At 59.5% G+C, this 114,133-nt stretch carries 98 protein-coding genes, 3 tRNA genes, 2 pseudogenes and 2 riboswitches (1 of these 105 running past the window's edge); of the genes and pseudogenes, 46 read left to right on the forward strand and 57 right to left on the reverse strand.

The genetic code is table 11. From position 1 onward, the window contains the following. Positions 1 to 118: 118 nt before the first annotated feature. The 5 genes from ABVN21_RS07205 to ABVN21_RS07225 all read left to right on the forward strand — a co-directional run bounded on the left by ABVN21_RS07205 (position 119) and on the right by ABVN21_RS07225 (position 4,507). The gene (locus ABVN21_RS07205; RefSeq protein WP_339556141.1) at positions 119 to 1,525 is read left to right on the forward strand and encodes an ABC transporter substrate-binding protein; all 1,407 of its coding nucleotides are present in this window, start codon (positions 119 to 121) and stop codon (positions 1,523 to 1,525) included. A gap of 117 nt (positions 1,526 to 1,642) precedes the next feature. Then, positions 1,643 to 2,425, forward strand: a complete 783-nt coding sequence (locus ABVN21_RS07210) for an ABC transporter permease (protein ID WP_339556142.1) — start codon at positions 1,643 to 1,645, stop codon at positions 2,423 to 2,425. Then, on the forward strand, positions 2,425 to 3,273 hold the full coding sequence (locus tag ABVN21_RS07215; RefSeq protein ID WP_339556143.1) for an ABC transporter ATP-binding protein: 849 nt from the start codon (positions 2,425 to 2,427) through the stop codon (positions 3,271 to 3,273). Before ABVN21_RS07210 ends, ABVN21_RS07215 begins: the two co-directional genes overlap by 1 nt. Continuing rightward, the gene (locus ABVN21_RS07220) at positions 3,270 to 4,232 is read left to right on the forward strand and encodes a HEAT repeat domain-containing protein (protein WP_339556144.1); all 963 of its coding nucleotides are present in this window, start codon (positions 3,270 to 3,272) and stop codon (positions 4,230 to 4,232) included. The genes ABVN21_RS07215 and ABVN21_RS07220 overlap by 4 nt, the downstream gene beginning before the upstream one ends. Next, positions 4,229 to 4,507, forward strand: a complete 279-nt coding sequence (locus ABVN21_RS07225) for a DUF971 domain-containing protein (protein WP_339556145.1) — start codon at positions 4,229 to 4,231, stop codon at positions 4,505 to 4,507. Before ABVN21_RS07220 ends, ABVN21_RS07225 begins: the two co-directional genes overlap by 4 nt. A 173-nt stretch (positions 4,508 to 4,680) precedes the next feature. On the opposite strand, the gene ABVN21_RS07230 is transcribed toward ABVN21_RS07225, so the two are convergent. After that, on the reverse strand, positions 4,681 to 5,418 hold the full coding sequence (locus ABVN21_RS07230; protein ID WP_339556146.1) for a TorF family putative porin: 738 nt from the start codon (positions 5,416 to 5,418) through the stop codon (positions 4,681 to 4,683). Between the two features lie 100 nt (positions 5,419 to 5,518). Then, the gene (locus ABVN21_RS07235) at positions 5,519 to 7,261 is read right to left on the reverse strand and encodes an amidohydrolase (RefSeq protein WP_339556147.1); all 1,743 of its coding nucleotides are present in this window, start codon (positions 7,259 to 7,261) and stop codon (positions 5,519 to 5,521) included. A gap of 103 nt (positions 7,262 to 7,364) precedes the next feature. Between ABVN21_RS07235 and ABVN21_RS07240 the strand changes: the two genes are divergently transcribed. From ABVN21_RS07240 to uvrA, 7 genes are all read left to right on the forward strand, one after another. Further along, complete coding sequence (locus tag ABVN21_RS07240) at positions 7,365 to 8,282, forward strand: LysR substrate-binding domain-containing protein (protein WP_339556148.1); 918 nt, start codon at positions 7,365 to 7,367, stop codon at positions 8,280 to 8,282. Positions 8,283 to 8,320: 38 nt separating this feature from the next. Beyond that, a complete protein-coding gene (gene lexA, locus ABVN21_RS07245) occupies positions 8,321 to 8,938 on the forward strand; it encodes a transcriptional repressor LexA (protein ID WP_339556149.1) in 618 nt (205 codons plus the stop codon). Beyond that, positions 8,938 to 9,567, forward strand: coding sequence for a translesion DNA synthesis-associated protein ImuA (imuA, locus tag ABVN21_RS07250; protein ID WP_339556150.1), 630 nt, complete (start codon positions 8,938 to 8,940; stop codon positions 9,565 to 9,567). The genes lexA and imuA overlap by 1 nt, the downstream gene beginning before the upstream one ends. Positions 9,568 to 9,574: 7 nt before the next feature. Then, positions 9,575 to 10,990, forward strand: a complete 1,416-nt coding sequence (locus ABVN21_RS07255) for a DNA polymerase Y family protein (RefSeq protein WP_339556151.1) — start codon at positions 9,575 to 9,577, stop codon at positions 10,988 to 10,990. Continuing rightward, on the forward strand, positions 10,966 to 14,064 hold the full coding sequence (locus ABVN21_RS07260) for an error-prone DNA polymerase (RefSeq protein WP_339556152.1): 3,099 nt from the start codon (positions 10,966 to 10,968) through the stop codon (positions 14,062 to 14,064). Before ABVN21_RS07255 ends, ABVN21_RS07260 begins: the two co-directional genes overlap by 25 nt. A gap of 128 nt (positions 14,065 to 14,192) precedes the next feature. After that, positions 14,193 to 16,304 carry an ATP-binding protein gene (locus tag ABVN21_RS07265; protein WP_339556153.1) on the forward strand — a complete coding sequence of 704 codons (2,112 nt, stop codon included), beginning with the start codon at positions 14,193 to 14,195 and terminating at the stop codon, positions 16,302 to 16,304. A 135-nt stretch (positions 16,305 to 16,439) separates the two neighbouring features. Next, positions 16,440 to 19,073 carry an excinuclease ABC subunit UvrA gene (uvrA, locus tag ABVN21_RS07270; protein WP_339556154.1) on the forward strand — a complete coding sequence of 878 codons (2,634 nt, stop codon included), beginning with the start codon at positions 16,440 to 16,442 and terminating at the stop codon, positions 19,071 to 19,073. Between the two features lie 119 nt (positions 19,074 to 19,192). Here uvrA and ABVN21_RS07275 read toward each other — a convergent pair whose 3' ends face one another. The 6 genes from ABVN21_RS07275 to ABVN21_RS07300 are packed head-to-tail and all read right to left on the reverse strand — an operon-like array spanning position 19,193 to position 24,620. Then, entirely contained in the window at positions 19,193 to 21,136 is a 1,944-nt protein-coding gene (locus tag ABVN21_RS07275) for a response regulator (protein ID WP_339556155.1), read from the reverse strand. Beyond that, positions 21,126 to 22,001 carry an ATP-binding protein gene (locus ABVN21_RS07280; RefSeq protein WP_339556156.1) on the reverse strand — a complete coding sequence of 292 codons (876 nt, stop codon included), beginning with the start codon at positions 21,999 to 22,001 and terminating at the stop codon, positions 21,126 to 21,128. Before ABVN21_RS07280 ends, ABVN21_RS07275 begins: the two co-directional genes overlap by 11 nt. Continuing rightward, positions 21,994 to 23,004 (reverse strand): ATP-binding protein, encoded by a 1,011-nt coding sequence (locus ABVN21_RS07285; RefSeq protein WP_339556178.1) that lies wholly within the window; start codon positions 23,002 to 23,004, stop codon positions 21,994 to 21,996. Before ABVN21_RS07285 ends, ABVN21_RS07280 begins: the two co-directional genes overlap by 8 nt. Next, a complete protein-coding gene (locus tag ABVN21_RS07290; RefSeq protein WP_339556157.1) occupies positions 23,001 to 23,405 on the reverse strand; it encodes an anti-sigma regulatory factor in 405 nt (134 codons plus the stop codon). The genes ABVN21_RS07285 and ABVN21_RS07290 overlap by 4 nt, the downstream gene beginning before the upstream one ends. Then, positions 23,402 to 23,764 carry an STAS domain-containing protein gene (locus tag ABVN21_RS07295; protein WP_339556158.1) on the reverse strand — a complete coding sequence of 121 codons (363 nt, stop codon included), beginning with the start codon at positions 23,762 to 23,764 and terminating at the stop codon, positions 23,402 to 23,404. Before ABVN21_RS07295 ends, ABVN21_RS07290 begins: the two co-directional genes overlap by 4 nt. 4 nt (positions 23,765 to 23,768) lie before the next feature. Beyond that, positions 23,769 to 24,620 (reverse strand): STAS domain-containing protein, encoded by an 852-nt coding sequence (locus ABVN21_RS07300; RefSeq protein ID WP_339556159.1) that lies wholly within the window; start codon positions 24,618 to 24,620, stop codon positions 23,769 to 23,771. Between the two features lie 220 nt (positions 24,621 to 24,840). Here ABVN21_RS07300 and ABVN21_RS07305 point away from each other — a divergent pair, with 220 nt between their 5' ends. Further along, positions 24,841 to 25,029, forward strand: coding sequence for a hypothetical protein (locus ABVN21_RS07305; protein WP_339556181.1), 189 nt, complete (start codon positions 24,841 to 24,843; stop codon positions 25,027 to 25,029). 55 nt (positions 25,030 to 25,084) lie between these two features. Here ABVN21_RS07305 and ABVN21_RS07310 read toward each other — a convergent pair whose 3' ends face one another. Continuing rightward, a complete protein-coding gene (locus ABVN21_RS07310; RefSeq protein ID WP_339556160.1) occupies positions 25,085 to 25,606 on the reverse strand; it encodes a DUF4142 domain-containing protein in 522 nt (173 codons plus the stop codon). Positions 25,607 to 25,823: 217 nt separating this feature from the next. On the opposite strand from ABVN21_RS07310, the gene ABVN21_RS07315 reads away from it, so the two are divergent. Both ABVN21_RS07315 and ABVN21_RS07320 read left to right on the forward strand, forming a co-directional pair. Then, complete coding sequence (locus ABVN21_RS07315; protein ID WP_339556161.1) at positions 25,824 to 26,060, forward strand: DUF465 domain-containing protein; 237 nt, start codon at positions 25,824 to 25,826, stop codon at positions 26,058 to 26,060. A 110-nt stretch (positions 26,061 to 26,170) separates the two neighbouring features. Next, positions 26,171 to 26,413, forward strand: a complete 243-nt coding sequence (locus ABVN21_RS07320; protein WP_339556162.1) for a hypothetical protein — start codon at positions 26,171 to 26,173, stop codon at positions 26,411 to 26,413. A gap of 117 nt (positions 26,414 to 26,530) precedes the next feature. Here the strand turns inward: ABVN21_RS07320 and ABVN21_RS07325 are convergent, their stop codons facing one another. The 6 genes from ABVN21_RS07325 to ABVN21_RS07350 form a co-directional block, all read right to left on the reverse strand. Continuing rightward, positions 26,531 to 27,619, reverse strand: coding sequence for an SMP-30/gluconolactonase/LRE family protein (locus ABVN21_RS07325; protein WP_339556163.1), 1,089 nt, complete (start codon positions 27,617 to 27,619; stop codon positions 26,531 to 26,533). Next, on the reverse strand, positions 27,616 to 28,761 hold the full coding sequence (locus tag ABVN21_RS07330; protein WP_339556164.1) for an SRPBCC family protein: 1,146 nt from the start codon (positions 28,759 to 28,761) through the stop codon (positions 27,616 to 27,618). Before ABVN21_RS07330 ends, ABVN21_RS07325 begins: the two co-directional genes overlap by 4 nt. A gap of 105 nt (positions 28,762 to 28,866) precedes the next feature. Further along, the gene (locus tag ABVN21_RS07335) at positions 28,867 to 29,730 is read right to left on the reverse strand and encodes a LysR family transcriptional regulator (RefSeq protein ID WP_339556165.1); all 864 of its coding nucleotides are present in this window, start codon (positions 29,728 to 29,730) and stop codon (positions 28,867 to 28,869) included. Positions 29,731 to 29,901: 171 nt separating this feature from the next. Further along, positions 29,902 to 31,749: an amidohydrolase gene (locus ABVN21_RS07340; protein ID WP_339556179.1), complete on the reverse strand. Its 1,848-nt coding sequence runs from the start codon at positions 31,747 to 31,749 to the stop codon at positions 29,902 to 29,904. Positions 31,750 to 32,060: 311 nt separating this feature from the next. Further along, positions 32,061 to 32,375: an SCP2 sterol-binding domain-containing protein gene (locus ABVN21_RS07345; protein WP_339556166.1), complete on the reverse strand. Its 315-nt coding sequence runs from the start codon at positions 32,373 to 32,375 to the stop codon at positions 32,061 to 32,063. Positions 32,376 to 32,440: 65 nt separating this feature from the next. After that, entirely contained in the window at positions 32,441 to 33,151 is a 711-nt protein-coding gene (locus ABVN21_RS07350; RefSeq protein ID WP_339556167.1) for a histidine phosphatase family protein, read from the reverse strand. 201 nt (positions 33,152 to 33,352) lie between these two features. Between ABVN21_RS07350 and sohB the strand changes: the two genes are divergently transcribed. Both sohB and ABVN21_RS07360 read left to right on the forward strand, forming a co-directional pair. After that, entirely contained in the window at positions 33,353 to 34,375 is a 1,023-nt protein-coding gene (sohB, locus tag ABVN21_RS07355; protein ID WP_339556168.1) for a protease SohB, read from the forward strand. A 189-nt stretch (positions 34,376 to 34,564) separates the two neighbouring features. Beyond that, positions 34,565 to 38,441 (forward strand): annotated as a pseudogene (locus ABVN21_RS07360) (DUF6543 domain-containing protein). A 57-nt stretch (positions 38,442 to 38,498) separates the two neighbouring features. Here the strand turns inward: ABVN21_RS07360 and ABVN21_RS07365 are convergent. Next, a complete protein-coding gene (locus ABVN21_RS07365; RefSeq protein ID WP_339556169.1) occupies positions 38,499 to 38,993 on the reverse strand; it encodes a DUF934 domain-containing protein in 495 nt (164 codons plus the stop codon). After that, positions 38,977 to 40,635: a nitrite/sulfite reductase gene (locus ABVN21_RS07370; RefSeq protein ID WP_339556170.1), complete on the reverse strand. Its 1,659-nt coding sequence runs from the start codon at positions 40,633 to 40,635 to the stop codon at positions 38,977 to 38,979. The genes ABVN21_RS07365 and ABVN21_RS07370 overlap by 17 nt, the downstream gene beginning before the upstream one ends. A 522-nt stretch (positions 40,636 to 41,157) precedes the next feature. On the opposite strand from ABVN21_RS07370, the gene ABVN21_RS07375 reads away from it, so the two are divergent. Beyond that, positions 41,158 to 42,243 (forward strand): ABC transporter substrate-binding protein, encoded by a 1,086-nt coding sequence (locus ABVN21_RS07375; RefSeq protein WP_339556171.1) that lies wholly within the window; start codon positions 41,158 to 41,160, stop codon positions 42,241 to 42,243. 6 nt (positions 42,244 to 42,249) lie between these two features. Here ABVN21_RS07375 and ABVN21_RS07380 read toward each other — a convergent pair whose 3' ends face one another. Both ABVN21_RS07380 and metH read right to left on the reverse strand, forming a co-directional pair. Continuing rightward, positions 42,250 to 42,468, reverse strand: coding sequence for a DUF2970 domain-containing protein (locus tag ABVN21_RS07380; RefSeq protein WP_339556172.1), 219 nt, complete (start codon positions 42,466 to 42,468; stop codon positions 42,250 to 42,252). A gap of 129 nt (positions 42,469 to 42,597) precedes the next feature. Continuing rightward, a complete protein-coding gene (metH, locus tag ABVN21_RS07385; protein ID WP_339556173.1) occupies positions 42,598 to 46,308 on the reverse strand; it encodes a methionine synthase in 3,711 nt (1,236 codons plus the stop codon). Positions 46,309 to 46,463: 155 nt separating this feature from the next. On the opposite strand from metH, the gene ABVN21_RS07390 reads away from it, so the two are divergent. The 3 genes from ABVN21_RS07390 to nfuA all read left to right on the forward strand — a co-directional run bounded on the left by ABVN21_RS07390 (position 46,464) and on the right by nfuA (position 50,612). Next, on the forward strand, positions 46,464 to 48,773 hold the full coding sequence (locus tag ABVN21_RS07390; RefSeq protein ID WP_339556174.1) for a fatty acid cis/trans isomerase: 2,310 nt from the start codon (positions 46,464 to 46,466) through the stop codon (positions 48,771 to 48,773). A gap of 162 nt (positions 48,774 to 48,935) precedes the next feature. Then, positions 48,936 to 49,970, forward strand: coding sequence for an acyltransferase (locus ABVN21_RS07395; RefSeq protein ID WP_339556175.1), 1,035 nt, complete (start codon positions 48,936 to 48,938; stop codon positions 49,968 to 49,970). A gap of 57 nt (positions 49,971 to 50,027) precedes the next feature. Beyond that, positions 50,028 to 50,612 (forward strand): Fe-S biogenesis protein NfuA, encoded by a 585-nt coding sequence (nfuA, locus tag ABVN21_RS07400; RefSeq protein ID WP_007912592.1) that lies wholly within the window; start codon positions 50,028 to 50,030, stop codon positions 50,610 to 50,612. Positions 50,613 to 50,753: 141 nt separating this feature from the next. Here nfuA and cobM read toward each other — a convergent pair whose 3' ends face one another. The 4 genes from cobM to ABVN21_RS07420 form a co-directional block, all read right to left on the reverse strand. After that, entirely contained in the window at positions 50,754 to 51,500 is a 747-nt protein-coding gene (cobM, locus tag ABVN21_RS07405; RefSeq protein ID WP_339556804.1) for a precorrin-4 C(11)-methyltransferase, read from the reverse strand. 84 nt (positions 51,501 to 51,584) lie between these two features. After that, positions 51,585 to 51,998 carry a cobalamin biosynthesis protein gene (locus ABVN21_RS07410; protein WP_339556803.1) on the reverse strand — a complete coding sequence of 138 codons (414 nt, stop codon included), beginning with the start codon at positions 51,996 to 51,998 and terminating at the stop codon, positions 51,585 to 51,587. Next, complete coding sequence (locus ABVN21_RS07415) at positions 51,995 to 52,699, reverse strand: CbtA family protein (RefSeq protein WP_339556802.1); 705 nt, start codon at positions 52,697 to 52,699, stop codon at positions 51,995 to 51,997. The genes ABVN21_RS07410 and ABVN21_RS07415 overlap by 4 nt, the downstream gene beginning before the upstream one ends. Positions 52,700 to 52,710: 11 nt before the next feature. Beyond that, a complete protein-coding gene (locus ABVN21_RS07420; RefSeq protein WP_339556801.1) occupies positions 52,711 to 52,905 on the reverse strand; it encodes a CbtB-domain containing protein in 195 nt (64 codons plus the stop codon). A 121-nt stretch (positions 52,906 to 53,026) separates the two neighbouring features. After that, positions 53,027 to 53,252, reverse strand: a riboswitch (cobalamin riboswitch). A gap of 101 nt (positions 53,253 to 53,353) precedes the next feature. Next, positions 53,354 to 53,566: riboswitch (cobalamin riboswitch) on the forward strand. Between the two features lie 98 nt (positions 53,567 to 53,664). On the opposite strand from ABVN21_RS07420, the gene cobW reads away from it, so the two are divergent. From cobW to ABVN21_RS07440, 4 genes are all read left to right on the forward strand, one after another. Then, positions 53,665 to 54,732, forward strand: a complete 1,068-nt coding sequence (gene cobW, locus ABVN21_RS07425) for a cobalamin biosynthesis protein CobW (protein WP_339556800.1) — start codon at positions 53,665 to 53,667, stop codon at positions 54,730 to 54,732. A 3-nt stretch (positions 54,733 to 54,735) separates the two neighbouring features. Then, entirely contained in the window at positions 54,736 to 58,563 is a 3,828-nt protein-coding gene (gene cobN / locus ABVN21_RS07430) for a cobaltochelatase subunit CobN (RefSeq protein WP_339556799.1), read from the forward strand. Positions 58,564 to 58,643: 80 nt separating this feature from the next. Next, positions 58,644 to 59,642 carry an ATP-binding protein gene (locus ABVN21_RS07435; RefSeq protein WP_339556798.1) on the forward strand — a complete coding sequence of 333 codons (999 nt, stop codon included), beginning with the start codon at positions 58,644 to 58,646 and terminating at the stop codon, positions 59,640 to 59,642. Between the two features lie 101 nt (positions 59,643 to 59,743). Next, positions 59,744 to 60,307, forward strand: coding sequence for a VWA domain-containing protein (locus tag ABVN21_RS07440; RefSeq protein ID WP_339556797.1), 564 nt, complete (start codon positions 59,744 to 59,746; stop codon positions 60,305 to 60,307). Positions 60,308 to 60,454: 147 nt separating this feature from the next. Here the strand turns inward: ABVN21_RS07440 and ABVN21_RS07445 are convergent, their stop codons facing one another. Continuing rightward, positions 60,455 to 61,678, reverse strand: coding sequence for an NADH:flavin oxidoreductase/NADH oxidase family protein (locus tag ABVN21_RS07445; RefSeq protein WP_339556796.1), 1,224 nt, complete (start codon positions 61,676 to 61,678; stop codon positions 60,455 to 60,457). Positions 61,679 to 61,755: 77 nt separating this feature from the next. Here ABVN21_RS07445 and ABVN21_RS07450 point away from each other — a divergent pair, with 77 nt between their 5' ends. Next, the gene (locus tag ABVN21_RS07450) at positions 61,756 to 62,160 is read left to right on the forward strand and encodes a MerR family transcriptional regulator (RefSeq protein WP_339556795.1); all 405 of its coding nucleotides are present in this window, start codon (positions 61,756 to 61,758) and stop codon (positions 62,158 to 62,160) included. On the opposite strand, the gene ABVN21_RS07455 is transcribed toward ABVN21_RS07450, so the two are convergent. After that, positions 62,146 to 63,690 carry an MFS transporter gene (locus ABVN21_RS07455; protein ID WP_339556794.1) on the reverse strand — a complete coding sequence of 515 codons (1,545 nt, stop codon included), beginning with the start codon at positions 63,688 to 63,690 and terminating at the stop codon, positions 62,146 to 62,148. The two genes, ABVN21_RS07450 and ABVN21_RS07455, sit on opposite strands and share 15 nt — an antisense overlap. A gap of 103 nt (positions 63,691 to 63,793) precedes the next feature. Between ABVN21_RS07455 and ABVN21_RS07460 the strand changes: the two genes are divergently transcribed. The 6 genes from ABVN21_RS07460 to ABVN21_RS07485 all read left to right on the forward strand — a co-directional run bounded on the left by ABVN21_RS07460 (position 63,794) and on the right by ABVN21_RS07485 (position 70,513). Continuing rightward, positions 63,794 to 64,660 carry a LysR substrate-binding domain-containing protein gene (locus tag ABVN21_RS07460; protein WP_339556793.1) on the forward strand — a complete coding sequence of 289 codons (867 nt, stop codon included), beginning with the start codon at positions 63,794 to 63,796 and terminating at the stop codon, positions 64,658 to 64,660. A 378-nt stretch (positions 64,661 to 65,038) separates the two neighbouring features. Then, entirely contained in the window at positions 65,039 to 66,598 is a 1,560-nt protein-coding gene (locus ABVN21_RS07465; protein ID WP_339556792.1) for a TerC family protein, read from the forward strand. Positions 66,599 to 66,894: 296 nt separating this feature from the next. After that, entirely contained in the window at positions 66,895 to 67,284 is a 390-nt protein-coding gene (locus ABVN21_RS07470) for a RidA family protein (protein WP_339556791.1), read from the forward strand. A 144-nt stretch (positions 67,285 to 67,428) separates the two neighbouring features. Further along, positions 67,429 to 68,193 carry an IclR family transcriptional regulator gene (locus ABVN21_RS07475; protein ID WP_339556805.1) on the forward strand — a complete coding sequence of 255 codons (765 nt, stop codon included), beginning with the start codon at positions 67,429 to 67,431 and terminating at the stop codon, positions 68,191 to 68,193. Between the two features lie 39 nt (positions 68,194 to 68,232). Next, positions 68,233 to 69,450, forward strand: coding sequence for an amino acid deaminase (locus ABVN21_RS07480; protein WP_339556790.1), 1,218 nt, complete (start codon positions 68,233 to 68,235; stop codon positions 69,448 to 69,450). A gap of 130 nt (positions 69,451 to 69,580) precedes the next feature. Further along, entirely contained in the window at positions 69,581 to 70,513 is a 933-nt protein-coding gene (locus ABVN21_RS07485) for a sugar kinase (RefSeq protein WP_339556652.1), read from the forward strand. A 114-nt stretch (positions 70,514 to 70,627) separates the two neighbouring features. Here the strand turns inward: ABVN21_RS07485 and ABVN21_RS07490 are convergent, their stop codons facing one another. Together ABVN21_RS07490 and ABVN21_RS07495 are read right to left on the reverse strand one after the other, a co-directional pair. Next, positions 70,628 to 70,903, reverse strand: coding sequence for a peptidylprolyl isomerase (locus ABVN21_RS07490; protein WP_007933743.1), 276 nt, complete (start codon positions 70,901 to 70,903; stop codon positions 70,628 to 70,630). A 54-nt stretch (positions 70,904 to 70,957) separates the two neighbouring features. After that, the gene (locus ABVN21_RS07495; protein WP_339556653.1) at positions 70,958 to 73,495 is read right to left on the reverse strand and encodes a PAS domain S-box protein; all 2,538 of its coding nucleotides are present in this window, start codon (positions 73,493 to 73,495) and stop codon (positions 70,958 to 70,960) included. 117 nt (positions 73,496 to 73,612) lie between these two features. Between ABVN21_RS07495 and ABVN21_RS07500 the strand changes: the two genes are divergently transcribed. Continuing rightward, positions 73,613 to 74,722 carry a PilT/PilU family type 4a pilus ATPase gene (locus tag ABVN21_RS07500; RefSeq protein WP_339556654.1) on the forward strand — a complete coding sequence of 370 codons (1,110 nt, stop codon included), beginning with the start codon at positions 73,613 to 73,615 and terminating at the stop codon, positions 74,720 to 74,722. A gap of 97 nt (positions 74,723 to 74,819) precedes the next feature. On the opposite strand, the gene ABVN21_RS07505 is transcribed toward ABVN21_RS07500, so the two are convergent. The 10 genes from ABVN21_RS07505 to ABVN21_RS07550 all read right to left on the reverse strand — a co-directional run bounded on the left by ABVN21_RS07505 (position 74,820) and on the right by ABVN21_RS07550 (position 87,901). Next, positions 74,820 to 76,775, reverse strand: coding sequence for an acetoacetate--CoA ligase (locus ABVN21_RS07505; protein ID WP_339556655.1), 1,956 nt, complete (start codon positions 76,773 to 76,775; stop codon positions 74,820 to 74,822). Between the two features lie 153 nt (positions 76,776 to 76,928). Continuing rightward, the gene (gene hbdH, locus ABVN21_RS07510; RefSeq protein ID WP_034147156.1) at positions 76,929 to 77,702 is read right to left on the reverse strand and encodes a 3-hydroxybutyrate dehydrogenase; all 774 of its coding nucleotides are present in this window, start codon (positions 77,700 to 77,702) and stop codon (positions 76,929 to 76,931) included. Between the two features lie 7 nt (positions 77,703 to 77,709). Then, on the reverse strand, positions 77,710 to 79,101 hold the full coding sequence (locus tag ABVN21_RS07515) for a GntP family permease (RefSeq protein WP_339556656.1): 1,392 nt from the start codon (positions 79,099 to 79,101) through the stop codon (positions 77,710 to 77,712). A 309-nt stretch (positions 79,102 to 79,410) separates the two neighbouring features. After that, positions 79,411 to 80,826, reverse strand: coding sequence for a sigma 54-interacting transcriptional regulator (locus ABVN21_RS07520; protein ID WP_339556657.1), 1,416 nt, complete (start codon positions 80,824 to 80,826; stop codon positions 79,411 to 79,413). Between the two features lie 125 nt (positions 80,827 to 80,951). Further along, positions 80,952 to 82,529 carry an ABC transporter ATP-binding protein gene (locus ABVN21_RS07525; RefSeq protein WP_339556658.1) on the reverse strand — a complete coding sequence of 526 codons (1,578 nt, stop codon included), beginning with the start codon at positions 82,527 to 82,529 and terminating at the stop codon, positions 80,952 to 80,954. Between the two features lie 14 nt (positions 82,530 to 82,543). Continuing rightward, positions 82,544 to 83,566 (reverse strand): ABC transporter permease, encoded by a 1,023-nt coding sequence (locus ABVN21_RS07530; protein ID WP_339556659.1) that lies wholly within the window; start codon positions 83,564 to 83,566, stop codon positions 82,544 to 82,546. Next, positions 83,566 to 84,627 (reverse strand): microcin C ABC transporter permease YejB, encoded by a 1,062-nt coding sequence (locus tag ABVN21_RS07535; RefSeq protein WP_339556660.1) that lies wholly within the window; start codon positions 84,625 to 84,627, stop codon positions 83,566 to 83,568. Before ABVN21_RS07535 ends, ABVN21_RS07530 begins: the two co-directional genes overlap by 1 nt. Continuing rightward, positions 84,627 to 86,495 carry an extracellular solute-binding protein gene (locus tag ABVN21_RS07540; RefSeq protein WP_339556661.1) on the reverse strand — a complete coding sequence of 623 codons (1,869 nt, stop codon included), beginning with the start codon at positions 86,493 to 86,495 and terminating at the stop codon, positions 84,627 to 84,629. The genes ABVN21_RS07535 and ABVN21_RS07540 overlap by 1 nt, the downstream gene beginning before the upstream one ends. Before the next feature lie 135 nt (positions 86,496 to 86,630). Further along, complete coding sequence (locus ABVN21_RS07545) at positions 86,631 to 86,912, reverse strand: peptidylprolyl isomerase (RefSeq protein WP_339556662.1); 282 nt, start codon at positions 86,910 to 86,912, stop codon at positions 86,631 to 86,633. A 107-nt stretch (positions 86,913 to 87,019) separates the two neighbouring features. Beyond that, positions 87,020 to 87,901: a triacylglycerol lipase gene (locus ABVN21_RS07550; protein ID WP_339556663.1), complete on the reverse strand. Its 882-nt coding sequence runs from the start codon at positions 87,899 to 87,901 to the stop codon at positions 87,020 to 87,022. Positions 87,902 to 88,237: 336 nt separating this feature from the next. On the opposite strand from ABVN21_RS07550, the gene ABVN21_RS07555 reads away from it, so the two are divergent. Then, entirely contained in the window at positions 88,238 to 89,272 is a 1,035-nt protein-coding gene (locus ABVN21_RS07555) for a hypothetical protein (protein ID WP_339556664.1), read from the forward strand. 62 nt (positions 89,273 to 89,334) lie between these two features. Here ABVN21_RS07555 and ABVN21_RS07560 read toward each other — a convergent pair whose 3' ends face one another. Both ABVN21_RS07560 and ABVN21_RS07565 read right to left on the reverse strand, forming a co-directional pair. Further along, positions 89,335 to 90,411, reverse strand: coding sequence for a 3-deoxy-7-phosphoheptulonate synthase (locus ABVN21_RS07560; RefSeq protein ID WP_339556665.1), 1,077 nt, complete (start codon positions 90,409 to 90,411; stop codon positions 89,335 to 89,337). 335 nt (positions 90,412 to 90,746) lie between these two features. Next, positions 90,747 to 90,875 (reverse strand): hypothetical protein, encoded by a 129-nt coding sequence (locus tag ABVN21_RS07565; RefSeq protein ID WP_339556666.1) that lies wholly within the window; start codon positions 90,873 to 90,875, stop codon positions 90,747 to 90,749. A gap of 176 nt (positions 90,876 to 91,051) precedes the next feature. On the opposite strand from ABVN21_RS07565, the gene ABVN21_RS07570 reads away from it, so the two are divergent. From ABVN21_RS07570 to ABVN21_RS07605, 8 genes are all read left to right on the forward strand, one after another. Continuing rightward, the gene (locus ABVN21_RS07570; protein ID WP_339556667.1) at positions 91,052 to 91,483 is read left to right on the forward strand and encodes a GNAT family N-acetyltransferase; all 432 of its coding nucleotides are present in this window, start codon (positions 91,052 to 91,054) and stop codon (positions 91,481 to 91,483) included. Between the two features lie 135 nt (positions 91,484 to 91,618). Then, positions 91,619 to 92,260, forward strand: coding sequence for a UvrY/SirA/GacA family response regulator transcription factor (gene uvrY, locus ABVN21_RS07575; RefSeq protein WP_008015884.1), 642 nt, complete (start codon positions 91,619 to 91,621; stop codon positions 92,258 to 92,260). 2 nt (positions 92,261 to 92,262) lie between these two features. Continuing rightward, the gene (uvrC, locus tag ABVN21_RS07580) at positions 92,263 to 94,086 is read left to right on the forward strand and encodes an excinuclease ABC subunit UvrC (RefSeq protein ID WP_339556668.1); all 1,824 of its coding nucleotides are present in this window, start codon (positions 92,263 to 92,265) and stop codon (positions 94,084 to 94,086) included. Between the two features lie 32 nt (positions 94,087 to 94,118). Beyond that, entirely contained in the window at positions 94,119 to 94,679 is a 561-nt protein-coding gene (gene pgsA, locus ABVN21_RS07585; RefSeq protein ID WP_339556669.1) for a CDP-diacylglycerol--glycerol-3-phosphate 3-phosphatidyltransferase, read from the forward strand. A 63-nt stretch (positions 94,680 to 94,742) separates the two neighbouring features. Next, a tRNA-Gly gene (locus ABVN21_RS07590) sits at positions 94,743 to 94,818 on the forward strand. A 46-nt stretch (positions 94,819 to 94,864) separates the two neighbouring features. Beyond that, positions 94,865 to 94,938: transfer RNA gene (locus ABVN21_RS07595), tRNA-Cys, on the forward strand. A gap of 195 nt (positions 94,939 to 95,133) precedes the next feature. Continuing rightward, positions 95,134 to 95,220: transfer RNA gene (locus ABVN21_RS07600), tRNA-Leu, on the forward strand. 164 nt (positions 95,221 to 95,384) lie between these two features. After that, positions 95,385 to 96,614 carry an integrase arm-type DNA-binding domain-containing protein gene (locus tag ABVN21_RS07605; RefSeq protein WP_339556670.1) on the forward strand — a complete coding sequence of 410 codons (1,230 nt, stop codon included), beginning with the start codon at positions 95,385 to 95,387 and terminating at the stop codon, positions 96,612 to 96,614. Here the strand turns inward: ABVN21_RS07605 and ABVN21_RS07610 are convergent. From ABVN21_RS07610 to ABVN21_RS07620, 3 genes are all read right to left on the reverse strand, one after another. Beyond that, positions 96,584 to 96,730, reverse strand: a complete 147-nt coding sequence (locus ABVN21_RS07610) for an AlpA family phage regulatory protein (RefSeq protein WP_353637231.1) — start codon at positions 96,728 to 96,730, stop codon at positions 96,584 to 96,586. The two genes, ABVN21_RS07605 and ABVN21_RS07610, sit on opposite strands and share 31 nt — an antisense overlap. Positions 96,731 to 96,832: 102 nt before the next feature. Next, complete coding sequence (locus ABVN21_RS07615) at positions 96,833 to 98,209, reverse strand: IS30 family transposase (protein WP_353637232.1); 1,377 nt, start codon at positions 98,207 to 98,209, stop codon at positions 96,833 to 96,835. A 183-nt stretch (positions 98,210 to 98,392) separates the two neighbouring features. After that, on the reverse strand, positions 98,393 to 98,572 hold the full coding sequence (locus ABVN21_RS07620) for a hypothetical protein (RefSeq protein ID WP_339555893.1): 180 nt from the start codon (positions 98,570 to 98,572) through the stop codon (positions 98,393 to 98,395). 52 nt (positions 98,573 to 98,624) lie between these two features. On the opposite strand from ABVN21_RS07620, the gene ABVN21_RS07625 reads away from it, so the two are divergent. From ABVN21_RS07625 to ABVN21_RS07635, 3 genes are read left to right on the forward strand one after another with little or no spacing between them, the layout of a single operon-like run. Further along, positions 98,625 to 99,194 (forward strand): hypothetical protein, encoded by a 570-nt coding sequence (locus tag ABVN21_RS07625; protein ID WP_339555892.1) that lies wholly within the window; start codon positions 98,625 to 98,627, stop codon positions 99,192 to 99,194. Next, positions 99,191 to 99,961 (forward strand): hypothetical protein, encoded by a 771-nt coding sequence (locus ABVN21_RS07630; RefSeq protein WP_339555891.1) that lies wholly within the window; start codon positions 99,191 to 99,193, stop codon positions 99,959 to 99,961. Before ABVN21_RS07625 ends, ABVN21_RS07630 begins: the two co-directional genes overlap by 4 nt. Continuing rightward, positions 99,961 to 101,415, forward strand: coding sequence for a glycosyl hydrolase family 28-related protein (locus tag ABVN21_RS07635; RefSeq protein ID WP_339555890.1), 1,455 nt, complete (start codon positions 99,961 to 99,963; stop codon positions 101,413 to 101,415). The genes ABVN21_RS07630 and ABVN21_RS07635 overlap by 1 nt, the downstream gene beginning before the upstream one ends. 1 nt (position 101,416) lies before the next feature. On the opposite strand, the gene ABVN21_RS07640 is transcribed toward ABVN21_RS07635, so the two are convergent. The 12 genes and pseudogenes from ABVN21_RS07640 to ABVN21_RS07695 form a co-directional block, all read right to left on the reverse strand. Beyond that, positions 101,417 to 102,598, reverse strand: coding sequence for an acyltransferase (locus ABVN21_RS07640; protein WP_339555889.1), 1,182 nt, complete (start codon positions 102,596 to 102,598; stop codon positions 101,417 to 101,419). A 795-nt stretch (positions 102,599 to 103,393) separates the two neighbouring features. Next, a complete protein-coding gene (locus tag ABVN21_RS07645) occupies positions 103,394 to 103,663 on the reverse strand; it encodes a hypothetical protein (RefSeq protein ID WP_339555888.1) in 270 nt (89 codons plus the stop codon). A gap of 309 nt (positions 103,664 to 103,972) precedes the next feature. After that, complete coding sequence (locus ABVN21_RS07650; RefSeq protein ID WP_339555887.1) at positions 103,973 to 104,182, reverse strand: hypothetical protein; 210 nt, start codon at positions 104,180 to 104,182, stop codon at positions 103,973 to 103,975. 103 nt (positions 104,183 to 104,285) lie between these two features. Then, positions 104,286 to 104,482 (reverse strand): annotated as a pseudogene (locus tag ABVN21_RS07655) (NmrA family transcriptional regulator); the annotation flags it as partial. Positions 104,483 to 104,644: 162 nt separating this feature from the next. Beyond that, positions 104,645 to 104,929, reverse strand: coding sequence for a hypothetical protein (locus tag ABVN21_RS07660; protein WP_339555886.1), 285 nt, complete (start codon positions 104,927 to 104,929; stop codon positions 104,645 to 104,647). 197 nt (positions 104,930 to 105,126) lie between these two features. After that, on the reverse strand, positions 105,127 to 105,357 hold the full coding sequence (locus tag ABVN21_RS07665; protein WP_034147138.1) for a hypothetical protein: 231 nt from the start codon (positions 105,355 to 105,357) through the stop codon (positions 105,127 to 105,129). A 126-nt stretch (positions 105,358 to 105,483) separates the two neighbouring features. Further along, positions 105,484 to 105,705 (reverse strand): hypothetical protein, encoded by a 222-nt coding sequence (locus ABVN21_RS07670; protein ID WP_339555885.1) that lies wholly within the window; start codon positions 105,703 to 105,705, stop codon positions 105,484 to 105,486. Between the two features lie 72 nt (positions 105,706 to 105,777). Beyond that, positions 105,778 to 106,797: a DNA topoisomerase IB gene (locus ABVN21_RS07675; RefSeq protein WP_339555884.1), complete on the reverse strand. Its 1,020-nt coding sequence runs from the start codon at positions 106,795 to 106,797 to the stop codon at positions 105,778 to 105,780. A gap of 74 nt (positions 106,798 to 106,871) precedes the next feature. Beyond that, positions 106,872 to 107,951 carry a molybdenum ABC transporter ATP-binding protein gene (modC, locus tag ABVN21_RS07680; RefSeq protein ID WP_339555883.1) on the reverse strand — a complete coding sequence of 360 codons (1,080 nt, stop codon included), beginning with the start codon at positions 107,949 to 107,951 and terminating at the stop codon, positions 106,872 to 106,874. A 3-nt stretch (positions 107,952 to 107,954) separates the two neighbouring features. After that, on the reverse strand, positions 107,955 to 108,635 hold the full coding sequence (modB, locus tag ABVN21_RS07685) for a molybdate ABC transporter permease subunit (RefSeq protein WP_339555882.1): 681 nt from the start codon (positions 108,633 to 108,635) through the stop codon (positions 107,955 to 107,957). Continuing rightward, positions 108,636 to 109,403 (reverse strand): molybdate ABC transporter substrate-binding protein, encoded by a 768-nt coding sequence (gene modA / locus ABVN21_RS07690; protein WP_339555881.1) that lies wholly within the window; start codon positions 109,401 to 109,403, stop codon positions 108,636 to 108,638. It abuts the gene before it with no gap. A 129-nt stretch (positions 109,404 to 109,532) separates the two neighbouring features. Beyond that, positions 109,533 to 110,597: a nitronate monooxygenase family protein gene (locus tag ABVN21_RS07695; RefSeq protein ID WP_339555880.1), complete on the reverse strand. Its 1,065-nt coding sequence runs from the start codon at positions 110,595 to 110,597 to the stop codon at positions 109,533 to 109,535. Between the two features lie 231 nt (positions 110,598 to 110,828). On the opposite strand from ABVN21_RS07695, the gene ABVN21_RS07700 reads away from it, so the two are divergent. Continuing rightward, positions 110,829 to 111,812: an MDR family oxidoreductase gene (locus ABVN21_RS07700; RefSeq protein WP_339555879.1), complete on the forward strand. Its 984-nt coding sequence runs from the start codon at positions 110,829 to 110,831 to the stop codon at positions 111,810 to 111,812. An 86-nt stretch (positions 111,813 to 111,898) separates the two neighbouring features. Here the strand turns inward: ABVN21_RS07700 and ada are convergent, their stop codons facing one another. The 3 genes from ada to ABVN21_RS07715 all read right to left on the reverse strand — a co-directional run. Beyond that, positions 111,899 to 112,963 carry a bifunctional DNA-binding transcriptional regulator/O6-methylguanine-DNA methyltransferase Ada gene (gene ada / locus ABVN21_RS07705; protein WP_339555878.1) on the reverse strand — a complete coding sequence of 355 codons (1,065 nt, stop codon included), beginning with the start codon at positions 112,961 to 112,963 and terminating at the stop codon, positions 111,899 to 111,901. 87 nt (positions 112,964 to 113,050) lie between these two features. Continuing rightward, positions 113,051 to 113,716 carry a DNA oxidative demethylase AlkB gene (gene alkB, locus ABVN21_RS07710; protein ID WP_339555896.1) on the reverse strand — a complete coding sequence of 222 codons (666 nt, stop codon included), beginning with the start codon at positions 113,714 to 113,716 and terminating at the stop codon, positions 113,051 to 113,053. A gap of 5 nt (positions 113,717 to 113,721) precedes the next feature. After that, a protein-coding gene (locus ABVN21_RS07715) for a 2OG-Fe(II) oxygenase (protein ID WP_339555877.1) crosses the window boundary here: on the reverse strand, positions 113,722 to 114,133 show its 3' portion. It continues 275 nt past the right edge of the window; the window shows 412 of its 687 coding nt (coding positions 276-687); the start codon falls outside the window, past its right edge; it ends in the stop codon at positions 113,722 to 113,724.

Raw genomic sequence — 114,133 nt, forward strand, 5'->3', positions numbered from 1 at the left:
CAACCCAAAAAGCTACCCGATAACCCCGGACGCTTGCTTCAAGACACCCCTCGTTTCCCACCACGCCCTGATCGTGGCGGAGACGAACATCCTATAAATGATTCGAGGGGATATACCCATGCTCTTGCGTGCAGCGTTTGCCGGTCTGGTACTGGCCTCATTCACTTTGTCGGCTTCGGCCGAAACCATTCGCATCGCCATCGGCACCCAGGACACCACGATCAACTGCGCCGCCGGCGGTTTGTTGATTCGCGAACTGGGCCTGCTGGACAAATACCTGCCCCACGACGGTCAGTACAAAGACGCCAAATACGATATCGAGTGGAAAAACTTCACCAGTGGCGCGCCGCTGACTAACGAAATGGTCGCCGGCAAACTCGACTTCGGCGCCATGGCCGATTTCCCCGGTTCGTTCAACGGCGTGGCGTTTGAAACGGCGGGTAAGCACAGCCTGTTTATCAGCGTGCTGTCCGGCAGCACCAAGGGCAGCGGCAACGGCATTGTGGTGCCGAGTGCCTCGGGCGTGCAGTCGTTGGCGGAGCTGAAAGGCAAGACCATTTCCGTGCCGTTCGCCTCGACCGCCCATGGCATGTTGTTGCGTGCGGTGGCGGCGCAGGGTTGGGATCCGTTGAAGGACGTGAACATCATCGCCCAGCCACCGGAAGTCGCCGGTTCCGCATTGCAGGCCGGCAAGATCGACGCCCACGCTGATTTCGTACCGTTCGCCGAGTTGTTCCCGAGCCGCGGATTCGCGCGCAAGATTTATGACGGATCCCAAGCGGGCGCGCCGACGTTCCATGGCGCGTTGGTGGATCAGAGCTACGCGAAAAAATACCCGGAAATTGTCGTCGCCTATCTGCGCGCCAGCATCGAAGCCAACCAGTTGCTCGCCGCTGAACCGGAGAAATACAGCGAGTTGATCGCCAAAGTCACCGGCGTCGATGCCGAGGTCAATTACCTGTTCCACGGGCCGCTCGGCGTACAGACCCGCGACCTGAGCTGGAAACCGGAATACCGTCAGGCCGTCGGCACCGCTATCGACACCCTCAAGCTATTGAAGAAGGCTGATCGCGGTCTCGACCTGAATACCTTCATCGACGACCAGTACATCCGCGCCGCCTTCAAAGCCTCGAACCTCGACTACAGCGCACAACTGGCCAACTACGCGCAGACGCCGTTAAACGCCGTCGATGCCGCCAGTGGCAAAGCCATCACCGACTTCGGTCATGTGGCCGAGATCTGGGTGCGCGGCGAGCCGAAAGTCCGCCAGTACGCCTCGGCGGAAACCGCGTTCACCGCATTGGCTGCGCTGAAGCAGGAAGGCAAAAACATCCGTGCGGTGTATGCGCAGGCGAGCGATAGCGGCATCAAGTTGCTGGCGGATCAGGCGTGGTTTGCCAGTGATGCGAAAGGGCGGCTCAGCGCATTCCTGCTCAAAGGCCAGGCCCAGCAATTCGCCTCGGCCCAGGGCGGTAAGGTGTTTGACTTTACCGATGCCACCACACAGGCCGTGGCCGTGCGCTAACCCTGTAGGAGTCGGCTTGCTGGCGATTGCGATATGACATTCAACATCGATGCCGGCTGTCCAATCGTCAGTCGCCAGCATGCCGGCTCCTACAGGTTTGAGTTGAGAGGAAGAATTGTGTACGGATCATTTTTTCGCTGGATACCCAGAGCGGCTTCACTGGTTTTCTGCCTGTTGTTCTGGCAACTCGCCGCCAGCCACCACTGGAACCTCGGCCTGGTGACCTTCGCCAACGTCCCGACACCACTGGCCGTGATCGAAGCCGCGCTCGGCCTTGGCGACTCCGGCAAGCTCGGCCAACACCTGAGCAGCAGCCTCAGCCGGGTCTTCGCTGGCTACCTCGCGGCGTTGATTATCGGCGTTGCTCTGGGACTGGCCATCGGCCGTTCGAAATGGGCCGAAGATTTACTGCTGCCACCGCTGGAAGTGCTGCGCCCGATTCCGGCCGTGGCCTGGATCCCTCTGGCAATCCTGATGTTCCCGTCTTCAGAGTTGTCGATGGTTTTCATCACGTTTACCGGTGCGCTGTTCCCGATCCTGCTCAACACCGTGCACGGCGTAGAAGGCGTCGACCCACGGCTGATCGCTTCGGCGAAAAGCCTCGGGGCAGGGCGCCGGGCGATTCTGCTGGAAGTGATTCTGCCGGGTGCCGCGCCGAGCATCATCACCGGCCTGGCGATCGGCATGGGCACCTCGTGGTTCTGCCTGGTGACCGCCGAGATGATCTCCGGCCAGTACGGCATCGGCTATTACACCTGGGAGTCCTACACCATTCAGAACTATGCCGACATCGTCGTCGGCATGTTGCTGATCGGTGTCCTCGGGATGGGCAGCAGCTTGCTGATCAAACGCCTGGGCGGTTTGTTCACGCCTTGGCATCGACCACGAGGAAAAGCCTGATGAGCGTTTTTCAACACCCGGAAGGGCGCATCGATATTCGCGGTTTGTCGATCAGCCTGGGCGAGGGCAGTGCCGCGTTCGAAGCTGTGCAAGGCCTCGATTGCCAGATCGAACCGGGACAGTTCGTGTGCATTCTCGGGCCGTCCGGTTGCGGCAAATCCACCTTGCTCGGCGCCTTGGCCGGGCATCTGACAACGTTCACCGGAACCCTTAATGTAGACGGTGCACACGTCTCGGGACCTTCGCCACAGCGCGGCATGGTGTTCCAGCATCACACGCTGTTCCCTTGGCGAACCGTGCGCGACAACGTTGCCTTCGGCCTGAAAATGCGTGGCATCGGCAAAGGCGAACGGCACAAAGCCGCCGATGAAATTCTCGCCCTGGTCGGCCTCGAAGGCTTTGCCGAGCGCTGGCCTGATCAGTTGTCCGGTGGCATGCAGCAGCGTGTGGAAATCGCCCGGGTGCTGGTCAACCGTCCACGGCTGTTGTTGATGGATGAGCCGTTCGGCGCGCTCGACGCGTTGACGCGTTTGAACATGCAGGAACTGTTGCTGGACATCTGGACGCGAATTCGCACCACCGTGGTGTTCGTCACCCACGACATCGACGAAGCGCTGTTCCTCGCCGATCGCTTGCTGGTGATGAGCTCGCGTCCCGGGCGGATCATCGAAGACCTGCGTCTCGACTTCCCCCGGCCACGCACCACTGAACTGGTGACCAGCCACGAATTCTCCCGCTTGAAGCGTCACTGCCTCGAATTACTGCGTCACGAAGACGGTCGGCAATTACCGCGCCTGAACCCTCTCGGACTTCCTCCTGAAAACAAACTGCCGCGATTTGCCCTATGACCTCTCTATTCGATGTAACCGATAACGACGACATTCTTGCCCTGCAATCGCGCCTCACCGATGAGGATGCCGGCGTGCGCCGCATCGCCCTGATCGACCTGGCCGATCTGGAAGAACCGGATGGCCTGCTGTGGCTGGTCAATCGACTGGGCGAAGACCCGGCCGAAGAAGTCCGCGCCGAAGCCGCACGGTTGCTGGAAGCCTGGGAAGATGAGCCAGTGGTCGAAGCACTGTGCCAGGCGCTGACCGATCCGTCCGCAGCGGTGCAAGCCGCCGCCGCGCAAAGCCTCAGCCTGCTCAAGAGCGAAGCGGCGGGCCGGGTGATTCTGCCGTGGACGGCGCATGCCGAGATCGGTGTGCGCATCGCGGCGTTCAGGGCCTTGCGCGAGTTGCGCTATCCGGACGCGGCTTCGGCGGCGCTGTTGGCGTTGGGTGATCAGGACGCCAGTGTCCGCCGTGAAGCGGTTGGCGTGCTGGGCTGGCTCAAACAACTGGATGCCTTGCCGGCCCTGGCGCGATTGGCCAGCGCTGACCCGGACACCGAGGTGCGACGCGCGGCCACCGGCGCGCTCGGTCTGGCGTCTGACGGTCACGTTTTGCCGGCCCTGCGACAAGCGTTACAGGATCAGGCCTGGCAAGTGCGTGAGGAGGCTGCCACCACACTGGGAAAAGTCGGACACATCGACGCCGGCCCGGCCCTGGTAGAAGCCTTGAGCGACGATTACTGGCAAGTCCGACTGCGTGCCACCCGCAGCCTCGGTCGCTTGCGCTTCGTTCCAGCCCTCGACGCGCTGATCGAAACCCTCGGCCACCGCATCAGCAACCTGCGCAAGGAAGCCGCCCTGGCCCTCGGCGAATTGAATGAAAAAGGCGCCATCGCGCCGCTACTCGCCGCGCAAGACGACGGCGACCCGGAAGTGCGCAAAGCCGTGCGCATTGCCCTGAGCCAGCTGCAATGAACCCGCTGGCGGTGGGAAATTCCCGGAGTAAACAGCAGCTTCGCTTGAACTGGCCGGATGGTCGCGAGCAGCGGCTGGATCATGCCGAGTTGCGCCGGCAGTGTCCGTGTTCGCAATGCCGGGCGTTTCGGTTGCGAGGGACGCCGCCGCTGGTGGATTCAAGGGTTCAGGTGATCGAAGTGAATTCGCAGGGTTATGGGTTGCAACTGGTGTTCAGTGACGGCCACGAACGCGGGATTTATCCGTGGGCGTATCTGGCCGGGCTTACTCGGTGAATCGAATACCGTTATCGCTGGCAAGCCAGCTCCTACAGTTGATCGGTGCAGCCACAAATCATAGGGTCGCCTGGGCCCCTGTAGGAGCTGGCAAGCCAGCGATGGCAATCTAAAACTCAGCGCAAAATCCAAAGACCAAATCGCCCGCAAGCCGGCTCCTACAGAGCGGGTAGTCAGAAGGATTTGCTGACGCTCGCTACCACCGTCGCGCTGCACACATCGTCGAACCCCCAGTTGCTCGCGCATTGGCTCTTCGACAAATCGGTGTCGATGTAGCTCAGGCCCAGCATCACACCCGCCAGTTCATGGGTCAGCTTGACCTCCCATTCGCGGTACGAATCCTCGGCCTCACCCGAGCTCGAATACAGATGCGGGTCCTTGAAGTCCATCAAGCCGTAACGCAGTTTCAGGCCCACGTCGTAGGGCAGTTCAGTCTCGTAGCCGACGTAGCTGTAGAGCGAGTTCTGCTCGCTGTCGATGCCCGGCGCATCGTCGGAGTAATAGGTGCCGAGTTTCACCCCATAAACGCTGAGAATCCCGTAGACCTCGCTCTGATTGAACTGGCTCTCTTTCGGGTATGAATACTTGAGATAGCCGAGGTCAAGGCTCACATCGTCCGTGGGCTGCCAGAACCAACCGGCGTAGTAATCAACTTCCTGACGGGTCTTCAGTCCGCCACCAAAATCGACGTTGGAAGTCCACGCGCCCAAGTACAGGCCGCTGCTGTGCTGCAGGGTTGCACCGGCCTGCAATGCGGGGTCGTTCTGGGTTTGCGAGATGCCTCGGGTGCGGTAGTCGCTGGCCAGAGTCACATCCATCAGCAACGAAAAATCGTCGTTCAGGACAATGGCCTGGCTGATCAAGGGCAGCATACTCAAGGAACCGAGGGCGATCAGGGTGAAAGCTTTCATGGGGGATCCCGCTATTGTGATTGTTATGGGCAGATTTGAGGCAAGGCTGCACCGGGCCCCGAGTTGAGCAACACGGAGTCGGGCAGCGAAGTGGTTTTTATTAGAGGGTTGGCGCGTAGACCTGACGGCCGGCGAACCAGGTTTGCAGCACTTGGGTGTCGTGCAGGGCTTTCTCATCGACGCTGAACACGTCGCGGTCGACCACGATGAAGTCGGCCTGTTTGCCAGCGCTCAGCGAACCGATCTGTTTGTCCAGGCCTATGGTGCGGGCGGCGTTGAGGGTGTAGGCGTAGAACATGGTTTCGCGGTCGATGCGCTCTTTCGCGTTGAGCACACCCAGCGGGCCGACCCGCGTCATGGCCTGGGCCATGGCGTTGAACGGGTTCGGCGTGGATACCGGCCAGTCGCTGGCTCCGGAGATGGTCGCGCCCTGTTTAAGCAGCGAGTGAGCCGGGTACTGGTAACGGAACGCCAGGGCGCTGACGTAAGGTTTGATCATGTCCGTGGTGTAGTCATCTGCGCTGGCCCACAGCAGTTGCATCGAGGCAATGACATCAAGGGGTTTGAAACGCGCGAACTCTTTCGGATTGACGATCTGCAAGTGCGTGATGGAGTGGGTCACGCCGCTCTGCCGATCCTTGCGCGCCTGGGCGATGCCGTTCAGCGATTCGCGCACCGCACGGTCACCGATGGCGTGGATGTGCACCAGCCAGCCGCGCTGATCGATGGCGCTGACCAGTTCACCGAAATGCTTCGGATCGATCAACAGCTCACCCGGTTTATGCGAGTTGGTGTAGGGGTCGATCATCGCCGCGCTCTGCGCCGGGTATTCGATCACGCCGTCGGCGAAGATCTTGATGCCGGGCAATGTCAGGTTGGGAATGCCCTGGAACTGCTGGCGAACCTTGTCCAGGGTGTCGAGATCGCCGGGAACGCTTTTGCCGTTGGCCACCAGCAACGCGGCGACGTGGGCAGTCATGCCGCCGCTTTCCGACAGCGCCTTGTACACCGGCAGCACGCCGACGGTTTTCTCCGTAGGCTTGAGGGCGAAAATCGGTTCGCCGGGCGCGGCGTTGGCGGCGGGGTCCATCCATGCGGTGATGCCGAGGCTGTTGTTGTAGCTCACGGCGGTTTGCGCCGCTTTCAACATGTCGGCGGCACTTGGCGATGGCATTTTCGAGGCGACGCGGTCCCAACCGGCATCCACAAGAAAGCCGTTGGGGCTGCCATCGGCCAGTTTGCCAATGGTGTCTTTCTCAGCGTCTGGCAGGGTTTTCAGCAGCGCCGCGTCGATGCCGGAGCGCTTGAGCATCACGTTATTGGCCCACGCCGTGTGGTGGTCGCTGCCGGTGAACACCACAGCGATGTCGGCCCATTCGCCGCTGTTGAATGTCTTGCCCAAGGCTTCGGCCTGCGCCCAGTAAGCCGAGCTCATGCCGGCCACACTCAGGACATCGCCATGCTTCGCCTTGCCGTCTTCACGCCAGGCACGCAGGCGTTTTTCCAGTTCATCGAGCTCGACCACCTCGTCTTCCATGTTGGCCGAGACCATCTCCAAACCGCCGAAAATCGCATGGGAATGGCTGTCGATCAGGCCGGGCATCAGGGTTTTGCCGGCCAGGTCGATGACTTTCGTTCCTGAGTCGATCAGGGCCTTGATTTGCGCATCGCTGCCCACTTGCAACACTTTGCCGTCCTGCACCGCCAAGGCCTGGACCTTGGGCTGGCTCCTGTCGGCGGTGAAGATCTTGCCGTTGAACAGCACCAGATCAGTCGCCGCCATGGCTTCCAACGAGGCAAAACTCACTGCCACCATCAACAGATTCGGGATGAATCTTTTCATTGAATGTTTCCTTGTTATTGCGTCTGATGGCCAGATTAGTGGCTTGCCGCGCTTGGCAGAACGCCTCGCTCACGAAAAACGTTTTTGCCTGAATGGAAAAAGTATGGACAAGTTGGGTGCACTGAAGATGTTCGTGGTCACGGCGCAACTGGGCAGTTTCAGTCGCGCCGCCGAGCAACTGGGCAAGACCCCGTCGGCCCTGACCAAAGCGGTCAATCACCTGGAAGCGGAACTCGGCGCGCGTTTGTTCGAGCGCAGCACCCGGCGGATTTTGCTCACCGAATCCGGGCGGCTCTACCTGGAAACCGCACGTCAGGTGTTGCAGCGGCTGGACGAGGCCGGCGAGGAAATCGAGCAGTTGCAGCATGGTCTGCGCGGCAGCCTGAAAATCACTGCGCCGCTGGCTTATGGGCAGGCTTTTCTCGATCAGGTGTGTGGCGGTTTTCTGGAACAGTACCCGCAGATCAACTTGCAGGTGGACCTGTGCGACGAGTTCGTCAATCTGCTCGAAAGCGGCTATGACCTGGCCTTGCGCGAAGGCCATGACGACTTGCCGGGGCTGATCGCCCGGGTGGTTGGCAGCAATCGCCTGGCGCTGTGTGGCAGCCCGCAATACCTGGCGCGCAAAGGGCTGCCGGTCACCCCGCAAACCCTCGATGACCACGAATGGCTGCTGTATCGCCATCCGTTGCTCAGCCGTGAATTCTGGTGGGCGGAGCGCGACGGCCAGCGTCTGAGCCTGCCGCAACCGCAGTCGCCACGGTTGCGCAGCGACAATTACGACCTGCTGCTGGCCAATGCCCTGGCCGGGCGCGGTTTGTTGCACACGCCGTTGTGGAGTGCCGCGCCGTATCTGGCTGACGGGCGACTGGTGCGGCTGATGGCCGACTATGACATCGACCCGGACAGCTTCGGTCCGCACATTCTGGCGGTGTACCCCAGCCATCGGCGGGCCACGGCCAAAGTGCTGGCATTCATCGATTACATCGCAGGGTTTCTGGAGTTCCGTGGCTTGAGCTGACTGGCGGTCCTTGCCAGGAAAATGCCAAAAGAGTACAAATGTACTCCATGACGACATTAACTCCCCGCCGTACCGCCATCCTGACCTTTATCCGCGAACGCATTGCCGAACACGGTCAATCCCCGAGCCTCGCTGAAATCAGCGAGGCGTTCGGTTTCGCCTCCCGCAGCGTGGCGCGCAAGCACGTGCTGGCGCTGACCGAAGCCGGGTTTATCGAGGTCAACCCGAATCAGGCCCGGGGCATTCGCCTGCTCGGGCAACCGCCGCGCCCCGAACTGCTGGACATCCCTGTACTGGGCCGGGTCGCGGCCGGTGCGCCGATCGGCGCCGATGCGGAAATCCATAGCCGTTTGCTGCTCGATCCGTCGATCTTCTCCCGGGTGCCGGACTACATGCTGCGGGTTCGCGGTGACTCGATGATCGAGGACGGCATCCTCGACGGCGATCTGGTGGGCGTGCATCGCAGCCCCGAGGCCGTCAACGGCCAGATTGTCGTGGCACGCCTCGACGGCGAGGTCACTATCAAACGCTTCGAACGGATCGGCGACACGGTGCGCCTGTTGCCGCGCAACCCGGCCTACCAGCCGATCGTCGTTGAAGGCGACCGGGACCTGGCCATCGAAGGGGTGTTCTGCGGCCTGGTGAGGCAAGGCTGATGGGGGCCGTCGTTGCGCTGGATACGCTGTTCAATGGCGGCCAGGTCTGGAAGGGCCGGCCTGCGCCGCCGGCCGCCAGCCCACAACCCACCGGGCATGCCGCTCTGGATGCGGCGCTGCCCACGGGCGGCTGGCCGGAAGCGGCACTGACGGAAATCCTCCTGGCCGGGCAGGGCGTCGGCGAGTTGCAACTGGTGTGGCCGGCGCTGGCGCGGTTGTCGGCGGCCGGCGAGCGCATCGTGCTGGTGGCGCCGCCGTATGTGCCGTATCCCCAGGCCTGGCAGAACGCCGGGGTCGATCTGCGCCAGTTGTCGATCATCCAGGCCAGCGAGCGCGATGCGTTGTGGGCGGCGGAACAATGCCTGCGTTCGGGCAGTTGCGGCGCGGTGCTGTGCTGGCCGCATAAGGCCGACGACCGTGCGCTGCGCCGCTTGCAGGTGGCGGCGGAAACCGGTTCGACCCTGGCGTTCGCCTATCGCTCGCTCAGTGAAGCGATCAACCCGTCACCGGCAGCCCTGCGCATCGCCATCGATGCCGCCATCAATGCCAGGCCTGCGCAATTGCGGGTGCTCAAGTGCCGGGGCGGGCTGGTCCGTTCGGCGCCGATTGCCTTCGCCGTGGGGCATTGAGGTTGCCATGCGCTGGGTCTGTATTCTTTTCCCGCAATTGGCGCTGGACGCGGTACTGCGCCAACGCGCCGACCCCGAAGAGCCGCTCGCACTGCTGACCGGCCCGGCCCAGCGTCGGGTGTTGCAGGCGGTCAACGGCCCGGCGCGGGCACTGGGCTTGCGTCCCGGGCAGTCGATGAGCGCCGCGCAAGCCTTGAGCAAGGGCTTTGCCACGGCCGAGTACGACGTCGCTGACATCGAACACTGGCAGCAATTTCTCGCCGCCTGGGCCTATCGCTTCAGCTCCCAGGTCAGCGTCCATTATCCACGGGCGCTGGTGTTTGAAATCGAGTCCAGCCTGGGACTGTTTGGCGCCTGGCCGCAATTCGAGGCGCGTTTGCGCAACGAACTCGGCGAACTGGGGTTTCGTCACCGCATTGTCGCCGCCCCCAACCCGGTGGCGGCGCGGGTGCTGGCCAACGCCTATGACGGCCTGGTGGTGCCCGACGATCTAGCCTTGCAGCATTACCTCGGGCAATTGCCCGTCGACCGGATTGGTCTGGAGGCCAGCGTCGCCACGGCGTTGTCGCGCATGGGGCTGCGCACCTTGAGCCAGGTGCAGGCGTTGCCCCGGCACAGCCTGGCCCGGCGGTTTGAGGCTCAGGTGCTTAAACACCTGGATGCGTTGCAGGGCACACGGCGGTTGGCGCTGGCGTTCTACCTGCCGCCGGACCGCTTCGATGTGCGCATTGAGCTCAATTTCGATGTGCAATCCCATCAGGCCTTGTTGTTTCCGCTGCGTCGATTGACCGGCGACCTGTCGGCGTTCCTCTGCGGTCGCGACAGCGGCGTGCAGCGTTTCGATCTGCACTTGGAACACGCCGGATTGCCGGATACCGTCATCAAGGTCGGCCTGCTCAGCGCCGAGCGCGATCCGGGGATGCTTTTCGAACTGGCCCGGGGGCGGCTGGAGCAGGTCCAGGTTGAAGCCCCGGTGCGCGGTTTTCGTCTGCGCGCCGAAGACTTGCCCAGCTTCGTCCCGCAGTTTCAGGAACTGTTCGATGATCGCCCGCAGCAGACCCTGCCCTGGGAGCAACTGCGCGAACGCTTGCGGGCTCGGCTGGGGGATGACGCGGTGCACGGCTTGCGCTTTCAGGCCGATCACCGACCCGAGTGCACGTGGCAGGCCAGGGCCGACAGCCAGCCTCGCGCGGGATTTCCGACCGTGCAGCGACCGGGCTGGCTGCTGACTGAGCCATTGGCGGTGCACGAAGGCTCGACGCGTATTCTCATGGGGCCGGAGCGCATTGAGTCCGGCTGGTGGGACGGCGCTGACGTGCGCCGCGACTACTACCTGATCGAAACCCGTACCGGCCAACAGGGCTGGGCCTATCGCGCGGTGGGCGAGGATGGTCCGTTGTGGCTGCAAGGCTGGTTCGCATGAACGCCGGATATGCCGAACTGCACTGCTTGTCGAACTTCAGTTTCCAGCGCGGTGCCTCCAGTGCCCTCGAGCTGTTTCAGCGGGCGAAAAAGCAGGGCTATCAAGCCCTGGCAATCACCGACGAATGCACCCTGTCCGGCATCGTCCGCGCCTGGCAAGCGGCGAAGTCCGTGGAGTTGCCGCTGATCATCGGCAGCGAAATCCGCATCGAAAATGGCCCGAAACTGGTGTTGCTGGTGGAGAACCTTGAGGGTTACCAGACCCTGTGCCGTCTGATCACCCGTGCCCGACGCCGTACGCAGAAAGGCCAGTATCAAGTGCTGCGGGAAGACTTCAATGAACCGTTGCCAGGGCTGTTGGCACTGTGGGTGCCGGACGCGGTCAATGATTTTGCACAAGGTCACTGGCTCAAGCAGGCCTTCGATGAACGCCTGTGGCTGGCGGTGCAGTTGCATCGTGGTCAGGACGATACTCGGCGCCTCAACGATCTGCTGATCTTGTCCAGGGAGCTGCGGATTCCTGCGGTGGCCAGCGGTGATGTGCACATGCACGCGCGCGGGCGGCGCGCCCTGCAGGACACCATGACCGCGATCCGCCATCACTTGCCGGTGGCCGATGCCGGGTTGCGCCTGCACCCCAACGGCGAACGGCATTTGCGCAGCCTCGACGTGCTGCGAGAGCTCTATCCGCCAGCCTTGCTCGATGAAACGTTGAACATTATCGGGCGCTGCACCTTTGATCTTGGCCAGTTGCGGTATCAGTATCCACGGGAACTGGTGCCGGACGGACACAGCGCAGCGTCGTGGCTGAGGGAATTGACCGAGCGCGGCATGTGCGAGCGCTGGCCTCATGGGGCGAGCGAGAAAGTGCGCGGCTTGATCGACAAGGAACTGGGGCTGATCGCCGAGTTGGGCTATGAGAGTTATTTCCTCACCGTTCAGGACATCGTCGCCTTCGCCCGGCGCGAAAAAATTCTCTGTCAGGGCCGGGGTTCGGCGGCTAACTCGGCGGTGTGCTTTGCCTTGGGCATCACCGAGATCGACCCCGACCGGATGGACATGCTGTTCGAGCGTTTTCTTTCCAAGGAACGCGACGAACCGCCTGATATCGATGTGGACTTCGAGCACGAACGTCGCGAAGAGGTCTTGCAGTACGTGTTCCAGCGCTATGGCCGGACTCGAGCGGCATTGACCGCCGTGGTCAGCACTTACCACGCGGCCGGTGCCGTGCGCGATGTGGCCAAGGCATTGGGCCTGCCGCCGGATCAGATCAACGCCCTGGCTGATTGCTGCGGTCACTGGAGTGATGAAACTCCGCCCGTGGAGCGCCTGCGTGAAGGCGGGTTCGATCCCGAGAGCCCGGTGCTGCGCCGGGTGTTGAGTTTGACCCAACAACTGATCGGTTTCCCCCGGCACCTGTCCCAGCATCCCGGTGGCTTCGTGATTTCCGAGCAGCCGCTGGACCACCTCGTGCCAGTGGAAAACGCCGCCATGGCCGAGCGCACCATCATCCAGTGGGACAAGGACGATCTCGATGCGGTCGGCCTGCTCAAGGTGGATATCCTCGCGCTGGGGATGCTCAGCGCGATTCGTCGTTGTCTCGATTTGCTGCGTCGTCATCGCAACCTGGACTTGAGCCTGGCGTCGATCCCCTCCGAAGACGCGTTGACCTACGACATGATTGGCCGCGCCGACACCGTCGGTGTATTCCAGATCGAGTCCCGGGCACAGATGTCGATGCTACCCAGGCTCAAGCCGCGCAAGTTCTATGACCTGGTGATCGAGGTGGCCATCGTTCGCCCCGGGCCGATTCAGGGCGGCATGGTGCACCCGTATTTGCGCCGACGAAACAAGGAAGAACTCGAAAGCTATCCCTCCGAAGAGTTGCGCGAGGTGTTGAAACGCACCCTCGGTGTCCCGCTGTTCCAGGAACAAGTGATGCAGATCGCCATCGTCGCCGCCGACTACAGCCCCGGCGAGGCCGATCAGTTGCGCCGATCCATGGCGGCATGGAAACGCCATGGCGGACTGGAGCCGCACAAGGATCGCCTGGCCGCCGGAATGAAGAAAAAAGGCTACACCGCTGACTTCGCTGCGCAGATCTTCGAACAGATCAAAGGCTTTGGCAGCTATGGTTTCCCCGAGTCCCACGCCGCCAGTTTTGCCTTGCTGACCTACGCCAGTTGCTGGTTGAAATGCCATGAACCAGCGGCTTTCGCCTGTGCGTTGATCAACAGTTGGCCGATGGGCTTCTACAGTCCGGATCAGATTCTGCAGGACGCTCGGCGCCACCATTTGCAGATTCGTCCGGTGGACGTGCGGGCCAGCGATTGGGATTGCAGCCTCGAACCGATTGCCGGTGCGCAACCGGCGATTCGCATGGGCATGCGGATGATCAAGGGTTTTCGCGAGGACGATGCCCGGCGCATCGAAGTGGCGCGGGCGAGTGGCGCGTTTGCCGACATCGCCGACCTTGGCGAACGGGCGCGACTCGATGCCCGCGCCCAGGAACAACTGGCCGATGCCGGTGCATTGCGGGGGCTGGCCGGTGACCGCCATCGGGCGCGCTGGGAAGTCGCGGGGGTGCAGAAACAGCTTGGGCTGTTTGCCGGCCTGCCCAGTCAAGAGGAGGGCGCGGTGATGCTGCCAAAACCTACGGTCGGCGAGGATTTGTTGGCCGATTACAACAGCCTCGGCACCACCCTCGGGCCGCATCCGCTGGCCTTGTTGCGCAGTGAGTTGAAAGCCCTGCGCTGCCGCAGTTCGAAGGAGTTGCTGGAGGTGGAACATGGGCGGCCGGTCAGCGTCGCCGGGCTGGTGACCGGACGACAGCGGCCAAGCACCGCCAGCGGCGTAACCTTCGTCACCCTGGAAGACGAGTTCGGCAACGTCAACGTGGTGGTCTGGCGCGACCTGGCAGAGCGCCAGCGCCAGGTGCTGGTGGGCTCGCAGTTGCTCAAGGTCGATGGGCGCTGGGAAAAGGAAGGCGAAGTACGACACCTGATTGCCGGACGCTTGAGCGACCTGACTCCACTGCTGGACGGCATCAGCGTTCGCAGCCGGGATTTCCGCTAACCTACGCGGGGAGCAAGCTCCCTCGCCACAGAAGCGTTGACGATGCGAATCAGCTAACCTCCATGAAACCAATGCCATCCGCAATGCTCGAAACAAACGGGTGTGGATTACCGGGACAGAGCCAACCGATGCAGTTTCTAGAAAATAGCCACGGGTGTGCCGGCTGGGGCGGCGAAATGGCCGGGCGCATTCGTGCGTTCGACTGGAGCCGGACCGAGCTGGGGGCTCTCGATACCTGGTCGAAAAGCCTGAGCAGTACGGTGCAGTTGATGCTCGCTTCACCATTGCCGATGGTGATGCTCTGGGGCCGCTCCGGCTTCATGATCTATAACGACGCTTATTCAGAATTTGCCGGCGGGCGCCATCCTTACCTGTTGGGTTCTCCGGTAGAACTGGGCTGGCCGGAAGTCGCCGAGTTCAATCGGCATGTCGTCGACACCTGCCTGTCCGGTGGCACCTTGTCCTACCGCAATAAGGAGTTGGTGCTGCTGCGCGACGGGATTCCCGAAGACGTCTGGCTCGACCTCTATTACAGCCCGGTATCCGATGATGACGGACGCCCGGCCGGGGTCATGGCGATGGTGGTCGAGACCACGGAATTCGTGATGTCCGAACGCCTGCGTCAGGCTGCCGAAAACGCCTATCGCGCCGACAACGAACGGGTTCGCCTGGCACTGAATGCCGGGGCTTTGCTTGGCTCGTTCGTCTGGGACGTCAAAGGCAATGTGCTGAGCGGTGATGAGCGTTTCGCCCGGACCTTTTCTTATCCCGCCGACGTGCCACTGGACAACCTGCCACAGGACATCGCTGAAGCACGTATCCACCCCGATGATCTCAGTTGGGTGCAGGAACAGGTCCAGCAATCCGTCGAAACCGGCGAGTCCTTCAACGCTGAATATCGGGTCATTCGCCCCGATGGCACTTACCTGTGGGTACTGGCCAGCGGTTGTTGCGAGTTCGACGAACAGCGCGAGCCGTTTCGTTTCCCCGGGGTGTTGATCGACATCCATGAACGCAAAATCGCCGAAGAATCCCTGCTCAGGTTCACCCGCAACCTTGAGCAACGGGTGGCTGACGAAGTCGAAGCGCGGATGGCGGCGGAGGAGCAACTGCGCCAGTCGCAGAAACTCGAGGCCATTGGTGGCCTCACCGGTGGCGTGGCTCACGACTTCAACAACCTGCTGCAAGTGATCGCCGGCAACCTTCACTTGCTGGCCCGGCATGAGCCGGACAACGCCAACGTCCAGCGCCGGGTCGCGGCGTCGATTGCCGCCGTTGAGCGCGGTGCAAAACTGTCCTCGCAACTGCTCGCGTTTGCCCGTCGTCAACCGTTGTCCCCGGCGATTTGCACGCCTCAGCAGATCTTCGACGACTTGGGTGAATTGTTGCAGCGTGCGCTAGGGGAAATTATCCAGATCCATTTGTCGGCGCCCGTAGACCCTTGGCAGGTTTTCGTCGATCGCAACCAATTGGAAAATGCCATCCTCAACCTGGCGATCAATGCCCGGGACGCCATGAAGGGCGAGGGGACCATCGACCTCAGTGCCGACAACATCTTCCTTGATCGCGCGTTTTGCGCGGGCAAGGGCATCCCGTCTGGTGACTATGTGCGTGTATCGGTGGCCGATGCGGGCGTCGGCATGGCGCCGCCGGTGCTCGCGCAGGCGTTTGAACCGTTTTTCACCACTAAACCCGATGGCCAGGGCACAGGGCTGGGCTTGAGTATGGTATTCGGCTTCGTCAAACAGAGCGGCGGGCATATCGAGATGTCCAGCGTCGTTGACCAAGGCACTCGGGTGCAGATGTATTTCCCGCGCAGCCTGCGCTTGGCGGGCAGTGAAACGACCATCCCGGACGTGCAGCAACGGGGCGGCCATGAGCGGGTACTGGTGGTCGAGGACAATGAAGCGGTGCGAGTTTCGACCGTGGAGTTGCTGCGCGAAGAGGGTTATCAGGTGCTGACAGCCGCCAATGCCGACGCCGCGATGCAGATGTTGCTGGAAGGTGTGACGGTGGACCTGATTTTCACCGACGTGGTCATGCCTGGCCTGATCAAGAGTTCCGACCTTGCGGCGTGGGCGAAAGTGCAAAACCCGCCGGTGACGGTGCTGTTCACCTCGGGGCACACCCGTGACATTATTTCGCGCAACCACCAGCTCGGCCCGGATACCCATTTGCTGAGCAAACCCTACAGCCCCGACGCGCTGACCCGAATGATTCGCAGCGTCCTCTACGGTTAACCAAAAACCTGTAGGGGCGGGCTTGCCAGCGATGGCGGCTTCGTAGTCAACACAGAAGCAATTGACACGACGCGATCGCTGGCAAGCCAGCTCCTACGGTCAGTTGTTTTCCGGGAAATTAAACAAGGCGACCTGATGACTTCCACGCGCACCACCAACCCAACCTCCGGCATGGTCAAGGTGCGCGGGGCCCGGGAGCACAACCTCAAGAACATCGATGTCGATATTCCCCGCGACGCACTGGTGGTCTTCACCGGTGTGTCCGGTTCGGGGAAGTCGTCCCTGGCGTTTTCCACCCTCTACGCTGAGGCTCAACGGCGCTACTTCGAATCCGTGGCGCCGTACGCGCGGCGGCTGATCGATCAGGTCGGCGTGCCGGACGTCGATTCCATCGAAGGCCTGCCGCCGGCGGTGGCCTTGCAGCAACAGCGAGGTACGCCGAGCACGCGTTCTTCAGTGGGTAGCGTGACCACGTTGTCGAGCCTGATCCGCATGCTGTACTCCCGCGCCGGCAGTTATCCGCCGGGACAACCGATGCTGTACGCCGAGGATTTTTCCCCCAATACACCTCAAGGTGCATGCCCCGAATGCCACGGTTTGGGCCGGGTGTATGAAGTCACCGAAGCGTTGATGGTGCCGGAGCCGAACCTGACCATCCGCCAGCGCGCCGTTGCTTCCTGGCCCCTGGCCTGGCAGGGCCAGAACCTGCGCGACATCCTGGTGACCATGGGCATCGACGTCGACATCCCTTGGCGCAAACTGCCAAAAAAACAGCGCGACTGGATTCTCTTCACCGAAGAAACCCCGACGGTGCCGGTGTATGCCGGGCTCACGCCAGAGGAAACCCGAGTCGCGCTCAAGCGCAAAATGGAGCCCAGTTACCAGGGCACATTCACCGGCGCGCGGCGCTACATCCTGCACACCTTCACCCACTCGCAAAGCGCGTTGATGAAGAAGCGTGTCTCGCAATTCATGCTCGGCAGCCCGTGCCCGTTGTGCGACGGCAAGCGCCTCAAGCGCGAGGCGTTGTCGGTGACGTTCGCCGGCTATGACATCGGCGAGTTGTCGCAGATGCCGCTGCTGCAAGTGGCCGAAGTACTGAAGCCGGTGGCGGCCCAGCATTATCTTGAAGAGGGCGAAGAGGCCGGTGAGGTGTTGACTCACACCCAGACCCGCGAAGCCCGCGAACAACGAGTGGCCCACGGCGCCAGCGGCCACGCCAACGCTCCGGACGTGCGGCACACGCCGAACCTGTCGGTGGAAAAGCGTCTGGCCGCGCAACGAATCGCTCAGGACTTGCTGGAACGGGTCAGCACCCTGACCGATCTTGGCCTCGGTTATCTGGCACTGGAACGCAGCACGCCAACGCTGTCGTCCGGCGAGTTGCAGCGCTTGCGTCTGGCGACGCAGTTGGGTTCACAGTTGTTCGGCGTGATCTACGTGCTGGACGAACCCTCGGCCGGCCTGCATCCGGCGGATGGCGAGGCGCTGTTCGAAGCCCTGCAACGCCTGAAAGCGGCGGGCAATACCTTATTCGTCGTCGAGCACGACCTGGAAACCATGCGCCGTGCCGACTGGTTGATCGACGTCGGCCCGGCGGCGGGCGAGCATGGCGGGCGAGTGCTGTACAGCGGCGCGCCGGCGGGTCTGGCCGATGTGAAGGACTCGCAAACCCGCGCCTATCTGTTCGCCGAGCAGGTCACTCAACCCCGCGCCGCCCGCCAGGCCACTGATTGGCTGCGCTTGGAGGGCATCACCCGCAACAACCTGAACGACCTCAGTGTCGAGTTTCCGCTGGGTTGTTTTACCTCCGTCACCGGTGTCTCGGGTTCGGGCAAATCGAGTCTGGTCAGCCAGGCGTTGCTGGAGTTGGTCGGCGCGCACCTTGGGCGTCCGGTGACCGAGAGTGAGCCGGAAGAACTGAACCTGGAAGACGACACGCCACAAACCAGCGGAGGACAGGTCACGGCGGGCCTGGCATCGATCAAGCGTCTGGTGCAGGTCGACCAGAAACCCATCGGCCGCACCCCGCGCTCCAACCTCGCGACCTACACCGGCCTGTTCGACAACGTTCGCAAGCTCTATGCCGCCACGCCTGACGCTCAAACGGCGGGTTATGACGCCGGGCAGTTTTCTTTCAACGTCGCCAAGGGGCGCTGCCCGACGTGCGAAGGCGAAGGATTTGTCAGTGTCGAATTGTTGTTCATGCCCAGCGTCTATGCGCCTTGCCCGACCTGCCACGGCGCCCGCTATAACCCCGAGACGCTGGCGATCACCTGGCAGGACCGTAACATCGCCCAGGTGCTGCAATTGACCGTCGACGAAGCGGTTGAGGTGTTCACCGAGCAAGCGGCTATCCGCCGCTCGTTGGAGGTGTTGCGCGATATTGGCCTGGGTTATTTGCGTCTCGGCCAACCGGCGACGGAGCTTTCGGGCGGCGAGGCGCAACGGATCAAACTGGCCACCGAACTGCAACGCAACCAGCGCGGGGCGACGCTTTATGTGCTCGACGAACCGACGACCGGGTTGCACCCGCGAGACGTCGATCGCTTGCTCGAACAGTTGAACAACCTCGTGACGGCGGGGCACACGGTGATCGTTGTCGAACACGAAATGCGCGTGGTGGCACAGAGTGACTGGGTGATCGATATCGGGCCGGGGGCGGGGGATCAGGGCGGCAAGATTGTCGTGGCGGGGACGCCGCAGAAAGTCGCGAAAAGCAAGAAGAGCCGGACGGCGCCGTTCCTTGCCAGAGCCCTCAATCTCTAGGCGCCGGCTTGCTGGCGATGGTGTTTTTAGAATTGCTATCGCTGGCAAGCCAGCTCCTACAGGGATAGTTGGCGTTCACATAATCTTGTAGGAGCCGGCTTGCCGGCGATGACGGTGCATCAGGCACCGTCTATCGTGCGCCGTACCTTATCCAGCAGTTCCTTGATCTGGAACGGCTTGATCAGCATTTCCATGCCATCGCCGAGGAACACCTGACGGTTGAGCGCGGTTTCGGCGTAGCCGGTCATGAACAGGATTGGCAGCTTCTCTCGCCAGCCGCGCGCGACATCGGCCAGTTCCCGACCGCTCATGCGCGGCAGGCCGACGTCGGTCAGCAGCAGGTCGATGGACTCGTCTTTCTGCAAGCGTTCGAGGGCACCTTCGATGTCGGCGACTTGCGTGCAGCGGTAGCCAGCGTCCACCAGCACTTCAGCCACGAACATCCGCACCGACGGCGTATCCTCGACAATCAAGACATGCTCGCCGGCCCCTTGCGGATCGACGGTAACCGGCGCCGCTTCGGTCACCGTGGGATCAGAGCTGGCGGGCAGCATGATGGTCACTTCGGTGCCGCGTCGCGCCACACTGCGGATATGCGCATCGCCCCCGGATTGCCGGGCGAAACCGTAGATGGTCGACAAGCCCAATCCGGTGCCCTGGCCCAACGGTTTGGTGGTGAAAAACGGATCAAACACCTTGTCGATCACGTGGTGCTCGATACCCGTGCCGTCATCGCGCACCGACAACGCGACGTACGCGCCATCGGCCAGATTCGGGTCGCCATGGGAGTAAGCGGCATAGGTGTTGACCCAGATATTGCCGCCCTGGGGCATGGCGTCACGCGCGTTGATCACCAGGTTGAGCACGGCGCTTTCCAGCTGGATCGGGTCGACCAGCGCAATCGCCGCTTTCGAGGTCAGTTCCAGTTTCAGCGATATGCGTTCGCCGATGGTGCGTCCCAATAGTTCTTCGAGTGAGCGGATGTGCTCGTTGATGTCCACGGGCCGGGTGTCGAGTGGCTGTTGTCGGGCGAAAGCCAGCAGTCGATGGGTCAGGCCAGCTGCGCTCATGGCTGAACTCAAGGCCGCTTCGGTATAGAACTGAACCTTGTCGGTGCGAGACTCGGCGACTCGTTTCTGGATCAGTTCCAGGCTGGTGATGATGCCGGTGAGCAGGTTGTTGAAATCGTGGGCGATGCCGCCGGTCAACTTGCCCAGCGCATCCATTTTCTGCACCTGCAACAGCTGCGCCTCAGTGCGCGCGCGTTCGGCGACCTCCTTGGCCAGTTGTTCCGTGGCATCGTCAAGGCGTGCCAGGTGCGAGCGTTCACGGTGCCGGTGTTCGGTGACATCTTCGACAAACACCAGGCTCAACTCCGGCGTTCGGTAAGGCGAAATCTGCCACTCGGTTTCGCGAATTTCGCCGCCGACTCGCATGCTCAACGTGCCTTTCCAGCGCTCACCATAAGCCAGCCGCAGGCGCAGTTCTTCGATGACGGCTTTTTGGTCCTCGGCGAAACATTCAAGCAGGGTGTCCGGGTTGCGATTGTCCTGAATCAGTTGCGCGAATGCATGGTTGCATTCATGCACTTTCATCTCGGCATCCAGCACCGCAATGGGTGCGGAAACATTGACAAAAATCTCGCGAAAGCGCGCCTCGCTGGCACGCAGGGCATTTTCGGTTTCGCGCACCCGCAGCAAGGTGCGCAGGGTCGCCAGCAGCACATCCGGGTCGACCGGGTGAATCAGATAAGCATCGGCCCCGGCGTCCAGACCGGTGATGATGTCGCCGGTCTGGATCGACGCCGCCGACACGTGGATCACCGGCAGCAGGGCTGTCGCGGGATCGGAGCGCAGTTTGCGGACGATGTCGAAACCGCTCATGTCTGGCAGGTTGACGTCGAGAATCAGCGCATCGAGGGTGACGCTGTCGATCAGCTCCAGGCCTTCGCTGCCGGTGCCCGCTTCCAGTACTTCATATCCGTGGCTCTCCAGGCGTCGACGCAGCGCGTAGCGCGTGGCGATGTTGTCGTCGACAATGAGTAATCGGATGTCACGCTTCATCGGCAGGCTCCATGGCGATGGCCAGCGGGATGATCACGAAAAAGGTCGAGCCTGCGCCTGGCTGACTCTGCATCCCGACTTCGCCATTCAGCAAACCGGCGAAGCGTTTGCACAGGGACAGTCCGAGTCCGGTGCCGCGCAGGCGTTTTTGCAACGGTGAATCGACCTGGGAGAAGTCCTCAAACAATGCGCCATGTAGCTCTGGAGCGATACCTATTCCGGTATCGCTGACGGCAAAACGAACGTGGGAGCTGTTTTCCATCCGGGCCGAAACCCGGACTTCCCCGCGGGTGGTGAACTTCAGCGAGTTGGCGATGAAATTGCGCAGGATTTGCGCGAGTTTCTTGTCGTCGGTGTACAGCTGCGGCAGGCCCACCGGCTCTTCGAATATGAGGTCGACCGCACTGGCATCGACAATCGGGCGAAACATCCCGCGCAGCGCGGCAAACAGGTCGAACATGTCGAACCAGGCCGGTGAAATGCTGATGCGCCCGGCCTCGATCTTCGCCAGATCCAGCAAGTCGTCGACCATGTCGCTCAGTTCGCGGGCGGAATTGCTGACAAAGGCGACCTGCTTGTGTTGCTCGGGACTCAAGGGTCCATCGAGCTCATCGGTCAGCAGGCTGGCGATGCTCAGGATCGAGCCCAGGGGCGTGCGGAACTCATGGCTCATGTACGACAGGAAACGACTTTTCAGGTCCGAGGCCTGGCGCAGTTGTTCAGCCTGGGCATCGAGTTCAGCGTACAGCGCCAGAACGCCCTGGTTGGTTTCATCCAATTCTTCACGCAAGGCATTGGCTTCGCCTTGCAGTCGGGCGATCAGTGCGGCTTGTTCGTCAATCTGACTCATGGGTAATTCAGCCATGGTCTGCCTCCAGAGCAATGACCAGCACTGAGACATCGTCCCGTCCTCGGCAGAAATCCCGGTGCAGAATCGCAGCGATGACGGCGGGATGGCGGTGTACCAGGCCCGGGTAATCCTGCAGGTTCCAACGCGATTGCAGGCCGTCGCTGTACATGATCAATAGCTGTCCGTTCACCTGAGCATAGTCAAAGGGTTGCGCCTTTCGATATTGGCCGCCGACGATGCCGGGATGGGAGGCCAGGCCGCGGGACTTGTCCGGCGCGATCAGGCAGGCGCCGATGTTGCCGATGCCGACGAATTTCAACGTGTCGCCGGCAGCGTCGAACTGGGCAATGGCCAGCGCACCGCCACGGGTACCGATCATGGCTTGATGAACGTCTTCCAGCACCAGCAGCGGTGAGGCGAACGGCATCAGCGCGAAGGCTTTCTCGCCGGCGCGGGCGGCATGTTCCGCCTCTTCGCCATGGCCCAGGCCATCGATCACCAGAGCGCTGATGTGTGCCCCGTCAAACGCCAGGTGCCAGACATCGCCGCAAGCCGGATCGTGGTGCAAGGAATGCTGGCTGACGCCGATGCGTCGATCCGCCGCTTTGTCCGCCTTCGGGTACAACCGCGTGAGCAGCACGGCGCCCCGTGAATCGGCATACACATCGAACACCTCGGTCTGGCGAGACACGGCGCCAAGTCCGATGCCTTGGGTGCCGCCGGTGGAAAAACCATCGGCCAGGCACGCCTGCAGGTCGAAGCCATTGGCGCGGTCGATGGCGAGCATCTCGATGCCGTAGCCACTGGCGCGGGGCAAGACCCTCAGGTGCAATTCGCCACGGGAGGCATGCTTGAGAATGTTGCTGGCAAGCTCGGTGGCGACCAGCGCCACACGCCCCGAATCTGTGGTGTCGAAGCCGTGTTGTTCCGCGAGTCTTTGCGCGGTGCGTCGGGCGTGACCGACTTGGCTACTGTCCTCGATGACCAGCACTTGTGTCATCGAACCGCTGATATTCATGTCCATCGGGTAATCGTTATGCGAGTGCCCTTGCCTGGCGCGGTGTCGAGTTCGAACTCATTCACCAGGCGCTTGGCACCGGTCAGTCCCAGCCCGAGGCCGGAGCCGGAGGTCCAGCCGTCGGTCATGGCTAGTTTGATATCGGGGATACCCGGCCCTTCGTCACGGAAGACCAGGCGCAGGCCGGTGCGTGAATTTTCGTCGAGGATTTCCCAGTCCATGTCGCCGCCACCGCCGTACACCATGGTGTTGCGCGCCAACTCGCTGACCGCGGTCACCAGCTTGGTCAGGTCGATCAGGCGCATGCCGCATTCCTGGGCGAGTTTGCGCGTCAGTTGGCGGGCCAGGACGACGTCCTGCTCGATGTTGATCGGATGAGTGCCGCTGCTGCGCACAGTCATTGGTCGCGTACTCGTTCATGAAGCAGTTTCATCCCGCGTTCGACATTCAGCGCGGTACTCACGCCGGGCAGGGTCATGCCAAGTTCCACCAGGGTAATCGCCACCGCTGGCTGCATGCCCACCAGTACGGTCTGGGCATCCATGATTCTCGACAGCCCGGAAATGGTCCCGATCATCCGGCCAATGAATGAGTCCACCATGTCGAGGGCGGAAATATCGATCAACACGCCGCGAGCGGACGTCCGGCTGATGCGCTCGGACAGGTCGTCTTGAAGGGTCAGGGCCAACTGGTCATGCATGTCGACCTGAATGGTCACCAGCAGGAAGTCGCCCATTTGCAAAATCGGAATGCGTTCCATCGGCTTAATTCGCCTTGTGGATGGTCAGTCCCAACCGGGTAAGGGCCAGTTTGAGGGCATCGGCCAAATTGGCCTTGGTCACCACGCCTTGCAGGTCCAGCCCCAGGTGCACGATGGTCTGGGCGATTTGCGGGCGCACACCGCTGATGATGCAATCGGCACCCATCAGGCGAATAGCGGTCACGGTCTTGAGCAAGTGCTGGGCCACCAGGGTGTCGACGGTCGGCACGCCGGTAATGTCGATAATGGCGATCTCGGAACCGGTGTCGACGATCCGCTGCAGCAGCGATTCCATCACCACCTGGGTGCGCTGCGAGTCGAGGGTGCCGATCATCGGCAACGCCAATACACCGTCCCAGAGCTTGACCACCGGGGTCGACAGTTCCAGCAACTCTTCTTGCTGGCGCTTGATCACCGCTTCACGGGATTTTTGAAAAGTGCGGATGGTGTGCATGCCCAGGGCATCGAGCAGTTCGGAGACTTCCCAAAGTTGTTCGGCCAGCAGCGCCGGGCTGTCCTGGTAATGATTCTGCAACAGTGTGAACAGCGGGCCTTTCAACGAGAAGATGAAACTGGCGGTCTGGTGCGAATCCTGGCCGAGCAGGGCGCGGCTATGGGAGAGCTTGTCGAGAAACTGGCGAATTTCATCCCAGCCGGACGCAGCAACGTTTTGGCCGTTGCCATTTTGCAGACCCGAGATGACCAGTTGGAGGAATTCCGAGGTCTGCTGTTGCAGATCCTGCTCCTTGAGATTGCGCGTAGCGCCACTGGTCTCCAGGCCGCTTTTCCATTCGGCAAGCAGTTGTGCCTGGTTGTGTTTCATCGCATCGAGAGTGCTGGATTGCAGTGCCGCCATGAGACTTGACTCCTTGAGTGAATTCGGCCGATTCCCTGAAAAACGATCGGCGCAAAAACAGTGACATTTGGCGGATGAAATAGTTGTTCGCTTTTAAAAGGAATTTTTCATCCGATACACAAGGACTGTAGGTCAAAGGCGAAGGGAACGTTGCCCGCTTGGTGGCTTCGAATTGATAAGGCCCGACTGTTTCGGCCGCACAGTGACAAACGAGGTCCCTATGAAAGAAAAAAATGAACGAGACCAAAACGCCAGGACGCCCGCGCCGGAAAGTGCTGACAAAGCGGTCGACCAGAAAAATGTTCACAGTGACAACGACAACGAGTTCAGTCCAGGCTTCAAACCCAATCCCGACCGACCCGCGCCTGGCGACGACACGGATGCCGATATCGATACCGATGGCGGCTAGAAGGATCCAAACAAAAAGACCGCATCGTTCATGCGGTCTTTTTGTTTGACGAGGATTATTTGTCCGGATGGGCAGCCTGGAGTTTTTTCGCCATCTCCAGGTGTTTTTCCAGCCCCGGCAGCATTTTTTGCGCGAAGCCTTTGAGCTCGGTTGCGCCTTTGGTTTTGTCGTCGGTCACGGTGTTGGCTTCTTTCTTGAACAGCTCAATGGTGTCTTCGTGAGCCTTGACCTGGTTGTTGGCGTAGGCCGAATCGAAGGACTCGTCACGCATGTCGAGGATCTTTTCCTTGGCCTGTTTTACCAGCGTTGTGGTGTCCGGCACTTCGATGTCGTTCTTTTTCGCAATGGCTGCCAGTTCATCGTTGGCCTTGGAATGGTCGGTGATCATCATGTTGGCGAATGCCTTGACGTCTGCCGATTGGCTTTTTTCCAGCGCCAGTCGGCTGGTTTCGATCTCGGCAATGCCGCCAGCGGCTGCCTTGTCGACAAAATCATTGGAGGTCGCCGCGAATGCCGCGCTCATGCTGGTACTCAGGGCGATGGCCAGCGTGAGGTGGCGCAGGTTAAATCCGTCCATTGGTTCTTCTCCACACAGTTTTTATTGGCGATCTGGTTGATCGTTAATCTGTGGAGGCTGCGGCCTGGATAAAGGTTTTATCGCATTTGCGACAGGGCGACGAACGGACACCGCTGGTCTGACAGATGGTCGACAGAACCGGCAAACCAAGGCCATTCTGATAGTTGGCGAACGCAATCAGTCGCGTTTGCTACCGATTAACGAACGGAGGTGTTCCATGCCGGTGCCACATGACCTTTACAAGGATTTGAATTTCACAACAAAGGAAGAAATCCAGCACAAACGCACCAAGGATCCATTACTGGATTCGTTGATCAATAAATACTCGCAGGCGGATGCTGAGGTGGTGAAGGCAGAGGAAGCCAAATCCAGCGATGACGCGGTGACCAGGCTCAAGGCCAAGCGTCTGGAGGTCAAGGACAGGATCGTCAAACAACTCCAATCGCCGTCCTGACGCACCGTCATGAGCCATCGACCATCGGTGGCCGAATAATTGGAACGGCGAGATTAACCGGCACCTCGAATGTTCAGAGCCCGACTTGACGGCTCGACGCGAGGTGCCACATGACAGATCCAAAATTTCCCAGTGAAGAGCAGGGCGGCTACGACCCCATTCCAACTCATCCCGAACCTTTGAGTCCCGGCCGTACGGCCGTCAATCCGGAAGACGAGCCGGGCATTGATGAACTGCCGAACAACGAAGGCGCCATCCCCATGGAACAGGACGACGGCACGGATATCGACCGGGATCGCATGCGCGAAGAAACCGATAATGCGGAACGCGATGGCGAGTGTGATCCGCGGTAGATCAATTCACAACAAGCCCTGTGGGAGCGGGATTGCCCGCGATGAGGTCAGCCCCGTTCAACATTGATGTCGCCTGACAGTACGCCATCGCGGGCAAGCCACGCTCCCACAAGTTATTTATTGCAACGCCGTACTCAGCGGCAATCGCGCCATGTTTTTCGCTTTCAACGAGCCGAAATACAACCATTGGCCATACTCGCGCACCGTAGTGATCGGCGAGTAATTGTCGCTGCCGCCATCCTGCAGATTGGCGATGATGTTGCCCTCAAGATCCAGTCCCAGCGCAAAGGCACGTTTTTCCACCGGTTTGGGCAGGACGGTCATGGCCCGCACGATCATCTTGCGCACGAACGGATGTTCCGCCGTGGCGTCGAGCAGAGCATTACGCGGTGCATACAACGCCACCCAGAAGCGGTCGTGACCATTGAAGGCGAGGTTGTCCGGCAAGCCCGGCAGGTTGTCGATGAACAGATCGTGGGTGCCGGCTTTAGGGCCGCTCAACCAGTAACGGCTGATGCGATACGCGCCGGTTTCGTTCACCAGCACAAAGGCGTCGTCCGGGCCCAGGGTCACGCCATTGGCGAACTCCAGCTTATCCAGCAGGACCGAGGTTTTACCGGTCTGGAAGTCATAGCGCAGCAAACGACCGTCACCGCCATGTTCGATGATCGCTTCGCTGTCCTTGCCGTAGCCGAAGCGGCTAGAGGCGTCGCTGAAATAGGCGTAGTGCCCGGACTTGTCGATGGCCACGTCATCGGTGAAACCGAACGGCACGCCGTTGGCCGTGGTGCTCATTGCCACCAGTCGGCCCTGGGCGTCCAGCGACAGCAAGCCCTTGACCGCGTCGGCGATCACCAGCAAACCATTGGGATGACGGGCCAGCCCCAATGGCCGCCCCCCGGTGTCGGCCAGGACTTTGGTGTCGTTGCCGTCAAGGCTGGTGCGGATCACCCGGCCGTCATGCAGACCGGTGATCAGCGTTTCGCCTTCCAGCAACAGCGCCTCGGGGCCGTCGATATCTGCCGCGCCGATGCGTTCCAAGCCTTTTAGGCGCTGGTTATCAGCGTACGGGCCACTGGAAAGGGACGGCGCAGGTGCGGGCGTCCAGGCCACCGGTTTCACTTTGGTCGGCATCAGCAGCAGGAATGCAGCAATGATCACGATCACCAGCAACAACCCATGGCGAAACCTGATCGATCGCCTCACACGCGCACTCCTGAAAGCGCCAGGTGTTTTTCTGCCTTATCGCGCAGGGCTTGCATCGATGCCGCCGATTCGTGATCGATGCGTCGCTTGAGCAGCAGCTTGTTGGCAATACGCATGATGAATCCACTGAACTCATACTCCAGCGTGCGGACAAACCGCGTGCCGTCGCCCTCGGACTCGCATTCATAAGTCAGCAGCAACGACAGGCCGTTATCGCCGTAAGCGCGGGCAATCCAGCGTCGTCCAGGCAAATATTCATCGACCACCCAACTCAAATGGCCCTCGCGCCCGCCAGCCCGGATGTCTTCCTCGAACCGCGCACCGGCATGCAGAGGGCCGCGCTGTGCGTTGATCTTGAGCGACGATGGGTGCCACTCCGGCCAACGGGTCACCGTGCTGGCGTAGGCAAGTACGGCAACGGGATTTCCGGCAATGTCGATCTGATGCTGCATGCGGGTCATGGTCGTTCTCGTCAGGTATGGGGTGGCGTCTTCCGGTTCCCAGTAGAGGGTGCCGAACAGGTAGTCCATCAACGGAAAAACGATGTTGAAATTACGCTCCTGCATCATCTCGCGACGGTGATGCAACTCGTGCAAACGGCGCATCTGGCGAATCCATGGCAGCCGCGTCAACGGATTGTGCGGCGGTAGATGTTCACAGGCGTGGAACACTTCATACGTCAGGTAACCAAGCACCAGACAACCGCCGACCAGTCCCGCGACGTTGGCATCGAACTGCGTAAGCAACCACCAGACGGGCAGGGTAATGACCAGTGTGTGCATGACGATCAGCCAGGCTGGAAACAGAATCACCCGCCAATCCCGGGCAGTCTCGTACGTCATGTGGCCGGGGGCGAAGAAGCTGTGATGGTCACCGGCATGGCGAGCATAAAACAGGCGCGCGAAGTTCTTTTTCTGATGACCCAGGTGCCGATGTACCAGGTACACGGCAAAGTTGTAAAACAACAGGGTCAGCGGCACCGCCAGCCATTCCTGCAGCAGCACGTCGTGTACGGTTCTCCAGAATACGGTGATGGTCATCAAGCCGAACAGCAGCACGAAGGTGCCGTGCAGCCATGGGTTATAGAGCGGATGAATGTTGGCGCGGTAGCGGCTGCGGAATGCTTCGGTGGTCTGCCTCACTGCAATCACCTGTCGTTATAGTTATCTCCAGCAGAGTAGTCGATTCCGGTGTTTTGGATGGCCGAACCTGATGACACAAATGCCATGATCCGGTGCAAAACGGCTTCAGGTCAGCGGGTTCCAGCGTTGTGACCAATCGTCGTCGGACTGGATGACCTCGCGCAGCAGGTCGAAGGCCCGTTGCAGGGTTTGCGAATCGCGGTCGCGGGAATAAACCAGGTAGGTCGGATAGCTGAACTCCGGCGCCTTGGGCACTTGCTCCAGCGCGCCGCTTTCCAGGTAACGCTGCACCACGCGGGTACGGAAGTAGCCACTGCCGCCGTGTTCCAGAATGTATTGCAAGCCTAGCGGGCCGAGGTTGAAGCTCAAGGGCGCCCTGGCTTTTTCCGGCAGGGCAGCATCGTGCTGGCGACGAAAATCCTCGCCCCAGTCGATGTAAACGTAAGGATCGGGGCGTCCCGGTTGACGGACGAGGATGAGTTTTTCTTCGAGGATCTGCTCGACTTGCAGGCGCGGCCCGTATTCCGGTTGATAGACCAGCGCAGCGTCCAGAATGCCCAGTTCAAGTTGGCGCAGCAGGTTCTCGCCGTCGCGGATTTCCATGCGCAGGGCATGGCTGGGAATTTTTTCGCGCAGTTCGCCGGCCCAACTGAGCATCAGCGGATTACACAGACTGACTTCGCCACCGATGTGCAGCACGTCGTGATAACCCTCGGGCAACGGCAAGTCCCGCCGCGCCGCTTCCCAGGTTTCTACCAATTGATTGGCGTACACCACGAAGGCTTCGCCATTGGGCGTCAGGCGGGCACCGGCGCGGTTGCGCACGAACAGCGTACTGCCGAGGTGGCTTTCTAGTTTCTGCACCCGCGCGGTGATCGCGGTCTGGGTGACGTGGAGTCTTTCGGCGGCAGCGGCAAGGCTGCCGTGACGGACGATTTCCAGAAAGGTGCGGGCGAGATCGATGTCCATGGGCTGGCCGGTGCGGGAGGTGTTCGCATTGTAAGAGCACCGCTCACCTGTGGCGAGGGAGCTTGCTCCCGCTGGGCGGTGGCCCCAAAAAATCGGCAGCCACAAATTTAATGCGAACGCTACGCGCTCGAGCGCGAGCAAGCTCCCTCGCCACAGTGGCGTGGTCTCACTTCAAAACGCGAAGCAGGAACAGCCAAACGCACCCCAGAAGCCCTGGAAGTCACTCACCGGCGCATTTGACAACCGCGCCCGCTCATGACTGTGCGCATGCACCGCACACGCCCCGACACATTGATGAACCTGCGCCGTCAGCGGCGCCAATGGTTTCCAGTGACCCGGGACGTTCACAACCGGCGACCACTCCGGCACCACCGGAATCGGCGGCGGACCGAGTTTTTCGAATTCGGCGCTACCGTAGACGACTTTGCCATCGACAATAGTCAGCACCGATTCAATACTTTTGATGCCTTCGTCCTCGATGTGGAAATAGTCCGCCGACAGCGCAATCAGATCCGCCAGTTGCCCGACCTTGATCTGGCCTTTCTTGCCTTGCTCGGAGGAGAACCAGGCGCTGCCGTGGGTAAACAGCTCCAGCGCGGTGTCGCGGCTCAGACCTTGCGGATACAGCTCCAGCCCGCCGACGGTGCGACCACTGACCAGCCAATACAGCGAAGTCCATGGGTTGTAACTCGACACCCGCGTGGCATCGGTGCCGGCGCCCACCGGCACGCCTTCGGCCAGCATGCGCGCAATCGGCGGAGTGGTTTCGGCAGCCTTGGCGCCGTAGCGATCGACAAAATACTCGCCTTGGAACGCCATGCGGTCCTGAATCGCAATGCCGCCGCCAAGGGCTTTGACGCGCTCGATGTTCTGCGGGGTGATGGTTTCGGCGTGGTCGAAAAACCACGGCAAGCCATCAAACGGAATGTCGCGATTGACCTTCTCGAACACGTCGAGCATGCGGCTGATGGATTCGTTGTAGGTGGCGTGCAAACGGAATGGCCAACGCTGTTCCACCAAATGGCGAACCACCGGTTCCAGGTCCTGCTCCATGCTGGCTGGCAGGTCCGGGCGTGGTTCGAGGAAATCCTCGAAATCAGCTGCGGAGAACACCAGCATTTCGCCGGCACCGTTGTGCCGCAGGAAGTCATCGCCCTGGCCGTAGTGCGACGTACTGGTCCAGTTCTTGAAATCGCTCAGCTCTTCCTTGGGTTTCTGCGTAAACAGGTTGTAGGCAATGCGCACCGTGAGCTGTTGGTCTTTGGCCAGTTGCTGGATGACCTGATAGTCGTCCGGGTAGTTCTGATAACCGCCGCCGGCATCGATAGCGCTGGTTAGGCCCAGGCGATTGAGTTCGCGCATGAACTGTCGTGTCGAGTTGACCTGATATTCCAGCGGCAGCTTCGGTCCCTTGGCCAGGGTCGAATACAGAATCATCGCGTTGGGTCGGGCGATCAGCATGCCGGTCGGATCGCCATTGGTGTCGCGCTGGATTTCCCCGCCCGGCGGGTTCGGCGTGTCGCGGGTATAACCCACCACTTTCAGTGCCGCTCGGTTGAGCAGGGCGCGGTCATAGAGATGCAGGACAAACACGGGCGTGTCCGGCGCGGCCTTGTTCAGTTCGTCGAGGGTCGGCAGGCGTTTTTCGGCGAACTGGAACTCGTTCCAGCCACCAACAACCCGCACCCATTGCGGCGTGGGCGTGCGGTCGGCCTGCTCCTTGAGCATGCGCAAGGCGTCGACCAGCGACGGCACGCCTTCCCAGCGCAGTTCGAGGTTGTAGTTGAGACCGCCACGGATCAGGTGCAAGTGTGAGTCGTTGAGGCCGGGGATTACGGTGCGTCCGTGCAGGTCAACGATTTTTGTGGCTGGACCTTGCAGGGCCATGGCCTGGGCATCACTGCCGACCACCACGAAGTGTCCGTCCTTGATCGCCACGGCACTGGCCTGGGGCTTTTTGCGGTCAACGGTGTGCAGGCGTCCGTTGTACAGAATGAGGTCGGCGGGGGTGTCGGGCATGGTTTTACTCCCTGCGAACAGCGGGCTGATCCAGGCGCCAACGGCACCTGCCGAAAGGCCTTGAAGTACACGTCGGCGATTGAATCCGTCGTGGTCGTCAGGTGGGCTCATGGCAGTGCTCCGCGCAAAAGGATCGAGGGGCAAGCGGTCGATGTCTGACGCATGCGGCCAGAAGGAATATAGACGGCAAATCCATGACCAGCCGTTTTTCCTGATACTGACACCTCCTACAGGGGTAAAACGACGAATCCCGCCACTAGGGCGGGATTCGTTTGCAGGCAAGTGTGCTCCCGTAGTCGGGAGCGACGCACTTAGCTCGGGAACAGCTCGGACAGTTTCATCGCCAGCATCATGTCGCCTTCAGCGCGCAGTTTGCCGCCCATGAACGCTTGCATGCCGTCGGTCGAACCGTCAACGATGCCTTCCAGGGTTTCGCCGTCCATCACCAGAGTCACCTGGGCGTCCGGGTTTTCGCCTTCCAGCAACTCGCAGGTGCTGTCCTTGACGACCAGCGAGAAGTTCTTGGTGTCGTCGATGCGGAAACCGAAGACCAGGTCCAGACCGGCAGCAGCGGCTGGGTTGAACTTGGCTTTCATTGCTTGTACGGCATCAGCTACGGAGGTCATGATTCGATCCTTTCTTGGGTAATTAGAGCTGGGTGGTTACAGCCAAGGGTCACAATAGTCCGGACTCAGCGAAATGTGATGAGTTCCGGGGCCTTCAGCAGTTGCAGGTGCGCATGATTGTTGAAGGAAGCCAGGGCCACCTCGCGTCCACGAAACTTCAGGTGGTTGAGCGAGGTGTTGACGATTTGCCAGTTCAATTCAAAAGCCTGTTTGGCAGGCATTTGCGTAATCAGGTGGAGCAGGGCAGTGATGGTGCCGCCAGAGGTGAACACGGCAATTTTCTGGGTGTTGTCGGCTTGTTCGAGGATCCTCTGCAAACCGGCCTGAACCCGCTCGACGAAGCCCAGCCAGCTTTCCAGGCCCGGCGTGTCGTAGGTGCCGGCGAGCCAGCGTTCGATGATCAGGGCGAAAATGCGCTGGAATTCGCTGCGGTTTTGCGCGGCGTGGCGCAGAGTGTTCAGCGCTTCAGGCTCGTCCGGCAACATGGCCGGGAGCAGGGCGCGGATCACCGCGTCAGCATCGAATTCATTGAAGGCGGAATCGGTTTCCAGGATCGGTACCGGCAGACCCACCGCAGCGAACTGTTCCAGCGCGCTGTTGGCGGTGTGTTGCTGGCGGCGTAAATCGCCGGCAAGGCAGCGGTCGAAGCTGATGCCGAGCTCGGCCAGGTGTTGGCCGAGGATTTCTGCCTGGCGAATACCGGTGGGCGACAGGACGTCATAGTCGTCTGCACCAAAGGAGGCCTGGCCATGTCGAATCAAATAGATGCTGCCCACGTCCGCGTCATCCCGGTACGTTGAAGGTTTGGCGAGGTTATGAGGATGGCGGTGAGCTGTCAATGAAAAAACATACGCTTGTTTGAAATGCTCGTTCCAGGCCTGTTGCCAGAGGTTTCGCGGCTGGTCGCAAGGCCGGCGCATGGGTATGCTGGAGATATCCCGCGCGCGTTCGAGCCGCGCATCGTTTAAGGAGTCCCTGTGGAGTTTCTCACCGAGTACGCCAGTTTTCTGGCCAAAACCGTGACCCTGGTGATCGCCATTCTGGTGGTCCTGGCCAGTTTTGCGGCATTGCGCAGCAAAGGTCGACGCAAGGCCGCCGGCCAGTTGCAGGTCAGCAAGCTGAATGATTTCTACAAAGGGCTGCGTGAACGCCTGGAGCAAACCCTGCTCGACAAGGAACAGCTCAAGGCCCTGCGCAAGTCCCAGGCTAAAACCGAGAAAAAACAGAAGAAACAAACCGAGGTCAAACCCCGGGTGTTCGTGCTGGATTTCGACGGCGACATCAAGGCTTCGGCCACTGAAAGCCTGCGCCACGAAATCACCGCGCTGCTGACCCTCGCCACGCCGAAGGACGAAGTGGTGCTGCGCCTGGAGAGCGGCGGTGGCATGGTGCACAGCTACGGCCTGGCGTCATCGCAATTGGCGCGTATCCGTGAGGCGGGTGTGCCGCTGACCGTATGCATCGACAAGGTCGCGGCCAGCGGCGGCTACATGATGGCGTGCATCGGCGAGAAGATCATCAGCGCACCGTTTGCGATTCTCGGCTCCATTGGCGTCGTGGCGCAGTTGCCTAACGTCAATCGCTTGCTGAAAAAACACGACATCGACTTCGAAGTCCTCACCGCCGGTGAATACAAACGCACCCTGACAGTGTTCGGCGAAAACACCGAGAAGGGCCGGGAGAAGTTCCAGGAGGACCTGGACATCACCCATCAGCTGTTCAAGAACTTTGTCGCGCGCTACCGGCCGCAACTGGCCATCGACGACGTGGCCACCGGTGAAATCTGGCTGGGTGTTGCAGCACTGGACAAGCAACTGGTGGACGAGCTCAAGACCAGTGACGAGTACCTCGCTGAACGCGCCAAGCAGTCTGAGCTGTATCACCTGCACTACGCCGAGCGTAAAAGCCTGCAAGAACGCATCGGCATGGCCGCCAGCGGTTCGGTCGATCGCCTGTTGCTGAGCTGGTGGAGTCGACTGACTCAGCAGCGATTCTGGTAACGTGCAAAGCTGCATCGAAAACATCAAACTGGGGCGTCTGCCCCGGTTTTTTTTCGCCCACGAACTCTCGCTACTTCAAGGTCCTCCAGATCACGGCGAATTTTCCTAAAGAGGCCGTCGAGCATTCCTGCTTCTGGCACCGTAGCGGCTGGTTATGTTGGCTTTCCTCAACTTTGCAAAGGAATGCCCATGAGTAACCCTCCGCCCGATGCACCCTTAAGCCCGGCACCAAATGCGCGAATGCCGATAGAGCTGCAATCCGCCGTGGCTGATGCCCTGCCACAAACCCCCGAGCAGTTTGGTGAGCAACTGATCAAGAAAAAGTGGGGGCAGGACATCGATCCGCAGAAAGCCCAACTGGTAACGCTGGATTACAACTACCGCGGTCACCCGCCCCAGGACGGCATCCAGCAGGGCCGGATCGCCAGTTCGCAGACGTTGCTCCAGGCACTGCTATCCAATACGCAAACCGTCGGAGACGGTCGTTTTGGCGAAAACGCGTTCGGTTTGTACACGCCCCCCGATGTTGGCCCTTCCGTGCGCATCGTGGACAACGTCGATGAGTTCGCCGACCAGGGTAACGGCAACCATGACACCTATGAAGGCATCTACCGCCGCACGCAGCCACAGGCTTACGGCCCTTCGACGCAAATCGCCCTGCGGCCCGCGGACTTCAAGAAATGGGTCTGGGAGCTGGAGCTCAAAAGGCACTTCCAGGATTACCTCGACCGTACTTGGCCATCGGATAAGCGCATCCTGGCTGGCGATCCTTACCCGCTGCGAACCTCGGTGAAGTCGGCGTTTATCATGGCTGCCTGCCTGCAACGTCGGGAAAACAGTTTGAGCGAGGCAGGCCTGGCGCTGGCAATGCAGGCGGCTGGACTGCCTGCAGATCAAGCCTGGGACACGCTGAACTTGCCGCAACTGCAAGCGCCGACTCACGTCGTGCCGACGGTTGAAGTCAGTCGACTGAAACTTTATCGCTACACCTCCACAGACATCTGGTGTTTTCACGATCGCTCCAGCGGCGGGCATTTACTGTACATCCCCGGAAATTCTTCACCCCTGCATCAGTTCGCCGACATCCGGCAGTTACGCAAATGGGTTGTGCAACAAGCTTCGGCTTCGGGCACCAAACAGGCACTGGCCGCGCACTTCGCCGAAGACGATCGCAACGACGGCACCTTTCACGCCGGCGTTGTAACCGCGCTGGATGGCATGGCGGTTTACCCCAGGCAGCACCACTTGGGGAATAGTGCCGGGTTGTTCAACGACGATGGTTTTTGGGACCCGCGGCAATACATTGGCTTTGAGGCGTCGCCTTCAACCACCGACCCCTTCGCGCGGCTGGTGCTGAGCATGAAGCAGACCGCCATGGCGAGCGTCGAAACCATTCGCGACGATGCGCAGGTCAATCGTGACAATCTGAGCGCGGTCGTCGAGCCGCTGGTCAAGTGGATCAACCAGTTTGGCCCATTGGCGTTGTTTGTACCGGGCGGTGAAGGGTTGTTGGTATTGGCCGGCATCATCGACGCCGGCTATGGCGTGGCTGAAGCGGTGAACGGCAACAACCCACAAGAGCGCGCGGAAGGTGTGTCACGCACGGTGTTCGGTTTGTTCAATGCGCTGCCACTGGCTAAAGCGGTGGCCGATCTGAAAGTGGCCGGGTCCAGTGCCGAGTTGACGCACGAAGCCTCTTCGGTCGACAAGTTGCCAGAGAGCCCCAAGCCGAGGCTACCGCCGACATCGCTGCCCCAGACACCCTTGACCCGTATGGAATTGCTGCGCGGTAGCCCCCGAGGCCACCTTCAGCGATGAGGTGCTGGCCCACATAGGCCGGGTGACAACCGTCGATGACGACCTGTTGCGTCTGATGCACGAGGGGCGTCCGCCGACGCCGCTACTGGCCGACAGCATCAGCCGTTTCAAGCTCGATCAGGAACTGGAAAGTGTCGTCGATCCGCACATCAGGGCCGAACTGTTCAACCAGCGTTATCAGGCGCTCCAGCATTCGGAACATGAGTGGGTAAACGTATTCAAACGCGAATACCCCGGCCTGCCAAAAAATGTCGTGGAGCAGATACTCGACCGTTCGGGTATCGATATCGACCGGTCACCCAAGGCTGACGAGGTGTTACAGGTGTTCAAACGCCTGGACAGCAAGGTGCGCCAATACCAACAGCATTTGCGCCTCAATCGGGCGTATGAAGGCCTGTACTTGCGATCCATCGCTCTTTCCGATGCCGACGTGCTGGCATTGCATTCGCTCGAGCGCCTGCCCGGATGGCCGAAAGGTGTGCGAATCGAAGTGCTGGACGGCTCGATCAGTGCGCGAGTACTGGACCGTTGCGGTCCGTTTGATGCACCGGATTGTCGTCGCTTGATCAAGGTGGGTGATCGCTATGCGGGGGCGGGTGTGGCAGACCCTGTCACCGAGGGAACGGATCTGTTGGCGGCTATCTTGAGTGTCTTGTCCGCTGAAGAGCGTTCAGCGCTGGCCTTGCACTCGCTCGATCAGGTCAGTGAGCTGCGCCGGTTTCTTGGTGAAGTGGCGCTACCACGTTCCGATTTTTTGCCGGGACTGGGCAGGATGGATTCCGGATTGCCTTTCGACGCCCAGGGACTGCGAGGTGGTGGCTACCCGACAACGCCACAAGCCAGCGCCCTGACACAGCAAATGATGCGACTGCAGGTGAAGCACCTTTATCCCGAGCTATCGGACAGCGAGGCCGATGCACTGCTGCTGGCGGCGGGCGAGGACCCTCAGGTTCATCTGGACCGGCTGATGCAGCAGTTCCAGCAGCTTCACCTCGACTTGATCACCTGGATCGACCGAACGGCGCTGGACATCGATGCCATGGATGTCGACTTCCTGGCCGTGGGCGATGAAGAGGCGGCCGGGATGAACGCTGCGCAAGTGGCCGCGCACAACATCGGGTTGGCGCAGCATGTGATGGAGTATGAGCGAGAGACCCGCACTGAATTGGCTGACGAGTTGATTGCTATCTGGCAGAAGCGCGCGCCAAGGGCCAACAACCTCTATTCGGACGAAGTGTTTGCCGGATACAAACTGGATCTGGCGTTTGAGGAGTACCACCGATTGCCCGACATGAGCGTTCGGTTCAACGAGGTGATTGACCTGTCGATGCGGAGCCTGTCCCTGGGCGCGCGCGCGAGCCTGGATGCGTTTCTGGAGAGTTTTCCCAACCTCAGGACCCTGAGTCTGGAAAGTCTCGACCTGGGCGTAGCCAACCCCGACGGCCGCCTGACAGGGGGAGTACCCCCCGTTATCCCGCAGATGAAACAGCTCACGGCACTTAACCTCAGGGCAACCTCCCTCGAATTTCAGGAAAACAGCGCATCGATGCTCAGTGAATTGGTCAATCTGCAAACCCTGAATCTGAGTGACAACCCGCTGAACGTGGCGCCGGTGCTGCTGGGGATGAAAAAGCTGCGAGAAGTAAACCTGCGAAACACTCGAATTACCACATGCCCAATTGGCATCATGGATGAGCCATACCTGACGTCGCTGGACCTGCGCGATAACCGAATCAGCCGCGTCCCGCAAGCCGTGTTGAATCAAGCCATCGCCCGCGGAAGGGTCAAGTTGTGGGGCAATCCACTGACGGATGAAGACACCTTGTTGCGCATTGTCAGGCATCGAGAACAGACCGGGATCAATCTGTGGCTGGCCGAGCCGGGAGCCAGTTATGGCGGCGCTACCGATTGGTTGCGTGAAGGCGATGAGGGTTTGCGACAGGCCAGGGCACTGCTCTGGCAGCGGTTGGAGGCCAAACCGTCGGGAGCGGGGTTCATGCGGGCCATGGATGGGCTAAGCCTGACTGCAGATTTTCGGGTCGACTACCTGAATTTGCAGGCTCGGGTATGGCGACTGTTGCAGGAGGCGGACGCTTCAGACGAGTTGTGGGGCTGGTTGAGAAAAACGTTGGAAACCACTACCGCGGATGCCGAAAACCCGTTCGGGATGTTTTCCGCGTTGGAAGATCGGGCACGGCTCTACAGAGACTGGGTGGCGCTGGGTCGGGGTGTTCCAATAGGGAAGTAATGGATATTTTGGAAGTGGATGGCCTTGAACCCCACGAAGGGGTTCAAGGCAACACGATCAACGGCGACGGAACAGCGGCAGCGGTTCGTCAGTGGCGGCCTGATAGGTCACGGAGAAATCCTTGAGACCTTCCAGGGCTTCGTACGGGTCTTTGTCGGGACGCACGGCAAAGGCGTCGAAACCGCAGCGATGCATGTAGAACAGCTGGTCGCGCAGCACATCGCCAATCGCCCGCAGTTCGCCTTTGAAACCATAACGGTCACGCAGCAAACGCGCGTTTGAGTAGTTACGGCCGTCGGTGAAGGCAGGGAAGTTCAAGGCGATGACCTTGAAGTTCTCCACGTCTTCGCCAATTTCTTCGGCTTCTTCATCGGCATCCAGCCAGATGCCCAGGCCGCCATCGCGAGCCAGGAGCATGCGGCTGTGTTCGCGCCACAGTTGCAACGGAACGATGTAGTCATCGCAATTGCTGATCTCGTCGATGCTGAAGTCCTTGGGCAGCAGGTGCCAGGTTTCGTCGACGACTTCGTTGTTCTTAATGATTCGCTGCATAGACGCGTTCCTTGAAGAGGTCGATGCCAATACGCTGATAGGTGTCGATGAAACGCTCGTCTTCGGTACGTTGTTCGATGTACACGTCGATCAGCTTTTCGATCACGTCAGGCATGGCTTCCTGGGCGAAGGACGGGCCGAGGATCTTGCCCAGGCTGGCGTCGCGGCTGGCGCTGCCGCCGAGGGAAACCTGGTAGAACTCTTCACCTTTCTTGTCCACCCCGAGAATGCCGATGTGGCCGACGTGGTGGTGACCACAGGCGTTCATGCAACCGGAAATGTTCAGGTCCAGTTCGCCGATGTCGAACAGGTAGTCCAGGTCGTCGAAACGACGCTGGATTGATTCGGCGATCGGGATCGACTTGGCGTTGGCCAGGGAGCAGAAATCACCGCCAGGGCAGCAGATGATGTCAGTCAGCAAGCCGATGTTCGGGGTGGCGAAACCTTGCTCGCGCAACTCGCCCCACAGGGTGAACAGCTTGTCCTGCTCAACGTCGGCCAGGATGATGTTCTGCTCGTGGGAAGTGCGCAGCTGACCGTAGCTGTAACGCTCGGCCAGGTCGGCAACGGCGTCGAGCTGCTTGTCGGTGATGTCGCCCGGCGCAACGCCGGTCGGCTTCAGGGACAGGGTGACCGCGACATAACCCGGCTTCTTGTGGGCCAGTGTGTTGCGCACGCGCCAGCGGGCGAAGCCCGGATGTTGCTGGTCGAGTTCGGCCAGTGCAGCACTCTGGTCGTCCAGGGCCTTGTAGTCCGGATCGACGAAATGTTTGGCGACACGATGCACTTCGGCTTCGGTCAATGTGGTCTGGCCACCGCGCAGGTGTTCCATTTCTGCATCGACTTTCTGGGCGAAGACTTCAGGCGTCAGCGCTTTCACCAGAATCTTGATCCGCGCCTTGTATTTGTTGTCGCGACGGCCATAGCGGTTGTAGACACGCAGGATGGCGTCGAGGTAACTCAACAGGTCTTGCCATGGCAGGAATTCATTGATGAACGCACCCACCACCGGCGTACGGCCGAGGCCACCACCGACCAGCACCCGGAAACCCAGTTCGCCAGCGGCGTTATGCACCGGCTCCAGGCCAATGTCGTGGACTTCGATGGCGGCGCGGTCGGAGGTCGAACCGTTGACCGCGATCTTGAATTTACGCGGCAGGTAGGCGAATTCCGGGTGGAAAGTCGTCCATTGACGCACGATCTCGCACCACGGGCGCGGATCGATCAGTTCGTCGGCGGCGACACCAGCGAACTGGTCGGTGGTGACGTTGCGCAGGCAGTTGCCGCTGGTCTGAATCGCGTGCATCTGCACGGTGGCCAGTTCAGCCAGGATGTCCGGGATGTCTTCCACGGCCGGCCAGTTGAACTGGACGTTTTGCCGGGTGCTGATGTGCGCATAACCCTTGTCGTAGTCACGGGCAATCTTGGCCATCATTCGCATCTGGCGCGAAGTCAGTTGGCCGTACGGCACCGCCACACGCAACATTGGCGCGAATCGCTGGATGTAAAGCCCGTTTTGCAGGCGCAGGGGGCGGAACTCTTCTTCGCTCAGCTCACCTGCCAGATAGCGTCGGGTCTGATCACGGAACTGCTTGACGCGGTCCTCGATGATCCGCTGATCGTATTCGTCGTATACGTACATATAAGTCCTGTTCTCAGGCTTGGGTCGCTCGGATACAGCTGCGTTTTTGTGCTTGCTTGAGTCCGATGAACCTCTGCAATTCTGCGCGCACGGCCGCGCACTCCCTACGGAGCCGGGGCACGATACCAGTTTGCGGTTATGCGCAAAAGTGATGTTTGAGTATATGTAAAGAACCAAAACGACTAATGAGAATTGTTGTTGCAATGCCCCTATTTGTGGTGCGGGCAATCGTCGTCTTTACTGTGGTCGAGTCTTTATGCAATCACCGATAAAACCGACAAGAGGCGATGCAATGAGCAACCCAACCAAAGCAAGGAAAGGCGATAGCACAGTCGATGCCTGGGCGATTCTGTTCCTGATTATTCTGGTCGTCGGCACAGCAGTATTTTGGGTGAGTCACCAATAACCGACCCCGTCCGGGCCTTGTTCCGACGATTGTCGGACAAAAACCGGAATAAACCCCGTTTTGCGGACGTTCGCTGGCTATAATGCGCGGCGTATTTCCGGGGGCTCGGGCGACAAATGTTGAAGTTTCTGTGTGGTGCATTACTGGCGCTGGGCTCGGTCGTGGGGCCTTGTGCCCAGGCGGAGTCAGTGCTGTTCCTGAATCCGGGAACCCCCAGGGAAGCTTTTTGGGTCAGTTATTCGCAGTTCATGCAGGCCGCTGCCAAGGACCTGGACGTCGACCTGCGCATTCAGTATTCCGACCGCACCTCCGATATCACCATCCGGCAGGCACGCGAAGCGCTGTTGGGGTCAAACCGCCCCGACTATCTGGTGTTCGTCAACGAGCAATCCATCGCCCCGGAAATCCTGCGTCTGGCGAAGGGCAGCGGCGTGAAGCTGTTTCTGGTCAACAACGCCTTGACGGTGGACCAGATGCACCTGCTCGGCGCGCGTCCGGACAAGTACCCCGATTGGGTGGGCAGCCTGGTGCCCAACGATGAGGAGGGCGGATACCTGATGCTCAAGGAGCTGATTCGGCTCCATCCCCCGGTTGCCCCCGGACAAATGATTGACCTCTTGGCCTTCTCGGGACTGAAAGTCACCCCGTCCGCACAGTTGCGAGAGAAAGGCATGCGTCGCGCGTTGGCCGAACACCCCGAAGTGCGTTTGCGCCAATTGGTGTACGGCGGCTGGACCCGGGAGCGCGCCTATGAACAGGCCAAGCTGCTGTTCAAACGCTACCCGCAGACATCACTGGTCTGGTCGGCCAATGACGAAATGAGCTTTGGCGTTATGCAGGCCTACGAAGAAACCGGAGGCAAACCCGGCAAGGACGCGCTGTTCGGCACCATCAACAATTCACCCGCTGCTTTGCACGCATTGCTGGAAAACCGCCTGAGCGTTCTGCTGGGCGGGCATTTCAGTCTGGGCGGCTGGGCGTTGGTGCAGTTGCATGACTACGATCAGGGTGTCGATGTCAGCCAGTACGGGGGTCGTGACCGGCAGATACCGTTGCTGCAAGTGGTTGATCGGCGGCAGGCCAAGCGCTTGCTGGCGATGGGGGCGGCGCAGGACTTCGGCGTGGACTTCCACAAACTCTCCGCCAAGGGCCGGCCGGTGTCGTATCGTTACCCGTTCAGCCTGCAAACCTTGATGCATTGACCCGTTTCAGAGTCCGGCCAGCATCAACACCAGTTTGACGATGCCGAACAGCGTCAGCGCGAACACCGCTGTGAACAGAATCCCCAGAATCACGAAATGGCTGGGCTTGCCATGGGTGAAATCCCGCGCCCGGTTTTTTCCGCTCTGCACCCCGAACGCTGCCGCCATGACGCTGTGCAACATCTGCCAGAAGGTCGGCGGCTTGTTGTCGACTGGATCGTCCATAAATCGCCCGTCACGTATGTGTGAGTGGTAAGCATAGACAATCCAGACAAAAAGATCGCAGCCTGCGGCAGCTCCTCCAGGGTTATATGTCCGCCTGTAGGAGCTGCCGAAGACTGCGATCTTTTGTTTTTACTCGTCGTAACCGAGGTTAGGCGCCAACCAGCGTTCGGTCACGCTCAACTCCTGACCTTTACGCGAGGTGTAGCTCTGCACCTGATCCTTGTCGATCTTGCCGACGGCGAAGTATTGCGCCTGCGGGTGCGCGAAGTACCAGCCGCTGACTGCTGCCGCCGGGAACATCGCGTAGTGCTCGGTGAGGAACACGCCGCTGCGGCCAGCCTGCATTTCACGGGCTTGCGGGTCGAGCAGGGCGAACAGCGTGGCTTTCTCGGTGTGATCCGGGCACGCCGGGTAGCCCGGAGCAGGGCGGATGCCAGAGTATTGCTCTTTGATCAGCGCATCATTGTCGAGGGTTTCTTCCTTGGCATAGCCCCAATGCTCTTTACGCACCTGCTGGTGCAGCCACTCGGCGCAGGCCTCGGCCAAACGGTCGGCCAGAGCCTTGACCATGATCGAGTTGTAGTCGTCGCCAGCGTCCTGATAGGCCTTGGCCACTTCTTCTGCGCCGATGCCGGCGGTGGTGATGAAACCACCCACGTAGTCGGTGAGTTCGCTGTCCTTCGGCGCGACGAAGTCGGCGAGGGAGAAGTTCGGCTTGCCGTCGGTCTTGATGATCTGCTGACGCAGGTGATGCAGTTTGGCCAATGGCTTGCCGTCGTCGCCGTAGAGCTCGATGTCATCGTCACGCACCTGGTTGGCCGGCCAGAAGCCGAACACCGCACGGGCGCTGATCAGCTTCTCGTCGATCAGTTTGGCGAGCATTTCCTGTGCGTCGGCGTACAGCGCGGTGGCGGCTTCACCGACCACTTCATCTTCAAGGATGCGCGGGAATTTCCCGGCCAGGTCCCAGGAAATAAAGAACGGCGTCCAGTCGATATATTCGGCCAGCACCTTCAGGTCGATGTTATCCAGCACTTTGCTGCCGGTGAACGTTGGTTTGACCGGTTCGTAGGTGCTCCAGTCGAACTGCGGTTTTTTCGCAATCGACGCGGCGTAGCTCAGGCGTTCGGTACGGGCGCTGCGGTTGGCGGTGCGCTCGCGGACTTCGATGTATTCCTCGCGGGTTCTCTCGACGAAACCGGCCTTCAGTTCCTTGGACAGCAACTGGGTCGCCACGCCGACAGCACGGGAAGCGTCGGTGACATACACCACCGCATCGTTGCTGTACTTCGGTTCGATCTTCACTGCCGTGTGCGCTTTGGAGGTGGTCGCGCCACCGATCATCAACGGCAGGTGGAAATCCTGGCGCTGCATTTCGCGGGCAACGTGGACCATTTCATCCAGCGACGGGGTGATCAGGCCGGACAGGCCGATGATGTCGCACTTTTCGTCCTTGGCGACCTGGAGGATTTTCTCCGCCGGCACCATCACGCCGAGGTCGACGATGTCGTAGCCGTTACAGCCCAGCACCACGCCCACGATGTTTTTGCCGATGTCGTGCACGTCGCCTTTTACCGTGGCCATCAGGATCTTGCCCTTGGCTTCCGGTTTGTCACCTTTTTCCAGCTCGATGAACGGGATCAAGTGGGCCACGGCCTGCTTCATCACACGGGCTGATTTCACCACCTGCGGCAGGAACATTTTGCCGGCGCCGAACAGGTCGCCAACGATGTTCATGCCGGACATCAGCGGGCCTTCGATCACTTCGATCGGGCGGGCGAAGGACTGACGGGACTCTTCGGTGTCTTCGACGATGTGGGTGGTAATGCCCTTGACCAGCGCATGCTCCAGACGCTTGTTGACGTCCCAGCTACGCCATTCTTCGGTCTCGGCTTCCTTGACGCTGCCGTCGCCCTTGTACTTGTCGGCGATGGCGAGGAGGGCGTCGGTGCCTTCCGGAGTGCGGTTGAGGATCACGTCTTCCACGGCGTCGCGCAGTTCGACCGGGATCTGGTCGTAGATCTCCAGTTGCCCGGCGTTGACGATGCCCATGGTCAGGCCGGCGCGGATCGCATACAGCAGGAACACCGAGTGGATCGCTTCACGCACCGGGTTGTTGCCGCGGAACGAGAACGACACGTTGGACACGCCGCCCGACGTCAGGGCGTACGGCAGTTCGTCGCGGATGTAGGCGCAGGCGTTGATGAAGTCCACAGCGTAGTTGTTGTGTTCTTCGATACCGGTGGCTACGGCGAAGATGTTCGGGTCGAAAATGATGTCTTCCGGCGGGAAGCCGACTTCGTTGACCAGGATGTCGTAGGAGCGTTTGCAGATTTCTTTCTTGCGCGCTTCGGTGTCGGCCTGACCGGCTTCGTCGAACGCCATTACCACAACGGCGGCGCCGTAGCGCTTGCACAGTTTGGCGTGATGAATGAACTGCTCGACGCCTTCCTTCATGCTGATCGAGTTGACGATGCCCTTGCCCTGGATGCACTTGAGGCCGGCTTCGATCACCTCCCACTTGGAGGAGTCGATCATGATCGGTACGCGGGAGATGTCCGGTTCACCGGCAATCAGATTGAGGAAGGTCACCATGGCCTTCTTCGAATCGAGCATCCCTTCGTCCATGTTGATGTCGATCACCTGGGCGCCGGCTTCGACCTGCTGCAGGGCGACTTCCAGGGCTTCGGTGTAATTGTCTTCACGGATCAGGCGGGCGAATTTGGCGGAACCGGTGATGTTGGTGCGCTCGCCGACGTTAACGAACAGCGAGTTGCGATCGATGGTGAACGGCTCCAGACCCGACAAGCGGCAGGCTTTCGGGATCTCCGGAATTTCGCGCGGCGCGTAACCGGCCACGGCTTTGGCGATGGCTTCGATGTGGCCCGGCGTGGTGCCGCAGCAACCGCCGACGATGTTGAGGAAGCCGCTTTGGGCAAATTCTTCGATGACCTTGGCGGTTTGCGACGGCAGTTCGTCGTACTCGCCGAATTCGTTCGGCAGGCCGGCGTTCGGGTGAGCCGATACGTGGGTGCTGGCCTTGTTCGACAGCTCTTCCAGGTACGGGCGCAACTCGCTGGCGCCGAGGGCGCAGTTCAAGCCGACCGAGATTGGCTTGGCGTGGGCCACGGAGTTCCAGAACGCTTCTGTGGTCTGGCCGGACAGGGTGCGGCCGGAGGCGTCGGTGATAGTGCCGGAAATCATGATCGGCAGTTCGATGCCCAGCTCTTCGAACACGCCTTGCACGGCGAAGATCGCGGCTTTTGCGTTCAAAGTGTCGAAAATGGTTTCGATCAGGATCAGGTCGGCGCCGCCTTCGATCAGGCCCTTGGTGGCTTCGGTGTAGTTCTCTACCAATTCATCGAAGGTTACGTTGCGATAGCCGGGGTTGTTCACGTCCGGGGACAACGAGCAGGTGCGGCTGGTCGGGCCGAGAACGCCGGCGACGAAGCGTGGCTTGTCCGGGTTCTCGAGGGTTTTCGCGTCGGCGACCTTGCGCGCCAGGCGAGCGCCTTCTACGTTCAGTTCGTAGGCCAGTTCTTCCATGCCGTAATCGGCCATGGAAATGCGGGTGGCGTTGAAGGTGTTGGTTTCCAGGATGTCGGCGCCGGCATCCAGGTAGGCTTTCTCGATACCACCAATCACGTCCGGGCGGGTCAGTACCAACAGGTCGTTGTTGCCTTTGACATCACTCGGCCAGTCGGCGAAGCGTTTGCCACGGTAATCCTGTTCCTCAAGCTTATAGCTCTGGATCATCGTGCCCATGCCGCCATCGAGAATCAGGATGCGCTCCTTGAGGGCGTGCTTGAGAGCTTGAAGGCGAACGCTGCGATCGGACATTTGGACTACTCGGTAAGACCATGACGAAGGGCCCGGATGATAGCAAACCTGTGCGCATTTAGAGCATGTCCGGAATTTGCATGAATATCGCTCATGTTGGCGGGGCGGGTGGACAGGTAGAATCGCGGCGTTTTTCAAGGATCAGGATCAGGGACATGTCGTATCGCTTCGTCGTCAGCAGTGTGTTGCTGTTAGTAAGCTGGGGCGCCGCTGCGCAAACCCCGGCAATTTCTGCTGTCGTTTCTCCTTCTGTTTCCTACAGTCGCGACATTCAACCGATCTTCACTGATAAATGTGTGGCCTGCCACGCCTGCTACGACTCTGCCTGTCAGCTCAACCTGGGCAGTGGCGAAGGGGCGGCACGCGGCGCCAGCAAAACTCCGGTCTACGACGGTGATCGCAGCCAGGCTGCTGCGCCGACCCGATTGTTTTATGACGCTTTTGGCAAGCGCGCGTGGCAGCAAAAGGGCTTCTATTCGGTACTCGACGCCCAGGGCAACCAGGCCGCGCTGATGGCGCGCATGCTGGAATTGGGCCACCAAACCCCGCTGCAACCCAATGCCAAATTGCCCGAAAACATCGCCCTGGGGCTGAACCGCGAAAACATGTGCGCCATGCCGGCAGAGTTTGACGGCTACGCCAGCTCCCATCCGAGGCAGGGCATGCCACTGGCGGTGACCGGCCTGACCGATCAGCAATACCAGACGTTGCAACGCTGGCTGGCTTCCGGTGCTCCGATCGATGAACAAGGCCTGGTGCCCAGTGCCAAGGAAGCCTTGCAGGTGGTGCAGTGGGAAAACCTGCTCAACGCCCCCGGCGCCCGCCAGAGTCTGGTAGGGCGCTGGTTGTTCGAGCACTGGTTTCTCGCGCACATCTATTTCAAGGACGGCGAGCCGGGGCATTTCTTCCAGTGGGTGCGTTCGCGCACGCCGACCGGCCAGCCTATCGACTTGATCAATACCCGTCGGCCGAATGACGACCCCGGCACTCAGGTCTATTACCGCTTGTGGCCGGTGCAGGGTGTGATCGTGCACAAGACTCACATCACCTATCCGCTCAGCGCGGCGAAGATGGCGCGGGTCAAAAGCCTCTTTTATAACGGCAACTGGCAAGCCGATGCCTTGCCGGGCTACGGGCCGGAACGCCGGGCCAATCCGTTTTCGACTTTCGAAGCGATCCCGGCGCAGGCGCGTTATCAGTTCATGCTCGATAACGCCGAGTATTTCGTGCGCACCTTTATTCGTGGCCCGGTCTGCCGGGGCCAGATCGCCACCGACGTGATTCGCGATAATTTCTGGGCGCTGTTCCAGGCGCCGGAGCATGACCTTTACATTACCGACCCGAACTATCGCGGCCAGGCCACGCCGTTGCTGGCGATGCCGGGGCAGAACGACGACGTTGGCAGTGTCTTGACCCTGTGGCACGACTACCGCGACAAACGCAATGAATACGAGGCGCTGCGTCGGGACAGTTACGCTGATCTGCCGCCGCCGAGCTGGTCGAGCCTGTGGGCCGGCAATGACAACGCGCTGTTGAGCATCTTCAGGCATTTCGACAGCGCCGCAGTCACCAAAGGGCTGATCGGGGAGGTGCCGCAGACAATGTGGCTGTTCGACTTTCCGCTGCTGGAGCGTACCTATTATCAGTTGGCAGTGAATTTCGATGTGTTTGGCAACGTGTCCCATCAGGCCCAGACGCGGCTGTATTTCGACCTCATTCGCAATGGTGCCGAGCAGAACTTCCTGCGCCTGATGCCGGCCGACTCCCGCGATGGCTACCTCGATGATTGGTATCAGGACGGCGGTAAATTCAAAATGTGGCTGGATTACGAGTCCATCGACAACGACACGCCGACCGCCCTGAAACTCAATGAAAATGATCCCAAGCGCGACTTCGCCATGCAGTTGCTGGCACGCTACGGCGACCTGAACGCCAAGCCTGATCCCATCAATCGCTGCGACGGCGCCTATTGCTCGCGGCCGAACATCGATGCGGATTTGCAGGAAGCCGAACAAGCGTTGAGTCGCCTGACATCACGTCCGGCGGCAGGCCTCAAGGTCATCGATCAACTGCCGGAAGCGACCATGCTGCGCGTCGAAACCGTGAGCGGGAAGCGCGAGGTCTACAGCCTGTTGCGCAATCGCGCGCACAGCAACGTGGCGTTTCTGATCGGCGAGTCGCTGCGGTACCAACCTGGGCTGGATACGCTCACCATTTTCCCGGGTGTTCTGAGCAGTTACCCGAACTTCATCTTCAACATCCCCGCCGAGCAGGTGCCAGAGTTTGTGGATGCGATGGAAAACGCCACGGACGCGGTCCGCTTCGAGAAAATCGTCGAGCGCTGGGGCGTGCGGCGCAGCCATCCGCAGTTCTGGCAGTATTTCCATGACCTGAGCCGCTATATCCATGAAACCGACCCGGTGGAAGAGGGCGTGCTGGACATGAACCGCTACGAGAATCTTTGATCGATTGACGATGACCCGGTGTCGGACTCTATAGGCACCGCCAATCCTGTAGGAGCTGGCTTGCCCGCGATAGCCATCAATGTTGACTGGGATGGCGCCATCGCCGGCGAGCCAGCTCCAATAAAGGGATTGGGGTGAGTCGAGTTATCGGGAGGGCCATCGATGTTGATTTCAGTGCAGGCGCTTCGCGCGCTCGCGGCCTGGACGGTGGTTTGCCACCATTTCATGCAGATTTTCTTCGACTTTCACGCTCGCGGGCCAGTGGGGCAGATGTTCATCGACAAGGGCGCGGTGGGCGTCGACATCTTCTTCGTCATTAGCGGGCTGGTGATTTTCCTGTCCACTGAAAGCAAGTCGCTCCCGCCTGGCCGCTTTCTGCTGTATCGACTGTTTCGCATTGTCCCGGCGTACTGGTTGTATACGGTGCTGATGGCCCTGCTGGTCGTGTTCGCCAAGCCCGTGTTGCCGGATCAGACGGTCGACTGGTCGCATTTCTTGCTGTCGTTGTTGTTTATTCCTACGCAAAATCCTGGTGGCTACGGCATTTATCCGACGCTAAATGTCGGCTGGACGCTCAACTACGAAATGCTGTTCTACGTGCTGTTTGCCTGGGCGCTGCTGTTTCGCCTGCAGGTCCGGTTGCTGGTCGTCGCAGCGCTGCTGTTTGCGGTGTGTCAGGCGTGGACCGGATATGGCTGGGTCAGCGAGTTTTATCGCTCGGATATCGTTTACGAGTTTTTACTGGGGATCGCCATCGGGATGATCTACCGCCGTGGCTGGATCAAACCCAGACTCTGGCTGCCGTTGCTGGGCATCGTCGGCGCGTTGATGGTGATCTACCACGCGGCTCCGCAGCCACGGTTGCTGGCCTGGGGCCTGCCGAGTGCGGTGCTGGTCCTGGCTTGCATGTCGCTCGAGCGGTTTTTCGCGAACAACAGATTGTTCAAGTTGCTCGGCGATTGTTCCTACTCGGTGTACCTGATGCACGTCCTGGTATTGTCTGCGGGCGGTTTCATCGCACAGCGCTATGGGATAAATCCCTACGTGATGTTCGCGATCTGTGTGGCGACCATCGGGTTGGGATCGTGGGCAAGTTACGAATGGGTGGAAAAATGCAGCTATCGGTGGCTTAAAGACTGGATTGACGGTGAAGCGAAGGATGAGCCAGTTCCGGTTCTTTCCCGACAAAAATACTAGGACTTTGTCCGGCGCGATGATTGGCGTAAACTGCGCCCAAGCCTGCGAGGAGTTTCCATGACCGCTATTACCATCACCGACGCCGCCCACGATTACCTGGCTGATCTGCTCTCCAAGCAGAACACCCCGGGTATCGGAATCCGCGTCTTTATCACCCAGCCTGGCACCCAGTACGCCGAAACCTGCATTGCCTACTGCAAGCCGGGCGAAGAAAAACCTGAAGACACGGCGTTGGGGCTGAAAAGCTTCACCGCGTACATCGACCATTTCAGCGAAGCTTTCCTGGACGATGCCGTTGTCGACTACGCCACCGACCGCATGGGCGGCCAACTGACCATCAAGGCACCTAACGCCAAAGTACCAATGGTCAATGCCGACAGCCCGGTCAACGAGCGTATCAACTACTACCTGCAAACCGAGATCAACCCGGGGCTGGCCAGCCACGGCGGTCAGGTCAGCCTGATCGATGTGGTTGAGGACGGCATCGCCGTTCTGCAGTTCGGCGGCGGTTGCCAGGGCTGTGGCCAGGCAGACGTGACCCTCAAGGAAGGCATCGAGCGCACGTTGCTCGAGCGTATTCCTGAGCTGAAGGGTGTGCGGGACGTGACCGACCACACGCAGAAAGAAAACGCCTATTACTAAGGTGTTCGCTGCGAGCATAAAAAACGGCACCCGTGAGTGCCGTTTTTTTATGGGTGAAATTCACTGGCCCTATCGCTGGCAAGCCAGCTCCTACAGTGAAACGCGGTCAACTGTAGGAGCTGGCTTGCCAGCGATAAGGGCCTAAGGGCGATACAAATGAGCATGCCCCGCACGATAAAGCGACGACTCACTGAAGTGATCACTGCCCAGCACCCGGCCCACCAATATTAACGCGGTACGCCTAAACCCCTTGGCCTCGACCTTTTCGGCAATGTCCTCAAGCGTCCCTACCACCCAATCCTGATCCGGCCATGTCGCCCGATGAATCACCGCAATCGGGCAGTCCGCGCCGTAATGCGGCAGCAATTCAACCAGAATTTTCTCCAGATGATTGACCCCCAGATGAATCGCCATGGTCGCCCCGTGCTGCGCCAGGTTGCCCAGTTCTTCTCCAGTCGGCATTGCGGTTTTGTCGGCGTAGCGGGTCAGGATCACGCTCTGTGACACGTCCGGCAACGTCAGTTCCGCGCCCAACAGCGCCGCGCAGGCCGCCGTCGCGGTCACGCCAGGAATGATTTCAAAAGGAATGCCGAGTTCGCGCAGGTAGCGAATCTGCTCGCCGATGGCGCCATACAGGCTCGGATCGCCAGAATGCACGCGCGCCACGTCCTGGCCGTTGTCGTGGGCGGTCTTGATCAATTCGATGATCTGTTCCAGGTGCAGTTCGGCGCTGTTGACCACCTGTTCGGCGCGATGCCCTTCGAGCACGGCGGCGGGGACCAGCGAGCCGGCATAGATGATCACCGGGCAGCTGCGAATCAGCCGTTGACCCTTGACGGTGATCAGTTCCGGGTCGCCGGGACCTGCGCCAATAAAGTAGACGGTCATCGTCGGTTCCTGTGAGAAAAAAGGGGCTGGGCAAGGCTTCAGATGAAGATTGCTCATGATTGAATGCGCGGATTATCGGGGATTTTATGCCGCGCCAGCCAATGCCAGAGTGGCCTGGGCGTATTTTTGTCGCCGGATGAGCAGTTTCGCCGGTGCATTATCAAGCTGTTCAGCCAGGGCCAGCGCGGCACTTTCCGCCACGCCATAGCAGCCCGTGCGCTCGAACGCGATGTCCGAATGATGGCTAAGTTGCGGCTGATAACCGGCTAACTGTGCGCTACTGAAATACATCACTTCCAGACCAAGCTGCTCAGCGAGTTCTATCAGGGCCGGCTCATCACGCTTCAAGTCGATACTCGCCAGGGCCGTGATTTCATGGATGTCTATTTGGTGCGCTTGCAGTGCCTGATCAAGCAACGCTCGTAGCGTGCTGACGGGACAGCCTCGTTGGCAGCCCAGGCCGACCACCAGGGTCGGCGCTGTGCCGGGATCCGTCATGCGTGGTATGGACCATCGCTTTTGCGGCGGAACAACCAGGCGCTGATCAGGCCCAAGGCCAGCCAGAATGCCACGTTGGTCAACTGCGAAGCGATTTTGAACTGCGCTTCAAGGGCTTCCGGGGCGAGCATCGAATGCACCTCCGGTTGCGGCGCGCCAATCACGTGAGGAACGGCGAGGATCGCCACGCCGAAGAGTTTCATCAGCCAGTGGCGGCTGAATACGATCAGTGCAATGCCGACAGCGGTGGAGGAAGCCGTACCGATCCACCAGATTTGTCGCTGTGCCAGATCGGCAGCGGCGGTGCCTGGCAGTTCAGGCGGTAAGCCAAGCGTCGGCGCCAGCACGAAAGTTGCGTAACCGGCCAGGCCCCAGAGCAGGCCTTGAGAAGTTTTGGTTGGCGCGCGCAAGGTGTAGAGACCGGCGAGCATCAGGGCGAAGCCGACAGCCACCACCAGGTTGCCACCGGTGGTCGACAGCACGCGCTGCCAGCCGTCTTCCGGCGCCCAGGCTTCGGCATCGTGGGTGTGAGCCGCGACTCCAGCGGCATGTTCGTGGACTTCAACCGCGGCGGGTTCCGATTTCTCGTAGGTTTCGGCTTGTGAAATCAGCGGAGACACCCAGAGACTTTGCAGCAGGGTGAGCAGCAGGGCGGCCAACAGACCGGTGAAACCTGCAGTTTGCGCAATACGCTTGATCATGTCGGCAGGTCTCAATGGCATGGGAACGCGGCGCTGTGGCGCGTATCGTGGGCAGCGTTGTGGACTGCTTCGATGTGCGAGAAACCGGCAAAATACACCAGGCACGCACCGAGGATCGACGCACAAATGGCGGCGGTCAGGCGTTGAGTGAGGGTAGTGGTGCTGCTGGCGGTGGTGCTGTGGCCGGTGCTGCTGATGATCGACATGGCGCTTCCCTTTGTGCTGTCAGCGGGGGAATAAGAGCGCGAGCAGAACCCGGCACGACCGAGCGCGCAGAGGTTCGAACAGCGCCCGCCCACCGCGGGTTTGTTGATTCAGTGATCGTATTGGTCACTTTGTGTTGCGGGCCGGTCTCCGGGCTCACGAGGGGCGCAGGCGTTAGCCTTGACCTGCAAGCATCACCTTCCCATGCCGCAATGGCACAGTGGATCTGACGCTTCGCTCGCTTACCGTTGCGGGGGCAGCACCGGACTGACATGGCTTTGAGTAAAGCACATGATTCACCGGTTTCCCGTTTCACCCTGTGAAGGGCACCCGTAACAAGGTGCGTAGGAGAGCATGGGCGAGGGGCGGGCGTCAATTGGCAAGGGTTCTCGTTTGCGGCACAGGGGAGGTTGGGCGCCTCACGGACATTGACCCGCCCCAATACGATGCGTAGCCTTGCGCTTTCGAGGTTCTTCGGCGTTTGTCGAAGCTAAGAAGGGAACGCGGTCAATGCCGCGGCTGCCCCCGCAACTGTGAACGGTGATGTTCGCTGCCACGCCACTGCACGCTCAAGCCTTGAGCCCGCGGGAAGGCGCAGCGAACGCCAGTCAAGTGACTGGCACACCGTCAGCCAGGAGACCTGCCTCGATACAGATTCTCACTACAACCGGGCGGGGTGATCCGGTGGCGAACGCTTCTGGCGCGCTTGTGCGTTGCCGGTTCTCGTCCCGAATGCCCGCCACCTTGCCAAAGGGCATCCGATGAAAACACTGGCCAAACTCCCCGTCACCATCGTTACCGGCTTCCTCGGCTCGGGCAAAACCACCTTGCTGCGGCACATGCTCGACAACACCCAGGGCCGTCGAATCGCGGTGATCGTCAACGAGTTCGGCGAGCTGGGCATCGACGGCGAAATCCTCAAGCAGTGCTCCATCGGTTGCACCGAAGAAGAAGCCAACGGCCGCGTCTATGAACTGGCCAACGGCTGCCTGTGCTGCACCGTCCAGGAAGAGTTCTTCCCGGTGATGCGCGAACTGGTGGCCCGTCGTGGCGACCTCGACCACATCCTCATCGAAACTTCCGGCCTGGCCCTGCCAAAACCGCTGGTCCAGGCCTTCCAGTGGCCGGAAATCCGCAGCGCCTGCACCGTTGACGCGGTGATCACCGTGGTCGACAGCCCGGCCGTGGCCGCCGGCACTTTCGCCGCATTCCCGGATCAAGTCGACGCTCAGCGCAAACTCGACCCGAATCTGGATCACGAATCACCGCTGCACGAGCTGTTCGCCGACCAACTGTCCAGCGCCGATTTGGTGATCCTCAACAAGGCCGACCTGATCAGCCCCGAAGACCTGGCCCGTGTACGCCTGGAAGTTGCCGAAGAATTGCCGCCGGCAGTGAAGGTAATCGAAGCCAGCAGCGGTCGCTTGCCACTGGACGTACTGATCGGCCTCGGCGCCGGTTCCGAAGAACACATCGATAGCCGCCACAGCCATCACGATCATCACCACGACGATGACGATCATGATGACCACGATCACGACGCGTTCGATTCCATTTCCATCGAACTGCCGGCATCCGACGAAAGCCTGTTGATGGACGCGCTGACCCAATTGGTGGTCCAGCACGGCATCCTGCGCGTCAAGGGTTTCGCCGCGATCCCGAGCAAGCCGATGCGCCTGCTGATCCAGGGTGTGGGCACGCGTTTCGACAAACACTTCGACCGTCAGTGGGGCGCTGAAGAAGCACGCACGACGCGTCTGGTGTTGATCGGCCAGGCACTGGATGCCGCGTTGCTCGAAGCGCAATTGCGCGCCGCGCTCAGCGTGTAAGTCATGCACCTGCTCAGGACCCAGCCCGGCGGTTTCGTGTCGGATGACAACATTGCCGACCTTGGACAAACCCCCGCCGAGCTGGTGATCCTGTGCAGCGGCGATTCCAGCCTGGCGCTGCTCGCCGAAGCGGCGCAGCAATTGCCCGACGATTACCCGAGCGTGCGCCTGGCCAACCCGATGCAGGTGCAGAACCATGCGTCGGTCGATCTGTACATCGACGAAGTGCTGCGCCACGCGAAGGTCATCTTGATTTCGCTGCACGGCGGCATCGCCTATTGGCGTTACGGCGTCGAGCGGTTGGTGGAATTGTCACAGCGCGGAGTGCAACTGATTCTGGTGCCGGGCGATGATCGTCCGGATCCGGAACTCAGCGACCTCAGCACTGTTCCCGCCGAAGAACGCGATCGGCTTTGGCAATTCCTGCGACAGGGCGGCATGGGCAACGCCCTCGACTTTTTCCGTTGCCTGGCCAATCGCTGGCTGGATCGCGACTACCCCTGGGCCGAGCCGCAAACCCTGCCGCGCACGGCGATTTACCATCCGCAAAGAAGCCCGGCGACACTGCAAGATTGGCAAGCCGACTGGCAGGTTGACCAACCGGTGGCGGCGGTGCTGTTTTACCGCTCGCATTTGCAGGCGGCGAACACGGCTTTTATCGATGTTTTCTGCCAGCGTTTGTTGGCGGCGGGGCTCAACCCGTTGCCCATTGCCCTCGCCAGTTTGAAAGAACCCGGCTGCCTGTCGATGGTCGAGGATTGGCTGGATGAAACATCAGCTTCGGTGATTTTGAATACCACGGGTTTCGCCCAATCCAGCCCCGAAGCGCCGCATCTGCGACCGTTTCGGCGCAATATCCCTGTGATCCAGGCGATTTGCGCCCAGGACAACGAACCCGGTTGGCGCGCCAGCGAACAGGGCCTCGGCCCTCGTGATCTGGCGATGCATATTGCACTGCCGGAGCTGGACGGAAGGATCATCAGCCGCCCGATCAGCTTCAAGGATCTGGCCTGGCGCAGCGAGCGCAGTCAGTCAGACGTGGTGTGCTACCGGCCGCAACCGGAACGCATGGATTTCGTCGCCGAACTGGCGCGGCGCTGGATTGATCTGGCGCGGCTGCCGAATGCTGAAAAGCGCGTTGCGCTGATCCTCGCCAACTACCCGACCCGCGATGGTCGCATCGGCAACGGCGTGGGCCTCGACACCCCGGCGGCGGCGCTGAATATTCTGCGTGCGTTGCATATCGAAGGGTATCCGCTGCCGGGCGATTTGCCGGAAAGCGGCACGGCGTTGATCCAGCAGTTGCTCGGTGGCGTCAGCAACGACCTCGACACAATCGACCAGCGTCCATGCCAGCAAAGCCTGGCGATGGACGACTATCTGCTGATGTTCAACGCCTTGCCCGAAGCCAACCGCCAAGCGGTGTCGGAGCGCTGGGGCACGCCCGACAGCGATCCGATGTGCCGAGGCGGGCGGATGATGATCGCCGGGTTGCGCTTGGGCCTGACCTTCGTCGGCATTCAACCGGCGCGGGGCTATCAGGTGGATCCGAGCGCGGTGTATCACGATCCGGACCTGGTCCCGCCCCACGGCTATCTGGCGTTCTATTTTTGGTTACGCAACACCTACGGCGCCCACGGCGTGATCCACGTCGGCAAGCACGGCAATCTCGAGTGGCTGCCGGGCAAAGGTGTCGGGCTCTCCGAAAATTGCTGGCCGGACGCACTGCTCGGGCCGCTGCCGAACATCTATCCATTTATCGTCAACGACCCGGGCGAGGGCGCCCAGGCCAAACGCCGTACCCAAGCGGTGATCATCGACCACCTGATGCCGCCGCTGACCCGCGCCGAAACCTACGGCCCGCTGCGCAACCTTGAGTTGCTGGCCGACGAATATTACGAAGCGCAATTGCTCGATCCTCGACGCGCTCGGGAATTGCAGCGCGACATCCTGCAACTGGTGCGCGACACGCACATCGACCGCGAGCTGCAAATGGACGAAAAACTCGACAGCGATGCCGATGCGGCGATCTGGCTGCCGCGCCTGGACACGTACCTGTGCGACTTGAAAGAGTCGCAGATCCGCGATGGTCTGCACGTGTTTGGCGAGTCACCGGTGGGGCGATTGCGCACCGACACCTTGCTCGCGCTGTTGCGCATACCTCGCGGCGATGGCCGGGGGGCGCAATCGAGTCTGCTGCGGGCGCTGGCCAAGGCGTTCGTGCTGGGCTTCGATCCGCTGGATTGTGCACTGGCCGAGCCGTGGACAGGGCCGCGCCCGGACGCTTTGCTGTCGATCAGCGATGAGCCGTGGCGTACCACCGGCGACACCCGCGAACGCCTGGAGCTGTTTGCCACACAACTGATCTTCTGTGGGAGCGAGCCTGCTCGCGATGGAGTGTCAGCTACATCAATCTCAACTGACACAGCGCTTTCGCGAGCAGGCTCGCTCCCACAGGAGGCGAGTTGGTCTGAAGTGAGCGCCATCCTCGACAACTTGCGCGAAGTGGTCGCGCCGCGACTGGACGCCTGCGGCCCCGCAGAAATGCGCGGTCTGCTCGACGCGCTACGCGGCCGTTTCGTCCCGGCCGGCCCCAGCGGAGCCCCCAGTCGCGGTCGCCTGGACGTACTGCCCACCGGGCGCAACTTCTATTCGGTGGACGTGCGCAACCTGCCAACCACCACCGCATGGCGCATCGGTTTCCAGTCGGCCAACCTGATTCTCGAGCGTCATCTGCAAGACCATGGCGACCATCTGCGCCAGCTGGGTTTGTCGGTGTGGGGCACGGCGACCATGCGTACGGGCGGTGACGACATTGCCCAGGCCATGGCGCTGATGGGCGTGCGTCCGGTGTGGGCGACGGGCAGTCAACGGGTCGACGATTTTGAAATTCTGCCGCTGAGTCTGCTCGACCGTCCGCGAGTGGACGTGACCTTGCGTGTGTCGGGTTTCTTCCGCGATGCCTTTGCCAACCTGATTCGCCTGTTCGACGCCGCCGTGCAAGCGGTCGCCGCGCTGGACGAACCGGACGATTTCAACCCGCTGGCAGCCAAGGTCCGCGCCGAGCGCGAAGCGTTGCTGCAATCGGGGCTCGATGAAGAGACAGCGCGGCGTCAGGCTGGTTGGCGCATCTTCGGTGCCAAGCCCGGTGCGTATGGTGCGGGCGTGCAGGGCACCATTGATGGTCGGCTGTGGCAGAGTCGCGAGGATCTGGCCGAGGTTTATTTGAACTGGGGTGGTTACGCCTACGGTGGTGCCGACGAAGGCACCGCGGCCCGCGAGCAGTTTTCTCAACGCCTGAGCCAGGTACAAGCGGTGCTGCAGAACCAGGATAACCGCGAACATGATCTGCTCGATTCCAACGACTATTACCAGTTCCAGGGCGGTATGCTCGCGGCGGTGGAAAGCCTCAGCGGTGCAGCAGCGGCCAGTTATCACGGCGATCACAGTCAGCCAGACTTGCCGAAGATCCGCACGTTGAAGGAAGAGTTGAACCGGGTCATTCGCTCACGGGCAGCTAATCCAAAGTGGATCGACGGGGTCAAGCGTCACGGCTACAAAGGCGCGTTCGAGATGGCGGCGACGGTCGACAACCTGTTCGCGTTCGACGCCACCACGCAGTTGATCGACGATCACCAGTACGCGTTGTTGGCGGACGCTTATTTGCTTGATCCGAACACCCGAGACTTCGTGCGCGAGCACAATCCCCACGCCCTGCGCGACATGACAGAACGCATGCTCGAAGCGCAGCAGCGAGGGATGTGGAAGGACCCGGGCGAGTACCGCGAAGCACTGGAAAATCTGTTGCTGGATATAGAAGAAGACAGCTGATGCAACACCCCTGTGGGAGCGAGCAGGCTCGCTCCCACAGGGGAACGTGTATTTACCCCGACCATGATTGAGTATTGAAGATGACCGACATCCCCCATTTCCCGCTTTCCGCCGTGGTCGGCGCCGACGATTTGAAACTCGCCTTGTACCTCACCGCCATCGACCCGAAGATCGGCGGCGTGCTGATCGAAGGCCCGCGCGGCATGGCCAAGTCGACCCTGGCCCGTGGCCTGGCGGACCTGCTGGCGAGCGGTCAGTTCGTCACCTTGCCCTTGGGCGCTACCGAAGAGCGTCTGGTCGGCACACTCGACCTCGACGCCGCCCTCAGCGAAGGTCGCGCGCAATTTTCCCCCGGTGTGTTGGCCAAGGCGGACGGCGGTGTGCTCTACGTCGATGAAGTGAATTTGCTGCCGGATCACCTCGTCGATCTGCTGCTCGACGTGGCGGCCAGCGGCATCAATCTGGTGGAGCGCGACGGCATTTCCCATCGGCATTCGGCGAAGTTCGTATTGATCGGCACCATGAATCCGGAAGAGGGTGAGTTGCGTCCGCAACTGCTCGATCGCTTTGGTCTGAACGTCGCCCTTGGTGGTCACACGGCCCCGGCCGAGCGCGGGCAAATCATCCGTCGGCGTCTGGATTTCGACAGTGACCCGCAACGATTCTGCACCGAGTGGGAGAGCCAGCAGCAGTCGTTGCGTGAGCGCTGCCAGAATGCGCGCAGCCTTTTGGCGAGTATTCCCCTCGACGATGAAGCGCTGGCGCAGATTGCCGAGCGCTGCTTTGCCGCCGGTGTCGATGGCTTGCGCGCCGACCTGGTCTGGCTGCGCGCGGCGCGAGCCCATGCCGCCTGGCGCGGCGCCACATCCATTAGCGACGAAGATATTGATGCGGTCGCCGAGTTCGCCTTGCGTCATCGTCGTCGCGAACACACGGCGCCGGCACCTCAACAACAGCCGTCCCAGTCCAGCCAAAATCCAAACCCGAGCGAAGGCCAGGGCCAATGGGGCGATATGCCCGCCCAAGCGCTGCCGGTCGGAGCACGACGCGAAGTGCCGAGCTGGCCAAAAAAGCCCTAGGCATTCGCCCTCGATCTGACGCGGGGGCGAATGCCAGACCCCGCGCCGGACGGCTGGAACACGGCAAACAGGGCACACGTCACGCTGCGCGCAGCGGCTCGGTGAATTGGTCGGGTACGTTACTCAATGGCCGGCCACGTCAACGCGACGACCTGCTGTACCACCTGCGTACGCGCTCGGCCCATGAACTGTGGCTGGTGATCGTCGATGCCTCGGCTTCAACCCGTCGCCATCAGGCTTTGAGCGACGCCAAAGGCTTGCTGGCGCAGTTATTCGATGACGCCTATCGACAGCGTGCGCGCCTGGCATTGCTGACTGCCAGCGGTGCCGTGCCGAAGTGGCAGGTGCAAGGGTTGCAGGCGTCGAGCGGTTTGCGCCATTGGCTCGACGGGCTCGGCGCGGGTGGTGGCACACCGTTGTTGGCGGCGTTGAGTGAAGCGGGGCGCTGGCTTGCCGTGCGGCAAAAGCGTTTTCCGGCGGAGCAGCAACGGATGTTGGTGGTGACCGATGGCCGCTTGAAAGACTGGCCGACGTTGCCCGCGCTCGATTGTCCGGGACTCGTGATCGACATCGAACGCGGGCCGATTCGCCTCGGGCGCAGCAAGGTGTTGGCGTTGCAGTTGCAGTCGCAATATCAGCATATCGACGAGCTGCTACCGGCGTGAGTGAGTCGTTGTCTGAGCGGACCTCATCGCGAGCAGGCTCACTCCCAGAGTGATCCGTGTGAAACGAAGATTTCATCAACACCGGACAAGCCCTGTGGGAGCGAGCCTGCTCGCGATGACGGCATAACGGTCGCCATCGATTTTGCGTTACTTACCCATCGCCGCCCGATACTGCCGGGTGCGCTTGGCGACGTACACGCGATCTACAATCAACGCCCAAATCGCCGAGACTTGCGGCCATGTCTTGCGTCCACGACTCAAACGATGCATCTGGAACCGCACCACCGCCATGCTCGCCAGCGACGCCAGCGTTTTACGCTTCCAGCGTATCGGCGGCAGCTGCGGCTGACTGTTCTGGCCTTTGCGCCATCGATTGACCAACTGCGGCTCAATGGCGAGCGCCGTGCCGATGCCGGCCATGGCGATGCCGCTGTCGAGCACTTGCTCGACCACTGCCAGCCGCCGAATCCCGCCCGTCACCATCACCGGCATGCGTGCCACGCCGGCCAGTTCACCGGCCAGTTCCAGAAAATACGCCTCGCGCGCCAGGGTCCGGCCGTCGCGGGCCTCGCCTTGCATCGCCGGCGCTTCGTAGCTGCCGCCGGAGAGTTCCAGCAGGTCGATGGGGTGATCGTTAAGCCACTCGATCACCTGGCGAGCATCGTCGGCGTCGAATCCACCGCGCTGGAAGTCTGCCGAGTTGAGCTTCACCGAAACGCAGAACTGCGGCGACACGGCGTTGCGTACGGCGCTGACCACCGCCAGCAGCAAACGGGCGCGATTTTCGAGCGAGCCGCCCCAGCGGTCGGTCCGGCGATTGGTCAACGGCGAGAGGAACTGGCTGATCAGGTAGCCGTGCGCAGCATGGATTTGCACGCCGGTGAATCCGGCTTTCTCTGCCAGCGTGGCAGTGGTGGCGAAGCGTTGGATCACGTCTTCGATATTGGCCTCAGTCATGGGTTTGGGTTCGGCGAACATTTTTGAAAACGCCCCCAGGTCCATCGCCACGGCAGAGGGTGCCAAGGCTTGCTGGCCGAGGTTGGCCATGGTCTGCCGGCCGGGATGATTGATCTGCATCCAGAACTGCGCGCCACCGGCGCGGCCAATGGCGGCCCATTGGCGAAAGCGCTGCAGATCGCGATCATCCTCCAGCGCGACGCCACCAGGACCGGTCATGGCCCGGCGGTCGATCATCACGTTGCCGGTCAACAGCAGACCGGTTTCGCCTTCAGCCCAGGCCTGATACAGGCGAAACAATGCTTGGCCCGGCGCCTGGTTACCGTCGGCGAGGTTCTCTTCCAGCGCGGCTTTGGCAATACGATTACCGATGGTCTGACCGTTGGGTAAATTCAAGGCTTGGAAGGGCGACATGCTTGACTCCTCATCTGCGAAGAGCAGAGGCTAAGCTTAAAGTTAACTTTAATGTCAAGCAGACAAACGAGGCGGCGATGCAGATAGGAAAATTGGTGCAGTTGAGCGGGTTGTCGGCGTCGCGAATTCGCTTCTACGAGGCTCAGGGCTTGCTGCCGCAGGTCGAGCGCTTGCCCAACGGTTACCGGCGTTATCCGCAGCAGGTGCTGCAAACCCTGCAAATCATCCAGTGCGCCCAGCAGGCCGGCTTTAGCCTGGAAGAGCTGAAGCGGTTGTTGCCGGACACGGTCACAGGCGCGTTCAAGCACGACGAGTTGATTGCAAGTCTCGAACACAAGGTTGATCAGATCGAAGCCATGCAACTGCATTTGGCTCAAAGCAAAGCGCAGTTGCTCGGCTTGATCGAAAACATCGCGGCAAGGCCTGAAGGCATGGCTTGCGATGCGAACGCCGAGCGCGTGTTGGCGTCATTCAAGCACTAGGGCTGGCGGTTGAGCCGGAATTGGATTGCGCATCAGCGTGCCCACTACCAGCGCCCCCAACAATCCGGCCAGTCCAGCGACCCACAGCAACAGGCTGAAACCCGCGACGAACGCTTGCCGGGCCAGCGGTTCGACCATCGTGCGAGCCGCCTCAGGCACCAGGTCGAGTGCCGCATTCATGTCACCGGCCACCACCCGTGAGGCGATGCCCTGTGTTTGCTCAAGCAATGCAACGCCGTGGCTCGAAAGACCGTTATGCAACTGTTGTTCGGTGTGGCTGGCGAGCAGGGCACCGTACACGCCGATGGCCAGCATCACCGCACTGAAGCGCATGGTCGTGCTCATGCCCGACGCCATGCCGGTACGTGCACGAGGCACGCAGGCCATGATGTTCTTTTGGGTATCGCCATTGAGCAACCCGGCACCGGCACCGGTGACTGCAATGGCCAGGGCAAATGGCAGGTAACCACCGCTGTTGACTGCCCAGGCGCTGAGCAGATTACCGCTGCCAACCAGGGTCAACCCGATGGCCATCATGTTGCCCGGTCTCACGCGCCCCGCAAGCCGAGCGCCGATGCGCGGGAAAATCAGCATGGTCACGGCAAACGGCAGCATGCCCAACCCCGCAGAAATGGCGGTAAAGCCCAAACCGTTCTGCAAGTAGAACGGCAGCATGGTCATCATCACCTGGGCGCACGCGGCGTAGGAAAACATGCCGAGCAGGGCGCCGATGAAACGTGGATGTTTGAACAATTGCAGGTCGATCATCGGCCGCTGTTGCAGGCGCTCGATCACCACAAACAACCCCAGCAGCATGGCGCCACCGATCAGGCGGGCGTAGGTCACAGGATTGTTCCAGCCGATGCGGTTGGCTTCGATCAAGCCCCAAATCAGGCACAACAAACTGGCGCTGAAAGCGAGGCTGCCCCACGGGTCGAGACGCGCCGCCTGGGCATCACGGGATTCCGGTACCGCGCGCCAGACCATGAACATCAGGAACAGTCCAACGGGGAGGTTGAGGTAGAAAATCCAGCGCCAGCCGATGTATTCGGTAATCAGACCGCCCAAGGTCGGCGCAGCGGTCATCGCGACGCCCATGCAGCCGCCCCAGAACGCCCAGGCTTTGGCGCGCTCCACTTCATCGTGGAAGGTATGCCCAATGGAAGCCAGCGCCGAAGTCAGCAGCAACGCCGCGCCAACGCCCTTGATGGACCGGGCGATGTCGAGGAACAAGGCGTTCGGCGCAGCCCCGCAACCGATGGAAGCGAGGATGAAAATGCCCAGGCCCCACATCAGGGTTTTCTGCCGGCCAAAACGGTCGGCCAGGCTGCCAGCGGGCAGCAGCAACGCGGCGAAGGCCAGCATGTAGGCGCTGACTACCCATTCGATGTCAGCAAAATTCGCCCCGAGGTCGCGAGCGATGCTGGGTAAGGTAACGGCGACGATGTTGGTGTCGAGCACAATCAGGGAGCACACGGCAGAGGCGGTGAGCAAGGTCAGGCGCGGACTTACCTTGGGTTTGACGGACATGGCAAGGGTTCTCTACTGTGAGGTTTCGTGCAGCTTATCGCTGGCTGACAGTTCCTTTGTTAGACGCACATCGTCACTTCATTACCTTTGAGCTAATGCACCGATGGATATTCGCCACTTTCGTTATTTCCTGGCTGTCGCACGGCACCGCAACTTCACGCGCGCCGCCGAGCAATTGGGCATCGCACCACCGACCTTGACCCGGCAGATCCAGGACATGGAAGCGGAGTTGGGTACACGCCTATTTGTGCGCCAGACGCGGGACGTCAGCCTGACCGAGGCCGGCGCGGCACTGTTGATCGAAGCCGAGGCCACGGTGCGGCAGTTCGAGTCGGCGCAGCGCAATGCCCAACGCGCCGGTCGTGGTGACATCGGTCATATTGAACTCGGCTACGTTGCCTCGGCGGTTTACTCGGGACTGCTGCAGAAGCAGGTGCAGGGTTTTGCCGCGCAATACCCTGATGTCAGCCTCAATGTGCGGGAAAGCCCCATGGCCAGCCTGCCGAACATGATCCTCGAAGGGCGCTTCGATTTGGGTTACATCCGCTGCCCCCTGGCGTTACCCGAGGGCGTAGAGAGCGTGCGCCTGAACGACGAGGGTTTTGTTTTGGCGCTGCCGGTGGATTCGTGGCTGAACCGCCTGCCGGTGATCCATTCAGCGCATTTGCAGAATGAAAATTTCATCCTTCCCGAACAAGTCGTGGGCACTTTGCAAATAGCCGCGCAGGGCAATTTTGTGCCGAAACTCGGGGCGCAACCGGGTGGGTTGGTGGCGGTGATTGCTTTGGTTTCCCTGGGGCAAGGGGTGGCGGTGGTGCCGGAATCCGTGGTTGGTCATGTCAGTTTGCCGAACGTGGTTTATCGCCCGGTCAAGGATTGCAATGCGTCGTCGTGGTTGGCGCTGGTTCATCGGCGGTTCGAGAAATCACCAGCGGTAGTGCGATATATCGAACTTGTGAAGAAGGGTTAAACGCATCGCGAGCAGGCTCGCTCCCACAGTTGATATTTGTCGCTCACAAAGCCTGTGGGAGCGAGCCTGCTCGCGATGACGACCTTCAGAACACTGAGAATCCGGGGATGGATACAGATTTTGAAATGATTTCCGGCTGTAGGAATTATCGCTATCGCCTGTACGATCCAAGTCCTTTTTCCTTTCAGGACTTGCATGAACACCCTCACGGAGCCTCCCGGTTATCCTTTCCCTTCGCGCCATCGCGCAGTCTTGACGTACCCGAAACACCCGGTCTTCCGACGCCCGAACGCCCAAATCCTTGCACATCCACGGCCTCCACGCCGCGCCTTGCCGTGCCCGGCATTCTGAATCCACTGAAGAGATCGAGACGTTTTTATGGAATGGTTAGCCGACCCCACCGCCTGGCTGGGCTTGTTGACGCTGATTGTGCTGGAGCTGGTGCTGGGCATCGACAACCTGGTGTTCATTGCGATCCTCGCGGACAAGTTGCCGCCCGAGCAGCGTGACCGCGCGCGAATCATTGGGTTGTCCCTGGCGTTGCTGATGCGCTTGGGCCTGCTGGCGAGTATTTCCTGGTTGGTGACCCTGACTCAGCCGTTGTTCGAGGTGTTCGACAAGAGTTTTTCCGGACGTGACCTGATCATGCTGTTCGGTGGTGTGTTCCTGTTATTCAAGGCCACCATGGAATTGCACGAACGGCTCGAAGGCCATGTTGGTCAACGTTCATCTAACACCACTTATGCGATGTTCTGGCCAATCGTGGCGCAGATCGTGGTGCTGGATGCGGTGTTCTCCCTCGATGCGGTGATTACCGCCGTGGGGATGGTTGATGAACTGTCGGTGATGATGATTGCGGTGATCATTTCCATTGGCCTGATGATCGTCGCCAGCAAACCGCTGACCCGCTTTGTCAACGCGCACCCGACCGTGATCATGCTGTGTCTGGGCTTCTTGATGATGATCGGCTTTGCACTGACCGCCGAAGGCCTGGGCTTCCATATTCCCAAGGGTTACCTGTACGCGGCCATCGGCTTTTCGATCCTGATCGAGGTGTTCAACCAGATCGCCCGGGCGCGACGCAAGCGCTCGATGCAAGGCCTGCGACCAATGCGCGAGCGTACCGCTCATGCCGTGATGCGCCTGTTGGGCGGGCGCAAGTTGGCGGTGGAAGAGGTCGGCGAAGAAATTGCCGACCTGCTGGACGACGGCGAAGCACCGAGTGAAGAACTGTTCGACCGCCGTGAGCGGGTGATGATCAGTGGTGTGCTGCAACTGGCCGAGCGGCCGATCCGCACATTAATGACCGTGCGTGCCGACGTCGATCACATCGACCTCGCGGATGATGCCGAGACCATTCGTACGAGGCTGATGCATTCGTCCTACTCGCGTCTGCCACTGATTCGCGACGGCGCGGTGGATGAGCCGCTGGGCTTCGTGCACAAAAAGGAATTGTTGAAGGAGTATCTGGCCGGCAACGAAGTTGATCTGGCGCACCTGGCGCGTCAAACCATTAACCTGCTGGACAGCTATTCGATCCTCAATGCCCTGGAACAGATGCGCAAGGCGTCGACGCACATCGCGTTTGTGGTCAATGAGTTCGGTGACTTCGTCGGCGTGCTGACCATGACCGACATCCTCGAATCGATTGCCGGTGAGTTGCCCGATGCCAGCGAAATCGAAGGCCCGGACGTGATCGAGGAGAAAGGCGGGTTCGTGGTCAGCGGCGCGTTGAACCTGGCTCGGGTGCGCCAACGCATCGGGTTTGCGGCAGAACCCACCGACGACTATCAGACCCTGGCGGGATTGGTGGTGAGCTTGCTGGATCGGCTGCCGATGATTGGGGACAGTCACGAGTGGGAAGGCTGGCGGATGACGGTGCTGAAGGTGGAAGAACGGCGGGTGACGCGGGTGTTTTTGGCGCGCGTGGGCGGGTGATGTGAGATTGCCCATTTAAAGCGCAAGATCGCCGTGCCCCGTCGTCAACGGTAGCCCGCGCGCCACCGTCCCGTTACGCAGCGTCTTTTCTATCGTTTCGCCATCTATCTGATTCACAGGGCATTTTCAATTTCCCAAGATTTCCCTCTCAACCTGTGGCAGACTTTTTGTCACCTGTTCCGCTATTACAAACTGTGTTCCGGTATAGCGGAACAATTATGAATTATCTGCGGTTGGCGGAGATTTCCAACCGCACCCATTTTTGACCCTTCAATGTTCAGTCAGGAGAAACACTCATGAGCATTACTCGTTACGGCACCGGCAGCGCCGCTGCAGGCGGCACGCCGCGTCCCTTCGCCCGCGCCGTTGAAGCCGATGGCTGGCTGCACGTTTCCGGGCAGGTGCCGGCGGTGGATGGCGAGATCATTACGGGCGGTATCGTCGAACAGACCCACCAGACCATGAAGAACCTGATCGCCATTCTCGAAGAGGCCGGATATGGCTTGGAAGACGTAGTGCGTGCTGGCGTGTGGCTGGAGGATCCGCGGGATTTCACCAGTTTCAACAAGGTCTTCGCCGAGTACTTCAAACCCGAACATGCCCCGGCCCGCGCCTGTGTTCAGGCGAACATGATGGTCGACTGCAAGATCGAGATCGACTGCATCGCCTACAAGAAAAAGGCTTGAGTCCGCGGTGACTGCATCGCTGGCAAGTCAGCTCCTACAAAAGCGATGCAAACCTGCAGGAGTTGGCTTGCCAGCGATGGCGCCCCATCAATCACCACATCACTCTGGTTAAACTCCCGGCGACTTTGAATGGAAACCACTGACATGACCGAAGACACCATCAAGCGCCGGGCACGCGGTCTGGACCGGGCGTTCGACATCCTCGATTTCCTCAAGGAGATTGGCCAGCCCCTGCGTCCGAACGAAATCGCCAGCGGTATTGGCAGCCCGAAATCCACAGTCTACGAACTGGTGGCCTCGTTGCTGGAACGGCGGATTCTGGAGCCCGTGGGCAAGGACGGTCACGTTTACCTCGGCCGCCAACTGTACTTTCTCGGGCAGGCGCATTTGCGTCATTTCGACCTGACCCGCGAGGCCGATCACGCCTTGCAGGAGATCGTCAGTCAGACCCACGAAACCGCACAGATGTGTCTGCTCAATGGGCGCAAATACACCGTGGCGCTGATGAAGGAAGGCGAGCGGCATTTCCGCATTTCCTCGGATATCGGCGAGAACGCGCCGATTCCATGGACTGCTTCCGGGCGCTTGCTGCTCGCGCACCTGAGCGACCAGGCCATCGTCAACCTGATCGACCACGACGACTTCATCCTGCCCAACGGCGAACGGCTGCCGCTGGAGCAGTTCCTCGAGGAAATCCGACAGGCCGGTATCGATGGTTTCTTCTCCTTCGATAGCGTCGCCGACACCTTTACCCATTGCTTCGCCGCCCCGGTCAAAGACCCGAACGGAGTGGCCATCGCGACCCTGTGCATCGTCGCCCCCCGGGCCGATGCCAAGAACAATTACAACGACTACCGCCGGGTGCTGATCGAAAGCGCGAACAGCCTGGCCCGCCGCATCAACGAATAACAGCGGCTGCTTGCGGCCGCGAATGTGAGGAGTTCGACCATGACTACTGCCGAAAACACTGCTGCCGTGGACAAGGGCTTTGCCCAGACTGGCGCCAGCCTTGTCCGTGACGTCAGCTTGCCCGCGCTGGTGCTGCATCGCGAAGCGCTGGAGCACAATATTCGCTGGATGCAGCAATTCGTCAGCAATAGCGGCGCCGAACTCGCGCCCCACGGCAAGACCAGCATGACCCCGGCGCTGTTTCGCCGCCAACTCGACGCCGGTGCCTGGGGCATTACCCTGGCCAGCGCCACGCAAACCCGAGCCGCGTATGCCCACGGCGTGCGCCGGGTGTTGATGGCCAACCAACTGGTCGGTACGCCGAACATGGCGCTGATCGCCGATCTGCTGGCCGACCCGACGTTCGATTTCCATTGCATGGTCGATCACCCGGACAACGTTGCCGACCTCGGCGCTTACTTTGCCTCGCGTGGCGTGCGTTTGAACGTGATGATCGAGTACGGCGTAGTCGGCGGTCGTTGCGGGTGCCGCAGCGAACAGGAAGTGCTCGACCTGGCCAAGGCTATCGCCGCGCAACCGGCGCTGGCCCTGACCGGAATCGAAGGCTATGAAGGCGTGATCCACGGCGATCATGCGGTGAGCGGCATCCGCGCGTTCGCCGGGTCTTTGGTGCGCCTGGCCGTGCAGTTGCAAGACAGCGGCGCGTTCGCGATCCCCAAGCCGATCATCACGGCCTCGGGATCGGCCTGGTATGACCTGATTGCTGAAGAGTTTGAAGCGCAAAATGCCGCCGGTCGTTTCCTCAGTGTGCTGCGTCCCGGCAGCTATGTGGCGCACGACCATGGCATCTACAAGGAAGCGCAGTGCTGCGTGCTCGACCGCCGCAGCGACTTGCACGAAGGTTTGCGTCCGGCGCTGGAAGTCTGGGCGCACGTGCAGTCGATGCCTGAGCCTGGCTTTGCGGTGATCGCCCTGGGTAAACGCGACGTGGCCTACGACGCCGGTCTTCCGGTGCCGCTGCTGCGTTACAAGGCGGGCGTGGTGCCGGCCAAGGGCGACGACGTGAGCGCCTGCAAGGTGACGGCGGTAATGGATCAGCATGCGTTCATGACCGTGGCGCCGGGGGTCGAGTTGCGCGTGGGTGACATCATTTCGTTCGGCACGTCGCACCCGTGCCTGACGTTCGACAAGTGGCGCACGGGGTGTCTGGTGGATGAGCAGTTGAACGTCATCGAAACCATGGAAACCTGTTTCTAAGGTTGAGACCGCGGCACGGCCATCGCCAGCAAGCCGGCTCCTACAGGTGAACGCGATTTCCTTGTAGGAGCCGGCTTGCTGGCGATGGCGTCCGCCCAGACACCATCGTGCTTCCAGAGACTCCGCATCCATGAACACCATCAACACCCTGGGCCCCCACACCCCGCGCATCGCCCTGATCGGCGAGTGCATGATCGAGCTGCAACACCGCGCCGACGGCAGCCTGCAACAGAGTTTCGGCGGCGACACCTTGAACACCGCGGTCTACCTGTCCCGGGAACTCGGCGTCGCCGGCACGGTTGATTACGTCACCGCCCTGGGCGACGACAGTTTCAGCGATGCCATGTGCCAGAGCTGGGCCGAGGAAAACATCGGCTTAAGCATGGTTCAGCGTTTGCCCGGCCGTTTGCCAGGCCTGTATTGCATCCAGACCGACGCCGCCGGCGAACGTCGCTTCCTTTATTGGCGCAACGAAGCGGCAGTCCGCGATTGCTTCAACACCCCGGCTGCTGCGCCGATCCTGGCGGCGTTGCCGGATTACGACGTGTTGTATTTCAGCGGCATCACCCTGGCGGTGCTCGGCGTGCAAGGGCGGGAAAAACTGCTGGAAACCCTGATCGAAGCCCGACAGCGCGATGCGCGGATCGTCTTCGACAACAACTATCGGCCACGGCTGTGGGCTTCTGTGGAAGAGGCACGGGCCGCTTATCGCAGCGTGCTGCCTTACGTCGATCTGGCGCTGCTGACCGTTGATGACGAACAGGCTCTCTTTCATTTCTCGGATTGTGAGGCAGTGTTTGCCGCTTACGAACAGATCGGTACGCCTGAAGTGGTGCTCAAGCGTGGCGCCGAGGCGTGTTTGATCCGTTGTGACGGCGAGTCGTTTGAGGTGCCAGCGCAGAAGGTTGAAAGAGTGGTGGACACCACGGCGGCCGGGGATTCGTTCAGCGCTGCATACATAGCCAGTCGGCTGAAGGGCGGCAGCCCGGTTGAAGCGGCGGAGGCGGGGCATCGCTTGGCGAGTCGGGTGATTCAGGTGTCTGGGGCGTTGATTCCCAAGTAAGTGGCGGATGGCTGTTGGCCAGGCCACCGTATCGCTGGCAAGCCAGCTCCTACAAGGACGATGCAGCACCTGTAGGAGCTGGCTTGCCAGCGATGGGGCCCGAAAGCCAACCGATCAATCCCGGTAAAACACCTGCACCAGGTGATAGCCAAACTTGCTCTTGATCGGCCCGTGCACCACCCGCAGCGGTTTCTTGAAAATCACTGCATCAATGGCGCCGACCATCTGCCCCGGCCGCACTTCGCCCAGGTCACCGCCACGCTTGCCGGACGGGCAGGTGGAATACTTCTTGGCCAGCACATCAAACGCTTCACCCTTGGCGATGCGTTGTTTGAGCTGCTCGGCTTCTTCCGAGGTTTTCACCAGAATATGGCGGGCTTGAGCTTTCATGGAGTCGTTACCTTGCAACGGTGGTGTCAGCGGGGCGCGCGATTATGCCTTAACTCACTCGGGTTGGCCGATCATCGTGCGAATCTTGTTGGCCAACAGATCAATGGAAAACGGTTTGGCCACCATGTCCATGCCTTCTTCGAGGAAGCCCTGGCGTTCGGCGGCTTTTTCCGCGTAACCGGTCATGAACAACACTTTCAACTCGGGGCGATGCTGACGGGCAATCTCCGCCAGTTGTCGGCCATTTATGCCCGGCAGCCCGACATCGGTGACCAGCAGGTCCACGCGCAAATCGGACTCGAGCAACGGCAGGGCGGTTTTCGCATCTTCGGCTTCATAGGCGTGATAACCCAGCTCCTTGAGCAGGTCGAACACCAGCATGCGCACCGCTGGGTCGTCCTCCACCAGCACCACGGTTTCGCCGGCAATCGCCGACGGCGCTTCGCTGATCACTGGCGACAGCACATCTTCCAACTCCAATCCATACAGGCGCGGCAGGTACAAGCGCACGCTGGTGCCCTGACCGGGCATGCTGAAGAGGGTCACGTGGCCACCGGACTGCTGGGCAAAACCGTAGATCATCGACAACCCCAGCCCGGTGCCCTGGCCGATGGGTTTGGTGGTGAAAAACGGATCAAACGCTTTGGCCAATACCTTGGGCGTCATGCCGGTGCCGTTGTCGCTGACGGCGATCATCAAGTAGTCCCCGGCCTTGACCGGTTCAAGGGTAGTGATATCACTGCCGTCGAGATAAACGTTGGCGGTCTCGATGCACAGTTCGCCGCCATCGGGCATGGCGTCCCGGGCGTTGATCACCAGGTTGAGCAGGGCGTTTTCCAGTTGACTGACGTCGGTGCTGACCAGCCAGACGTCTGGGGTCAGTTGCAGCTTGAGTTCGATATGGTCGCCCTTGGTCCGGCTAAGCAAGTCCTCCAAAGAGTGAATCAGGTCGTTGGCATTGAGCGGCTTGCGATCCAGCGATTGACGTCGGGAGAACGCCAGCAAGCGATGAGTGAGGGCGGCAGCCCGGTTGGCCGAGGACACCGCCGCTTCGGTGAAACGGGCGATTTCGGCGGTGCGGCCGTCGGCAATGTAGCGTTGCATGAGGTCGAGACTGCCGATGATCCCGGTGAGCATGTTGTTGAAGTCATGGGCTATGCCGCCCGTAAGCTGGCCGACCGCTTCCATCTTTTGTGCGTGCCGCAAGGCTTCTTCGGCGCGTTCGCGCTCGAACATCTCGCTGAGCAATTTTTCATTGGCCTCGGCCAACTGCCGGGTGCGGGCGCTTACCCGTTCTTCAAGGGTTTCGTTGAGGTTGCGTAGCGCTTCTTCTGTCTGTTTACGCTCGGTTTCGTCGATCACAAAGATGTAGAAACCGTTCACCGAGCCGTCTGCACCATGGCGTGGCAGGTAGTTCATCAGCGCCTGGCGGACACTGCCATCGCGATGCGGGGTGCTGATGCTGAAGCAGCAGGTTTTGCCGGACAACGCTTCGGCGATGTACCCGGCGCGCAGACAGTAAGCTTCGTCGCCCAGCACCTCGCGAATGGTTCGACCGAAGAGTTCCTGGGGCGTCAGGCCGTACCAGTCCAGATAAGCGGCGTTGTTCAGGCGAAAGCGTTCTTCGCGGTCGACGTAGCTGATCAGGATCGGCATGGCGTTGATGATCAGTTGCAGCTCTGTCTGGCTCTGACGCAAGGCCTGCTCGGTGTTTTTGCGATCGGTCAGGTCGAGGGCGGCGCCGAGGAAACGGATGGGCCGGCCATGGTGATCCTTGTAGCAACGACCACGGGCAAACACCCAGCGCACCTGGCCATCGGGTTGCAGCAGGCGATATTCCTCGGCGTATTCGGTGCCGTGGGTGATGCAGTGCTTGATGCTGCGGGCGATCAGGGTGCGGTCTTCGGGGTGAACGCCGTGCAGGTATTCGCTGATCGGCAACTGACCGGAGAGCGTCGGTTCTACACCGTGCAATTGGGCGAAATGAGCATCGGCGATGAAGCGGTCCTCACTGATGTCCCAATCCCAGGTACCGACCGCGTCGGTGGCAGCGAGGGCCAGTTGCAGACGCTCTTCGGTTTCCTGCTGGGCCTTGAGGCTGGCGGCCGAACGCTGTTCCAGTTCGAGGGCGATGCGCCGGCGCTCGTTGGTTTCGATGGCGGTGACCAGAATCCCGGCGACTTCGGCGTTTTCATCGCGGATGGGGCTGTAGGTCAGGTCGAGCCAGAAATCCGAATCCTCGCCATCCCGATGCAGGGTAAAGCGCTGTTCGCTGTAGGTCCGCACCTGGCCTTGTAGGACGGCGCTGTAAATCGGGTCGGTAAAGTCTTTTAAATCAGGCCAAATCAGGTGCGTCGGCTGTCCGAAAGCGTGCGGATGCTTGTTGCCGGCCAGCAGGGCAAAGCCGTCGTTGTAGATCTGCGTCAGCGCTGGCCCCCACAGCAACAACATGGGCATCGGCGAATGAATCACGATGTCCACGGCCGTGCGCAGGCTCTGCGGCCAGTGACTGGCAGCGCCCAGCGGACTGTTCGCCCAGTCGAGTCTGGCAATCAAGGCCTGGGCATCGCTGCCGGTCGGTGATGCGTTCATCAAGGTGTCCTGCCTGAATTCGGTGTGGCGGTGTCAACTATGCTTGCTGAGCGGTAGACGCTGGATGACCCGCTTTGGGTCATTTTCTCATTGAATGCTTCGCAGGTGTTTTTTGCCATGGAAATCGATGCGTTATTAAGACGCCTGGCCAGCCAGGATGGCTCTGACCTTTATCTGTCCACGGGTGCCCCTCCCAGTGCGCGATTCGACGGTGTACTTCAATCCCTTGCAGATCAGACGTTCAAGCCCGGGGAAATTGCGACAATGGCCGCGTCCATCATGGACGCCGAACAGCGTCTGGAGTTCGATCGGGAACTGGAGATGAACCTGGCGATCTCCCTGCCGGGCATCGGCCGCTTTCGGGTCAATATTTTCAAACAGCGCAACGATGTGTCGATGGTGGTGCGCAATGTCAAACTCGACATTCCACGCTTCGAAGACCTCAAGTTGCCCTCGGTGTTGCTCGAAACGGTCATGCTCAAACAAGGCTTGATGCTGTTCGTCGGCGCCACTGATTCGGGCAAATCGACCTCGTTGGCGGCGTTGATCGACTATCGCAACCGCCACAGCCATGGGCATATCGTCACTATTGAAGACCCCATCGAGTACGTTCACCGGCACAAAAAATCGGTCATCAATCAGCGCGAGGTCGGCGTCGACACCCGTAGTTTTCATGCGGCGTTGAAAAACACCTTGCGCCAGGCGCCGGATGTGGTGCTGATCGGCGAGATCCGCGACCGGGAAACCATGGAGCACGCACTGGCGTTCGCCGATTCCGGGCATCTGGTGATCTCTACACTGCACGCCCACAATGCTAATCAGGCGCTAAACCGCATCATCAACTTCTTCCCCGAAGAACGCCGGGGTCAACTTCTCAATGATCTGGGCAACAACCTCAAGGCTTTTGTTTCACAGCGTTTGGTACGCACCCTCGATGGCCAGCGACGTGTGGCAGCTGAAGTGATGCTGGGCACGCCGACCATTGGCGATTTGATTCGGCGTAACGAGTTTTCCGAGCTGAAAGCGGTGATGGAAAAGTCGGCGGCGTTGGGGATGCAGACGTTTGATGCCGCGTTGTATGCGCTGGTGCTGGAAGGGGCGATTGATGAGTCGCAGGCGTTGAAACACGCGGATTCGGTGAACAATTTGCGCTTGCGGTTGAAGTTGCATGCCGAGGCTTTGCCCGGTGCGAATGCAGTATCCGGCGAATGGGGGCTGCTGGATTGACGCAACCCCTGTAGGAGCCGGCTTGCCGGCGATGGCGGCGCGTCTGATAAACCGCGTCGCATTGATCGCTGGCAAGCCAGCTCCTACAGGGGAGAGGTCAATCTTTGAGTTCGGGGCGATCCCTGAACTGCTCCAATGCTTCAGGATTGGCCAGCGCATCGGTGTTATTCACCTTCTGCCCATGCACCACATTGCGCACCGCCAGTTCGACTACTTTGCCGCTGATGGTCCGGGGAATGTCGGTGACCGCGACGATCTTCGCCGGCACGTGGCGCGGCGTGGTGTTGGCGCGGATGACCTGGCGTATCTGCTGCTGCAGCGCTTCATCCAGTTCAACGTCAGCGCGCAACCGCACGAACAGCACGACCCGCACGTCGTCCTGCCATTGCTGACCGATGGCGACGCTGTCGAGCACCTGCGGGACTTTCTCTACCTGGCGATAGATCTCCGCCGTACCGATGCGCACACCGCCGGGATTGAGCACCGCATCAGAGCGACCGTGGATCATCATCCCGCCGTGACGCAACTGTTCGGCGTAATCCCCTTGCGCCCAGACACCGGGAAACTGGCTGAAATACGAGGCACGCAGTTTTTCGCCGTCAGGGTCATTCCACAGGCCAATGGGCATCGCCGGGAAGTGCCGGGTGCACACCAATTCGCCTTTTTCGCCAATCACCGGTTGCCCTTCGTCGTTCCACACTTCGACGGCCATGCCCAGGCTCTTGCCCATGTTTTCGCCACGGCGCACCGAGGACATCGGATTGCCATTGACGAAGCACGAGACGATATCGGTGCCGCCGGACATCGAGGCCAGGCACACATCAGTCTTGAGGTCGCGATAAACGTAATCGTAGCTTTGCGGCGATAGCGCGGAACCTGTGCAAAGCAAGGTTTTCAGGCTGCTGACGTCGTGGCTTTGCTTGGGCTTCACGCCGCTGCTTTCCAGCGTGGCGAGGTATTTGGGACTGGTGCCGAACACGCTGATGCGCTCGTCGTCGATCAGGTCGATCAAGCGTTCGGGATCGGGCTGAAACGGCGAGCCGTCGTACAGCACCACCGCGCTGCCCACCGCCAGGGCCGAGACCAGCCAGTTCCACATCATCCAGCCGCACGTGGTGTAGTAGAACAAGCGCTCGCCGGGGCCGAGGTCCGAATGCAGGCCGTGTTCCTTGACGTGTTGCAACAGCGTGCCGCCGGTGCTGTGGATGATGCATTTGGGTACGCCGGTGGTGCCGCTGGAATAGAGAATGTACAGCGGGTGGGCGAAGGGCACTGGAACGAAATCCGGCTCGCCACCGGGGAAATAAAAGTCGTCCCAGAGCGTCACGTTGGCTTGGGTGCGGAAGTCTTCGATATGTGCCGTGGGCCGTGCGTATGGGACCACAACCAGTTGTTGCAACGTCGGTAGGCGTTCGAGGATTTCGTTGACCTTGGTGGTCTGGTCGATCTCTTTGCCGGCGTATCGGTAGCCAGCGCAGGTAATCAGCACTTTTGGTTCGATCTGGCCGAAGCGGTCGATCACGCCTTGGGTGCCGAAGTCCGGCGAAGAACAGGACCAGATCGCCCCGAGGCTGGTGGTCGCCAACATGGCCACCAGGGTTTGCCAGGTGTTGGGCATGCAGGCGGCCACGCGATCACCGAGGCCGACACCGGCGGCGATCAAACCGTTCTGAAAACCGGCGACATGCTCGGCCAGTTCGGCCCAGGTCAGCTGTTCGCGCTGCCCGTTTTCGCTCACGGCAATCACCGCCACGGCGTCGTCGCGACGGCTCAGCAGGTGTTCGGCGAAGTTCAGGGTCGCGCCGGGAAACCATTCGGCGCTGGGCATCTGCGGGCCTTCGACCAGAACGGCGTCGGGCTGCTGATGAAAACGGATATCGAAGAAATCGACGATGGCCTGCCAGAAGTCCGGGCGCTGATCGATGGACCACTGGTGCAGGGCGGGGTAGCCGTCGATGGCCAGGTGGTGCCGCTGATTGATGAAGCGCCGAAAGGCGTCCATGCGGGTTTTGCTGATTCGCTCGGCGGTGGGTTGCCACAGAACTTCTGACATGGGTGTCCCCTTATTATTCTTATTGCACACGCACAGGCTTTTTGTGGCGAGGGCGCTTGCTCCCGCTCGGCTGCGCAGCAGTCGCAACTGATTTTGGGGCGGCTTCGCCACCCAGCGGGAGCAAGCTCCCTCGCCACAAGGTCTAGCGGCCGATCACTGCGCCAACCACCCGCCATCAATATTCCACGCCGCGCCACGCACTTGGCTGCCGGCTTCGCTGCACAGGAACAGAACCAGTTCGCCCAGCTGCGGTGGTGTCACGAACTCCAGCGAAGGCTGTTTCTCGGCCAGCAAATCATGTTGCGCCTGCTGCGGATCAATGCCGGTCGCGGCGCGATCATCGATCTGTTTTTGCACCAGCGGCGTGAGCACCCATCCCGGACAGATGGCGTTGCAAGTTACGTTGGTAGTGGCGGTTTCGAGGGCGACCACTTTGGTCAAGCCGATCACCCCGTGCTTGGCCGCGACGTAAGCCGCTTTGCCCACCGATCCGACCAAACCATGCACCGAAGCAATATTGATCACCCGGCCCCAGCCCTTGGCGCGCATACCCGGCAGGCTCAAGCGGGTCCCATGAAACACCGACGACAAATTGATCGCAATGATCGAATCCCAGCGCTCCACCGGGAACTCGTCCACCGGTGCCACGTGCTGGATGCCGGCGTTGTTGACCAGGATGTCGACGCCGCCGAATTCACGCTCGGCGTAGGCGATCATGTCGGCGATCTGCGCCGGATCGCTGACGTCGGCCGGGTGATGGCCGACTTTGCCGCCAAATTGTTCCACTTCGGCAATCACCTTGGAGGCGTCGCCGAAACCGTTGAGGATCAGGTTGGCCCCGGCCTTGGCCAGGCTGAGGGCGATCCCCAGGCCAATGCCGCTGGTGGAGCCGGTGACCAGTGCGGTCTTGCCCGAAAGAGTCGTCATGAATACCTCACACAATGCCAGTGGCGTAGAAAGTACCGATCACCACAAAAACCGCCAGGGTCTTGATCAGCGTAATACAGAAAATGTCTTTGTAAGCCTCGCGGTGAGTCAGGCCGGTGACCGCCAGCAAAGTAATCACCGCGCCGTTGTGCGGCAGGGTGTCCATGCCGCCACTGGCCATCGCGGCCACACGGTGCAGCACTTCCAGCGGTATGTTGGCGGCGTGGGCCGCAGCGATGAATTGTTCGGACATCGCCGCCAGCGCAATGCTCATGCCGCCCGACGCCGAACCGGTGATGCCGGCCAGCAGGGTCACGGTGATCGCTTCGTTGACCAGCGGATTTGGGATGGCCTTGAGCCAATCGGCCAATACCAGGAAGCCTGGCAGGGACGCGATCACCGCACCGAAACCGTATTCCGACGCCGTGTTCATCGCCGCCAGCAGCGCACCGCTGACCGCGCTTTTACTTCCCTCGGCCAATTTGCTGCGGATGGCCTGGAAGCCGAACAGCAGCACCATGATGATGCCCACCAGCAGCGCTGCTTGTACCGCCCAGATCGCCGTGAGTTTAGCGATTTCAGTGGTGACCGGCGCGGCCATGCCCGGCAGCGCGAGGCTGTGGGTCTTGCCGTACCACTGCGGAATCCACTGGGTGAACAGCAGGTTCATGATGCCCACGGCCAGCAACGGCGAGAGCGCGATCCATGGATTGGGCAACTTGATGTCGACAGCCGTTTCCGGCTCGTTGCGCAGTTCGGTGCCATAGCCTTCACCCGCACGCTGGGCCTTGTTGCGTTGACGCTGGAGAAACAGCATGCCGGCGCAGAACACGAAGATCGTGCCGATCACGCCCAGCCATGGCGCGGCCCAGGCCGTGGTGTTGAAGAAGGTGCTGGGAATGATGTTCTGGATCTGCGGCGTGCCGGGCAGGGCGTCCATGGTGAACGAGAACGCGCCGAGGGCGATGGTCGCAGGGATGAGGCGCTTGGGAATGTTGCTCTGGCGGAACATTTCAGCGGCAAATGGATAGACCGCAAACACCACCACAAACAGCGACACGCCACCGTAGGTGAGCAGGGCGCAGACCAGCACGATTACCAGCATCGCCTGACGGGTGCCGAGCAGGCGAATGGCCGCAGCCACGATGGAGCGCGAAAAACCCGACAACTCGATCAGCTTGCCGAACACCGCACCGAGCAGGAATACCGGGAAATACAATTTGATGAAGCCGACCATTTTCTCCATGAACACGCCCGTGAAGGCGGGCGCAACGGCGGATGGGTCGGTGAGCAGCACGGCGCCGAGAGCGGCGATCGGGGCGAAAAGGATAACGCTATAGCCGCGGTAAGCGGCCACCATCAGCAGCGCGAGAGCTGCCAAGGCAATGATCACACTCATGGTGTGTCTCCTGGATTGTTATTTTTGTAAGGGTGGTTCTTTTGTAGGAGAGCGCTATAGCGAGATCTGTGCCAGATGGATAAGTTATTGAAATATATGGAAATTAATTTTATCAGTAAGCTGGTTTTTTATATTTGTCTCTATTTTGAGATTTTTAGCGCTTTCTGGCCCTATCGCTGGCAAGCCAGCTCCTACAAGTGAGCGGCGTACACGATCATCTCTTCAACCCGAACCCTGTAGGAGCCGGCTTGCCGGCGATGAGCGCGAAGCGCTCTGCTGTTTTATCTATCTATCGAGATTTATGTCTCTTTATGGAGACTCGGCAATCCCCAACGCCACCATCTTCTTGTACAACGTAGACCGCCCCAGCCCCAAGCGCGCCGCCGCGTCAATCACCTTGCCCCCGCATTGTGCCAGGGCAGCTTCAATCAAATGTCGATCAAATCGCTCCCGCGCCGCGCTGAACGTCTCATGTTCCACCGGTTCAATGGTTAGCGGCACCACTCGCTCTACCGGCGTAAAAGTCCCGATTGCCGCACGGATATCCGCAACGGTGAGCCGCAGGTCATCACTGAGCAACGCCGCCCGTTCCAGCACATTGCGCAATTCGCGAATGTTCCCCGGCCAGGCATGCTGTCCCAGCAACTCCAATGCTTCGCTGTTCAGTTCGTGCTGGCTGCGCAGTTCCTCAAGAATTGCTTCGCTGAGGGCGGGTAAATCGTCGAGACGGTCGCGCAGCGGTGGCACCTGGATCGGCAAAACGTTGAGGCGGTAATACAAATCGGCGCGGAACTCGCCGCGCTTGATTGCCGCTTCCAGGTCGGTAGATGTCGCGGCTATCACCCGTACATCGCTCTGGATTACTTCGTTTGAACCGACCGGTTCAAACTCCTTTTCCTGCAACACCCGCAGCAATTTGCTTTGCAGCGGCAGCGGCATGTCGCCGATTTCATCGAGAAATAACGTCCCGCCCTGGGCAATCTGCAACTTGCCGGCGCGACCCTTGCGGTCGGCACCGGTAAACGCGCCGGGAGCGGTGCCGAAGAATTCGGCTTCCAGCAGTGATTCGGGGATCGCCGCACTGTTGATGCTGACGAACGCCTTGTGCGCGCGCGGCGAGGCATTGTGGATCGCCTGCGCGAGCAATTCCTTGCCGGTTCCGGTTTCGCCCAGCAGCAACACCGGCGAATCGGTGCTGGCACTGCGCCGGGCGCGGCGTTTGACTTCCAGGCTGGCGGCACTGGTGCCGATGAAATGCGCGAAGTTGTATTTGGTCTGCCGCGAACGCAGCAGCGAACGCGTGGAGGCCAGTTCTTCCTGCATGCTCATGTAGCGCTTGAGCATTGGCGACAGGCTGCGCAACTCATCGAAGAGGGCAAAACCGATCGCGCCGATCACCTCGCCGGCATCGTCATGGATCGGCAGGCGCATCACCACCAGCGGCTCTTTCGGGGTGTCCTGCATGTCGAGCAGAATCGGCCGTCCCGTGCGCACCACCTCACGCAACAGGCTGCCGGGGATGACGCTTTCACAGGCTTTGCCGATGGCAATTTCTGCCGATTGCAGGCCGAAGCGCTTGGCATAGCGCTCGTTCATCCAGACGATGTTGGCGTCACGATCGACGATCACCGTGCCTTCACTCGACTGCTCGATGATCTCGAACAACGAGCGGATCGCCAGCAGGCGGACGCGCTGGTAGTCCTTGAGGCTTTCGGTGGTGTTCATGGGTGTCGTGTCCAGAATATGTGGTGTCTGTATTGGCTTCTTCGCGAGCAGGCTCGCTCCCACAGTTCACAACCCCCCTGTGGGAGCGAGCCTGCTCGCGATGGCCGCGACGCGGTCTGGCTGGATTATGCCTGCCCCGGATGCGCCGCCGCCAAAAGCTCTTTGGTGTACGGATGCTGCGGCGAATCGAACACGTCGTGGCTGGCGCCGCTTTCCACCACTTTGCCGTCCTTGACCACGATCATGTCGTGGGCCAGTGCGCGTACCACCGCCAGGTCATGGCTGATAAACAGATAGGTCAGGCCATGTTTTTCCTGGAGCTGACGGAGCAGGGCGACCACCTGCTTCTGCACGGTGCGATCCAGCGCCGAGGTCGGTTCGTCCAGCAGGATCAGTGCCGGTTTCAACACCAACGCCCGAGCGATGGCGATGCGCTGGCGTTGACCGCCGGAAAACTCGTGGGGGTAACGATGACGGCTTTGTGGATCGAGGCCGACTTCCTGCAGCGCCCGGATCACCTCGGCGTTGCATTCTTCAGCACTCAACTGACTATGAACTTCCAGACCTTCGCTGATGATCTGCGCCACGGACATCCGTGGGCTGAGGCTGCCGAACGGATCCTGGAACACCACCTGCATTTTCTTGCGCCAAGGTCGCAGTTGCTTCTGCGTCAGGCCGTCCAGCGCTTGTCCCTGGAAGCGAATGCTGCCCTCGGAATCGAGCAGGCGCAGGATCGCCTGGCCGAGGGTGGACTTGCCGGAACCGGATTCACCGACAATGCCCAGCGTCTTGCCGCGCTGGATATTCAGGCTGATGCCGTCCACGGCGTTTAAGTAGGTCTTGCGCTGGAACAGCCCGCCGCTGACGGCAAACTGCACCCGCAGATTGTCCACCTCCAGCACGTTTTCGCGCTCGTCCCGGGGCAGGGCTTCGCCTTCCGGCTCGGCGTTCAGCAGCACGCAGCTATAGGGATGCCTGGGTTCGGTGAACAGGGTTTCACACGGGGCTTGCTCGACGATTTCACCGGCCTTCATCACGCAGACACGCTGGGCAATGCTGCGCACCAGGTTGAGGTCGTGGCTGATCAGCAGCAGCGACATGCCGAGCCGCCGTTGCAGCGATTTGAGCAGCAGCAGAATCTTGCGCTGCACGGTAACGTCGAGTGCAGTGGTGGGTTCGTCGGCGATCAACAATTCCGGCTCGCAGGCCAGGGCCATGGCAATCATCACCCGCTGACGCTGGCCGCCGGACAATTGATGCGGGTAGGCCTTGAGCCGCTCCTTGGGTTTCTGGATTCCCACCAGATGCAGCAACTCGAGGATCCGTGCCTGCGCCGCTTTGCCGGCCATGCCTTTGTGCACCAGCAAGGTTTCGCCAATCTGTTTTTCGATGCTGTGCAGCGGATTGAGGGAGGTCATCGGCTCCTGGAAAATCATCGCGATTCGGTTGCCGCGCAGTTCGCGCAACTTCTTCGCATCGGCGCCCACCAGTTCCTGGCCGCGATAGCGGATGCTGCCGGTGGTTTCGGTACCGCATTCGGGCAACAATTGCAGGATCGAGTGGGCGGTAACCGATTTCCCCGAACCCGACTCGCCGACCAGCGCCAGGCATTCGCCGGGGCGGATGTCCAGGCACAGGTTGCGCACCACGGTCTGGCCACTGAAGGCCACGCTGAGGTCACGGATTTCGATCAGGTTGGTCATATCTACAGTCCGCCTTACGACCGGGGATCAAAGGCATCGCGCAACGCTTCGCCAATGAACACCAATAAAGAAAGAATCAACGCCAGGGTGAAGAACGCCGTCAATCCCAGCCATGGCGCTTGCAGGTTCTGCTTGCCCTGACCGATCAACTCACCCAGTGATGCACTGCCGGCCGGCATGCCGAAACCGAGGAAATCCAGCGCCGTGAGCGTCGAGATCGCCCCGGTCAAAATGAACGGCAGATAACTCAAGGTCGCGTTCATGGCGTTGGGCAGGATGTGTCGCACGATCACTTTGCGATCGCTCAACCCCAGCGCACGGGCTGCTTTGACGTACTCCAGATTGCGCCCGCGCAGGAACTCGGCGCGCACCACGTCCACCAGCGCCAGCCATGAAAAAAGCGCCATGATCCCCAGCAACCACCAGAAGTTTGGTTCGACAAATCCCGACAGGATGATCAGCAGGTACAACACCGGTAACCCGGACCAAACCTCCAGCAGTCGTTGACCGAGCAGGTCGACCCACCCGCCGTAATAGCCTTGCAGGGCGCCGGCGGCGATGCCGATCAACGCGCTGACGAAGGTCAGCATCAAGGCAAACAGAATCGACACGCGTGCACCGAAAATCACCCGCGCCAACACGTCGCGAGCCTGGTCGTCGGTGCCCAGCCAGTTCACGTTCGAAGGTGGGCTCGGTGCGGGTTTGTTCAGGTCATAGTTCGGCGTGTCGTCACTGAAGGGAATGGGCGGAAAGAGCATCCAGCCACCGTCCTTCTTGATCAGCTTCTGCACGTAGTCGCTGCGGTAGTCAGCCTGGAACGGCAGTTGCCCGCCGAATTCCTGCTCGGTGTAGCGCTTGATTGCCGGGAAATACAACGAGCCTTGGTAACTGACGATCAACGGATTGTCGTTGGCGATCAGTTCGCCGCCCAGGGTCAGCATGAACAGACCGACAAACAACCACAGCGACCACCAGCCACGGCGGTTTTTCTTGAAACGCTCAAAACGACGACGGCCCAGCGGCGAAAGCTTGAACATCAGGCGTTCCTCGCGGCGAAGTCGATACGCGGGTCGACCAGGGTGTAGCAGAGGTCGCCGACCAGTTTTATCAAGAGGCCAAACAGGGTGAAGATGAACAGCGAACCAAAAACCACCGGGTAGTCCCGCGAAACTGCCGCTTCATAGCTCATGCGGCCCAGGCCATCGAGGGAGAAGATCACTTCGATCAGCAACGAACCGGCAAAAAATACGCTGATAAACGCCTGGGGAATCCCCGATACCACCAGCAGCATGGCATTGCGAAATACGTGGCCGTACAGCACCCGGCGTTCGCTCAGGCCCTTGGCGCGGGCGGTGACCACGTACTGGCGGGTGATTTCATTGAGGAACGAGTTCTTGGTGAGGATGGTCAGGGTCGCGAAGCCACCGATCACCAGCGCCGTCACCGGCAGCACGAGGTGCCAGAAGTAGTCGGCGATCTTGCCCACGGTCGACAGCGATTCGAAATTGTCTGAAACCAGTCCGCGTACCGGGAACCAGTTCAACGAAGTGCCCCCGGCGAACATCACGATCAGGAACATGGCGAACAGGAACGCCGGCATCGCATAGCCGATGATGATGGCAGTGCTGCTCCAGATGTCGAAATGGCTGCCGTGATGCACCGCCTTGCGGATGCCTAGCGGGATCGATACGAGGTAGGTGATCAGCGTCGCCCAGAGCCCGAGGGAAATGGTCACCGGCATTTTTTCCAGGATCAGGTCGGTGACGGTGGCGCCGCGAAAGAAGCTCTTGCCGAAGTCCAGACGTGCGTAACTGGTGAGCATCAGCCAGAGACGCTCGTGGGCCGGCTTGTCAAAACCATATTGTTTTTCGATGTCCTTGATCAGTTGCGGATCGAGGCCGCGACTGGCGCGGGAGCGGCCATTCATGGTCTCGCCGGACCCGCCGCCGACACTGGCCCCGCCAATGCCTTGCAGATGAGCGATGGCCTGTTCAACCGGTCCGCCCGGAGCAGCCTGGACGATCACAAAGTTGACCAGAAGAATGATCACCAGCGTCGGGATGATCAGCAGCAGACGCCGCAGAATATAAGCCCACATCAGTGCGGTCCTCCGGGTTTGCCACGGCGGATGCGTTCGGCGGTCATTTCCTGGTTGGTCAATGGCGTAGTGCTAATTTCCCACCAACTCTCGATGGCTTCGTCATTGCTGGCTTGCACGTTCGGGATGCCGAAGCGATTCCACCACACCGTGGAAGTGCCTGGCGGGTAATAGTTGGGAATCCAGTAGTAGTTCCACTGCAGCACTCGGTCGAGCGCATGGGCGTAGCGCAACATCTCCGCTTGGGTATTGGCGCGCACCAGTCCGTTAAGGAGCGTGTCTATCGCCGGGTTCTTCAGCACCATGTAGTTGTTGGAGCCAGGGTCTGTGGCTGCGGCCGAACCGAAATAGTTGAACAGCTCACCGCCGGGCGACGTGGTGACCGGGTAGCCGGTGACGATCATGTCGTAGTCGCGGCTCATCAGACGATTGACGTACTGGGACGAGTCGATGCGACGGATGTTCAGGTCGATACCGATCTGTTTCAGGGTACGTTTATACGGCAGCAGCAAACGGTCCATGCCGTTCTGGCTGACCAGGAAAGTGAAGCTCAACGGCTCACCGTCAGCGTTCACCAGCTGATCACCTTTCGGTTTCCAGCCGGCTTGTTCGAGCAGGTCCAGTGCCTGGAGCTGTTTGTCCCGGATCACGCCACTGCCATCGGTTTTCGGTGGCTCGAAGACTTTAGTGAAGACTTCGTCGGGGATCTGCCCGCGCAAGGGTTCGAGTATCGCCAGTTCACCAGCATCCGGCAGTTGCCGGGCGGAGAGGTCGGTGTTGGAAAAGAAGCTCTGCTGGCGGATGTACATGTTGCGCATCATCTGCCGGTTGCTCCATTCGAAATCCCAGAGCATGGCCAGCGCCTGGCGTACCCGACGATCCTCGAACATCGGCTTTTGCAAGTTGAACACAAACCCCTGGCTCGGTTGTGGGGCTTCGACTGCCAAATGCGCCTTTTGCAGTCGGCCGTCACTCAGGGCCGGGCTTTCGTAGCCGATGGAGTAACCGGTGGCGGAAAATTCGCGATTGTAGTCGTAGGCACCGCCACGCAGCACCTGACGGGCGACGTCGGTATCGCCGAAGTATTCGATGCTGAAGTGATCGAAATTGTAGAGGCCACGGCTGACTGGCAAGTCCTTGCCCCACCAGTCGGGGTTGCGCTCGAAGGTAATGCTGCGTCCGGAATCGACCTTGCTGACCTTGTACGGCCCGCTACCCAATGGCGGCTCGTAACCGCCACCGCCGGCAAAGTCGCGGGTTTTCCACCAGTGTTCGGGAAACACCGGCAAGGTCGCGATGTCCAGCGGGAGGGTGCGGTTCTCGTTGTTCTTGAAGTCGAAGCGCACGGATAGCGGTGACTCCACTTCAACGCCTTTGACGTCGGCAAATTGCGTGCGATAACGCAGGCTGCCCTGGGTCATCAGCAAGTCAAAGGTGTAGCGCACGTCTTCGGCAGTAATTGGCTTGCCGTCGGCAAAACGTGCCTTGGGATTCAGATAGAAACGCAGGGACAGGCCGTCGTCGGAGCGCTCCATTTTCTCTGCGACCAGACCGTATACGGTGTAAGGCTCATCCAGCGAGCGCTGGGCCAGGGGCGAGTAGAGCAAACCGTCGATCTGCGAGACGCCAATGCCTTTGTCGATGTACGGCAGGACATGGTCGAATTGACCGATTTCGATCGCGGAGCGACGCATCGTACCGCCCTTGGGCGCTTGCGGATTGGTGTAGGCAAAATGACTGAAGCCGGCAGGATACTTGGCCGGTTCGCCGTAGACGGTCAACGCATGTTGCGGTGCGGCATTCACACCGGCGGCGCCCAACAGCAGGGCCACGGCAGTGAACAATAAAGTAGGGAAAGCCAGTCGCATTGTCAGCCTTAGAGCCGGGTGGTCGTTAACGCCAAGTTGTACGCTAGCGGCGCGTCCCTCGCCAGCCGAATCACGTATCCGATGCACAACGGCCCACCAGAAGGCGGGCCGTTATAGAGAGCGATCAGGCGTCGATCAGTCCTGACGGCTGGTCACTTCCAGCAAGTGGTAACCGAACTGGGTCTTGACCGGACCCTGTACCACGTTGAGTGGTGCGCTGAACACTACGGTGTCGAACTCCTTGACCATCTGGCCCGGACCGAACGAACCCAGATCACCGCCCTGGCGGCTGGAAGGGCACGTGGAGTTGGCTTTGGCGACTTCGGCGAAGTCTGCGCCGCCCTGGATTTGGGACTTGAGTTCGTTGCACTTGGCTTCGCTGGCAACCAGGATGTGACGGGCAGTGGCTTTAGCCATGGGAAATACTCCTTTTCAATGTTCGTTAAAGTGCTGAGCCTACCGGATTCAGTGATCTATTTCTTCTCAAAGTTCCGTTCCATGCGGCCTGGACGGCAGGGTGCTGATCACAGGCCAGCTTTTTTCAGGCGTTCTGCGTGCTGCACATAGAGGTCAGTCGGGTCGACGCTGTTTGCGAAAAGACTGGTGGTCTGGCGCAGGGTGCCCACATGGTCCAAAGGGTAGTCCGAGCGAATGACTGTGCCTAAATGAGAACTAAAGCGGCCGACCATGCCATCGTTCTGCTCTGCTTCGGTGACGAAGTATCTGGAAAGGGCGCATAGCGAGCCATGTAGTGGATCCAGCGCCATCAGTCGTTCATCCAGATTATGTCCGTGCAAGATGCCACTCCAGGAATAGTAGCGAACGCCGTTGACCAGTTCGCGGCCCTTGCTTCCCCAGGTCTTCGGCAGCCCTTGAGGGTACTTTTCGTTGAATGCGCCGACGCCTTCTGTGGTCAGGGCATTCAGTGCGGTGATGGCGTTCTGCGGCAGGCCGTCATTACCACTGATTGAGGAGAGGAAGTTTGCGAAAAGCGTCGCGACGGCCTCGGCGACATGCTCCGGCAATTGTCCGGGCTTCAGTGCCTTGCGCAGGAGGTCTGCCAGCTCGGAACCGTGGTTTGGTCCACTGACAGATGTCACCGAGGCAACCGAGTGTGGTGTTAACGCTGCCGCGTAACGTGCGGCGAGTGCGCCCTGACTGTGACCGATCAGGTTGACTTTGCTCGCGCCAGTGCCTTCCAGAACCCGTTCGATCTGCGCCAGTAACTGCTCACCCCGCGCTTCATTGCTGTGGGTTGCCGACAGGTGCGGGACGAACACTCTCGCACCTGCACTTCTGAGGGCTTGTTTGACGTCATGGAAGAGTTCAACGGTGCCGATCCGGCTAAAGCCGAAGAGCCCATGGACCAGCAGGATTGGGTGTTGAGTGCTTGCATTCCGTTGCATGTTTTTTACCTTTTTCAGGGTTCAGGGAGTTGCCATGCGTTGCACTCTAAAACACTCAGACGTTGGCGCGATGTATGAAAAAGCCGCTGTAAAAAGGCGAAAGCGGAATAGAACAACGGTGAAAAATCGGATGTGGATGAGGTCCCGGTCGGAATGTTTCGCCATCCTTTCAGCGGGTCTCGGGTGTTTTTAATCAATGGCCTACCCGGCGCAGGTCATTTGTCCGTGCATTGCGAAGGGTTCTCCCGACATCGGAATTCAGGCTTTTGCGGTTCAATAGGATTCGTTTGATGCCAGCCTGCGGGCGGCATTTATTCCAAGGACTGGAGCCTATAAATGAACAGACATGGAACCGACCAGAAGCTACCGAGACCGGTGGTGGATCAGGCTGAAAACGCCTTGCTGGACCCCTCTGATAGAAAGGCAGTGATCAAGGTCGAGCCTTATCCGGGCATGACCTGTGGCGACAAATTGGTGTTGTCCTGGGCCGGGCTGGATGTTGAAGGCCTGAGCTATCAGCACGAAACGACACGTTTTGTCAGCGATGCACAAGTGGGCATGGAAATGGTGTTTACCGTGCCTGCTGTACATATCGCGGCGCTTGATGGCGGCTCGCTTGAGATCTATTACACATTGATAAGTGCTGGGCGGCCGGAGCCGGCGCAGTCCCCATGTTTGCAGTTGAGCGTTGGCGATATCAAGCAAGACTTGCTGCCAGCGATTGCGAACGATGCCGTCGGCGGCACACTCGACCCCGAGCGGGTATCAGAGGGCACTCTGGTTTCAATCAGGCCTTATGCGCGAATGGCTGCCGGAGACAGGGTTCTGATGGCCTGGGCAGGCTTGACGCCAGAGGCGAGTTTCAATGACACACTTAACGTTGAATCCTTTGCGGTGGGTGGGGAGCTGTCTTTCTGGGTGCCCCCTGAATGCATTGCTCCCAACCTCGACGCTACTGTAGCGCTCAGCTATTGCGTCTATCACGAAGGGCAACATCCTCGGTATTCGGAGTCTTCCCAACTGGTGATAGGGGCTTTGACACGGGACACGATTTCGCCACCTGTCGTTCTGGAGGCGGACGAGGGCGTATTGGATCTGCAAGATGCGATGGATGGCGTCACTGTCGTGATCGAAGATGCGCGGACAGAAGAGGGCGAACTGGTCTACCTGAAATGCGATGGCGACTATTTCAGTCACCGCGATGACCGCGAGATAACCAGGGAAATGGCTGGCCAGCCACTGGTGTTCATTGTCCCCTACGGGTTCTGGAGGGAGCATCGAGATCAGATGGTACGTGTCTCTTATTCGGTTGAGCGTCTGGATGATGTCAGCCAGTTATCCGATGTGACGCTGGTGCAAATTCGCTCTTAGTACGTCGCGCCGCCAAACTGTCCCGGGATGAGGACAGCTTGGCGGGCGAGGTCATCCGGGCGTCAGTTGCTGTTTTGCGCACGCAGACGCTCTGCCGCCTTACGCAGCAGTTGCTCGGTGCCAGTCCAGCCCAGGCAACCGTCGGTAATCGACATGCCGTATTTCAGGGAAGGGCTCAACGGCTGGCAACCCTCGAACAGATGACTTTCGATCATCATGCCGATCAGTGAACGGTCACCTTGCAGGCGTTGTTCAAGGACATCGTTGAACACTGCTGGCTGGCGCAACGGGTCTTTGCCGCTGTTGGCGTGGCTGCAGTCAACCATGATCCGTGTCGGGATCTTCAAGTTGGCCAAGTCTGCATGCACTTTGGCAACGCTTGCGCGGTCGTAGTTGGGTCCGTTGTGACCACCGCGCAGTACCAGGTGGGTGTCGGCATTGCCCAGGGTTTGAATAATGGCGGGATGCCCTTGGCTATCGACACCGAAATGGCGATGTGGATGGGCGGCCGAGCGCATGGCATCACTAGCGACTGCGACACCACCGTCAGTACCGTTCTTGAAACCGACCGGCATGCTCAGGCCGCTGGCCATCTCGCGATGGATCTGCGATTCGGTGGTGCGGGCGCCAATGGCCACCCAGCTCAATAGATCGTCGAAGTAGCCGGCAGCCATGGGTTGCAGCAACTCGGTCGCAACCGGCAAACCCAACATGAGCATTTCTCGCATCAACTCGCGGGACAGCGTCAGGCCACCGGCCATGTCGTCGCTGCCATCCAGGCGAGGATCGTAGGCCAGGCCTTTCCAGCCGACAGTGGTGCGGGGCTTTTCGACGTAGGCGCGCATTACCAACAGCATTTCGTCGCTGACCTCGGCGCAGAGGCGGGCCAGGTTGCTGGCGTATTCGAGCGCAGACTTGGGGTCGTGAATTGAGCAGGGGCCGACAATCACGAGCAGGCGGGAGTCTTCACCGTCGAGGATCGCGCGGACCGCCTCGCGGTGTGCAGCGACCTGCTGGGTCAAGGCGGGCGTGAGTGGCAACTGTTGTTTGAGTTGCAATGAGCTCGGCAGGCGCAGGGTCAGCGCTTCATTGGCAGGGCTCAGTGTGGACAGTGGCAAAGCAGAGACGGACGAATTCATATTCAGGCTTCCTGGGCTGGCGGCGGGTTCACTCCCGCGCGCTCGGCCCTACTGGGGTGTTCGACAATTGGCCGGATTGGCTACATGTGTGTGCTTGCCACCTGTGGGTGACCGATCGGAGGCGGCAGGCTGTCCCGAGCGGAGGGTGGTAAATCGCCAGGCGGTAAAAATGTCGTAACGGTAATAAGTGGCGTAGTTCATTTTCTGAATCCTCAAGTTGTCTGGTGTGTCGCTAAAAATTTGGGGCTGAAAAAACAAAACCCCCGGTCGGGAGGCCGACCGGGGGTTGAAAATTCTCTGGTGGCGACCCGTTTAATGTGGGCGCCGTGTGGGTATCAGGCGCGCCAGTGGCTAAACCAATACCCAAAATAAAAGCTGACCGAAGCATGAACATCGTTTACTCGGGCAGCCGCAACCGAGCGCAGGGCGCTGGCGGTACGAAGCTGAGAGAGGGCGTTGAACATGGTTAATCTCCGATGAATGCGCCGAGCTTACTAGAGGCCGGTGAGAGGATTCAATCAGAAATTGCTATTGATGTTCAGCGAGGTTTTCTATCGCTTGAGTGATGTGAAGGGTATGACACACTCCTTTCTTTGACGGACACACAGAGGAGGAGTTATGCGCTCGCGCAGGCTTGAAGATGTTTGAATGGCGCCTGGCGTCTGATCGCGACCTCGATTTCGCTCGCGCGCTTACCCGCGACAACCTGCTGCGTTACTACATACAGCACAACCTGTTGTGGCAGGACGAAGCCTTTGATGTCGCTTGGGCAGGACGTGAGCACCGAATCATCACGCACACTGATAATCCTGTGGGTTATGTCAGCCTGAGCCGAGACGCCAGGGCTCTGTATATCCGCGAACTGCACATTGCCGAAGCGTTTCGTGGGCAGGGCGCCGGCTCCTGGGTTATCGATCAGGTATTGGCCATCGCGCGAAAGGAGCGACGCCCGGCATTGCGGTTGACGGTTTTCGAAAACAACCCGGCGCGGGCGTTGTATGAAAGAAAGGGACTACAGGTGGTGGGGGCGGACGAGTGCTTCCTGAGAATGCAGCGTGATGTCAATGGCTAGCATCGCTGAAACACGCATGCCACAAGCCTTTCAAGATGAATTGAAACTTTTTATATGACGCTTTCCGCTAGGTCTGCCAGTTGCTTTTTGCTAAGGTGTCGGCAACCCAATAAGACCATATCGCGAGGTGTCTGCTTGATTAGGGTGCTAGTAGTCGATGACCATGATCTCGTTCGTACAGGTATTACACGAATGCTGGCTGACATCGATGGCCTGCAAGTAGTCGGCCAGGCTGAATCAGGTGAAGAATCCCTGCTGAAGGCGCGTGAGCTGAAGCCCGATGTGGTTTTGATGGACGTCAAGATGCCCGGGATCGGCGGCCTTGAGGCCACACGAAAATTGCTGCGCAGCCATCCGGACATCAAAGTCGTCGCGGTGACGGTGTGCGAAGAAGATCCGTTTCCCACTCGGCTGTTGCAGGCCGGCGCTGCGGGCTACCTTACTAAAGGCGCGGGTTTGCCGGAAATGGTCCAGGCCATCCGGCTGGTATTCGCTGGCCAACGCTACATCAGCCCGCAAATTGCTCAGCAGCTGGCCATTAAATCCTTCCAGCCGACCAACGATTCGCCCTTCGACGCTCTGTCGGAGCGCGAAATTCAAATCGCGCTGATGATCGTGGGTTGCCAAAAGGTCCAGATCATTTCCGACAAGTTGTGCCTGTCGCCGAAAACCGTGAACACCTACCGTTACCGAATTTTCGAGAAGCTCTCGATCAGCAGTGATGTCGAGTTGACGCTGTTGGCGGTTCGTCACGGCATGGTCGATGCCAGCCTCTGAAAATGACTGAAACCTTTGATCCAAGCGCCTTTCTTTCAACCGTCAGTGGGCGCCCCGGTGTGTATCGCATGTTCGACAGCGACGCACGCCTGCTCTATGTCGGCAAGGCCAAGAATCTCAAGAATCGCTTGTCGAGTTACTTTCGCAAAACCGGTCTAGCACCCAAGACCGCTGCGCTGGTCGCGCGTATCGCCCAGGTCGAAACGACCATTACGGCCAATGAAACCGAAGCCTTGCTGCTCGAACAGACGCTGATCAAAGAGTGGCGCCCGCCGTACAACATCCTGCTGCGCGACGATAAATCCTACCCATATGTTTATCTTTCGGACGGCGAATTCCCGCGCCTGAGCATCCATCGCGGTGCGAAGAAGGGCAAGGGCAAGTACTTCGGTCCGTATCCCAGCGCTGGCGCCATTCGCGAAAGCCTGAGCCTGCTGCAAAAAACGTTTTTCGTTCGGCAGTGTGAGGACAGCTATTACAAAAACCGTACACGCCCTTGTTTGCAATACCAGATCAAACGCTGCAAGGCGCCTTGTGTCGGTCTGGTGGATCCCGAGGTGTACGCCGAAGACGTGCGGCACTCGGTGATGTTCCTTGAAGGGCGCAGCAATGCGCTGACCGATGAGTTGTCTGCCGGGATGGAAGAGGCGGCGATCAATCTCGAGTTCGAACGTGCTGCGGAATTGCGCGATCAGATCTCGCTGCTGCGTCGGGTGCAGGATCAGCAGAGCATGGAGGGCGGGACGGGCGATGTCGACGTGATCGCGGCATTCGTCAATCCGGGTGGCGCCTGCGTCCATTTGATCAGTGTGCGCGGTGGGCGAGTCCTGGGCAGCAAGAACTTCTTTCCGCAGGTCGGTATTGAAGAGGATGTTTCCGAGGTCATGGCCGCATTTCTCGGCCAGTATTTCATCAGCAGTCCCGAACGCGACCTGCCAAGCGAACTCATCGTCAACGTGGTCCACGAAGACTTTCCGACATTGATCGCGGCCATTGACGAGTTGCGTGGTCGTGAGCTGACCATCAGCCACCGAGTTCGCGGCACGCGAGCACGCTGGCAGCAATTGGCGGTGACCAATGCCGAGCAGGCATTGGGCGCGCGCCTGGCCAACCGCCAACACGTTTCCGCGCGTTTCGAAGCACTGGCAGAAGTGTTGAAACTGGACGAACCGCCCCAGCGCCTCGAATGCTACGACATCAGTCACTCCAGCGGCGAAGCAACCGTGGCCTCTTGCGTGGTCTTCGGCCCCGAAGGACCAATCAAGTCCGACTACCGTCGATACAACATCGAAGGCGTAACAGCTGGCGATGACTACGCGGCGATGCATCAAGCGCTGACTCGACGCTTCAGCAAACTGAAGGACGGGGAGGGCAAGCTTCCGGACATCCTATTGGTCGACGGTGGCAAGGGGCAGATGTCCATGGCCCGCGACGTGCTCAATGAGTTGGCTGTGCCGGATCTGATCCTGCTCGGCGTAGCCAAGGGCGCGACACGCAAGGCCGGTTTCGAAACGCTGTACCTGAACGATTCCGCCCACGAATTCACGTTGCGCGGAGATTCTCCCGCGCTGCATCTGATCCAACAGATTCGTGACGAGGCCCACCGTTTTGCCATTACCGGGCACCGCGCCCGTCGCGGCAAAACCCGTCGTACGTCTACACTTGAGGGCGTTGCCGGTGTTGGGCCGACACGTCGCCGCGATTTGTTGAAACATTTTGGTGGATTGCAGGAGCTATCTCGTGCCAGCATCGAAGAGATCGCCAAAGCACCCGGGATCAGTAAAAAGCTCGCAGAGTTGATTTATGCAAATCTGCACAGCGAGTAGAATGCCACCTCACCTCGTAGCCAGTTGTGCCGATGAATATCCCTAATCTGATTACCGTTCTACGCGTCCTGCTCATACCGATCTTCATTTTACTGTTCTACCTGCCTTACCAATGGAGCTACCTGGCTTCAGCCTCGGTGTTCGCATTTGCCGCCGCTACTGACTGGCTGGACGGGTATCTTGCCCGCCGTCTGGAACAAAGCACGCCGTTCGGGGCTTTTCTCGATCCGGTTGCCGACAAGCTGATGGTTGCAGTTGCACTGGTATTGCTGGTGCAAGAACACGGTAACCTGTGGCTCACGCTGCCGGCGGCTGTCATCATCGGTCGCGAGATCGTTGTCTCGGCGCTGCGTGAATGGATGGCCGAACTCGGCGCCCGCGCGCACGTCGCCGTATCGAATCTGGGCAAATGGAAAACCGCTGCGCAAATGCTTGCGTTGGTTATCCTGCTGGCCAATCCGAAGGATTTCAGCTTCTGGGTTCTATTGGGTTACGTTCTGCTGATGGTGTCTGCAGGCCTGACTTTGTGGTCCATGGTCCAATACTTGCGGGCTGCCTGGCCGCACCTGAAGACCGACGTTGAAAAGAAATAAAACTTTTTTGAATCAAAGGGTTGACGGGGCTTCTGGATTCTATAGAATGCGCCACACCAAGACGCGGGAATAGCTCAGTTGGTAGAGCACGACCTTGCCAAGGTCGGGGTCGCGAGTTCGAGTCTCGTTTCCCGCTCCAAGTTTTTACACGTTTGTTGTTGCGCTACTGGCAACAAATGTTTTGAGGCCGAGTAGCAAAATGGTTATGCAGCGGATTGCAAATCCGCCTACGCCGGTTCGATTCCGACCTCGGCCTCCACTAATAAACAAGCTCCGTAGATCAATGATTTACGGAGCTTTTTTATTTGCACGGTCCTGCAAGATTTAGTCTTGAAAAGGACAGATGCGAACTTGCTTCAACGGGACGGGATGTATATATTTCCCCTCTGCTGCACAAGCGTCAGAACTGCCAGGTTGTTATTGGTCGGAACTCAGACTGCTTAATCGCGCTACCGCCCGAATGGCGAAACTGGTAGACGCATGGGACTTAAAATCCCCCGCTCGTAAGGGCGTGCCGGTTCGATTCCGGCTTCGGGCACCATTTATAGTTTCACAGGGTTTCGCCAAGCTTCACGAAACCCTGATACTAAGCCGCCTAGAGCGGCTTTTTTATTGCGCCGAGTTTCGCACTCTTTCGCTGCAAGCCTCACATTTTTAGTACATCATTTAGCACTTCCTCAGTTCGACTGACTTGGTGATGTACTAATGCCCCTGACAGACACTGCTGTGCGACAGGCCAAGCAGGCCGAAAAGAGCTTCACCCTCACGGACGCCAGTGGCCTGTCCCTGTTCGTTGCCCCTAATGGCACAAAGTCCTGGCACTTTCGGTTCTCTTGGCACGGCAAGCAGCCGCGCATGTCGCTGGGCACCTATCCCGAGATCAGCCTTAAAGACGCCCGCGAGCTGCGAGACCAGGCTCGCACGCTCGTTGCCAAAGGCGTAGATCCCCGATTAAACCGGCGTGAAGAGAAGCGCGCAGCCAGCTCCAGCGCTGTCAAAACTTTCGAGGTGGTCGCAAACGAGTGGTACGCCTTCAAGCTGCCACGATGGGCGGCGGCGAAAAAGGGCGCTGCCGTGCAGGCGCAGCTCTACCTGGACAAGGATTTGGTACCGGCACTGGGGCGAATTCCAATTGCTGACGTGAAGCGCGCCGATGTACTAGCGTGTTTGCGAGTGATCGAGAAGCGCGGGGCGCTCAATGTGGCCCGCAAGTGTCGCACCTGGCTGAACGAGATATTCCGTTTCGGCATCGCGTCCGACTACTTGGAAGTCAATCCGGCGGCTGACCTGGACATCGTTGCGGCCAAAGAGCCTCCCGAAAAGCACAATCCCATGCTAAGGCAGCGGGAGCTGAAAGCTTTTCTGGCGAAGCTCGAAGAGGCCGATATCAAGGATTACACCAAGAGCGCCATCCGTATTCTGTTGCTGACGGCGGTGCGCACGGGCGAGCTGCGCCAAGCAAAGTGGTCACAGTTCGACCTTGATGCCGCTTTATGGACAATTCCAGCGGAAGGCGTGAAGCAGTTGCAGAAGGTCATCAGGGTAAAAGGGGAGGGAGTAATACCGCCGTATCTGGTGCCACTGTCGCGGCAGGCGGTCGAGGAGGTGCGCAAGGTGCACCAGATGACTGGCCGTTACAAGCTGCTGATCGCGGGTCGGAGTGACCCGAGCAAGCCGATCAGCGACGGCACAGTCAACGTGGCTTTGAGGCGCATGGGGTATGAAGGCAGACTGACCGGGCACGGGATCCGTGCCACGATTTCAACGGCCTTGAACGAGATGGGTTACAACGAGGATTGGATCGAGGCGCAGCTTTCGCATGCGGGCTCAAGCAAAGTAAGGAAGACCTACAACCACGCTGAGTACGTGGAACAGCGGCGGGGGATGATGCAGGACTGGGCGGATTACCTGGACCGGCTGGCGTCCGAATCCTGATCGCCGCGGGCCGCTGCCAGCCTGTCCATATTCCATTGCAGAACCTCGGACTTGACCCAGGCAACAGCCCGGCCACCCAGTGGCACTTGCTTCGGAAAAAGCCCCTCGCTGGCCATGGTGTAGATCTTGGTGGTGCCGAGGCCGGTCAGCTCTTTGACCTTGGGTAGTCGGATGAACTCGACAGGCTCTTCATATTGATCGTTGCGCGCTGGGCGGATTCAACCGGTCGTCGCAACACTGGATTGTTGTACAGACTTTAGATACTCATTCAGTGCTTCGGCAGGTGTTTTCCAGCCGAGTGTTTTTCGAGGTCTAGTGTTAAGTACGTGAGCTACCGCCTGTATTTCTTGAGCACTCCAACGAGAGAGGTCAGTGCCTTTCGGGAAGTATTGCCGTAGAAGGCCGTTCGTATTTTCGTTTGTGCCGCGCTGCCATGGACTATGTGGATCAGCAAAGAAAACCTTTACTCCGGACTCGATGGTAAATCGAGCGTGATCCGACAGCTCCTTTCCACGATCCCAGGTCAAAGATCGCCACAGCTCGATGGGAAGATCAGTCACCGTCTTCTTCAATGCATTGGCCATACTAACAGCCCCATAGCCAGCCAGCGCCGGGCCGTTCTTCGTGCGGGGAATTAGCCCATAACCTTTCTCGCGGGGCAGATGGACGAGCATGGTAAATCGAGTTGAGCGCTCGACCAGAGTTCCAATCGCAGAACGGTTCAGACCGATGATCAGGTCGCCCTCCCAATGCCCGGGTACAGCCCGATCTTCTACCTCAGCAGGGCGACTGGAGATCATGACGTCCTCGCTGACGTGTGCCCACACTTTGGCCTGCGCTCTGGCTCTCGGCACGCGCAATGCTCGTCCTGAGCGCAGGCAGCTCACCAGTTCGCGCTTGAGAGCTCCTCGACCCTGAATGTAGAGCGCCTGATATATGGTTTCATGAGAGATGCGCATGGATTCATCATCCGGAAAATCGATCTGGAGCCGGTTGGCAATCTGTTCGGGCGACCAGCCATTGACCCATTTACGGTCACTGCGATGCGGTTTATTTCGACCTTTGAAGGGCGCTTGCCGAGGCCCAGAGATCTCACGACCATCGGCGTCTTGAACCTTGCCCTCAAGGCGGTCGCGTACGTACTGGTGCAGTCGAGGGTTAGTGACCAGCTTTGCTGGTTTCGGCCTCTTGGCCACCAGTTCTGCCTTCCATTGCGCTACTGACGCTCGATATTCAAGCCGACCGCAACGGGTAGCAGCATTTCGTGTCAGCTCCCGTGAAATTGTCGATGGGCTTCGTCCAAGGCGACGGGCGATCTCACGAACGCCAACACTTTGCGCTCGAAGCAGCCCAATCTCTTCTCGCTCTGCAAACGATAAGTAACGTCCTGATATGTGATTCGACATGAATAATGGCATCCCGCCTCGATGACGGAACCAGCGTGTACCTACCGCTGTTGATACGCCAACGGCATGTGCTGCCTTTTCGCTTGTGATGCCTGTTGCAATCTGCACCCAAAATAGCCGCTCGATCTCATTACGAAGTGAGGGTGCACCTGGAGAACGCATCGCTCCCCGGCCCGTCAATTTTTGCATCCATCCTGCGGGTCGTCCCATAAACACCTCGATCAAGGTGTTGCGACGACCGGTTGAATCCGCCCTGTGTTCATAGAGGATTCCTCGCCGTGCTGTTGCGGTTCGATTAGATAGAAGGGGTAGAGGTTTTTCGGGATGGAGTACAGATGTACTCCAGTCTGTGTTCGGCAGCCCTCAGTTGCTTCACCTCGGCTTCAAGATCATCAATCCTCTGATCTGAACCCGGTCGGTCACTTCCTGGCGCTGGCCTTCGTTCAACTTGCTGAATGGAGCTGCGATGTTCTGCCATTCGAACATGGACGCCTCGACCAGGTCGCGCACCAGCAGCTCATGAGCTAGCACCGACGGCATTACGCCGTGCATCTTAGGAAATCCTGTCAGCGCAATTGTTTTTGCAGTTCCACCGCTTGGTGATTTGTACCTATTTCTTGATGTTCCGTTCCAGCGCCTTACGGACTACCAAGAAAATGGCGATTTTCTTGCGAAAACAGTCAACCGTGACTTTGACCGTATTTGGCTTGCACTGAAACAACTGCTGCGCTCGGACACCAGAGCTTTGACACTGGGGCCAAATGATGTAGACGGAGCCGGGGCATATCTCGCCAACAACAACCGAATCGCCAACCTAGGCGATCCAATCCACGATACCGATGCTGCCAACCTTAGCAGCGTGGCGGTCCTGGTCGCGGCTGAGGCGGCTTTTCGACAGGCAGCTGATGCAATTCTTCAAGGTCAAATCACCGGCGCCGCTGGGTTGGTCGCTTCGCAGTTCTCCCCGCTGAGCTGGCACGACCAGGTAATCCCGAGCAGCGTGACCATCCCACCCAACAAGAATGCTTGGTCTTTTGGACCAACCATGACCATCGCCCTGGGGCAGGCCGTGACCATCGGCGCCGGTTCATTCTGGACCATCGCCAATGGTGCAACGACTGGTGCAGGAACGCTTAACACCGAGCTTCCAGACCCATTGGACCTGAACCTATGAGCCAGTCAATCCAGATTCGGCGCGGTACATCCGCGCAAGCCGACGCGCTGACGCTACTTGAGGGTGAGCTTTATATCGACATGACGCTCAAGCAACTGCGTATCCATGACGAGGTAACGCCAGGCGGCAACAAAGTTGCAATGTTAAATGCCCCGCCCCGCGTGACGCTTCCCAGCGCTGCCACCGTATCGATCGGCACCGCAAACGCAGAAACGGTGATCGTTAACGGCAGCACGACCATTACTTCGCTTGGCGCCAGCACTGATGGCGTGAGGCGCACGGTGATGTTTACGGGCGTACTGACCCTCACTCACAACGGCACATCGCTCATCCTTCCAGGCGCAGTCGACATTGTCACCGCTCCTGGAGATGTTGCGGAGTTCATCAACGTCGGGGGCTCCAACTGGAAATGCCTTCTCTTCACGGCCGCCGCGGGCACTGTTCGAGGAAGTAACGCGAACGGAGACTACGTCAAATATCCGGATGGCCGACTTGAATGCTCGCTCAACGTAGCGAGCGTAAGTATCGCGGTCACAACGGCCTATAGCCCACTGTTCTATGGGCAGCCTGCACTTTGGACCTTCCCAATTCCATTCGTTGGCGCAATGCCTTATGTGGCTCTCACCCCGTACTCCGTCGGGAAACTTGCGTGGGGGACTCGTAGCGCTTCCGTCTCCCTCGCCTCTGCACAGTTCGCAATCCTCGACATCGCATCGGCAACAGCAACCTATCAACTTTCATACATTGCAATCGGACGGTGGAAATAATGAGTATTCTTCGTGCTGAAAAACTACAAACGCTCGACAGCTCGGTGACTCTTTCTATCGCCGATCTTGATGAAACATTAACAGCCCTTGGGTTATCTGTTGCTGAGGCAATCAGTCGTCTTGCGAATTCATCAATAAGCGTAAAAGAGCTTGGGGCTACTGGTGATGGCGTGACCGACGACACCGCTGCGATTGTTTCTGCCGCGACTCAGTATCGTGATTTATTCTTTCCTCTTGGGCACTATATTGTTACCGGTCAGATTCAGTGTCAGCCAAATTGCAGGATTTCCGGTTCTGGCATGTCAGGAGCTACTGGCACGCGTATTCAGCGTAAAGGGAATTGGATCGGTGATACGTTCAGAGTCGGTACTGCCGATGGAACTGTTGCCGCCCTTGCGTGCAGATTTACTGACTTCCTCGTAGAACAACTTCATCCCGGGTTTGACATCAGCACCTCCGTCACGATGGTCGACAGGCTTACTGATGGACAAGCGCACATTCGTATTTTTGGGGGGTATGCCTGCTTCGTTGATCGAGTGTGGCTGCAGCATGCCCCTTACGGTGTTGTCCTTGTTGGATGCACTCAACCAGAAATCGGAATTATCAAGTCGTACGGCAGCTGGGATAATAAAAATGCTGCCATTAGTGAGCAAATTGCCGCCGTTTGGGTAGGTGACAATCAGGCAATTTCAGCACACCGATTCAATACACAAGTAAAGCTTGGAAACATTTATGTCGGGGTTGGTGGGCCATCGCCAACGAGGACTATTACCGTTGGCTCGGGATCTTTTGCGGGATATGAAAACATTGGCGCTCGCTACGGTGTCCTGGTTACCGGCGCGGAGGGCATTTCGATTTCCGGCTACGCTGGCGGGGCCGGGCAAGACTGCATTGCATTCATTCCAAGTGGTCTCGTTACCAACGTGCGTATAGACGACATCTTTCTAGACGAATGCTTTGGCGCATTGATCCATACCTACCCAGCCGCAAATGCTGTGATTGGGATGACCTTAGGTGCGAATGTGCAGTGTAACGGTCAGCTTCAAGCCCGTAACTGCTTACGAATTGAAGATAATGCTGGCAGCCCAACTCTTTTCGGTTTGAGCATTGAAGGAGGCATTTACAGCAATACCCTGGAAACTGCATTTTTCTTAGCCGGTTTGGCGTCTGCAAATATTGCACCGGGCTTGGTAAATAACTACAACGGCCGTGGCGGTGGCACTGGAAATGTGGCTATTTCTACTGGCGCATATGTCACTGGATCGAGCAATGACATTCACTTTGATGGCGGTCTATACGGCGGTGGTGCGAATACTTGGAGCGCTTCGAACAATTGCCAGTACGGGCCTTATGTGGAAACCGCCGGCAAGGCTACTGCCGCGAACGTTCGAAGCAAGCTAGGCCTGGCCGGTGGTGCTACGGTTGGCGGGATATCCCAGACATACCCGACGTAAATTAAGCGATTTCTCCCTCGACTGCGGGGGAGGATTTCTTAACGAGGTTGCTGACTGTCTTGCCGAGCGCCTGAGATGGCAGCTCAATCGTACGATGGGTCGCCCATGCCAAGATTATGACCGCAACCGTAGAAAGCGTGGCGCACCAGTACATTCCGATCCCCATCGAGGCGAGCACGTAAATCATCCCCCACGCCAGCGGTATGTGTAGCAAGTACAACGGGTAGCTGATCGATGCTATCCACCGCAAAGGCGCGAACAACTTTCCATGCATCCCCGCAAACAACCCGATGACGAAGATGATCAACGCGGCAGTCGAGGATGCAAGGTCGCTTCCTATGCCCTGAAAGTTAGTAGCTTTCTCATACAGGTAATAGCTGACACCACATAGCGCCACGGATATCACTGAGAAGGCCAGGCCGCGCAGCACGTTCTTATCTTCGTAGGCGCGATAGATGAACGCCCCGATCATCATGTAACTAATGAACACGAATATTGTGCTGAAGTGACGGTACATATCTGGTTTTGCGAGTGCGTCCGAATAAGGAAACGCGTAATTAGCAACGAACCCCAGGCATACCAGGGAAATCAAACACAGGGATTTATAATCTAATCGACCCAAAACACTTACGCTGATGGCCATGACGATGTAGAAAAACATTTCAATTTCGAGAGTCCAAAGGACGGGGACTGTGACGAACGCGCCATTGAAGTAATTGGCTGCAATAGACGAGGTAAGGATGCTTGTGATGGAGTTTGGTTGCGGTAGTCCACGACTGGAGCAATAAACGTAGGTGATGCCCGCCACCAGTGCCACACAGAAGAAGCAAACCGGGACAATCCTAAAAAGTCGCTGAATCATGAATTGCAACGGGGGCGTTCTGTCGATCGTGCGCAGAATCACGAAGCCGCTGATCAGGAAAAAGAGCGACACTCCCAATCCGCCAACGTTAACGCCAAGCTGCAACGCCAGCCACATTCCTATCTTGCCGTGAAAGTTGTCGGTCACGGTTGTTGGTCCAAAGATCAATTCTTTTACATCAGGGACCCATATACCGACGGTGTTCGCGTCACCAATTCCAATCAGAAACACATGGCCCCACAGGACTAACAGCACGGCTATCGCACGCAATGAATCTAGGAAAACGATTCGCTTTCCTTCGGAGTGGGGCTGGATGGTCACTGATTGAAATCCCTATTTAGTTATGAGCCTCTCTGTGGAGGCCGACATTTTTAGGCGTGCATCATAAGTGGTTTTCGTTTTGACGGGAACGCTGGAAGTGCTGCCATGACAGCGCATTCTTCCTTTATATCGGGAGTGTGTTCGGTCGGCAGAACGCCGGGGAGAGTTGGCGTATGATGGCCTTGGCAAGTGACAAGACAATCACCCCAGCAGCACCAGAAAAGTACACTGGTTAGTACATCAGATTTTTAGCTGTTCGTTTATAGCCAATGAAAGCTGCCGTTTAGTGGATTGATTAGGTTCCGGCTTCGGGCACCATCTTAAATCAAGGGTTTGCGGGCGAAAGCTAATGCAAACCCTTGTTTGTTTCCGGGTCAAAAAATTCAAGGAGAAGTTGCTATGGATAAGGCATTTCGAAACCCGCTGTTCCTCTGTGGAATCCCACTGGTAGTTTGCGGATTCAGTTTTGGTCTGACCGGCCTGCTCGCTGACGGGACGTTCGCGTATGTGGCTCCAGGTCTGCTGGTACCGGGGTGCGCGTTCATGTTGATTGGGTGGATCCAAAGAAATAAGTGAGCGTCCGACTTCAAAGAGACTTGTTTAAATAAGCCAGTCCCTGCACCGCACTTTAACAATCACCAGAATCGAAAAAGCCCGGCATTTAACCGGGCTTTTTTTGTAGATGGGCCAAATCCTTTTGGCTGATCCCATTTTGCTTGCTGGATGTGACGAGCGCATGACAGTCAGCAGAGAGTCGATGCTGTACCGACTTCGGCAGTCAATCGTTGCTGATGCTTAGCTCCCGGTTTTGGTACCACCTTTAGCGGTTCCGTCGTCCTTCGAATCCGGCGCGCCCGCGTCTTTTTTCACGGACTCAGAATCGGCGCCTGAGTTTGACCCCGCAGCTTCTTCACCTATTTTATCGGCCTTCTCCTCGTTGGACTCAGCGGGTATTGGATGTGTGGTGGGAATATTCGCGCTTTCTGTTGCTTCGGTAGCCAGCGTGGTTAGCGAGCAGGTTGAAAGAAGGCTCGCGAGCACGAACGCAGTCAATTTGCTGTTCATCAGTGGGATCTTCCGCAGAGGGATATGAGTATTGGAAAAGCGCGGGCAAGGAAGGTGCGGAGAGAATGACGAGCGGCAGTAACGATAAACCGGTCCTTGATGAGTTTTGAAAAACATTCAAGGTTTTGACCTCACAGAATTCAATGCCAGCACATCAAACCTGGCATTTAACCTCACTTGCTCAGACGCAGGTTCTGAGGCTCAAGCTCGGGACGCTTGATGTTCCATTCCTCTTTTGTGAAGCCGTGTAACCACGCCTTTGCGAGCGTGGATTTGCGTCTAAATCCATGGCGGTGAAATGCGCCGCCATTACTGATGTTTTTCGGCACCGGCCGGATTGGCGTTGCGTCGATCGACACCAGAGGGATTACCGGTGTTGACCAACCTTCTTTCCAGCAGAATATTTTGCAACGCCTGACGGTCTGCTGGATTCAACTGATGCTCCCGCTCCTTGAGTTCCAGCAAGATCGGGTTTGACCATTTACGGTAGGTTTGTTCGGCACTACGAATGGATGACATCTCTTCCTCCTTGATCAGGCTCCCGCCATAAAAGGGCCGCAGTTCGATACGAAAGAGACCCTAGCCGAGGAAGCTGTATGCCGCCAATGCATTGCGTCGGACTTCAGGCTCCATTCTCCCTGGCACCTGTTGCGGCTGTGTGCCGGACGTAGTCACTTTAGGCGCATGCGGGGTGGCCCAGGCGCGCTGCACGCCATTGGTTACCGCCGTGTTGCGGCCGTCGAGCACCGTGATGAACAGATGCAGCACAAGATCGATCAGTGAGTCTGGCAGTTGTTCCTGTTCCAGCACATTTCGATAAGGCTGGCCGTTTCCTCCGAACCAGAAGAAGGGCGAAGGCGGTTAGCGGCGTTCAAACGCATGTCGCTTCGCGAAATCCTGCAGCCGGCATTGCTGATCGATTGAGTTCGCTGGTAAAAACCAAAAAACCGGACCAAGGTAATTGGCCCGGTTTTCTTTTATCTAAACAAATGCCTGACCACGAAATCCCCGTGGCAGTCTTTGTCGTCCCACCATGGCGCTCAGACGCTCAGTCCAGGCTTGGCGCCAGTCATTGACCGTATGGGTGACTTTCGATTTGCGTGCGGTGCGGCGAGCCGCATTGCGCTGGGTTTTGCGCGCCTCTTTGTACGCATCAGTGTTTCGGCAACTTCTGCATTTCACCCGGTTGAGTTCACGGGTTGATGTGAGGTTGTTGCCTTTGTGACCGCAGGCAAGGTGCCCGCTGACTTTGAAGTGAGTGACCATCGGACGTCTCCTCGTGACGTGTGATCGTTTGACCTCCTGTAATCGGTGACGTTCTTTGCCAGGCAAAAACGCAAAAAAATCCCAGCTCATGGCTGGGTGGGGGAGGCAGAGAAGCATCAGACAGGCACATGCCCGGTGACGATTGCGTCGCCGATCATGCGTCGGGTGTTTGGATGTGTCTTAGCGTCGAGACCGAATCATCTGAACCGCGGAAGAGGCCGGTCAACCGGTTTGAGCGCCGACAGAGTGTTGCGGATCAGGGGCGTATCCTTCTCGATGTCGTTCAGGCGATCACGAATTCTGAGGGCGGTTGGATGCCCGCCTTGATGATCGACCCAGTCGGCGATTTCCTTGCACGCGGCAGCCAAACGAACCTGGCGCGAATCAAGCAGGGTAAGCAGTGTGGTGATGGACTCTTTTTCGGACATGGGAAACACCTCCGTGAAGAACCTGTAGATGGCAGTAAAAAGCCCGCTTTAAGCGAGCCTTCTACCGATGGGCGCTATTCCTTCAGCTCTCTTCAGTATAGACCCGTAAATGGTACGCAAGGCTCATCAGCCGTGGCGCACCATGACTTGTGACTGTGAATTCAGCCGCAGGCATTCACGTATCGCGTCTTCTTCGAGATCATAACCGTCACCAATGAAACCGTTGGTGCGGGTATCGTTGATGCGGTACCAGACCGCAGCGTCAGGTGGCAGATGGCCGGTTTCTCCGGCCCTGCGCCCATGAATGATGATCTTGTTGCAACGCTTCACGATAAAAATGTCTTCCATGGCCTCACCGCGGCTGATTCTTGTACACATCAACTATAGAAGCCATTTGCAATCGTGCAAAAAATAGGCACGTCAATTCGTCGGTTCAGACACCATTTTCTCCAGCAGCATCGCTAGACCAACTTCCTCAATCCGTAAGCCTTTGCGCACTCTCGGCCTCGGCAGTTGCGCCAATGCTCCCAGCACAAAACCCTCAAGCACCGCCGGATGGATGTAGCACTTGCGGCATACCGCCGGGGTATTTCCCAGCTGTTTGGCGACGTTTTTCACCATCTCCACCACGTGCCGTTTCGCTTCCGATTCCGGTTGCCATTGCAACTCGCGCAAGGCGGCCAAAGCGAGGGCGCTACCGGCCCAGGTGCGGTAGTCCTTGGCCGTGAAATCGGCACCGGTCAGGGTTTGAAGGTAGGCGTTGACGTCGTTAGAGGTGATCGTGCGTCTTTCTCCATTTTCATCGATGTATTGAAAGAGGTTTTGCCCGGGGATTTCCTGGCAACGTTTGATGATCCGCGCCAGCCGCCGGTCTTTCACGGTGATCTGGTGCTCGACGCCACTCTTGCCGCGAAACTGGAACAGGATCGCGCTGCCGTTGACCTCGACATGTCGGTTGCGCAGGGTGGTCAGGCCGTAGGAGCGGTTATCCCGTGCGTATTGGCTGTTGCCGACCCTGATCAACGTCGCATCGAGCAAGGTGATAACGGTGGCCATGACTTTGTCGCGGCTGAAACCCGGAGCCTCCAGCAAGACTTCCAGTTGCTTGCGCAGTTTCGGCAGGGCCAGGCCAAAATCCCGCAGGCGTGAGTATTTGTCGGTGTCGCGCACTTCTCGCCAGCGTGGATGGTAGCGGTACTGTTTGCGGCCCCTGGCGTCGCGGCCGGTGGCTTGCAAATGCCCGCGCGGATCCGCGCAAATCCACACGTCGGTGTAGGCCGGTGGCACTGCGAGCGCGTTAATGCGTTTGATTTCGTCGGGATCGGTGATGCGCTGACCCGCTGGGTCGAAATAGCAGAATTTGCCGCGCAGTTTCCTGCGGGTGAGCCCGGGCTGGGTGTCATCGACGTAGTGCAGGTCGGGCGGAAGATCATCGGGCATGGCATTTGTCCTTGGCGAGGAGTCAGGGGCCGTTACAGCCATTGACCCCACGCCGCGACAGTCGTGCCAGTGAGTTACGCCAGTACCGCGACAGCCTTGATTTGCGCCCAGAGTTGTTGGCCAGGATGCACGCCCAGCTGGTCGCGCGAGTAGCGAGTGATTCGTGCCAAAAGCGGCGTTCCTGCTGCGTCCAGACGCACCAGTACGTGGGCGGTATTGTCGGCGCCCATTTCACTGACGACAGTCACCGGCAGCCGGTTGAGAATGCTGCTTTGCTCGGCGCTGTGCAGGCTCAGGCTGACATCCCGCGCCTGGACCTTGCAGCGCAGCGCCTGGCCTGCCGTCATCGGTGTGTGCGTCACACGAATGTTCAGGTCCGTATCGGGCAGTTGCAAGGTCAGTAACTGGTACTCGGCGTCATAGGCGCTGACGCGGCCTTCGATTACGACGCCGGCGTCATCGCCCAGCGCCAATGGCAAATCGAGACGCGCCAGGGTTTGACCGATAGGACCGCTAGCCACTGACTTGCCGTCACTGAGGAGGACGATGTGGTCGGCCAGACGAGCGACCTCGTCCTGGGAATGGCTGACGTACAGCACCGGAATGTCCAGTTCATCATGAAGGCGTTGCAGATAAGGCAGGATTTCGTTTTTGCGTTGGGAATCCAGGGCGGCCAAGGGTTCGTCCATCAGCAACAGTTTCGGGCTCGTGAGGAGGGCGCGGGCCATACCTACGCGCTGCCGCTCACCGCCTGAAAGGTGCTGCGGATGACGGTCCAGCAAATGGCTGATGCCCAGCAGTTCTGTCGCGTGCGCCATGTCGACGCGGCGTTGTTGTTTCGGGATTCGTTTCAGTCCGAATTCCAGGTTGGCCAATACCGATAGATGCGGGAAAAGACTGGCTTCCTGAAAGACGTAACCCAGGGCGCGGTTATGCGGCGCCACGAAAATCTTCTTTTCGCTGTCCTGCCACACTTCATCATTGACCTGGATAAACCCCTGATCAGCCTTTTCTAGGCCGGCAATACAGCGCAGGCAGGTGGTTTTACCCGAGCCTGAATGACCGTAAAGCGCCGTGACACCACGACCTGGCAGTTGCAGGTCGACATCCAGGGCGAACCCGGAATAATTCAGCTTGAGGCGTGTGTGAATCATCGATCAGCTCCAGCCCGCTTTGGTTTTACGGCTGGAATACAGCGCCAGCAACACCGCAAAGGAGAACAACAGCATTGCCCCGGCCAGCCAATGGGCCTGGGCGTATTCCATAGCTTCGACGTGATCATAAATCTGCACCGAAACCACCCGGGTTTTGTCGGGGATATTGCCGCCGATCATCAGCACCACACCAAACTCGCCGACCGTGTGAGCAAATCCAAGAACGGCGGCGGTGATGAAGCCAGGTCGAGCCAGCGGCAGGGTGACGCTGAAGAAGGTGTCCCAGGGATTGGCGCGCAACGTCGCGGCCACTTCCAGCGGGCGGGTGCCGATGGCGGAAAAAGCGTTTTGCAGCGGCTGAACCACAAACGGCATCGAGTACAGCACCGAGCCGATGACCAGGCCGGCAAAACTGAAAGTCAGGGTGCCAAGCCCCAATGACTGGGTGAACTGGCCGACAAACCCATTCGGACCAAGCGCCAGCAACAGATAAAAGCCGATCACAGTGGGCGGCAGGACCAGGGGCAGGGCGACGATCGCCCCGACCGGGCCGCGCAGCCAGGACTGGGTGCGCGAGAGCCATAACGCAAGGGGAGTGCCGATCACCAGCAGGATGACGGTCGTCATGGACGCCAGTTTCAGGGTCAGCCAGATGGCGGAAAAATCGTCACTCGTGAGCGTCATTTAGAGTTGATAACCGTAGGACTTGATGACAGCGGCGGCTTTTGGACCCTTCAGGTAGTCAACCAGCGCCTTGGCGGCCGGATTATCCTTGCCCTTGTTGAGGATTACGGCGTCTTGTTTGATCGGGTCATGTAGGTCCGCCGGAACGATCCACGCCGAACCGCTGGTGATTTTGCCGTCCTTGTAGATCTGCGACAAGGCAACGAAGCCCAGTTCGGCATTACCGGTGGATACGAATTGATAGGCCTGGGTGATGTTCTGGCCTTCAACGATCTTGTCTTTGACCTTTTCGGTCAGGCCTTGCTTGGCCAGCACCTGGGTTGCGGCCAGGCCATAAGGAGCAGCTTTAGGGTTGGCAATGGACAAGTGTTGATACTTGTTGTCGGCCAGCACTTTACCTTGGGTGTCGACATAGCCTTCTTTGGCCGACCACAGGGCCAGCGTGCCAATTGCGTAAGTGAAGCGCGAGCCTTTGACCGTGTCGCCTTCGGCTTCGAGTTTTTGCGGGGTGGTGTCGTCCGCCGAAAGGAATACTTCGAACGGTGCGCCATTCTTTATCTGGGTGTAGAACTGACCGGTCGCGCCGAAGGAGGTCACCAGTTTATGCCCGGTGTCTTTTTCGAAATCTGCTGCGATTGCCTGAAATGGCGCGCTGAAGTTGGCAGCGACAGCAACCTGGACTTCGTCTGCCTGGGCAGAGCCGAAGGCAAACACGCCGAGCAGGCTCGCCAGGCAGGTGGGGGCAAAACGTGAGGCACGAATGGTCATGAAACGGCTCCGTCGAAGGCCAATGTAGTGAGGGGGTGAAAACGCTATATAAATGAATATATAGCGAATTGCCTGTAAACGGAACTTGGCGGCGTTGAACTGTGTTGTGCACACGCACTTGTTGCGAGGTTAGCGCCCCAGCAACTTCGCCAACCCTTCCTCAGCCAGTCGGCGAGTCAATTCTGCAGTCGTCAACTCCACGCCCAGCGTGAACGCCTGCCCAGCCCAAAGGTTACTGAAATCCGCTTCGCCTTTGGCGCGTAATGGCATCAGCGCGCCACCGGCCAATGGGAATGCCGGGGCTTCGTCATTCATCGGTCCGAGTTCACGCATCACGCGATTAAGGATTCCTCGCGCCGGGCGCCCGGTGAAAATGTTGGTGACGGCGGTCTCGCTTTCCTTGGCCGTGCGCAGTGCTTTGTGATGGGAAGCGCTGACCTTGGCTTCCGGGGTGAACAGGTAGGCCGTGCCCACTTGGACAGCCGAGGCGCCGAGCATGAATGCTGCAGCAACGCCTCGCGCATCGGCAATACCGCCAGCGGCAATTACCGGCACCTTCACCGCATCGACGACCTGAGGCACCAGGGCAAAGGTGCCGACCTGGCTGCTCAGGTCATCGCTGAGAAACATCCCGCGATGTCCTCCCGCTTCGTAACCCATGGCAATGATTGCGTCGCAGCCATGTTGCTCAAGCCAGATGGCCTCTTCTACGGTGGTGGCCGACGACAGCACTTTGGCGCCGGTGGCTTTCACACGATCCAGCAGCGATTTTTCCGGCAGGCCAAAGTGAAAGCTCACAACTTCGGGACGAAACTCTTCAATGATTTCGCAGCCCGCTTGATCGAACGGCGCGCGATTGGACACCGGCGTCGGTGCATCGAAATCGACGCCCAGTTCCCGGTAGTAGGGTTCCAAAAGATTCTTCCAGTCTCGCGCGCGATGCTCATCGGCCGGTGGCGGTTGATGGCAGAAGAAGTTGACGTTAAGGGGGCGCTGGCTGTGTTGGCGAATGGTCTTCAGCTCTTCGCGCAACTGCTCGACACTCAGCATCGCCGCTGGCATCGAACCCAGGCCGCCAGCGTTGCTCGCCGCAATAACCATCGAAGAGTTTGTGGCACCGGCCATGGGGCCCTGGATGATCGGGAGTTCGATCCCGAGCAGGTCAAGAATGCGAGTGTCTGGCCATTGGCTCATTTTGGCTGATCTCCGACGTGAAACTTGGCTGGGACGGTAGAACCGGATTTGTAGCAGCAATGAATGACGCAAGGCCAGCCATTGCGCTGTTCAGGGTGGCGAAAAAAATCATAGCCGCAGGTCATGGAAAAAACGATGGTTTTGCGGATTGGCTTAAAGTCGAGTACGGCAATTTTTTGCGATGTGGTATTTAATTCAAACCACAACGGGTGATCCCACCAGGAGGCAGCAATGTTCCAAGGTATTTTGATCGAAAGAGACGACAGCGGTTATCGCTCCACGCTGCAAGAGATCAATGACGATCAGTTGCCCGAGGGCGACGTGACGGTGCGTGTGGCGTACAGCACACTGAACTTCAAGGACGGCCTGGCGATCACTGGCAGCAGCCCGGTGGTGCGAAAATTCCCAATGGTGCCGGGAATTGATCTGGCGGGAACCGTCGAAGTCAGCGGACACCCGGACTACAAGGTCGGTGACAAAGTCCTGCTCAATGGCTGGGGCGTGGGTGAAGGACATTGGGGGGGACTGGCGCAGAAGGCGCGTTTGAACGGTGACTGGCTGATTCCTTTGCCGACAGCATTTTCCGAGGCGCAGGCAATGGCCATTGGTACGGCTGGCTATACGGCGATGTTGTGTATTCTGGCACTGGAGCACAACGGCGTGACGCCTGAGCAGGGCGAGATTCTGGTCACGGGTGCCAATGGCGGCGTAGGCAGTTTCGCCATCGCGCTATTGAACAAACTGGGATACCGGGTCGTTGCTTCCACGGGGCGTACTTCGGAACACGAATACCTTAAGCAACTGGGTGCCAGCGAAATCATCGATCGCGCCACATTGTCAGAGCCGGGCAAACCTTTAGCCAAGGAGCGTTGGGCCGGGGTCATCGATTCGGTCGGTAGCCACACACTGGCCAATGCCTGCGCCAGCACCAAGGCCAATGGCACCGTCGCTGCCTGTGGCCTGGCTCAAGGCATGGACTTTCCGGCTTCCGTTGCACCGTTCATTTTGCGCGGCGTGACCCTGGCCGGAATCAACAGCGTGACGCAACCCAAAGCCAAGCGGGTAGAGGCGTGGAGCCGGTTAGCCAAGGATCTGGATTTCAATCTGCTACCGCTAATCAGCCATGAAATCGGTTTGAGCGAAGCGATCGATGCCGCTCCGCGTCTATTGGCGGGCCAATTGCGCGGGCGTGTTGTGGTGGATGTGAATCGCTGACAAACCCAAAAGATCGCAGCCTTCGGCAGCTCCTACATAAAAAAGCATTCCACTGTAGGCGCTGTCGCAGGCTGCGATCTTTTGCTTTATGACGTTTCACGCTCCAACAGCTGCCGTTTGCGCTCCACACCCCAACGATATCCCGACAAATTGCCATCGCTGCGCACCACGCGGTGGCAAGGGATCGCCACCGCCAGGCTGTTCGCGCCGCAGGCTTGAGCCACTGCGCGGACGGCTTTCGGCGAACCGATTTGCTGCGCGATATCGGCGTAGCTGGCGGTGCTGCCGGCGGGAATCTCCCGCAAGGCTTGCCAGACCCGTTCCTGAAACGCGGTACCACGCACGTCCAACGGTAAATCCAGACCGAGGGCCGGGGCTTCGATAAAACCGACGACTTTAGCGATCAGTTGCTCGAAATCTTGGTCGGCGCCTATCAGATTGGCTCGGCGGAATTTGTCCTGCAGATCGCAAACCAATTGGTGCGGATCGTCGCCCAGCAGAATCGCACAGACCCCGCGCTCACTCTGAGCCACCAGAATTGCCCCTAGCGAGCACTGCCCCACCGCAAACCGGATGTCATTGTTCTGGCCGGCTGCACGGTAATCAGCGGGTTTCATGCCCAGCAGCTGATCCGCTGCTTCATAGAACCGGCTGTTGGAATTGAAGCCGGCGTCGTACAGCGCGTCCGTTACCGAGTAGCCATCCGTCAGTCGCTCCCGAACCTGCCGTGAGCGGTGGGCCGCCGCGTAGCCCTTGGGCGTCAACCCGGTGACAGCCTTGAACACCCGATGAAAGTGAAAACTACTCAAGCCCGCCGCATCGGCCAGTTTGCCAAGCGCCGGAAGCACCTCGGCGTTTTCGATCTGCCGGCATGCGGCAGCCACCGTCGCGGCATGTTGCGCGGCGATGTCGCTTTGATCCTTTGCAGCGCGTTTGCTCGGACGATAACCCGCGGCCTGGGCTTGCTCGGCGGTATCGAAAAACTCCACGTTCTGCGGTTTCGGCAAGCGTGCCAGGCTGCTGGGGTTGCAGTAGATCCCGGTGGTTTTCACTGCGTAGACAAATTGCCCGTCCGCCCGTGGATCCCGGGCAAGGACGGCCGCCCAGCGTGGATCGTTTTCAGTGGTGATTTTTGTCATTTGGCTTGTCATGGCGTTATGTCCGTTGACCCGTTTCCTGCAGATTAATCACCCAGTCGTGTCGATACACTCCGGCGCTTGCGGTCAAACTCCAGGGTTTCAACCAGCGGTACGAAAGGTGAAGTTGATCCGCTGTTCCCCCAGGCGCGCGTGCTGCCCGTCCTTGATCGGCAGGACGCCGTGATAACGCAAGCGATCCACGCCACCCCAGACCACGATGTCGCCATGCAGCAGCGGCACTCGCTGGCTTTTATCGGAGCGTGCAAAACCACCGAACAGAAACATGGCCGGCAACCCCAGCGAGACTGAAACGATAGGCGCAGCGTAGGATTTTTCGTCCTTGTCCTGATGCAAAGACATTTTCGACCCCGGGACATATCGGTTAATCAGGCAGGAATCCGGGACGAAATCGGCAAACCCGGCGGCCTTCGCGGCCGCTTGCGCCAACTGGAAAAAAACGTCGGGCATTGCCGGCCAGGGCAGGCCGGTTTCCGGATCATTGCGGGTGTAACGATACCCGCTGCGGTCGGTGGTCCAGCCGAGCATGCCGCAGCTGCTGAGGGCCACCGACATGGTAAAGCCGCCAGGAGTGACCATCTGCCGAAACGGCGCGGCCGTCAATACTGCGTCGAGGGCTGGCAGCAAGCGCTCCAGCCAGGGCAGGGCGAAGCCTCTCAAGACGCAGGATTGTTCACCAATCTGCTCCTGCCGGGGCTGTTGCTCGGGCTCGGCGTCGGCAAACAAATCATAGGTCGTCGGGCTCATGGTGGTCATAACGCGTCGTGAAAGATGATGCCAAGGGTATGCCGTTTTCCACTGTGCAGGCGACTGACGCCGTGGCGCATGGTCACCCGGTAGTAACCCCGCACCCCTTTGACGGGTCGTTGGTTGACCGCAAAGATCAACGCGTCGCCTTTTTTCAAGCCTATGACTTGTGGGCGTGATTGCATGCGCGGGCGTTGCTCGGTCAGGACGAACTCGCCGCCAGTAAAGTCCACGTCTGGTTCTGACAGCAAAATCGCTACTTGAAGTGGGAAAACGTGCTCGCCGTACAAGTCCTGGTGCAAACAGTTGTAGTCCTGCGGCCCATATTGCAGCAATAACGGAGTCGGACGCGTCTGACCGGCGGCGTGACAGCGTTCAAGGAAAGCTTGGTGGGTGTCAGGAAAACGGCTCGGCAAG

It is taken from the genome of Pseudomonas sp. MYb327, from assembly GCF_040438925.1.
In the GTDB taxonomy this organism is placed as follows: Bacteria; Pseudomonadota; Gammaproteobacteria; order Pseudomonadales; family Pseudomonadaceae; genus Aquipseudomonas.

What these genes read in the sequence shown, in the direction of transcription:
- ABVN21_RS07205 (WP_339556141.1), top strand. Translation starts at nt 119, where the DNA reads ATGCTCTTGCGTGCAGCGTTTGCCGGTCTGGTACTGGCCTCATTCACT.
- ABVN21_RS07215 (WP_339556143.1), top strand. Translation starts at nt 2,425, where the DNA reads ATGAGCGTTTTTCAACACCCGGAAGGGCGCATCGATATTCGCGGTTTG.
- ABVN21_RS07220 (WP_339556144.1), top strand. Translation starts at nt 3,270, where the DNA reads ATGACCTCTCTATTCGATGTAACCGATAACGACGACATTCTTGCCCTG.
- ABVN21_RS07225 (WP_339556145.1), top strand. Translation starts at nt 4,229, where the DNA reads ATGAACCCGCTGGCGGTGGGAAATTCCCGGAGTAAACAGCAGCTTCGC.
- ABVN21_RS07230 (WP_339556146.1), bottom strand. Translation starts at nt 5,418, where the DNA reads ATGAAAGCTTTCACCCTGATCGCCCTCGGTTCCTTGAGTATGCTGCCC.
- ABVN21_RS07235 (WP_339556147.1), bottom strand. Translation starts at nt 7,261, where the DNA reads ATGAAAAGATTCATCCCGAATCTGTTGATGGTGGCAGTGAGTTTTGCC.
- ABVN21_RS07240 (WP_339556148.1), top strand. Translation starts at nt 7,365, where the DNA reads ATGGACAAGTTGGGTGCACTGAAGATGTTCGTGGTCACGGCGCAACTG.
- lexA (WP_339556149.1), top strand. Translation starts at nt 8,321, where the DNA reads ATGTACTCCATGACGACATTAACTCCCCGCCGTACCGCCATCCTGACC.
- imuA (WP_339556150.1), top strand. Translation starts at nt 8,938, where the DNA reads ATGGGGGCCGTCGTTGCGCTGGATACGCTGTTCAATGGCGGCCAGGTC.
- ABVN21_RS07255 (WP_339556151.1), top strand. Translation starts at nt 9,575, where the DNA reads ATGCGCTGGGTCTGTATTCTTTTCCCGCAATTGGCGCTGGACGCGGTA.
- ABVN21_RS07265 (WP_339556153.1), top strand. Translation starts at nt 14,193, where the DNA reads ATGCAGTTTCTAGAAAATAGCCACGGGTGTGCCGGCTGGGGCGGCGAA.
- uvrA (WP_339556154.1), top strand. Translation starts at nt 16,440, where the DNA reads ATGACTTCCACGCGCACCACCAACCCAACCTCCGGCATGGTCAAGGTG.
- ABVN21_RS07275 (WP_339556155.1), bottom strand. Translation starts at nt 21,136, where the DNA reads ATGAAGCGTGACATCCGATTACTCATTGTCGACGACAACATCGCCACG.
- ABVN21_RS07280 (WP_339556156.1), bottom strand. Translation starts at nt 22,001, where the DNA reads ATGGCTGAATTACCCATGAGTCAGATTGACGAACAAGCCGCACTGATC.
- ABVN21_RS07285 (WP_339556178.1), bottom strand. Translation starts at nt 23,004, where the DNA reads ATGAATATCAGCGGTTCGATGACACAAGTGCTGGTCATCGAGGACAGT.
- ABVN21_RS07290 (WP_339556157.1), bottom strand. Translation starts at nt 23,405, where the DNA reads ATGACTGTGCGCAGCAGCGGCACTCATCCGATCAACATCGAGCAGGAC.
- ABVN21_RS07295 (WP_339556158.1), bottom strand. Translation starts at nt 23,764, where the DNA reads ATGGAACGCATTCCGATTTTGCAAATGGGCGACTTCCTGCTGGTGACC.
- ABVN21_RS07300 (WP_339556159.1), bottom strand. Translation starts at nt 24,620, where the DNA reads ATGGCGGCACTGCAATCCAGCACTCTCGATGCGATGAAACACAACCAG.
- ABVN21_RS07305 (WP_339556181.1), top strand. Translation starts at nt 24,841, where the DNA reads ATGAAAGAAAAAAATGAACGAGACCAAAACGCCAGGACGCCCGCGCCG.
- ABVN21_RS07310 (WP_339556160.1), bottom strand. Translation starts at nt 25,606, where the DNA reads ATGGACGGATTTAACCTGCGCCACCTCACGCTGGCCATCGCCCTGAGT.
- ABVN21_RS07315 (WP_339556161.1), top strand. Translation starts at nt 25,824, where the DNA reads ATGCCGGTGCCACATGACCTTTACAAGGATTTGAATTTCACAACAAAG.
- ABVN21_RS07320 (WP_339556162.1), top strand. Translation starts at nt 26,171, where the DNA reads ATGACAGATCCAAAATTTCCCAGTGAAGAGCAGGGCGGCTACGACCCC.
- ABVN21_RS07335 (WP_339556165.1), bottom strand. Translation starts at nt 29,730, where the DNA reads ATGGACATCGATCTCGCCCGCACCTTTCTGGAAATCGTCCGTCACGGC.
- ABVN21_RS07340 (WP_339556179.1), bottom strand. Translation starts at nt 31,749, where the DNA reads ATGCCCGACACCCCCGCCGACCTCATTCTGTACAACGGACGCCTGCAC.
- ABVN21_RS07345 (WP_339556166.1), bottom strand. Translation starts at nt 32,375, where the DNA reads ATGACCTCCGTAGCTGATGCCGTACAAGCAATGAAAGCCAAGTTCAAC.
- ABVN21_RS07365 (WP_339556169.1), bottom strand. Translation starts at nt 38,993, where the DNA reads ATGCAGCGAATCATTAAGAACAACGAAGTCGTCGACGAAACCTGGCAC.
- ABVN21_RS07370 (WP_339556170.1), bottom strand. Translation starts at nt 40,635, where the DNA reads ATGTACGTATACGACGAATACGATCAGCGGATCATCGAGGACCGCGTC.
- ABVN21_RS07375 (WP_339556171.1), top strand. Translation starts at nt 41,158, where the DNA reads ATGTTGAAGTTTCTGTGTGGTGCATTACTGGCGCTGGGCTCGGTCGTG.
- ABVN21_RS07380 (WP_339556172.1), bottom strand. Translation starts at nt 42,468, where the DNA reads ATGGACGATCCAGTCGACAACAAGCCGCCGACCTTCTGGCAGATGTTG.
- metH (WP_339556173.1), bottom strand. Translation starts at nt 46,308, where the DNA reads ATGTCCGATCGCAGCGTTCGCCTTCAAGCTCTCAAGCACGCCCTCAAG.
- ABVN21_RS07390 (WP_339556174.1), top strand. Translation starts at nt 46,464, where the DNA reads ATGTCGTATCGCTTCGTCGTCAGCAGTGTGTTGCTGTTAGTAAGCTGG.
- ABVN21_RS07395 (WP_339556175.1), top strand. Translation starts at nt 48,936, where the DNA reads ATGTTGATTTCAGTGCAGGCGCTTCGCGCGCTCGCGGCCTGGACGGTG.
- nfuA (WP_007912592.1), top strand. Translation starts at nt 50,028, where the DNA reads ATGACCGCTATTACCATCACCGACGCCGCCCACGATTACCTGGCTGAT.
- cobM (WP_339556804.1), bottom strand. Translation starts at nt 51,500, where the DNA reads ATGACCGTCTACTTTATTGGCGCAGGTCCCGGCGACCCGGAACTGATC.
- ABVN21_RS07410 (WP_339556803.1), bottom strand. Translation starts at nt 51,998, where the DNA reads ATGACGGATCCCGGCACAGCGCCGACCCTGGTGGTCGGCCTGGGCTGC.
- ABVN21_RS07415 (WP_339556802.1), bottom strand. Translation starts at nt 52,699, where the DNA reads ATGATCAAGCGTATTGCGCAAACTGCAGGTTTCACCGGTCTGTTGGCC.
- ABVN21_RS07420 (WP_339556801.1), bottom strand. Translation starts at nt 52,905, where the DNA reads ATGTCGATCATCAGCAGCACCGGCCACAGCACCACCGCCAGCAGCACC.
- cobW (WP_339556800.1), top strand. Translation starts at nt 53,665, where the DNA reads ATGAAAACACTGGCCAAACTCCCCGTCACCATCGTTACCGGCTTCCTC.
- cobN (WP_339556799.1), top strand. Translation starts at nt 54,736, where the DNA reads ATGCACCTGCTCAGGACCCAGCCCGGCGGTTTCGTGTCGGATGACAAC.
- ABVN21_RS07435 (WP_339556798.1), top strand. Translation starts at nt 58,644, where the DNA reads ATGACCGACATCCCCCATTTCCCGCTTTCCGCCGTGGTCGGCGCCGAC.
- ABVN21_RS07445 (WP_339556796.1), bottom strand. Translation starts at nt 61,678, where the DNA reads ATGTCGCCCTTCCAAGCCTTGAATTTACCCAACGGTCAGACCATCGGT.
- ABVN21_RS07450 (WP_339556795.1), top strand. Translation starts at nt 61,756, where the DNA reads ATGCAGATAGGAAAATTGGTGCAGTTGAGCGGGTTGTCGGCGTCGCGA.
- ABVN21_RS07455 (WP_339556794.1), bottom strand. Translation starts at nt 63,690, where the DNA reads ATGTCCGTCAAACCCAAGGTAAGTCCGCGCCTGACCTTGCTCACCGCC.
- ABVN21_RS07460 (WP_339556793.1), top strand. Translation starts at nt 63,794, where the DNA reads ATGGATATTCGCCACTTTCGTTATTTCCTGGCTGTCGCACGGCACCGC.
- ABVN21_RS07465 (WP_339556792.1), top strand. Translation starts at nt 65,039, where the DNA reads ATGGAATGGTTAGCCGACCCCACCGCCTGGCTGGGCTTGTTGACGCTG.
- ABVN21_RS07470 (WP_339556791.1), top strand. Translation starts at nt 66,895, where the DNA reads ATGAGCATTACTCGTTACGGCACCGGCAGCGCCGCTGCAGGCGGCACG.
- ABVN21_RS07475 (WP_339556805.1), top strand. Translation starts at nt 67,429, where the DNA reads ATGACCGAAGACACCATCAAGCGCCGGGCACGCGGTCTGGACCGGGCG.
- ABVN21_RS07480 (WP_339556790.1), top strand. Translation starts at nt 68,233, where the DNA reads ATGACTACTGCCGAAAACACTGCTGCCGTGGACAAGGGCTTTGCCCAG.
- ABVN21_RS07485 (WP_339556652.1), top strand. Translation starts at nt 69,581, where the DNA reads ATGAACACCATCAACACCCTGGGCCCCCACACCCCGCGCATCGCCCTG.
- ABVN21_RS07490 (WP_007933743.1), bottom strand. Translation starts at nt 70,903, where the DNA reads ATGAAAGCTCAAGCCCGCCATATTCTGGTGAAAACCTCGGAAGAAGCC.
- ABVN21_RS07495 (WP_339556653.1), bottom strand. Translation starts at nt 73,495, where the DNA reads ATGAACGCATCACCGACCGGCAGCGATGCCCAGGCCTTGATTGCCAGA.
- ABVN21_RS07500 (WP_339556654.1), top strand. Translation starts at nt 73,613, where the DNA reads ATGGAAATCGATGCGTTATTAAGACGCCTGGCCAGCCAGGATGGCTCT.
- ABVN21_RS07505 (WP_339556655.1), bottom strand. Translation starts at nt 76,775, where the DNA reads ATGTCAGAAGTTCTGTGGCAACCCACCGCCGAGCGAATCAGCAAAACC.
- hbdH (WP_034147156.1), bottom strand. Translation starts at nt 77,702, where the DNA reads ATGACGACTCTTTCGGGCAAGACCGCACTGGTCACCGGCTCCACCAGC.
- ABVN21_RS07515 (WP_339556656.1), bottom strand. Translation starts at nt 79,101, where the DNA reads ATGAGTGTGATCATTGCCTTGGCAGCTCTCGCGCTGCTGATGGTGGCC.
- ABVN21_RS07520 (WP_339556657.1), bottom strand. Translation starts at nt 80,826, where the DNA reads ATGAACACCACCGAAAGCCTCAAGGACTACCAGCGCGTCCGCCTGCTG.
- ABVN21_RS07525 (WP_339556658.1), bottom strand. Translation starts at nt 82,529, where the DNA reads ATGACCAACCTGATCGAAATCCGTGACCTCAGCGTGGCCTTCAGTGGC.
- ABVN21_RS07530 (WP_339556659.1), bottom strand. Translation starts at nt 83,566, where the DNA reads ATGTTCAAGCTTTCGCCGCTGGGCCGTCGTCGTTTTGAGCGTTTCAAG.
- ABVN21_RS07535 (WP_339556660.1), bottom strand. Translation starts at nt 84,627, where the DNA reads ATGTGGGCTTATATTCTGCGGCGTCTGCTGCTGATCATCCCGACGCTG.
- ABVN21_RS07540 (WP_339556661.1), bottom strand. Translation starts at nt 86,495, where the DNA reads ATGCGACTGGCTTTCCCTACTTTATTGTTCACTGCCGTGGCCCTGCTG.
- ABVN21_RS07545 (WP_339556662.1), bottom strand. Translation starts at nt 86,912, where the DNA reads ATGGCTAAAGCCACTGCCCGTCACATCCTGGTTGCCAGCGAAGCCAAG.
- ABVN21_RS07550 (WP_339556663.1), bottom strand. Translation starts at nt 87,901, where the DNA reads ATGCAACGGAATGCAAGCACTCAACACCCAATCCTGCTGGTCCATGGG.
- ABVN21_RS07555 (WP_339556664.1), top strand. Translation starts at nt 88,238, where the DNA reads ATGAACAGACATGGAACCGACCAGAAGCTACCGAGACCGGTGGTGGAT.
- ABVN21_RS07560 (WP_339556665.1), bottom strand. Translation starts at nt 90,411, where the DNA reads ATGAATTCGTCCGTCTCTGCTTTGCCACTGTCCACACTGAGCCCTGCC.
- ABVN21_RS07565 (WP_339556666.1), bottom strand. Translation starts at nt 90,875, where the DNA reads ATGTTCAACGCCCTCTCTCAGCTTCGTACCGCCAGCGCCCTGCGCTCG.
- ABVN21_RS07570 (WP_339556667.1), top strand. Translation starts at nt 91,052, where the DNA reads ATGTTTGAATGGCGCCTGGCGTCTGATCGCGACCTCGATTTCGCTCGC.
- uvrC (WP_339556668.1), top strand. Translation starts at nt 92,263, where the DNA reads ATGACTGAAACCTTTGATCCAAGCGCCTTTCTTTCAACCGTCAGTGGG.
- pgsA (WP_339556669.1), top strand. Translation starts at nt 94,119, where the DNA reads ATGAATATCCCTAATCTGATTACCGTTCTACGCGTCCTGCTCATACCG.
- ABVN21_RS07605 (WP_339556670.1), top strand. Translation starts at nt 95,385, where the DNA reads ATGCCCCTGACAGACACTGCTGTGCGACAGGCCAAGCAGGCCGAAAAG.
- ABVN21_RS07610 (WP_353637231.1), bottom strand. Translation starts at nt 96,730, where the DNA reads ATGGCCAGCGAGGGGCTTTTTCCGAAGCAAGTGCCACTGGGTGGCCGG.
- ABVN21_RS07615 (WP_353637232.1), bottom strand. Translation starts at nt 98,209, where the DNA reads ATGCAAAAATTGACGGGCCGGGGAGCGATGCGTTCTCCAGGTGCACCC.
- ABVN21_RS07620 (WP_339555893.1), bottom strand. Translation starts at nt 98,572, where the DNA reads ATGCACGGCGTAATGCCGTCGGTGCTAGCTCATGAGCTGCTGGTGCGC.
- ABVN21_RS07630 (WP_339555891.1), top strand. Translation starts at nt 99,191, where the DNA reads ATGAGCCAGTCAATCCAGATTCGGCGCGGTACATCCGCGCAAGCCGAC.
- ABVN21_RS07635 (WP_339555890.1), top strand. Translation starts at nt 99,961, where the DNA reads ATGAGTATTCTTCGTGCTGAAAAACTACAAACGCTCGACAGCTCGGTG.
- ABVN21_RS07645 (WP_339555888.1), bottom strand. Translation starts at nt 103,663, where the DNA reads ATGAACAGCAAATTGACTGCGTTCGTGCTCGCGAGCCTTCTTTCAACC.
- ABVN21_RS07650 (WP_339555887.1), bottom strand. Translation starts at nt 104,182, where the DNA reads ATGTCATCCATTCGTAGTGCCGAACAAACCTACCGTAAATGGTCAAAC.
- ABVN21_RS07660 (WP_339555886.1), bottom strand. Translation starts at nt 104,929, where the DNA reads ATGGTCACTCACTTCAAAGTCAGCGGGCACCTTGCCTGCGGTCACAAA.
- ABVN21_RS07665 (WP_034147138.1), bottom strand. Translation starts at nt 105,357, where the DNA reads ATGTCCGAAAAAGAGTCCATCACCACACTGCTTACCCTGCTTGATTCG.
- ABVN21_RS07670 (WP_339555885.1), bottom strand. Translation starts at nt 105,705, where the DNA reads ATGGAAGACATTTTTATCGTGAAGCGTTGCAACAAGATCATCATTCAT.
- ABVN21_RS07675 (WP_339555884.1), bottom strand. Translation starts at nt 106,797, where the DNA reads ATGCCCGATGATCTTCCGCCCGACCTGCACTACGTCGATGACACCCAG.
- modC (WP_339555883.1), bottom strand. Translation starts at nt 107,951, where the DNA reads ATGATTCACACACGCCTCAAGCTGAATTATTCCGGGTTCGCCCTGGAT.
- modB (WP_339555882.1), bottom strand. Translation starts at nt 108,635, where the DNA reads ATGACGCTCACGAGTGACGATTTTTCCGCCATCTGGCTGACCCTGAAA.
- modA (WP_339555881.1), bottom strand. Translation starts at nt 109,403, where the DNA reads ATGACCATTCGTGCCTCACGTTTTGCCCCCACCTGCCTGGCGAGCCTG.
- ABVN21_RS07695 (WP_339555880.1), bottom strand. Translation starts at nt 110,597, where the DNA reads ATGAGCCAATGGCCAGACACTCGCATTCTTGACCTGCTCGGGATCGAA.
- ABVN21_RS07700 (WP_339555879.1), top strand. Translation starts at nt 110,829, where the DNA reads ATGTTCCAAGGTATTTTGATCGAAAGAGACGACAGCGGTTATCGCTCC.
- ada (WP_339555878.1), bottom strand. Translation starts at nt 112,963, where the DNA reads ATGACAAGCCAAATGACAAAAATCACCACTGAAAACGATCCACGCTGG.
- alkB (WP_339555896.1), bottom strand. Translation starts at nt 113,716, where the DNA reads ATGAGCCCGACGACCTATGATTTGTTTGCCGACGCCGAGCCCGAGCAA.